Genomic DNA, 115,343 nt, shown 5'->3' with positions numbered 1-115,343 from the left:
TAAGGTTATGTACGATTTTATGCTTTCACACTGTTGAAGCTACAATCAGATTATCCACAAAATCAAGGATGCTGGAGGCCGGTAAGATCCTGTTCCCATTAGGTCTTAGCATTCATTTCTGAAATCCGGCCACCCCGCGCCAAACGCGGCTAAATAACACCTTGATATGGAGCTGGGTGAAATGATATTACTTTTCTCACAGCTCCTTCACTTGACTTAAGTATTATCATTTCATATCCGTAGCTACGTGGAGTCCTTCTCCAACCACAAAACTGCATACCTTCTCTTACTCATAAAAATCATTTCAAGTCCCACCTTTCTTTGTTTTAAATTACCAAAATTAATAATGACGTTGACGCGTGTAATCTTCTACTTTTCTTTTGTTCTCTTCAAAGATTTTTTTTACTTTTTCTTCATGAATTGCTTTCTCACGAGAGATTTCACGCTCCCGTTTTGTAATAGCGATCGAAAGGGTAAAAAAGTTCACTATCATGGATTATCACCTCCTTAAAGTGCCCTAAAAATGAAAAATACCGCAGAGAGACTCCCCCTGCGGTAAAAAAAGGCACAAAAATACCGCAGGGACACACTTCTCCCTGCGGTATGGGCATACTTAATTAATCAAGAGTTTAAGCAATCCATTCCAGTCTGGTCGAATGTGTGATTTTTGTTTTCATTGAAGTTATAACTACTAGTGACATTAATTTATTGATAATGATCATTTTCTTCGACCTCCTTAGAATTTTTTGATTATTGTGTAAGTATACTCATCCTTACATTATCTGTAAACATTTTTTTGTATTTTTTCAAAAAAAAGTAATATCTAATTCAAAAGTAATGTGTAGAAAAGTTGATATAGCAACATTATTTACTTTTATGGCGATTTTCAGATTGATGTGCCCCTCATCCAACTACGAACACAATTGTGTAAAAATCATTCGCGCTTTTTCATTATATAAAGACGCTTCGTTTTTGTTACCACCTATCCAAATTCTCCTGAAAATTATTGGGATTTAGATGAACGCAAAATATAAATTGCATTTATGTAATATATATATTGCGCGTACGCAATTTATATGTTACATTTAAAACAGTTGTAATACCGAATATGAAATAGGAGAGAAGCTAAATGAATAAAGTGAAGTCAATACGTACGGGATTACATATGACACAAGATGAGCTTGCTGCACGGACAGGTGTTACACGTCAAACTATTGGATTAATTGAAAACAATAAGTTTAATCCTTCGTTAACACTATGTATTGCCATTGCAAAAGCGCTCAATTTAACATTAAATGATTTATTTTGGGAGGAATAATTATGAAAAATTCACTACTTTTCTTTTTACCGTCAGACGAGTATAAGAGAAATAAAATTAAAGGTTTTTTCAGTGAAGCTTTGTTATTAGTAATTATAGTTAATTTCTTTTTATTAATTTCCATTCAATTCTATAATAAAGATTTTATTAATAATGAATTCTTTGCCTTTATAAACATAGCAATTCCTGCAGGTTATATTTTAATTCGATACATTTTATCCGGTATTGAATATACCGCAATCTTTACAAGTTCGGACTATTCTAAAGAAAATAAACGCTTAGTAAAAAACTCATTTAAGTTTTTTGTGATGTTCGCATTGCTGACATTAATTTTCAAGGGAATCCCAACCGATCTTAAAGAAACTACTGAAATATTGGGTGTCGCGCTTATTGCTGCAATTATTCTTATGATCATCAATTGGTTATCACTTAAGTTATCTTATAAAAAGAATAGAAATCTTGGTTAAACAATAAAAATTGATTTAGACTATATCTTGTTATCCCTCTTTTCCCCTATAAAACCCTATAAGATATTCCATCTTATAGGGTTGTTGTTTATAATATTAGGTTAGTACACAAAAAAATTAGTATTATATTTTTATAAGCACGCAACTGAGAACCAAGCTAAACTAGCAGCTAGCCCCACTGCGCCACCTTTAATTGCATTTTTACCTGCAACCTTAACTAGTTCCTTAGCAAGTAAGTTCCAGTTTTTCTTTTCAATTAGTTCCCACATTCCACCACTCAAGAATCCAATTCCTGTAAACTCTAAAATTCTGTCTCCAACACAACTTGCCCATGAATTTGCACTAATCATACCTGTCCCATTGGATCCAGCCATAAATGCAGGAGCTGGAATCCCAATTAAATCTTCTTCAGTAAGCTGTTCGCCATTTACTAATTTAATGAAAGCTGATAAAGCAGCAATATTTTCTTGTCCAAAGTATGCTGCGGCTAATTCAGTGTCAAGGACATAGCGATCCCCGTCAAGATATGCATATTCTGTAAATAAAACTTCTAAATCTCCTGCTAGTTGATCAACTTCACTTTGTTGATGTTGAATAATAGTTGGAGATTTATATGTAGCGGCAGATACAGCTCCTCCATAAGTAGAGAAAAGAATACTTGTAGCAATACCACAAGCTAATAGTTTTTTAAATTTCATTTTAAATATCCTCCCCATCATTTAAATGTAAAATTTTTATTGTCCTACTCCAATTAACCATATATCTAATAAAACGCTCACCACTTCGTACATAATTTAACTTCACCTCCTTTATCAGTATGATAATATAAGGGAGATTTAAGTTGTAAAAATAGTCAAAAATGACTTATTTAGGGAGGGGAATATATGTTAGGTGAATTAGTAAAAGAAATCCGTGGAAATAAAGGCTTATCTCAAAATTATGTATTAGATTCATTGATGACCCAAAGTGCTTATTCAAAGTTTGAACTAGGTAGAACAGAAATTCGTGCATCAGTGTTCCTGAATATTTTAAATAAACTTGATATGAGTTTAGAAGAATTTAAATTTCTCCAAAATGACTATCAATTTACAATACGAGACGAAATTATTCATCGCTTTTTTTACATGTCCTATAATGATGAGACAGTATTACTAGAAGTTAATGAGTTAGCCAAAGAGTATTTAGAAAAACACCAAACACAAGATTATTTAATTAAAGAAATTTATTATTTATGCCAAGCATTCCTTACATTGTTGGAAAAGAAGGATTTTACTGAAGCAAGTATATCTGCCAATAAAGTGTGGGAAAGAGTTTCTAAGCGGAATATGCTGTATGTGATGGATCTTTATCTACTGAATTCAATTCTTTTCATTTTCCCATTAGAAACCATATTTGAAATAAGAAAATTAGTGGAGTTATCGATTGAAAAGTATGGGAATCTATTTAGACTTCAGCGTATTAGAATTAATATGTTTATTAATATTGCGTATTTGTTAATGAAAGAGGAACAATTTGAAAAGGCAATAGATGAATTAGAGGAGGCAATAACTATTTGTAGAACTGAAAAGACCTATATTCAATTAGCGATTTGTTATATTCGTAAAGGGGTCTGTTTAAACCGTCTACAACAGCAAGGGAATGTGTGGATAGATAAAGGGAATCAATTGTTACTAGCAATAGAAGAAGATGATTTAGTACAGAAACTGTCTAATGAAATAAGACAATTTATTAGTTGATACTATGAAATGTCTCTCTCCCTATTTATTTTACCGCCAATTGTACATAAGAAAAGGACATAACACAAAACTATGTTATGTCCCTTAACTGCTCTATGTTTATATAACACGACTCACAGCATGCTTCTTTAAATACTCTAATGTCGCCTTTGCAAGTGTGTTTGCTGCAACGAGAAGTGCACGCTCATCGATATCGAACTTTGGATGGTGGTGCGGGTACGCTTCTTCTTTCTCAGGGTCACGGGCACCTGTGAAGTAAAATGTTCCCGGTACTTTTTCTAAGTAGTAGGCAAAGTCCTCTCCGCCCATTTCCGGTTCGCAAATAACCACTTCCTCAACACCCGGCGTTTGTCTTGCCTGTTCGATAAAGAATCTTGTTGTTTCCCGATCATTTATGACAGCCGAATATCCGCGCACATAATCGTATTCGTAATCGGCCTTCATCACCAAGCAAGCTGCCTTCAGAACATCTTCCAGCTCACGTTCAATCAGGTCACGCGTTTCTTCATCAAATACACGTGCAGTTCCTTTGATTTTTACGGAATCGGCAATGACGTTAAAGGGGTTTAACGCTTCAAAGTGACATACCGAAATAACTGCCGGTTTCACAGGACTAATACGTCTGCCTAAAAGCTGTTGGGCATTCACAACAAATTGTGAACCGATGTAAATCGAGTCTTTCGTTTCCTGTGGTTTTGCCCCGTGTCCGCCTTTTCCTTTAATCGTAATGTAGAAGCCATCCGCTGCAGCCATTAACGGACCTTCGCATACAGCAATTTTCCCATGCTCTACCGGTGCCCATAAATGCTGCCCGAAAATGACATCTACTCCGTCCAGGCAGCCGTCTTCAATCATCGCAATCGCTCCACCCGGCGCAATTTCTTCACCGAATTGGTGGATGAACACAACATTCCCCTGAATCTCGTCCTGGATTTTGTTCAGTGCCTTTGCCAATACAAGGAGTGACGCTGTATGCCCATCATGACCGCATGCATGCATTCGGCCATCTACCTTCGATTTGTAAGGGACATCATTTTGCTCCTGAATTGCCAGTGCATCGAAATCAGCACGTAATGCCACCGTTTTACCAGGTTGACCACCGCGTAATGTAGCCACTACCCCGCGTCCCCCTACCCCTTCACGCACTTCATGTCCAAGCGCACGATGGTATTCTGCAATATATTTTGGCGTCTCCACCTCTTCATGTGAAAGCTCCGGGTTTTCATGCAAGTAACGACGGATCGCTACCATTTCATCAAAATGCTGTTCCAGTATGTCAAAAATATTCGTCATGTTTTCCATCCCCATTTTCTAAGTTGTCTGTTTTTCAAATGATATTCGTGTATCCTGACTATTATTTCAAGTAAATGCCGTCGCCAGGTCCTAATGGCAGGCCAAGTAAGAACCAGATTGCGAATAAAATAATCCACATAATTGCGAAGAATACTGAGTAAGGCAGTAACGCTGAGATTAACGTACCGATTCCGATATTTTTGTCATAGCGTCGAGCAAATGCCAGTAAAATCGCAAAGTATGCAAGCATCGGTGTAATCGGGTTCGTAATGGAATCCCCTACACGGTACGCCATTTGTGTAACAGCCGGTGAGTAGTTTAAGTACATGAACATCGGTACGAAAATCGGAGCAAGTAATGCCCATTTAGCCGATGCACTTGCGATCAGTAAGTTGATGAATGCACAAATAATAATGAACCCGATAAACATTGGTGCGCCGGTAAAATTCATATTTTGTAAAAACTCTGCGCCTTTAATTGCTAAGATTGGTCCAATGTTACTCCATCCGAAATAGGCAATCATTTGTGCTGCTACGAATGCCAATACGATGAATGAAGAAAGGTCACCGATTGATTTAAACATTTGTTCCGCTACATCACGGTCCGATTTCACTTTTTTCGTAACGATACCGTATGTTAAGCCCGGTAGTAAGAAGAAGAACAGCATAATTGGTACAATACCCGTCATAAACGGTGAATTTAAAAAGCCGTTATCTTCCGGATTACGCAGTAGCCCTGATTCCGGTACTACCAAAATCGCCATTAAAATGATGTATGCTAATGTAACAACCCCTGCCCAGCGAAGCCCTTTGTTTTCTAAAGCTGTCAGTGGTTCAGCCACTTCTATTTTCCCGCTGTACTTACCAAAGCGAGGTTCTACGAATTTACCTGTTACCCAAGTTGCGACAACAACTAGTACAAATGTCGAAACGATCAGGAAGTAGTAGTTCATTGTTGCAAGTCCGGTATATGTAGGATCAACCAATTGGGCTGAAGTTTGTGTAATGCCCAGTAATAATACGTCTAAAGACGAAATAATAATATTTGCACTGAATCCTCCGGCAATTGCTGCATAGGTAGCGATTAACCCAACTAGCGGATTTCGTCCAACACTCATGAAAATCATGGCGGCAATTGGAGGTAAAATAATGAAGGCTGCATCTGCGGCAACATTCCCGACAAGACCTGTAAATAAAATAACAGGCAGGATGATTTTTTTAGGAGCACTTAAAACGGTCTTTTTCATTAATGCTGATATTAAGCCACTGTTTTCAGCTACCCCAATACCGATCATTGTTACAACCACGATGCCAAGTGGCGCGAATCCAGTAAAGTTACTGACCATGTTTGTAACAATTTGAATGAGTCCTTCACGATTCAATAGATTGATCACTTCGATTGTTTCGTCAGTTCCTGGCTTAACGGCAGAAACCCCAAGTTTTGATAGAATCAGTGATAGCGCAAGAACAAAAAATGCTAAAATAACGAATAACGTAACTGGGTCCGGAAGTTTATTTCCCGCTCGTTCGATTCCGTCAAGAAACCTATCAACCAATTTTTTCTTACCAGCTTTACTTTCCATATGCGTCCCCCTAGAAGTTTAATGTTTAAAAGAATAGCAAAATATAAAGGAGATAGCAATGAGTTATGCAAATTTTTAGATTTTTCTTTATATTTATATAGTAATTTTGTATATTTAAGGGGTATTTTGGGTGCTAAGCTTTTTCCTAGGGGAGTGTATTTCCCCCAAAATAAAATTGCACACAAAAAAAGCCTGGCGATAGCATGGCACGTCAGTTGTGCCATGTTTCCCATGCTTTCCATTTCGTATTTTATGGTGATGCTCATATGTAGAAACGAATTTTCATTTAACAAGCTCACATCTTCATGTTAATTATTAGTGAGAGCACGTTTTTTCTGAACGTACATATTTTTTAATTTAGCATAATAGGCCGCTGCATGTACTGCCCCTGTATCCTTTTTACGTAAAGCAAATTCGAAAGCCTCTACTAAATGTTCTGTAGTAACCAATTCACTTCTGATTTTAATTAAATCGTAATGCTTATAATTGTCGGGTACTTTCGATAAAATATCCTGATCCCCCGTAATTGAAATTAAATGATCGTCGTTAAAAAATAGTTGTAGCATAGTCCATATCCCCTTTTCTGTTTAGTATCGTGATGCCACCCTTTGATAAGCTTTTTAATTAATCGGCTTCTTACCATTACCCTTTTTTTCACAAAATGAATCGCCAATTTTTATCTGAATTATAAAAAATATAAGTTTTAAGCCTCTTTCGACTGAATGTCAATCGGTCATAAAGGTATTATAAAGATACACAGCCAGCAGTACTTTTAGATGATCTTCGTAATGGTTGAAGTCAATTTTTAATAAGTCTTCAACTTTTTTTATACGATGATAGAGCGTATTTGTATGAATATGGAGTTCCTTTGCCGTCGTTGCCATGGAACGGTTGTTTTGTATATACGTGAAAAGCGTATGGAGAAGTTCATCGTTTGTTTCATTGTTATTCCACAATACAGAAAACGTTTCACTTAGAAATGAGTTAATTTCTTCAGCAGGATGATGTAAAAAAAGCGTACTAATGCCAATATCCCGGTAATGCAGAAGGCCTTTTTCCTTTTGTTTTTTCAAATGAAGAAGAGCCTTTTCCGCTTTCATATGATAATCTTTAGCTTGGCCGGGAGAGTATTGTCCTGTGCTTAATCCTCCCCGGGCTACTACTGTAAACCGCTCATTCCACCAATTCATACCGTTTTTTAATATGTTCGTAATCATGCCTTCTCCAGCTGAATCTCGGGTAAAGGATAGAACGGTAATTTTATTATTGTAGCTAAACAAAAGACTGTTCTCTAAACGTAACTTCTCTTTTAAATATGCTAGAAGAAGCAGTGCATCATTTTCAAGTGAAAGCAAATCCGCATTTCCATCTAGCTCAATTAAAGCAATTTGGAGAAAATGATCATGATGAATTCCTAACTCCTGCGCAACAAGCTCAGCCTGCTGGAGATTTCTAATTTCCAAAAAACGATGGTAGGTTTCATAGGTTTTCTTGTACATAATTTCAGTCTGGGATCTAAGCTTCATAATTTCAAGCGAGAGAGTCAGAGCTCCTTGCTCAATAATCAACTGATCGGGTTGTGATAGAGGGGTGTTCCCTTCTACAATCAGACACCCTAAAAAAACAGAGCCTGACCGAATCGGATAAATATAGCAATCAATTTGAACTGAATCGTACGTTGATACATAACTAGCCTCAGTTTTATTCGCAAAGAGCAAGAATATATCGTCCAGAATGGTAGCGATATGTTGAATATGCTGGGGGACGTAATTTCCTTCAAGGTAATCCGCATAGACAAGCTTTCTCTCCATTAACTTATTCATTTCCAGGATAATTGCTTCCAGTCCTTTATTCTGAACAGATAACTTCGTGAGGTGCGTATGAATTTCTGTACGTTTCTCTAACATCGCATTCGTTTCTTTCAGCTTTTTTGATAAATGGGTAACTTCATCCAGGCTATTTTGAACTTCCGTGTGAAGCTGTGCATTATATAGCGCAGTTGCTGCTTGGGAAGCGAAACTTTGCAGAAGTAGCAAATCCGTTTCACTTAGGCCATCTTCTACATCAAAACAGTGAAATGTCATAACCCCCATCGTTTTTGTTCCAAGTGCTACAGGAACAGACAAAATGGATTTAATAGTAGGGCTATTTTGGTGAGCCTTCGTAATGAATTCAAGATTCTCCTCACTTAAATTTGCCATGCTATTATAAATTTCTTCCGTTGAGGTAATTAACCTTATATCGCCATCCCTGAACACCTTTCCCGTAATGGACTCACCTATGTTAACTTTAAAAAATTTAATGTTTTCATTAAAACCTACATATGTCTTTACGATCAGCTTATCCGAGATCGCATCATACATTTGTATATAACCAGCCTCTGCTGTTTCGACAATCTTCAATGCAGAGTGCATAATTTTTTTAAGTACTTCTTCCAATTCAAGTGTCGAATTAATTGCTCGAAAGCTTTCCATTAGATTCACCACATGGTTTTGGGCTTTTTGATTTTCCCTACTTAATTGTTTGAGCAACGCCTCATTTTGTTCCATTCATTCTCCCCCTTGTTGAATTCAACAACTTTCTCTCCATAACTTTGTTTGTCTGCACATGTGCATGACATTTCTGAAATTATATAATATTCAATAAATATTGAATATAGAAAACGCTTACTTTTTCTTGATTAAACAATTATCATACTCGAAAAATTGTTTATTCCAATCGTTTTCTTATATTCATATAGCTACATTCACATTGGATGAGTAAATTTCAGGGGGAGGTTATTTATGAAAAATGAACAAGTTCCTAATAAAAAGAGGCACATAATACTTTCACTGCTATTTTTAGGATGGTGTTTATCCTATCTTGACAGAATGGCAATGAATGTCGGAATTGTGGAAATTGCAAAAGACTTTAATCTTAGTCCGTCTGTAATGGGTGTTGTACTGAGTAGTTTTTTTGCCGGTTATGCATTAATGCAATTACCTGGGGGGTGGCTTGCCGATAAATTCGGTTCCAGAAAGGTCATTGTGATCTCCATTGTTTTATGGTCTTTATTTACCGTTTTTACCGGCATGGCCTGGTCTTTAATGTCGATGATTATTATTCGTTTCATGTTCGGTCTTGGTGAAGGCGGATATCCTGCTGCAAGTTCAAAAGCAATAGCAGATGTCTTTCCAAAGAAAGAACGGACAAGTGCCCAAACGATCATGATGTCATCGAATTCACTTGGAGGTGTGATTGCTCCTTTAATCGCCACCCCGTTACTTGTATGGATCGGCTGGCAAAACCTCTTTTTCGCGATTGGAATTTTAGGTCTCTTTGTTGCAGCCCTACTCTGGTATTATTTAAGTCCGCAAAATATGCAGGTAGAACTAGTTGAGGAAGAAACAGTTCAAAAAGCATCCTTTAAAGATGTGTTAAAAATTCCTACAAGCTGGCAGTTGGCCATTATGTGGTTTGGCGTAAGTACGGTCATTTGGGGGCTTATCTCATGGATGCCGCCATATCTTGTAGATGTGAGAGGCCTTGATTTGATGTCAATGGGGATGCTGACATCCATTCCGGCTCTGGCTGGTGCTATAGGAGTTATCGTCGGCGGACAGTTGATTAAATCTTTATTAATGGGAAAAGAAAAATACCTTGCGATTATAAGCTTTATCATCATGATCGGATCTCTTTATTTATTATTCAATGCGCCGTCAGTCACTCTCGTTATTATTTACCAATCCATCTGTATGCTTTTCCACGGACCAATTGTAGCGATCATCTTCAGCCTTCCGCATAAATTATTCTCGAAAAATGTGATTGGGTCAACTTTTGGAATGATTAATCTTGGCGGAATGATTGGAGCATTCCTCGCACCAATGGTTATGGGCTATTTAATTGAAGTATTTGATGGAATTTATGCCTCTGCATTTCTGTACATCATTGCCTGTGCCGTTTTAGGAATCATCGCTGCAGCCGGTCTAAAACCGAATCGACCTACTTCGGGCGGAAGAAAGCAGGAGCTCAAAACTTAGAAACGATTTAAATACCGAATGGACATGCATTGATCAGCCATGTCCATTTTATAAATAGGGAGATTATCAAATGTTATTAGACAATTTAATGAAAAGATTAGATGAAAAAAAGGATCGCATTATTGAAATCCGCCGCTATCTCCATGAACATCCGGAGCTTTCCTTTCAAGAAGAGCAGACAGCCAAGTATATTCAGGAGTTTTATGTTGATGTTCCGGTCGATTCAGTTGAAACAAACTTTGGGGGCGAACGTGGTGTCGTTGTAACGATTCAAGGGGCAAAACCAGGAAAAACAATTGCCATTCGTGCTGATTTCGATGCGTTGCCAATCCAGGAAGAAACCGGTCTGCCTTTCGCTTCAAAAAATGAAGGGGTCATGCATGCATGTGGGCATGACGGTCATACAGCCTATATGCTCGTTTTGGCGCAAACGTTGGCGGAGTTTAAAAATGAATTAAAAGGTACGATTAAAGTAATTCATCAACCCGCTGAAGAAGCGCCTCCAGGTGGTGCGATCGGAATGATCAATGCAGGTGTACTGGATGGCGTTGATGCTATCATCGGAATCCATGTCATGAGCAACATGAAGACAGGTCATATTTATTACAGAAGCGGCAACACGCAAACAGGCAGATCCTATTTTAAACTTGTCGTTCAAGGTAAAGGCGGACATGGATCATCCCCGCATCTTGCAAATGATGCAATTATTGCCGCAAGTTCATTTGTCATGAATCTGCAAACAATCGTCAGCCGCCGCATTAACCCATTTGATACAGCGTCCGTTACGATTGGAAATCTGGACGGGAAAGGTACTTTTAACGTGATAAAGGATTCCGTGACAATCGAAGGTGATGTTCGTACAATGACCCCTGAAACCCGGGAAATAGTAGAAGCTGAAGTTCGTGCTTTTACAGAAGGGTTGGAAAAATCATTTGGCGTCACATGTCATCTAGACTACCTCAACGACTACCCTGTTCTGAATAATCATCCTGTAGTAACGGAACATGTACGTCAGGCTTTGGAGCTGGCAGCCATTCCTGAAGTGGAAGCCGTTTTAGAAACACCGCCACTGCCGCCTTCAGAGGATTTTGCCTATTATCTTGAAAAAGTACCGGGCTGTTTCTTCTATGTCGGTGCGATGCCAGCGTCAGGTGAAGCATATCCGCATCATCATCCTAAATTTGATATTAATGAAGAAAGCCTCATTATAAGTGCCAAAGCAATGGCTGCTGTAGTCGCTTCTTACTGTGATGGAAGCGACAATTAGTAATACCCCGCTTATGCCTCTATGCAACTGTTTTATTAAATATTAGCCAAAAGTGCCCTCCTGATTTTTCAGGGGGCACTTTTGCTTGTAATGTTCGACTTAGACAGATATTGTATAATTTACAATCTACTCCTCATAAAACATTTTATTCCTTTAATACAATAGCATAAGAATTTTCTTACGTTCGGTATAATCTGTCTATAGGAGACAACTCGGTATTGATTGTTACATTTGCGACGAAGTACTTGGAGAGGATAGACATCTATGAAAATAACACGCGTCATTAAATATAATTTACTCCGGCTATTTCGGCTTAAGTCGGGGCCCCATCAAGTCGCATCAGGGGTAACGATTGGTTTTATCCCTAGCTGGCTCCCAACATTCGGACTCGGCCCCGTTCTTTCTGTCGGTATGGCAAGACTCATGAAGGCGAATACCGTTTCCGCACTTGTCGGCGGTGTTCTAGGCACATTTATTTGGCCTCTGCTTTTCTTTTTAAATTATAAAGTCGGGAGCTTACTACTCGACCGAACTATTAAAGTCGAAGAAGTCGATGAAGTAGAATACATAGATGCGATTGAACATACGTATACTGGATTTGTGAATTCCCATTCGAGCGGATTCACCTTTTTAACAGGGGCCATGTGTAATATAGTGATTTCCTCGATTCTTATATACATCATCGTATATATTATGTTCAAGACGTACCGGGTGAGGATTTTAAATAAAATTCGATGAGTTTGAAATCCTCACCACTCACTTGGCAGAATTTCGGGAATATTATAAAATTACTTTTTAAAATATAGAAGTAAGCAAGGTGATAACATGCCCTACAGAGGAAGAATATTGGCAACAGGAATCGTTCTCTTATTTAATATAATCCGTTATTTCTACTATCATCAGTATTTAGCTTTGCCCTTTTATTGGACATTTTTCGTTTTAACAGCCATTTTCCTCAGTATCGCATGGTGGGCCGGCAAGCAATTCGATAAGGTCAAATACCTGTCAGAAAGAGATCCGTTAACCGGTGCCTATAACCGCCGTACAGTAGAAGAACACTTTCACAAGGCTGCTAAAATAAGCGATATAAAAAAACAATCATTAGGGGTCATCATGCTCGATTTAAATAAATTTAAAGAAGTAAACGACGTATTCGGTCATCAAAAAGGCGATGAACTGCTCATGCAAGTTACCACAGCATTGGATACATTTGTCGGGAAACATGATTTAGTTGCAAGATGGGGCGGCGATGAATTCGTCGTTGTCGTAGACAATCTGAATGAAGATACAGCTGACAACTATGTCAAAGAACTCCAGCAAGCAATCACACTGAAAAATGCCGAAAACTTCCCAAATGTCGAGGCTTCTGTCGGATATGCGATTTACCCTCAGCATGGAAAGAGTTTTCAGAAGCTTGTCCAAGAGGCGGATGCTTATATGTATAGGGATAAGAAGGAACATTGATGTGATTGTTCCGTAATAATAACTTATATGGAGAAACAATCAACGCTTCATATCCTAATTTTTGTATCACTAAATTCATACTTCAAAAGGCATGTTTTGAATCGAACTTTCAAAACATGCCTTTTTATAATTTAACGTGAATTTTATTTTTAGAACTTTAATCTATCTTCATCCTTCTTTTAAAATCTTCAATTTCGAACGTTTCATTATTTTCTTTAATCCTACTGACTTCACTAAGTAATTCATCCTGTTTAGCATGAATTTTCCTTAACTCTGCCATTTGTTCTTCTTGCTCACATTCTCTCGCATATTCTATCGCACAATCCTTTAATGTATCTGCAAGGTTGTTTAATAGATAATTTTCAAATTTGCCCAGTATGTTCAAATCTAAATATTTCGGACCTATATTGAGTGTTTTTAAAGTATTGTTTAGTTCCATTTCCTTCTGATTCAATTCATTTATTTGGTGTTGATTATTTTCCAACTTCTGATTTGTTAACTTTTCACTTTTACGAAATAAGTAAATAAAAGTCGATATTATGACCACCGTACTTATATAAAATATAATGCCATCGTCAAGATCAACTAATACTAATAAAATTATCGATAAGGTACTTACTAATAATAATTTCATGAAGGAGATCGGAACTGGCTTTTTAAGTTCTATTAAGTTATTTTCAATACATGCTTTATCTGACAGTAGTTGTTGCGCTTGCTTAATTTCACCTAAAACCGACTGCTTATTACTCATTAATTTAACCTCCCAAAATTCCAAGTCATTTACTTAGTTTGGTCGGAACAATAAATTCTAAACATGATATTAAATTAACTAATTGTTACTTCTTTTTTACTTTAATTACCTTCACAACCCCGAAGGTAATTAACAGTATGAAAGAAATGATCAGATCATTAATTTAGTATCAAAACAGGCGAATTATCTATCCATAGTCTGTAAAAAAGAAATGTGCCAAAATCCATGATCATAAAGGATTTTGGCACTCATTGAATTCCTGGAAATTCGTTAGCTTTCTCTAGTTAAACTTACATTAGCCAAGGTATTTCCCAGTTCTCCATTAATAACTGATAAGCTGCCATCGTTTTCAAGAACGATGGCTTTCACTTCCTTTAAGTCTCCAATTCCATCGTTTCGTACAGACTGGAGTATATCGCCCTCGCTAATTCTTTCCTTTTTCATCGTTTCTCTAAGAAAGGAACCGTTCAAATAGAGCAAGCTCGGCTCTGACTTAATGAGTTTATTGAATTTTTTCCACCGTACAGATGTGAAGGTCAATAAGAACTGCAATAAAATCAACAGGACAAATGCTAACAGCCCCTCTAGCAAGCTCACATCTTTATTCAATAAAATTGTAGAGAGTACAGAACCAATGGCTACTGTTACCACTAAATCGAAAGCATTTAATTGGGTTAATGACCGTTTCCCGGAAATCAGTAGAAAGAAGACTAGACCAACATAAGCAAGAATGCCAACCGTGATAATTCGAATAAAACTTTCCAATGTTATCGAGAACATGCTTCTAGCTCCTCTCTGTAATAATTAGCAACTTAAGTAGGCATTCATAAAAAGTAGGTTAAAGATTCTTATTAAACATTCTCCTAACTACTTAAGTTGCTGAATCTACTTTTTATATACCCCACTCACCATACTTTTTAGCTAAAAATGCAAATTTGCCATTCCCTAAAAAAATTCGGTTAGCTGGAATTTATAAGGCAATCGTCATCTGATTATAAAAAAATACGATTCATTTTCATTGGATTTCATTGGAATGCAGTATTGGATAATAAATTTATCTACAACCATGCATACTACAGATGAGGTGGATTAATGACGATTGTACGATTAGGATATGTTGCGATGAGTATGGAGCTGAAAAATGCTTCTCCGTCTCAAACGATGACGTTTACACAGTTTCAAAAAATTAAGGATCGGGAAGCCGCCATACGAAAATTAGAGCGGATTGCACTGAAAAATTTAGAAAATACATTTAGGCTATTAAAACATAATGTCTTTAATGAAATTCATTTCTATCGGTTAACCTCTCGATTGATTCCTCTAGCTAACCATGAAGAACTGCCTGATTGGAATTATATAAAACCCTTATTAGAGAAGTTAGCTGAAATTGGTGAGTATGCAACAAAACATAATATACGAATTGACTTTCATCCAGACCATTTTGTCGTTGTGAATTCACCTAAAACAGAAGTAGTCAAAAACTCTATAAAAACGTTAAAGATGCATTATTTATTGTTAAGGGGAATGAAAATAGATCCGACACACCGGTGTGTTCTTCATGTTGGTGGGAACTATAAAGAAACCGAGAATTCCCTGGAGCAATTCGTTGACAATTGGATGGATGTTCCAAGAGCCATTCAAAAGATGATTATCCTTGAAAATGATGATACTTCTTTTACAGTTGATGATACGCTCTATTTGTGTGAAAAATTAGACATACCTCTTGTATTTGATTATCATCACCATCTCGCTCATCATTACAATGAAAAATGGAATGATAAGTGGGACCGAATTGTCGCTACTTGGAAGGATTCCCCGTTGCCAATAAAAATGCATATTTCAAGTCCTAAAAGCGAGAAAGAATTCCGCCATCATTCTGATTATGTGGACGTAGACATGTTTTTCAGATTTTTAAATGAAATCAAAGGAACAGTACCGGAAATACATTGTATGATTGAGGCAAAAAAGAAAGATGAAGCGTTATTTCATTTGATGGAGGAAATAAAACTTCGTGAAGATGTAGAAATCATGGATGGTTCATCTTTTTATTTAAAGTGACAATAACTGGCACTAAATATACAATAAGCCCCCACCTCCGCTAGTGTTGGGGCTATTTGACGATTACCATCCTTTTCGCCGGACACCTGAGAATATGAATGAAAAGGGATCAAACATTCAAAATAACTTTGCTAAACAAATATGAGAAATATAAACACATTTAAGTTAGGATAGCCCTCTCTAAAAGGGGAATCAATATAAAAAAGAAAGGAGATGAATGGATGAAAGAACAAATAATCAAGTGGTTGTTGGTTACGGGGTTTGTATTTTGTTTTTCTATAACAGCTATCATGAGCGTTTATGCAGCAGATGGCGCAAGACAATTGTTGAAAGCTGACTTACAGGAAAATGCGGAACGAGACTTATCTGACCTTAAAGCAGAAACAGAAAATTCCGAGCAGGATCCTGAGCAGCCTGTTGACCTAAGAATTTTACAACAACGGTATCCAGAAATATTTTTCATAAAAGGTCCTACAGATCAAAAACGAATTGCTCTGACTTTTGATGATGGTCCTGATTCTCGATTTTCAAATGATGTATTAGATGTATTAAAACAGTACAATGTCCCAGCAACATTCTTCGTATTAGGTTCAAAAGCCGTTGCTAACCCTGAGATTGTCAAGCGAATGCAAAACGAGGGTCATGTAATCGGAAATCATACCTACGCCCATCCTAACCTTGTCGAGGAAGCTGACCTCGGAACGCTTGAGAGGGAAGTAACGAAAACGGAAGATGCCCTTAACGAGATTCTTGGCTACCGGACAAAATTATTTAGACCACCTTATGGCTTCCTATACAATGAATTAGTCGAAAAGCTTGGCAATATGAACGATTACGTAATTGCCTGGGATGTTGATTCGTTGGATTGGCAGGAAGATCCGCCAGAAGTAATTGCATCGAGAGTAGTAGACAGCATTCATCCAGGTGCGATTATTCTCATGCATGATGGTGCAGAATCGACTGGAGATCGAACGAATACAATCTTATCACTGCAACAAATTATTCCAAAACTGCAAGAGCAAGGCTATGAATTTGTCACAGTTCCAGATTTGTTGAGTATTCCTTTTGAGAAATAAAACTGCATTTACCTGTATTACTATATGGGGTACTACTATCAAGTATATTAAAAAATGATAGCACCTTTCAAACAACAATTGCTTGAAAGGTGCATTTTCTTACTTCATTTTTAAAACAGGCTTAATAACTGAACCATTTTCTGATTCTTCAAATGCCTTATTGATTTGTTCAAAATCATAAAATTTTACCATTCGGTCATATGGGAATTGTCCCTTTTTATAGTAAGAAATCATTTCCGGGATAAATTTTTTTGGAATGGCATCGCCTTGACTTGTTCCTACAATGCTGCCGCCTTTTAGTGCCAAGATTTCCAAAGGTATATTAAGGCTAAAATCAGTAACAACAGTAGCTATTTTTCCAAAAGCATCTAATGATAGGATTGCTTGTTCAACTACCATATCTACTCCAGTCGTATCAAGTACATGCTGAACACCCTTACCTGTAATTTCGTTGATTTTTTCCGCAACATTTACATTGCGACTATTAATAGTAGCTGTTGCACCTAACTCTTTCGCAAGTTCTAAGCGATTATCATGGAGATCAACTGCGATAATATTTTCGCAGCCCGCAATTTTAGCAGCCATTATTCCACTTAATCCAACGGCCCCAACACCAAATACCGCAATAGAACTACCTGCTTCAGGCTTAAGTACTTTTAAAACAGTACTAGCGCCTGTTTGTAACCCACAGCCTAAAGGAGCAGCCAATGCCAAGTCCATATCCTTGTCAATTTTCACGACATTTCTTTCATGGACAAGTGAGTATGTCGCGAATGAAGATTGTCCGAAGAATCTGGACACCAATGTATTCGTATCTTGATCAATATGACTATTTAAATTAAGTTCGGCATAATTTCTGCAATGTGCAGGGTGATTCGCTTTACAATTATCGCATTCTCCGCAACTTGCAAATGAGACAACCACATGGTCTCCTTTTTGCAGTTCCGTTACTTCAGACCCCACCTCTTCAATAATTCCAGCACCTTCATGACCAAGAACGGAGGGTGGGTTGACCATACCCGTGTCTCTCCCGGAAACATCGGTATGGCAAATACCAGATGCTACTACTTTTATGATTACTTCTTTTGCACCTATTTCAGGCAATTCAACATCACTGATTTCAAAAGGTTGTCCCGTTTTAGGAGTTACTGCAGCTTTTATTTTCATAATGATATTCTCTCCTTGTATTAAGTTTCTTTTAATAGCAGTTCTCTTTTTTATTAGCTTAAAAGATACTTAAATATTTTGTTTCATAATGCCACGTTTATGGGGCATGTAGAAGGTTTCCAATCTCGGTTCATGTTTTTTCAAAAACGCGATTTAACCTTCTCTTTAACTCCGTTTCCCCACCGATATAAAAGTAAACTGTCATTAATTAGGGAGAAATCAATAAAAGAAACCTTTACCATATAATATTCTCGAGCAAAAAAAAGACGCTTTCTTAAAAGAAAGCGCCTTCGCATGTTCTAAAGAGGTATCAGGGAGTTATCCCTTTATCCGTTTGTTTTATTTAGTTAAAGTACGATGTTAATGAAGCATAATAGAGCCGCCATCAACCATTAATGTTTGACCTGTTATATATTTAGAGTCTTCCGAAGCTAAAAAGACAGCAGCACGACCGATATCTTGTTCTGGATCACCGAATTTACCCATCGGAATACCGGCAAGTACACCTTCATAATATTCCGGCTGTGCTTTCGCCCAAGCTTGTACACCTTCTGAATTGGCGATTGGTGAAATCAGGTTCGCTGTAACACCATCCGCACCAAATTCATTTGCTACAACACGCGTAATCCCGCGAATCGCTTCTTTTGCTGCGGCATAGGCAGCTTGTGTTTTATGCCCTTTTAACCCGGCACCTGAAGCAAAGTTAATAATATTGCCGCGTGTTTTCTTTAAATGTGGAATAGCCGCCTGCATTAAATACCATGTAGGATAGAAGCCTGTATCCATTGACAATGCCAAATGTTCTGGTGTTGTTTCAAGGAATGGTACCTGTTTAGAAGCATGTGCATTATTCACCAACACATCTAAACGGCCATATTTCTCGACAACCTGTTCCACGACATTTTTTAGTTGATCATGCTTTGTTAAATCAAATTCAATAAAGCTAGATTTTGGTGAGTGTTGCTGTAAATCCGCCAATACTTTTGCGCCTGCTTCCGGATTAAGATCAACTGCCACAACAATGGCGCCCTCTTTTACCATTGCACGCCCCATACCAGCGCCAATACCGCCAGCACCACCTGTAATGATCACTACCTTGTCTTTTAATTTCAATACAATTTCTCCTTCTCAGAAAAATCACAAACCTAACGTGATTGTTCCCAGTATCGTTAATAAATTTTTGTTACTAACAAATTAAATATACAACTGCATCATTTTAGAGGCAAATTATCAATCTAAGTTATTATGCCCTACCTGGACCAATGCTATTACAGAAATTCGCTTTAATCTAAATCATCCAATGTCAATTCCTGATCTGGAGTAAAGCTGACATATTCATAAATTTCTTCTCCGTTTTCCACACTACGATACCCTACCTCAGTCAGATAATAATTAATGGATTCATTATTCAGTAACTCCTGTATGGTCTTGCATTGTTGCAGCATTTGTTCTCTTGTCAAATCGCCTTTTTCAATCTCAAGCATAATGTGCATCGGCTTGGGTGTTTTTAGCTTCGGTGTCCATGCCTCGGCAACATGATCGTATACGCCCACATCAGTAGACACTGAATTAACTTGCGGTACTTCTCCTTGAAGAAGTGTTAAAATATACTGCTCTGCTTCTGCGCTCAGCTTGTTGGATACCTCTTTGTCTATGTTCGTTTCATGAATAGTATCACTAAAAACTTCATAAGGCTCCATACCAGAAACATAAAACGTATACGTCGTTTCAACTGCCAGCGAGTCCTTTTTCACCACTTCAAACTCATACGTAACATCCGTCCAACCGTACCCTACCTGTTTTATCTCAAAGGCCATGTCTGGATAAGTTTGTTGCAAAAATGTTTCCAGGCTCTCCTTTGCTCTTTGTTTATGCACTGTATTTCCGCTCATTTGCATGTAAGCGAATACTAGGACACCAATTAATAAAACAGCAATCACGCTATATAGTATTTTCTTTTTCATATTAATTTTCCTCTCTTATTTTAAGAATGCAAAAGCCGATCGCAATGCCGATAAAAGTAAATATTAAATGGACAATCACGGCTGTGAGTGCGATGAAAAAAGCTTCCGAAGAACTGTTTGCATAAAATACTCCGAACCAGTCCGTCATATACAACAGACAGTTCCAAATGAAATTCGGTACCCCTGCAAGCAGAACGGCAATAAGAATTGAACGGTAAAACATATACGTAACTGCGCCCAATAAGGCATAGGTCAGGATAAATCCACTATTGTTATTCATCACGGTAGTCCCCATTGCGAGTATAAAGGCAATCGCAACAAAGAAAATCTGTATCGTTGTCAGCTTCAGCGTGATTTTCCGAATCATTTTTTTAGAGCCACCACCCTGTTCTACTTCCACAGGCAGCGGAATTTGAGATTGTTCTGCAATCTGGCGGCATTCCTGGCAACTTTTCAAGTGCTCCTCGACAAATTGTTTTGTCCCTAGCTGAAGCAAATCTTCCTCATATAAAGGTAAAAGATCTTGTATAATCGGACATTCCTTATTCATAAAGTCACCTCCATTAATTTTTGAATCTTTAATTTCAGCCGGTGAAATGTCACCCGCGCATAGTTCTCCGATTTACCAATTAAGACACCAATTTCTGCAAAGCTCAGTTCTCCGTATATGCGCAGCAATACAATTTCCCTTGAGGCATCATCTAATTTTGAAATATGATGTAAAAGTATTCTTGTGTCTTCATTGAGTTCTGCCAACTCTTCTATTGATTGCATTTCAGACTCTGGAATCACTGCGAGTTTTTGCATTAAGCTTTGCTGATACTTGTTTTTCCCGTAATATTTTTTTAACAAATTCCCCGCAATTGCGAATATCCATGTCGACAAGGTGGAATGTCCATTAAAGGAACCAATGCTTTTACAGGCCTCATAAAAGGTATCGTGGCAAAGATCTTGAGCAGTCATCCGATTTCCTGTCTTGGATAAAAAAAACGCGTAGAGTTTTGGATGAATTTGTTCATATTGTTCCTCTAGCTTGTTCATAACTGCCCTCACCTTCTTGTTGTTCGTAGTATTAATACCACGACCCTCTATTTCGTTACAGATTATTTTAAAATATTTTTTTATCAGTGTTTCCGTAGATTTCTTAAGCCAGGCGTAGAAATATTATGACTCCTGATTAGTATCGGAGTAAAAGCTACCTCGAACAGCAAAAAAAAGAGAACTCCGGTTCATTACCGAAATCCTCTATTCCAATTACTCTAAAAAAGGTACATGCTTTCAGGTTACGGAGCCTCTAATACTAGCACTAGGTGAAGCTCTTCCTTGTGCTTTTAGCCAGCTCCTCTTATAATAATCGATCTGAAATCGTCTTCACGGCATCCAAGTAAACTTGTGACTCTTTCTCGTTGTTCATAACAACACCTCTTATAGCCCCTACTGTCTGAGATCTAAAATGATTCATAAAACATAGCTCAACATCATTAAGATCAATTTCATTCGCCCCCTATGAAAAGAGCGTAGTCCTTACAACAGATAGCGCTCGCTCCTTGAAATACTAGAGTTCACCCGAGTGTAGTAGGTAAAATATAGCAGTAGAGAATACAATTCCATTACTATTCTATTACTAGTTTTGTAAATAATCGTAAGGAAAAAGAGCGAATTTCGTTAACATAATCTTTATTAAGCTATACATATATCTATATATTCTATTAACATCCCTTTTCTAAAATAAATATGAATCATATTTTAGATAGGAGATGGAGAAATGAGCAAAAAATTATTAGTGGGAACAGGTATGGCCTTATCGTTATTATTAAGCCCATTCAGTCAATCATTTGCAGAAGAACCAACAGTAGGTGAAAGAAAACAAGTGAGTAATGTAGCACACCGTGGTGCAACAGCTTATGCACCTGAAAATACGATTGCCGCTTTTGATCTAGCAGTTGATATGAAAGCCGATTATATTGAAATCGATGTTCAACGAAGTAAAGATGGTGAATTAGTATTGATTCATGATACAACGGTAGATCGTACAACAGATGGAACGGGAAAAGTTGGAGATTTAACATTTAAACAGCTTAGAAGTTTTGATGCAGGTAGTTGGAAAGGGGAACAATTTACAGGAGAACCAATCCCAACATTTGAAGAAGTTCTAGATCTTTACCGTGGGAAAGTTGGAATTTTAATAGAATTAAAGGCCCCAGAGCTTTACCCTGGTATTGAAGAACAAGTAGCAGCAGCATTAATAGAACGAAATCTCGATAAACCACAAAATGAAAAAATCATTATTCAATCTTTTAACTTTGAATCAATAAAAAAAATGGATCAGCTTCTTCCTCAAGTTCCAATCGGTGTATTAACTTCTAACCGAGCAGATACAACATTAGAAGCTTTACAGGAATTTTCAACTTATTCGGATTGGTTTAACCCAAGTTATGGAATTGTGACGGAAGAATTAGTGAATCAAGTTCACTCTCTTGGAATGCAAATTGGTTCATGGACGGTTCGTAGTCAAGAAGCAGCAGACTTCCTATTTGAAATGGGCGTTGACGCAATCATTTCTGATTATCCGGATTATGTAGATCCTAGAAACTAATATTCCTGTAAAATAGTTCAAGAAAAGGAGTAGTTGCTACTCCTTTTTTATTTGGATTTTTTAGAATAAGAAGTCGAGCTTTCCAACGCAATTGAGCGACTCTTTAAAGAAAGTCGCAGTCACATTCGAATTCACGGAACACTAAGCTATTCAGGGCCTTCTCATATTGCAATTTTTGATGACCGCTTCCCACTCATATACGATATGAATTTCCTGCTTATTTAGGAATTGATCCATTACCAGGTAAACAGAAGCGTACAATGAAGCGAGGCCGAATTAAACGCGCATTTGTTGAAATACAAAGGATATTGAGCGCTTTTGTTTATATTTTGCCATAAAAAAATCACCCCTAAAGTTAGTTTTAACTTTGGGGGTGCAGCAACAAGGGTTGGTTTTTTGCATAACTAAAAAAATGCCAGGCACAGTTCCATTAGGAGCATATATTTAAATTTTACTTAGGAGGTTATTAGCCAGCTCCTCTTATGATAATCGATCTGAAATCGTCTTCACGGCATTCATGAATACTTTAACAAATGCTTCGCGGTCCACATCATGCAATACATGCACGTTTGGTTGATTGCCTGTTGAATTGTGTAAATCTACTACTGTTGCACCTGTTGTAATACCTTCCGTCGACATTTCTACATAGTAGTCTGTTCCTTTGAAAAACTCAGGATGCAGTAAATACATGATGGCAGAAACGTCATGGAAGCGGAGCACATCGGCATAATGTGGCTCACTAAAAGGTGTTGGTTTCGCTACGTCCAAGTAGTATGTCACAAGATCATAAGCCTTTTGGGCAAACTCTGTACCAATGTCTAGAATTTTTTCCGCCTCTGTTTGTGTGACGAATGCTTTGTGCGTCACATCCAACCCGCACATGCTCATCGGTACGCCCGATTGCATCACAATTTGAGCGGCATGCGGATCTACAAAGGCGTTAAATTCGGCAACGGCTGTTTTATTGCCACCCTGAACTGCGCCACCCATCCATGAAATCGTTTCAATGTAATCCTTTACTTCTGGGTGAGCGAGTAATAATGCACCGACATTTGTTAAGGGACCTGTCGCAACAATTGTTACCTTCTCCTCACTCGCTAAAATCGTTTCACGCATAGCTGTAACGGCTGGACGGACATTTTTCGGTACTTCCACTTTCGGAAACTCTACTTTTCCAAAACCAAATGCACCATGAATCTCCTCTGCTACTTCAAGCTTACGGAACATCGGCTGTTCAAGCCCTCGTGCAATCGTAACGTCTTCTCTAATGTAATTTAAAAATGCATGTGCATTGTAATTCGCCTTACTCTGCGAAATATTTCCAGATGCAGTCGTTACTAAACGAATATCAAAAATATCCTTATTGGCAAATGCTACGGTTAGCATCATTGCATCATCAATGCCTGGATCTGTGTCAATAATTAACGGTCGTCTTATCATACTGTATTCACCTAATTCTTTCATTTATAGTCTTAGTATTAGATTGCCATAACCACTGTTGTAATTAAAGCAAAAAAGTATTTCCTGATAAAACCAAGATATACTCTGGTTTAATTATCCATATCCTTATGTCAAGAAAACTCGATTAACATTAAGTCCCAGTCTCCTTCTTATTGTTTGGATTTTCTAATAAAATAATCCATATATTTCCTTAAGCACAAACATTCATGCTTAAGGAGTTGTTTGTATTAGGTATAGGTACTAACAGGGATTGGTTCATAGAATAGGAGAAAATGATTAAGTTGAGCATCTTAAATAAAAGCATATAATGAAGACATAAAGGGGGTATCTTTGATGAAATTTAATCGAATCTTTCAACAATTTGCAGCAATAACCGAGGCAATCAAAGCATTTCCACTAGCTACTATGCTCTTAGTCGTTTTATTCATTGTGAATGTAGCAGAAATTAGCGGTACTGTGACAAACTACGAAAAATGGCTGGCAGTGCTTGTTGTTGCCGTATTTGCTGCATCTATAGCAGACTTATTTTCCAAACGCGTCCTGCCGTATAGCATAGCACTTATTTTTACAGGGCTTTTCTTCTTGATTAGCGGCTCCAATGATCTCATATTAGCGATTCAAACAGGCGTTGTTGTCAGTGCGCTCATGATGGGCTTTATATGGCGCGGAGAGGAAAACTTCAGTGCACGGTTTTTCCATATTTTCAAAAGCGTACTCATCACAGCCTTCTTCTCCATCGTCATCTTTGTAGGATTAATGCTCATCTATGCAGCGATTAATTATTTACTGTTTCCGGTTAATCCACATATTATCGAGTATATCGCGGCTATTGTATTTGGATTGTTCATGCCATTATTCTTCCTGTCCCTGACAATGAAGAAAGAGGAACGCACTCCTATTCTTGAGGTGTTGCTTTCATACGTAATTGTACCGCTGACAATGGTGTATGCTGTGATTTTAGTCATGTATATTGCACTGCATTTCACCGACTGGTCGGAAAATTTACTAGAACCATTATTAGTGTATTTCGCGACAACTGTACTCATCGTGTACTTTTTAAGCTACCAAATTCATAATGGGTTAACGAAATGGTTCCGACTTATTTTCCCAAAAGTGTTACTTGTCATTGTGCTTTATCAACTCGTTGTATCCATCATGAAAATTGGAGAGACTGGCATTACACATGGCCGATATTTTGTTATTTTATTTGGATTATTTGCTATCATCAACGCACTGATCCTGACATTCATGCCAAAAAAGCAATGGCTTGTTGCACCGATTTTTATCGGGTTTAGTTTACTTTCTGTCATCCCGCCTGTTGATGCCTTTACGATCAGTAAAAACAATCAGGAAAATCTGCTGCAGGAGCGGTTACAATCGCTCAATATGTACAATGGAGAAGTTCAGCCGAATCCGGAAATTTCTAAAGAGGATAAACAATTCATTACGGAGAAATTTGATTATTTGCAGCGGATGGATTATCGCGTGGCGTGGCTGCCAAATCAACCTTTCGAGAAAATTTTTGGTTTCTCACCACAATATAAAGATTACTCGAATGAAGTCTATTATACGGCTAACTTAAATGGAGACGAACGGATTATTACTGCAATCGATGGTTACGATTATTTTGTTCAAGTATCCATTTCACAAAATTCACTGCATAGACGCTTTGCATTAACAAACGATACGCAGCTCCGTTTACAGAAGGACCAGCTAGTATTAATGAAAGCCGAGCAAGAGCTTTTAGAATGGTCGTTGGAGGAATTAGACACATTGTTAACAAGTGATTACAGAAGGTTATCTGTAGAAGAAGCTACTCTAATCGCAGAAAACGACCGCGCAAAGTTGCAAATCATCGTACAAAATGCTCAATCCCATCGCAATCAACGCTATGCGGAGTTATATGTTTTTGTGCAGGTGAAGGAATAAGGAATGAAAGAAAAAACCCTTGATATATGGGCTGCGGGGGGTATTTATGGTAAACAGTGAAAATAAACGCAATTCCCTTACAACTCTACAAATAAAATTTCTATAAAAAAGTAAAGCATAAGCTTTCCTATTGGAGAGCTTATGCTTTACTTCAATCTTACTCCAAACATAGTGACTTGTATCTTTCCCATAAAATTACCTAGTTGAAAAGTAACAGTAATTATTTAAAGAAACTGGATTCTTATTTAAAAGATTTCTGCGCCTCGCGCCAATAATTCTCCAAATTTGAGACAATGTTATTGTATTTATGGATAACATCTAAACTAATTTAAAATACAACTAATTATTTTTGCGATTTGTATAACGCAGATTCCGTACAAACTATCTGAAACGAGCAATATTTACAATGATCCCCCGATTTAGCTAACACCGTTGTCGCTAACGGATCTTCTCCACGGTCATTAGGTTCGTCTTCTGAACGACTACCAAATAAATTTAACCCCATTCGAATATCCGTATTTTGCGTTCTGCCAACCCAAGTATAAAATACGCTAAGAAAAGTTAGTATAATGAACAAAGGCGGGATACAATGTTAAAAAAGTATAAGTATTTAGATAAGAGAATTATTAAAACAAAAAGATTATTAAAAAATTCATTTATCCAATTACTGCAAGAAGAAAAGCTCGAGGACATTTCGATTACTAGCATTGTAGAAAGATCAGGAATAAGTCGTGTCACTTTTTATAATCATTATAATAATAAAGAAAACTTATTAAATGAAATAATAGATGATGTAAAAATGGACTTTGTAAATGCTTTTAAGGAATCCTATCAAACATATAATAATTTTAGTATAAAAGATGTAAAAACAACTTCATTACGTGTGTTTGACCATGTTTATCACAATGCAGCTTTTTATAAAGCAATTGTACACTCTGATCTTTTAACTTTTTTTTCAAGTCAATTGACACTAGCTGTAAAAGAATTAGGGGAAACGGATTTTAGAGTATTGGATTCTAAAGTAAATCATGACTTATTTACTTCCTATATAGCTTATGCCATTCCAGGATTAATCATTGAATAGGTAAAAGATGGCATGAAATATTCTCCAATTTATATGTCAGAGCAACTAACGAGTATTATGATAATCTCACCAGAGCAAAGAATAAAAAAATTGCCATGAGATAACTATAAAATTCCAAACTACAAGAATGGTTATTTCGTAGTTTGGGATTTCCGTAAAACTTGTTAAACTAGTCTGCTCAGTTAAGCATAATCAATAGCTTCCTAGAGGAATAATAACTGATAATAATTTCCTGAGTACTTTAAGTATTATTTCCTATAATTTAATTTTGTATATAAGCCCTTTTAGTGTTAATTAAACTTAAAAAGTCTACAAACTCTTTTGATAACATTTAGCCCTACATTCTAATCCCCCGTTTTGCTCAGAAAAAAAGCATTAAATTTCTAAGATAACATTGGGGGATTTTCGTTTACTTAAAGTACCAAAACGCGAAAAGCTGGTGAAAAACTAATATAATATTATTTCCTTCTATTTTTTTACATTCCACACAATACCACGACCTACTAGAATTACCAAACTAAAGCCCCCGTTAGTTCAAGAAGGAACACTAATTTTCAATAAGCATTTTGAAAATTGAGATCGATATGTCAAATCACTTATTAAGTATCTAGTGTGTGCGTGTAGTATAATTGCTATAAAATCATTTATAGGTAATAGGGATTGTTAATATAAAATTATTCAAAGGATGTAGATTAAATGTTGGATAAGTATATGTATCTTGATAAAAGAGTTATTAAGACGAAGCAACAGCTTAAGAAAGCATTATTATCTCTCTTGGAACAAAATAATACTTCCCAAATCACCCTAAAAGATATTATAAAAACGGCTAATGTCAGCCGTGGAACTTTTTATAATAACTATGACAGTAAAGAGAAACTTATAAAAGAATTTATTGATGACATTTTTTTAGATTTGTTACATATGCTTCGCGAACCTTATAAATCACGAGATGAGTTGGAATTTGGAAATCTCAAGCCATTTGCTATTAATCATTTAGAGTATATATCTGAGAAATCAAGTATTTATACGACCATTGTGAATTCAGATTTATTGCCGACTTTCCATGTGAAGTTAATCGAAGTATTAAAGAATCACATATTAAAAGATGTTAAAATTACTAGTTCAATAATAAACCAAGAACTATATGGAAGTTTCTTGGCATATTCATTTTCTGGTTTAATAATAGAATGGGTAAAGAGTGATTACAAGTACACTTCGAACTATATGGCTGAACAGTTAGTAGAGATGATGACTGTTTCAAAGGACCAATCCATCCAAAAAATATGACTGCTAAATTTACCTCTTTATAGTAAAAATAACATAAAACTAAGAAAAGAAATATAAATGTTAATCAGACTAACTATTGATTAATAAAATACCTCCAATAATAAAATTGGAGGTACTTATGTCAAGGTTGAAATTTGTCTTATTGAAAGCCCAAATGACTATTATTCAAATAAACCACCGTCAATAATAAATTCAGATCCAGTAGAATAGCTAGATTCGTCTGAAAGAAGGTGAAGTACAAGATTAGTTACTTCTTGAGGCTTAGCAACTCTTTTTAACGGAATTGTTTTTGAAATCTCGTTTATCAATTCGGTATTTTCTCCTCCTATCATCGGCGTTTCAATTACTCCTGGATAAATCGAATTAACACGAATATTATATTCAGCGAATTCAAGTGCTGCAACTTTCGTCATCCCTCGTACTGCAAACTTGGATGCGTTATAACCAATTCCCCCAACAGTTCCAATTATTCCAGCAAGAGAAGAAATATTTACAATTGAAGCCGAATTTAATTTACGCATAGACGGAAGGACTGCCTTCATAACTAAAAATACTGATAATTGGTTAATGTTGATAATCTTCATATATTCTTCTTTCATTACTTCAATTGGTAACAATTTTATTAGACAAATATTCTCTAAAAGTATAATAACTGAATTTTCCATATAGTCTTCTTAAAAGAGCAGCAGTACAATAACTGTAAGCGTTACCAATACTATTATAGGGGATGATTCATAAATAGACACTTTCTTTCTGTTGACTATTAAATAGGCAATAATCAGATTCTGATTATTGTACAATTCGCAAACAAATATAACATTGTAATTGTGATTATTATATCACTGGAAGCTTGAGGAGGATTTATTATGGGTGAATTTGTAAATAATGACGCAACGAACAATGAAATCAGATTTGACGGCAGAGTGGTCGTCATTACCGGCGCTTCACGCGGTCTCGGACGTTCTCACGCCGAGCTCATCGGATCGCGAGGTGCGAAACTCGTGGTCAACGATGTCAGTGGAGCTGTAGAGACTGTCGCCGAGCTTCGCGAGCTTGGGATCGACGCTGTTGCCGACACGAACGACATCTCCACAGCTGAAGGCGCAGCGGCGCTAATTGCAGCGGCGACCGACAACTTTGGCCGCCTCGATGCTGTCATCAACAACGCGGGTATCTTGCGAATCGGCTCTATCGACGAGCAGCCTGACGAGTTCTGGCACGACTCGATTCGGGTCAACCTGACAGGAACTTACTATGTCTCTCGCGCAGCATGGCCAGTATTCGTGGCACAAGGCTACGGTCGACTTGTCAACACAGCATCGGCTGCCGGCATGTTCGGCGTAGCGAACAACGTGTCATACAACGCCTCAAAGGGCGGCGTCTATGGCCTAACACGTGGCCTCGCGGCGGAAGGTGAACCTCTAGGCATCAAGGTCAACGCCCTTGCCCCGGGTGCATTCACTCCGATGGCCGCAGAATTTGTTTTCTCACCGGAAATGAAAGAGCAGTTAATAGAGTCAATGCCGGTTGAGCTTAACTCTCCCGTGGTTGCGATTCTAGCCCACGAAGACTGCCCTGTTACTGGTCGCCTTATTGAGGCGGGTGCTGGACGCGTTGGCGAAATCTTTGTCGGTGACACTATAGGCATCTACGACCGTTCACTAACGCCCGAGAGCCTTCTCGACGCGTGGGACAAGATGGTAGACAAGTCTGAGTACCGCCTTCCGAAGAATGGTGAGGAAGCCATGGCACTGGTGGCCCTCGCAGCAGAGCGCGCCAAGCGCTCTTGATCGACCGCTCGGCGTTCTGTTCAACAAGCTTTATGATCGGAACTATACGCCAGGAATAATCGACGCGGAACTTCACCGCAATTCACAGATGGATTAAGGATGCAGCCACGATAAAAAAAGAAGTTAATCACATCGAGGCTGCTGAAAAAGTCCAGTAAATTTATTGAGGAGCTAGCTGGAACGGATTTCCGTTCCAGCTAGCTCCTTTTCTTTTTTCTTGTTCATCTACATTGTATAATGAAGTCAATTTACTAGAGGTGGTACGACCATGAATTCCGGCTCTTTCAATTTAGCTGCAGGATTTTTTATAATATATCCCTCTTCATGTGACCACCTAAATAGTGATTTAACACAACGAATCTTATGTCCTAAACTAGAAGGCTTTAAGTGATCTCCTGACTGTATTAGGTATTCTTTCAATTTTTCTGTACTAAACCCATTCATATCAATATCACCAAAAAACCGCAATAAAAGATTATATTGAAAACAATATGTTTTTAATGTAAGAGTTGAATATCCCTCAATTTTTTTATCTTGTTGGTATTTTTTCCACGCTTCGGATAATAACATTTATCTCTCACTCTCCCACTAGGTTAAAACTAGTAATCTAAATTCTAGTATGTTCAGAGTGAGTCTTTTTCATACAAAAATCACCCAAAGATATTGTTGATTTCCGAATTCTTTTTAACTAGTTGAAGTTAGAAAAGGGCCTTTCCCTTTTTCCAGGAAAGCGCCCGATTGTTTAGTAACGCTTACTAAGATAAACGAATATTGTGGAAAAATATATGGTCATTGATCATCCTTTAAAATGATTTATTTCCGTCACTATAAAAGGTAAGGCAATTTTAATATATTGTTCTACTGATAACGAACTATTATGTTTCCAATCCACTGAGGCTCCGTATATTCCCCAACTTAACACAGCGGCACCAATTTTTAAGGCTTCCGAATCTAGCTTAGACTGTTGTTTTAAAAGGAGAGAATAAAATACTTTTTCCAATTCTTTTTTTACTTTTGGTTCAATTATTGAACTAAAAGATGCATAACTCCTTCTACATTGTGTGTTTAATTGTGTAGTTAAGTTTGTATGAAACTGAGTTAATGTAACAAAGATTTTTACAATTGACTCTTCATTTAACTGATTATAATGGCTCAAGTTGTCCACAATGTTTTCTAATATATCTTCTGTAATGGCAGCATCCATTAAGTCGTATTTATCTTGAAAATGAGAATAAAAAGTAGCACGATTAACGGTTGCTTCATCTGTAATGTCCTTTATCGTAATATCCTTAAAATCTTTTTTAATAGTTAACTTTAAAAAGGCATCCATTAATAGTCTTCTTGTTCGAGTAATACGAGGATCTACTTTCGTATCTTGCATATTTATACCCCTCTTTCTAGACATAAACAACATTTTTCTTTATTTGTTGTTTAAGCAATAAAACGCCAAAACTGATGATTGAGAATAGATGAATTCTATTTTAGAATCAGTATACAACATCAGTTGTTTAAGCAAAAGGTGTTAGATTCAACATTTTTAATATTTGACAACTGGATGAATAGGTCAAGCTCTTTATAAATACGGAAAATATAATATTACGATTTTTTTCTTATCGATGAAATGCTAATAAAGGCTAGCTTACCTAAAAACAACTAAGAAGGAGTGTTTGAATATGACACAAAAAGTAGTAAAAAGAAAAGAAATTCTTGATGCGTTTAATTTTAGACGTGCTATAAAAACCTTTGATCCAACAAAAAAAATCACAGAGGAAGACTTTAATGTAATCTTAGAAGCAGCCCGTCTTTCACCAAGCTCAGTTGGCATGGAACCTTGGAAATTCCTCGTTGTCCAAAACCAGGAATTCAGAGAAAAGCTAAAAGAAATTTCTCCAGGCGCACAAGGTCATCTGCCAACTGCGAGCCATTTCGTTATCATTCTTGTAAGAACAAGCAAGGATACAAGGTACGACTCAGAATATACAAAAAATCAACTGCTTAATGTTTTAGGATATCCTGCTGAAATGTATGATCAAATTAAAGACACGTATAAAGAATTCCTAGAAGATCAACAAAACATCCTAGTAAATGATCGTACAATGTTGGATTGGGCTGGAAAGTCAACCTATATTCCCTTTGCCAATATGATGACTGTAGCAGCTTTACTAGGAATTGACTCTTGTCCAATAGAAGGGTTTTATCGTGATAAGGTACAAAAGCTTCTGGAAGAAGAAAACTTACTGGAGGATGGTCATTTAGCTGTATCGGCTATGGTTGCATTTGGATACCGAGCAGCAAATGAGCCTAAATTCCCTAGAGGAAGAAAAGACATGAAGGATATTGTGCAGTGGATTAATTAATGACTTCGGATAAGAGAGTTCTTTTTTAAAATAACAGATGCTAAGAACTGTAGAAACTAATCTACAGTTCTTTTCGTTCATTGGCTAAAATGCCCCCATTGTTAAACAAAGATAAAACATTGTACTTAAATTAACCTGCCCCTTTACTTCATAATCTTATTTATTAAAATATCAAGTCTTATTCCATAAAATGGCCCTTTAATTGAATAAAGCACTTATCTTATTCAAGAAAAGCGCCAGTTTGTTAAAGCCGTCTTCTCTAACAAAAAAACCAGCCCCGTTCGGAGCTGGTGTCTTATTATTCGTTAATCCGACGAATAACAAATATAGTATGTTTCTTATTTTGAGCTCCAGCCACCATCTACTTTTAAAGTTTGCCCAGTAATAAAATCAGATTCATTCGATGCTAAAAACAATAAAGTATGCGCTATTTCTCTTGGTTCACCTAATCTTCCCACTGGAGTAAGATCTATTAGCGCTTTTGTCATCTCTGGTGAAGCTGCTGCCATACCTGTATTAATAATACCTGGAGATACCGCGTTTACCTGAATATTTTTGTTTGCATATTCAATCGCTACTTGTCGGCTCATTGACGAAACCCCACCTTTAGCAGCAGTATAACTTGGCGCACCGTCTACACCAATATGTGCAGAGATTGATGCTAGATTGATTATTTTACCCGAACCATTTTTCTCCATTTCAGGTAAAACCGCTTTCATCCCAAGATATACACCTTTTAAGTTTACGTTAATGATCTTTTCAAAATTTTCTTCCGTTAAATCAACAATCTTCGTACCAACTTCAGGGATTCCTGCAATGTTACAAAGAATATTCACTTCACCAAATTCTTGAAGTGTTTTATTCAACAGATTTGTCCAGGATTCCGAACTTGAAATATCTGTCTCTACAGCTATCGCGCTTCCGCCAAGTTGTTTAATTTCATTTGCAATTTCTTCTGCTCCTCTAAGATCAGCACATACAACATTTGCACCTTCTTCGCTAAATCTTAACGCTGTTGCCTTTCCTATTCCTGACCCAGCCCCAGTGATTATTGCTACTTTATTTTTTAAACGCCCCATAATTAACATCCTCCTATTATAACGATATGTAATCGTTTTCATTGTTTATACACTTAAATTATATTGATAATAGGAACGCTTTTCAAAGCATATATAAGCATAATTTAACACTTCATATCAATATGCTAAGAAAAGTTAGTATAATGAACAAAGGGGGGATACAATGTTAAAAAAGTATAAGTATTTAGATAAGAGAATTATTAAAACAAAAAGACTATTAAAAAATTCATTTTTACAATTACTGCAAGAAGAAAAGTTCGAGGACATTTCAATTACTAGCATTGTAGAAAGAGCAAGAATAAGTCGTGTCACTTTTTATAATCATTATGCGAATAAAGAAAACTTATTAAATGAAATAATAGATGATGTAATAACTGACTTTGTAAATGCTTTTCAGGAACCCTATCAAACATATAATAATTTTAGTATAAAAGATGTAAAAACAACTTCATTACGTGTGTTTGACCATGTTTATAACAATGCAACTTTTTATAAAGCAATTGTACACACTTCTCTTTTAACTTTTTTTTCAAGTCAATTGACACTAGCTATAAAAAAATTAGGGGAAACGGATTTTAGAGTATCGGATTCTAAAATAAATCATGACTTATATACTACCTATCTAGCTTATGCCATTCCAGGATTAATCATTGAATGGGTAAAAGATGGCATGAAATATTCTCCAATTTATATGTCAGAGCAACTAATGAGTATTATGCTAATCTCACCAGAGCTAAGAATGAAAAAATTGTCATGAGATAATTATAAAATCCCAAACTACAAGAATGGTTATTTCTTAGCTTGGGATTTCCGTAAAACTGTTAAACTAAACTGCCCCATTAGTTTAAGTACATTTTTTCACAAACTCATCTAAATGTTAACATAAATATTCAGATTTATTAAAGTTTTACTCAACAATATGGCCCGATTGTTGAATAACTGATCTTCCTAATAGAGGAACGATAACTGATAATAAAACTCTAAGTACTTTAAGTATTATTTCCTCCAATTGTAAGCCCTTTTAGTGTTAATTGAACTTAAAAAGTCTATACACTCTTTTGGTAACATTAAGCGCTTAGCGTTGTAAATATGCATAAATCTGAGTCCCCTTTCTTCTTAGAAAAAAAGCACTAAATTTTAATGATAACATTGGGGGATTTTCATTCACTTAAAGTACCAAAACGCGAAAAGTTGGTGAAACTTATAAAATAATATTTTTTCTACTACTTTTACATCCTGCGTAATACCACGTCCTACTAGAATTACCTTCAAATTCTTTTGACACGTCCTACAAATACATTTACTTCTATATCTAAGATAAAAGAACTTCATGTAGCTCAATTTCTTTTGAACTTGATGCTGCTGGTATTTCCTCACCGTCCTCTTTTCTATTGTGTAGAGGTATCCTGTTAAAGCATCGCTTGGATCATTCTTTACTTTATTTGCTTTAAAAACTCAATTACAGTCCCCCATTTTTCTCCAGAATGTGTACGTATTGCATACTCTAATATAATTTCTTTAATAGCCATCCCTTCTTTCTTCTACCAAAAAAACAATTTATAAAAAGCAAACATGATATTAGAGATTACTTAAATCAATTATCTTTAAGTTACGAACGAACTATTATTATTAACAGGTACTTTTTACATATAAATACTTTTTATGGTAGTATATAACTACAGAAAGGTGGTTATATTATGGAGGAATTTGTAAAAAATAGAGGCATAAAAATTTTAACCCACTTCACACAAGCAGATAATTTAGAAAGTATTATTGAGATGGAATAGCTTTTAATAGAAATGATTTAAGTAGATATGATAATTTACAAAATTCTATATCATGTTCAGTTTCATTTCCTAATTATAAATATTTTTATAGATTAAGAATGAGTGATACCACTAAAGAATGGGCAGTTATTGCATTTAAACCATCACTTTTATGGGAAAAAGAGTGTATAATTTGTAATGAAAATGCAGCTAGAAGTTCAGTCAGTAATATACCCGTTCAAAACAGAATAGGATTAGATGTGTTTAAAAAAATCTTTGAAGATATTCCGGGAGTTTATAGTAGGGAAGAAACTGGAATTCCAGAAAGATATCCAACTAATCCTCAAGCGGAAGTACTTATACCTGATAAAATTGAACCTAAATACATTTTAGGTATATTTTTTGAAGACTATAAAACTTATAATAAGTATAAAAATAAACTTCCAAAAGAATTACTTAGAGTACAAACAACCCCCTTCAGACCAAGGATGGATCACAATAGATGGTAAGGAGATGATGTAATGGCAAATAGACCTGCATTTTTTGTTAATTTAGATAATGCAGAACATATCAAAACGATAAATTTTGATTTTGAGTGGTATGCAGGTTTTTCTATTAATCAAAAACGTAAATCTATACAATCATTACATGAATCTATTTTATATAAGTATCCTCAATTAAAAATACTTGAAGTATCTACTAAGTCAGAATGTGATTTGGGAGAAAAATTAAGTGCATTTAATTTAATGATTCATGGAAAAAATAACTTAGCAATAAGTGTAGAATCTGCGTTTCAGGGGAGTAAAGTATTTGAATATGGTGGACCGTTTACAGATATTTATACTAAAAGTTCAAAAGAAGCGAAAAAGGATCCTCGGATAAGAAATAGCGGAGAAATTGTTGGTTTTAAATTTTTTAGTAGAGAATTTGAACTCGAACCTAAAACATTCTTCTATGATTGGTTATATATTAATGCACTATGCCTGTACCCAAACCTTATTAAACAGGTATTAGAATATGATGTATTTACGGATATAGAATTCAATCCAGTAAAATCTATAAATTGTCAAGCTAAGTCTTTAGCCTTGTTTGTAAGCCTTTATAAAAAGGGGTTACTAAATGAAAATAATATTAAATCTAAAGAAGCATTTAAAAAAACTATTTCAATAAGCTCTGATTTAACTAAATATGATACTAATCAACAATTAACTTTGGATGATGAAAATCTAATTTAAGCAATTAGATATTATGGTAATTCTATAGTAAGGACATTATTAAGAGTGCTTAAAACTGTTTCCCTTTATAACAGATTTTTTATTCCTGTACTTCATAAAATACATATTTTATTGCTCTATATTAATTCACTACTTTAAATAGCGCTGCTTTTACAAAGGTAAATAACCGTATATCTCAACGTTATTTTCTTTATGAAAGTTAATTTCCGCACAATAGGAAAAAAAATATAATTCTAGAGCATCTTATGAAAAAGATGCGATTAGAATTATGTTTTTATTTTTTATTGTGCGTTATTAATATTTTTTTAGGGTTTGGGTTCGAGGATACCATCTTATGTTATATACAAAAAAAGGACTAAAATCTTGGTATAATTTCTTATATAAAACATACCAAAATTTTAGTCCTAGAAAATTATTTTTTTGAGATTTCCCATACTGTTGGACGTTCCCCATTTATTTTTATTTGAAAAGAGGTTAGGGAATATTCTAAATTACTTTTAATCAGTAGTTCTTTTATCTTTTTTAACCCTGGCAAATATTTCTGATGCTTAGGATAATATTTTAAGGAATGTATTTCCTCTCTAAATTCAGTTTGTTGAGATCCATACAGCTCAATCTTTTCTTGACCTTCTTTAAAAAGATTTTCTAGAATATTTTTTAATTCCTTATACTTTTGTTTAATAATTTTTGCATTAGGATACATATTTGAAAACATATTAGCAAAATATTCAATGGCTTCTTCAGCATCATGAATCTGTTCATAATACTCGATTTTTTCTTTTAAAAATGCTTTGGTGATAGGGTTAATCTTTTCTAACTTAACTGTTTTCATTCCAGTTTCAAATTCTCCAAATCCCCCAAATAGCTCAATATACTTCTCATTTGACTCAATTATTTTTGCATAATCCTCTTCATGAGTATAAACAAGCTCAATGTCCTCTAATTTCTCTTTTAAATCGTCTATATGCGTTTTGTATGGTCTTTTTACATAAAAAATAATATCAACATGAAAAGGTAGATTTTTTGCAATTCGAACCCTAGATGCAAATTGCTCAATTGTATTAGGTAGCTCAACACATTCATAACAGATAACAAAATTTCGTTCTGCTTCTATACTTACACCTACATCTAAAAATTTTGTAGTAACAAGAGCATCACATACTAACTTTCCATTGCTAACAATTTGATCTTTAACTTGCTCATCAATTGCACCCATATAACGTTTCGCTTCTTTATTGTGTTTAGATACAGCACAAGCAACCTCATACGCATCAAAATCCTTTTTGAAACCGTCTATTTGACTTGTTCTTGAAATTAGCTGTAATAATTGATAATTATTATTCAAATACTTCATTCTTAAATCAAGAAATTCCTCTTTATTATCAACAAGAAATATATTTCTCATATTATTATTATTTCTATCAACTTCCCTAAGTATATTAATTTCTCTATTTATATACTTTCCTAACCTAAGTACACTATTAGGAGTGCCACTTAAAGAAATTAATACGTTATGTTGTTCATTTAAATAATGACAGAAAATATATGCCCCATAATCATAATCACTAGCATCATAAATCAAATGTGCTTCATCTATAATTATATAATCATATTCTTCCATAATAACTTGATAATATTTTTTATAAAACCCCAATATGGATTGATACATAATTAATGTTAAATTTCCGAATCTATAAAGTGAATTTTCTTTATCATAATTCTTCAAATATTTTTCTAATAATTGATCTTTAAGAAATATACGATTACACAAAAATAATACCTTTTTATTATTCTTTTCAGCATATGGAACTAACTTTTCAAAAATAGCTGTAGTTTTACCACTACCACATTCAGCACCTATTAAATAAAAGTATTCATGCGTTAATTTATCAAGATATTCATCTGTGAATTCTTCTGAAATGTATTTTGTCATTTTCCTTCCTCCAAAACCTTATTACTGATTACAGAGTCCTTATATCTTAGGTTTTGAATTTGTAAACTAAAGACTTAAATCTTGGTATCATTTCTTATAAAAACAATACCAAGAATTAAGTACCTTCCTTATTATTCAAGAATTTGAAAATGTATTTATGTTTTCTAATTAAAATAAAAAAACTTTCAATTTTAATTTACATCCTCATTTATGAAGATATAACACCTTTGAATTAAATTGAAAGGGTGTTTTATTCATGAAGAATAAAGTATTAAAAAAGTCTAATCAGTACTATGGTTTGCCCGAGAAAGTACTAAAATTTAAAAAAATCAGTTCTAGATTTAAAAAGTCTCCTAGCCGCATGCATAGAAATATGCCTTGGCGTGTAACTGACGGTGTTAAATATCCCGTAATTATATATACAGTTGGTGTAAATGGAGAATTAATTTTTAAGGAAGTAATTACGTATGAATAATTATGAACTTCTAAATATACTAACTAAACTCTTTGATCAACATATTCAAGTTAAATCTTGGTTCACTTTAAAAGAAGGTGCAGCTTATGCTGGTGTATCATATAACACCTTTATAAAGTTTCGGGAAATGGGATTAAAAATAGCGGAAGTAGAAGGAATTAAACGTGTATCACGTAAAGAAATTGATACATTTTTAGAAAATCATAGCTTTTAGCTCTTTGAAAATGGAATTGCCTTTAAAATCATTACAAGTATAATGGTTCTATAGGTAATTCCTTTTTTTATGCTCTTACAACGCACTCTAAAAGGAGAATTATCATGTCAAAAAATTCAGCAACACCTATTGAAGCCTATACATTAAAGAACGGTGAAAAGCGTTACCGATTCCAAATTTATATCGGTACTGATCCATTAACAGGAAAAGAAAAACGTACAACTCGTTCAAACTTTAAAACACAAAAAGAAGCAAAAGTAGCTTTATCACAAATTAAATATGAAATTGACAAAGGTACATTTCAAAAGAAGTCTTATGATACTTATGGAGAACTCTATCAAGTATGGATTGATAACTATAAAAATAGCGTAGAGGCTAGTACATATCGTAAAACGCTTGGTATTTTTAAGAACCATATACTTCCAGCAATGAAGGGATATCGTATTGAGAAGATTACAATTGACGTTTGCCAAAAGCATGTTAATGAATGGGCGCATAAACTAAAAAATTTCCGCGCTACAAAATCATACGCTTCTTTAGTTTTAGATTTCGCAATAAAGCGCGGAATTATCCAAACTAATCCATTCAATTTAGTGGAGACGCCTACAGCTATTTCAAAGAAAAAAGCTATGCAGCAAGAAGAACGAGAGGAAAATTTCTATACAAAAGATGAATTAAATCACTTCTTAGCTTGTTTAAAGAGTGAAAATGATTTCAAAAAGTATACTCTTTTTCATGTATTAGCTTATACAGGAATGCGTAAAGGTGAGCTATTAGCACTTAAATGGACTGATATCGATTTTGATAACCATGAAATTACGGTAAGTAAGGCTATTTCTTTAGATGATACGAATAAAATTTACTTAAAATCAACGAAAACAGGTAAAACTCGAATCATTAGTATTGATCCAGCAACTGAAAACATCTTAATGCAATGGAAAAAAAAACAAATGAAAGATTGTATAATGCTAGGATATAATGCTAAAAGTAAAACTCAATTAGTCTTTAACAATAAATACAATAGCTATATGCAACCATCACTTACACAAAAATGGTTAAAAAAAATAACTGATACCTATGAGCTTAAAACTATCACCACTAATGGATTCCGTCACACCCATTGTTCATTACTCTTTGAAGCTGGAGTAACAATTAAAGAAGTACAAGACCGTTTAGGTCATACAGACGTTCAAACAACAATGAACATATACGCTCACGTATCAAAAGAACGTAAAACTTCAGCGATTGATAAGTTCGCTCATTATTTAGCTAACTAGGATGAAAATTAACTACGTTTTCTCCTACGACTTCCTACGAAATCTCCTACGAGTCATTTGATATTCATTGAAACTCAATGAAAAAGAAAAAGTGCCAAAACCCTTATATATCAAGGATTTTGACACTCATTGAATTCTTATGAAATGCATTGTATGGAGACGGTGGGAGTCGAACCCACGTCCAGAAGCTCCAATACGCCGGCTTCTACGCGTGTAGTTTGTCTACTTGCAATTCGCGAGTTCTTATGCCGACAAACAGGCGTCCGAATCGCTAACCTGGAAATCTCTTACCGTTGACTCAGGTGGTGCCAACGATCGTATCCCACTTAAGTTGAACCCAGCGTAGTCTACATGGGCGATAGACAGGCTGAGTGCTACGCGCTATTAAGCTGCGAAAGCGAAGTTTTGTTGTTTGCCAGTTATTATATAACTTCCGTTGTTGACGAAGACGAGACCTCCGACGCGCGACCAGAGCTTGAACCACCCCTGTCGAATCCGTAACGTCCCCGAGTTGTAGTAAACCCGAGTTAAGTTCGGAAAAGAGCTATAAAAAGCTGCTCTTTAAAACGTGTACCGTATGAGTAGATACACACTGGCTAGTACAGTCAATTATATGACAAACTGGCTAAGCTTGCAAGTAATTCTGCTTCTCTCGTACACTGCCAATATATTCTTAGCCTTGTTTATACAACTGGTTGCGGTAGTCTACCGGTGTGACCCCGTGGAATCGCTTGAACAGTTGCGTAAATTCAAAGTAACCGTTCAATCCGATCATTTTTGAAATTTCCTTGAAGTCCATTTGTGTATCTTCCAGTAATCCTTCTGCTTTGTGTAATCGAACTTTTGTAATATATTCTTTTACCGGCATCCCGACTTGCTGCTCGAAAATACCATTATAGTCCGGATACTCATCGGCAATTATCTCTTCAACCAATGCCAAACAATGGGCATGTACACTATACTTTTCAACTAAAATAACAACTTTATCGACCAATTCTGCGTTGCGTAATCCATTCACTTGTGGAAGTCCTCCTACGTATGCTAATGCCATTGACTAAAACACCTCAGATTCTGTTATTTCAACCTTGCTTTTACTCCACTTTACATGTGTACCCCCATCTTCTCGATTAAAAACCACCTTTTTTGCCCGAAAAAAAGAGATGTGTTAAAAATAAACAAATTCGTTTAACACATCTCTTTTGATCAATCTATAAATGCCATTTAGAATAACGGAATTCCGCTTACTGCTGGCGGTCCTTGAAAGCACGTTCCATATCACGCTTCGCTTCTTTTTTCTTCATATCATGACGTTTATCGTAATCTTTCTTACCTTTTGCAAGACCGATTAGTAACTTCGCATAGCCGTCTTTAATGTACATTTTCAGCGGAACAATCGTATAGCCATCACGCTTTACGGCACCGATTAATTCACTGATTTGCTTTTTATGTAAGAGCAGCTTGCGTTCACGTAACGGGTCATGGTTGTAGCGGTTCCCTTGGTCGAATGGCGAAATATGCATATTTTTTACCCATGCTTCCCCACCCGTAACACTAATATACGCTTCCTTCAGCTGGACACGGGCACCACGTACGGATTTAATCTCCGTTCCTGTCAGTACCATTCCTGCTTCAATTGTTTCTTCTATGAAGTAATCATGGCTCGCTTTTTTGTTTTGAGCTAAAACTTTCCCTGCGCCTTTTGCCATTCGTTTTACACCTCTATTTTAAAGGTAGAGAGCTATGATGCCGAAAATGCATCATAGCTTCACACCTTACTATTTCTTTTTACTTTTTTTCTTTTTACCTTTTGCGATGCCTTCGTAAAACTTCGGCTTATCACCTGATTTACCTTCTTTTCGGCGACCGCGTGGATCACGGTCAGATGAGCCTGAACGTTTTGCTTTTTCAGGGCGTGCCTTGCTTCCGCCACGTGATTTGCGGTCACGTTTTTCGCCTGTACGCTCATCATCTTTTTTGCGGCCGTCTCTGCGACCTGCATGGATGACTTTCGATGTTTGGCGACGAGACGGACGTGGGCTGCTCACCATATCGACGAATTCAAAGTCGACCGAAGATTCCTCAATCACAACATTCGCCACACGGATTTTCACTTCATCCCCGATGCGGAACTGGCGGCCGGTACGCTCACCGATCATCATCATCTGACGGTCTTCAAAGCGGTAGTAATCGTCCGTCATATTCGAAATATGAATAAGACCTTCCACCGTATTTTCAAGCTCTACGAAAATACCGAAGTTCGTGATCGATGATACAATCCCTTCGAACTCTTCACCGATTTTATCGGACATGAACTGCGCTTTTTTCAGTGCATCTGTATCACGCTCTGCTTCAACGGCACGACGTTCACGACCAGATGTATGGTCCGCAATTTCATCCATTACCGCGCTCCATTGCACAACCGTTTCCTTCGATGTATCACCATTAATAAGATACGTACGAATTAAACGATGAACGATTAAATCCGGATAACGACGGATTGGTGATGTGAAGTGCGTATAAAACTCTGTCGATAAACCGAAATGGCCTAATGACTCGGCATAATATTTCGCCTGCTGCATCGAACGCAGCAGCATTGTTGAAATAACCGGCTCTTCCGGCAAGCCTTCAATCGAACGAATAACTTCCTGTAATGCTTTCGGATGTACCGAGTTTCCAGTACCTTTTATCATAATACCAAAATTTGTAACAAACTCAAAGAAACGTTGCAGTTTTTCCGGCTTCGGATCTTCGTGAATACGGTATAAGAATGGCAGCTCCATCCAGTGGAAATGCTCAGCAATCGTTTCGTTCGCTGCAAGCATGAACTCTTCGATCAGACGCTCTGCAACAGTACGTTCGCGTAACACGATGTCAGTCGGCCAGCCGTCTTCATTAACGAGTACTTTCGATTCCTTGAAATCAAAGTCGATTGCACCGCGAGACATACGTTTGTTGCGTAAAATTTGCGCTAAATCCGCCATATCTCTGAACATCGGCACTAAACTTTCATAGCGCTCCATTAATTCCGGGTTTTCATCCGGATTTTCTAAAATGTTATAAACATCCGAATACGTCATACGCTCCGTCGTTTTAATGACACTTTGGAAAATTTCATGCTTCACCACTTGCCCAGCTTGGTCGATTGTCATTTCGCATGACAATGTTAAACGGTCAACTTGTGGATTTAATGAACAGATTCCGTTCGATAAACGGTGCGGAATCATCGGAATTACGCGGTCCGTTAAGTAAACAGAAGTCGCGCGTTCATACGCTTCCTGATCGAGTACAGAGCCTTGTGTCACATAATAACTAACATCGGCAATGTGTACACCAAGCTTATATGTGCCATTGTCATTTTTCACAACAGTCACGGCATCATCCAAGTCTTTCGCATCGGCACCATCGATTGTCACGATCACTTCATTGCGAAGGTCACGGCGCCCAACTAAGTCCTGTTCGGAAATCTCGTCCGGTACATCGACTGCCGCCTGGACAACCTCTTGCGGGAATTCTGGCGGAATATCATATTTATAAAGAATCGATAAAATGTCCACACCCGGATCATTTTTATGACCTAAAATTTTCGTGATCATCCCTGTTGCAGATTTCGTCGCATCCGGCCAGTGCGTTACTTCTACAACGACTTTATGTCCGTCGACCGCACCCATTGCGTCCTCTTTTGCGATAAAGATATCCATATTTAATTTTTTATCATCTGTAACAACAAAACCAAAACCGCGATTTGCCTGGTATGTACCTACAAATGATGTTTTGCTGCGTTCAACAATTTTTACGATCGTTCCTTCACGGCGGTCACCTGATTGTTCCTTTAATACACGTACGAGCACGGTATCTTCATTTAACGCACCATTTACTTCATGTGCCGGGATGAAAATATCGTCCATTCCTTGTTCTTCCGGTGCGACGAAACCGAATCCTTTCGCGTTACCGATAAATCGGCCGCGCAGTAAGTTCATGCGTTCCGGTAAACCGTAGCGATTTGAACGAGAGCGAACGATTTGTCCTTGCGCTTCCATTTTTACGAGTGTTTTCACTAACTCACGGAACTCATCCGCTTCTTCTAATTCAAGAACATCTTCAATTTCCGATACGGTCATCGGTTTATAGCCATCGTCCTTCATCATATCGAGGACGCGCTGTTGTAATTCATTTTGTTGTGTCATGTATTATTTCCCTCCTTTGAACAGAAAATAAAGTTTCTTACGTTTTTGTGGTTTTGGAATTTACTTTACGTTATGGTAACCGTGGATTTCCAATTCACAAAGCTTCGTAAAAAACAAAAATTTATTCACACCATTAGACTATCCAATCTAACGAATTTAAAAACGTGAGAACTTCTTCATGAAGCTGGTCTTTTTCTTTGTCGAGTGTGATGACATGGCCCGAATGCTCATACCAGCTGATTTTTTTGTCGATCGATTCGACGGTGTCATAAATAATATTGGCTGAATCGGGGTTAATGACTTTGTCGTTGCGCGCTTGGATCACTAAAATCGGCGCATACAGTAAGTCGATTGTCTCTCGTACATCGTAAATCAATTGCTGCAGTTCAGGCAGTGATGCCATTCCTTGCTGCTTGATCGCTTCAATCTCTAATTCAATTTCCTGTTCACTTTTACCTTGTTGTTTTTTATATTGTTTTGCATATTCAAGTACGCCTTCAAACATAATGTCTGTCGTGCGCATTGTCATCGGCGAGCACATTGTGACAACGCCTTTTACCGGATGACTTGTCGCAAGCTTGAGTGAAAATACGCCACCGAGCGATAATCCTGCAACGGCGATTTCTTCATAGCCTGCTTCTTTTAATTGTGTATACCCGTTTTTTACATCTTGCCACCATTCTTCGGGATTTGAGACAATCAGTTCTTCTGGCGGAACACCATGTCCTTTATAATGTGGGGCAAGCGATGTGTAGCCGTGCTTTTCCAAAAAGCGTCCAAGTATCCGCACATCTGCCGAACTTCCTGTAAATCCATGTAATAATAAAACCGCTCTCGGTCCTGCCTGAAAGAAGAACGGTGAAGACAAAGCTGTTTTCATACACGTGGCTCCCGTCTTGTTCCATAATATGAAGAATACGATCCAATCACACCATTGAATCTTCAATTAATTACGCCTCGGCGTAATTGCGTCTAGATTCGTCTTTGTGCTTGCACAAAGAACTCCTTATCGAATCTATGACATCCGCCGGAGGCCTTCACATCTTTCAGCGAGTGATGTACACTCGCTGAAAGATGTGAAGAACTTTCCATTTCTTCTATTATACTGCGTTTAAGCCCACACTAAAAGAAAAAGCCCAACCTAGCATTAAATGCTTGGTTAGGCGTTTAATTTCAATCTAATTTTCAATCGATTAGAATTTCGTAATTGCTAAAGCTAATACGAAGAATGCAACAGAAAGAACGATTGTTGTGCGGTGTAGGACTAGATCCATTCCGCGAGCTTTCTGTTTACCAAATAGTTGCTCAGCTCCACCAGAGATGGCACCTGATAAACCAGCGCTTTTACCTGATTGTAATAATACAACAACGATTAAGGCTATAGCTACGATAATAAGTAATACTGAAAATAACGTATGCATTTGCTCCACCTCCTAAGTATGGACGTCACAATACAAAATAGTATATCAAAATGAGGGGGCCATTACAATATTTCTTGGAAATGAACATCATATTTTATCCAACAATATCCACTCTTATTCAAAATTGTTGAAACGGCATTCGCTTATATTACGCTTCGCCGCCAATGCAAGCGGCACCATCGTTTCAAATAGCAGATCTTCTTCTTCAAAAATCAGTTTGCGCAGTTCAATATTGAAGTACTCCTTCATCCGCGATTCGGTCATTACTTCTTGAACCGCACCGATTACCGCTTTTTTCTCTTTTGCAATCATCAATACTTGATCCGCCAGGTAAAACGCGTGATTCGGATAATGCGTGTTAATAATGCATGAAATATTATGCTCTTTTGATAAACGCTTTAATGTTTCCAAAATGACAACCTGCTTTTGCACATCCAGATGCGATTCCGGTTCATCCAATATTAAAATTTCCGGATTCGATACGAGCGTTCGTGCAATTAACGCCAGCTGTAGTTCCCCGCCGCTCACTTCATTGCATGACTTTTTTGCCAAATGCACAATGCCTACTTCATTTAACGCTTCGTGCGCTTTTTCGTAATCTTCCTTGCGTGGCTTTGACAACGAACCGATATACGGAGCACGTCCCATTACTACTAAGTCCTCAATTGAAAAGCCGAACACCATTTTATGCGCCTGCGGAACGTAGCCGATTTTCTTCCATAACTCCTTTTGCGAAACTTTTGGAAGCGGTACATCATCGATCAATGTTTCACCAACCCGCCAGTCGTGCAATCCGGTAATGCATTTTAACAGCGTCGTTTTCCCAGCACCGTTCGGACCGAGTATTGCCATAATCTTGCCCGGCTCCAACGTAAAGCTAATATTCGATTCATAAATGAACGGCTTTACTTCCTTCTTTTTCGCATAGCAGAAGTTGCCTTCACGTACTTCTATTTTCATGACCAGCTACCTCCTGTACGACGTAAAAGATAAGCGAAGAACGGTGCCCCTACAATCGCCGTTAAGATCGACAACGGAATTTCCGCCGCTGTTACCGAACGGGCCAATGTATCGATAATGAGCAAATATGCCCCGCCCAGTGCAATCGACATCGGCAGTACACGTTCATTATTACTGCCGACAAACATCCTTGCGATATGCGGGATAATTAAACCGACCCAGCCGACAATCCCCGCAACTGCAACGGCTGCCGCTGTACAAAGTGTCGCCCCAGCAATAACAAGCCACTTCATGCGTACAACATTAATCCCTAACGACTTCGCCTCATCATCCGGCAATGTCAGTAAGTTAATGCGCCAGCGCAGTGCAAGTAAAATGAACATCCCGACTAAAATAATCGGTCCGGCTGTCCATAAATCGCGGTAAGATGCTGTTCCTAAACTTCCCATCAGCCAATACGTAATCGCAGGCAGCTTTTCTTCCGGGTCCGCCACAAATTTCGTTAACGAGATCAATGCATTAAACAACGCACTTGTCACAACCCCTGCCAGTACGAGCATAAAGATCGGCATATTGCGTCCGGACCCGCCGATCATATACGTAAATACGATGGCCGCTAAACCAAAGACGAGCGCAAAACCTTGTGTTACATAACCATTGCCAAACAGTAAAATCCCGATAGAAGCACCAAAACCGGCACCGGCTGCGACCCCTAAAATATCCGCGCTCACTAATGGATTGGCGAACATCCCCTGGAATGCGGCACCTGAAATGGAAAGCCCCGCACCGATTAATAATGCGAGGATAATACGCGGCAGTCGAACAGTCATGACTACGTTATATTCCATTTGCGTCCACGTTTCTTCTATCGGAAAAATATGCGAACCGAGGATTTTCACCACCGTTACAAAATCGACTTCAAACCGGCCGATGCCAAGTGAAGCAATCGCAAGAACAAGCGGTAAAACCCACAGTAAAATACTTTTCCACTTTTTCATGACAGTCCCTCGTTCTAATACTTCGCAGCGTCAGAAGATGGGTGTAGAATTTGCTCTACTTCTTCGTCCGTTACGTCATATCCGTAAAAGTCTTTATAGTAACTCTTAATTTCAGCGTTCATATCATAGTCGAATAGTTCAGGCTGGTTGTTGTTTGCCAACCATTTCAGCATTAATGGTGCATCGCCACTTGGCGGGAACCAGCGATAAATCCCCAGCGGAATTTTATACACCTGCTTGTTTTTCACCGCTTCCACTTCACTCCAGTCCTGACCTGGAATTGTGTTATTATATAAATCTTCCGGCTGGATTTCTGTGAAGTTCGTTATGTAGATAATTTCCGGATTCCAATTGTAGATTTGCTCCATGTTCACATCTTTACGTCCTGTTACATCGTTTTCCGCAACGTCATTCGCACCTGTTGCATTCAGCCATTGATTCCCGAAGAAGTTTTTACCGCCAACTGTGATTGCCTGTTCGGATAATTGATAAAGCATAAGCGCATTCGGTTTCTCTTCTGCTTTTAAGCTATCGATCTTTTCATAAATCTCGTTTTGTACTTCTGTACCGATTTCGATAAAATTGTCCGCACGTTCTGTTGTGCTCGCAACTTCACCCGTCAGTTTTAACCAGCTGTTGAATGTTGCAAGTGGCTCTGCTGCCGCTGCATCAATCGCTTTAATCGCTACTGTGTTGATGCCTGCAGCACGTGCCTGCTCGATTGATTTCTCATCTGTTGCAATTTCAAAGAACACATCCGGGTTAATTTTCATTAATTCCTCGACGTTCATTTCTCCGTTTTGTACGAATGATGTATCCGCATTCAAAATTTCAGGAGCCATTTTCGATAAAATTGAGTTTTCCGCTGCATTGTAAGAGTTCGGGTGCATTCCGACGATTTCTTTTGCCGAGTTAGTTGCGACATACCATGTATGGAAATACGGTAAAATCCCGCCTGATACGATTGAGTTCACTTCAGCAGGAATCGTTACTTCTGTCCCTGCCTGATCGGTAACGATTTTCTCTTCTGCTGTCGTTTCAACCTCTCCACCCGTAGCTGATGTTGTTGCCTCATTATCTGAACATGCTGCAAGCGCCATTGAAGCAAGTGCAAGCGTTGTTAAAATTGCCTTACGTCCTACCATTGTTTTCTCTCCTTCAACATCTTTCGTTTTTCACGAAATTTATTATTTTAATAAAATATTGTTTGATTTCCATTCGAGATTGAGTATAATTGATAATGATTTTCATTGTCAATGATAATTCGGTTTGCAAATGAGAATTTGTATCAATTAATTAAATTTAAAGGATTAAAGGAGATTTTTATGTCTGAATATAAAATTGTAAAACTGGATGGCGGACACGCATTCAGCTTAGAGGGACGTGCTATGAACGTTTCTAATGAACCAATGGACCATGTAACATTCATCGACCAGTATGAAATTTCAACTGCTGACCTTTCCGGGTTCAATGTGATGGTCGTAACGGATTTTATCGATCAGGAACATCTTTATGAGCACAAACAAGTGATTGAAAACTTCTTAAATGAAGGGAAAATTATTATTGCGAACACACATATTTTCCGTCCTTGGCTGCCAGGTTCCGGGCTGTTCATGCCAAAAGAAATTAAGTCACACGCGGATTATGTAATGGAGCCTGCAGCTGAAGGTACATTTTATGAAGGTGTTGACATGATGGAGCTTACATACCGTAAAGGCGTATCCGGGTTCTATGCGCGCGGCTCACATCCGGTAGTCAACAAGGAATCGGAAATCGTGCTGCAGTTTACGGACGGCACACCGATCGTTTTCATCGACCGCACTGCTACTAAAGGAACGGTTGTCGCAGCATCTTGCCGTGATTTCCTGACATACGCAACGGGTGAAAACTCGACTCAGCTGATCGCACCACAGTTTTTAGCTTGGCTCGATCAAGAATTACTACGTTTGAAAGAAGGATCTAAAGCATGAGAAAAATAGCCGTATTATATAGTGGTCACGCGCCACATTACGTGACATTCAATACACCGAAATTCAAGCAGTACTTCGAGAAAATCATCTATTTACCGCGCTTTGTCGAGGAAGATTTGGAAGGGATGGACGTACTGATCGTCCCTTCTCAATTGCACAACACATTATTGTTGGAAGCAGCATCCGCAATCCGACGTTTTGCGGATAACGGCGGCGTTGTCGTAGCATTCGGACCTCAGCCGTGGCAATGGATTCCGGGCCAAAACTGGGAAACACGCCCGACGAACTTCTGGTGGTGGCTTGAAAAAGATGCCGACAGCGGATTACGTATGGTCGCACCGGATTATCCGTTATTCCGTGACGGGTTCCTGGATGAAGCTGGCTGCACATGGCATCAGCACGGCGTATTCCACTTACAGGAAGGGGTGCAGTCACTGATTGATATGAAGGACGGCGGTTCATTGCTGTATGTCGACAAAGTCAGCTCAAAAGGCACTTGGATCGTAACGACACTTGATCCGGACTTCCATTTCGGTTCGTACTTCATGCCGGCAACAGAGAAATTTATGGACGGCTTCTTCCCGTGGTTAGCGTTCGGGGAAATTTAATTAAAAAAGCATGGTACCCGCAATTTGAATGCGAGCACCATGCTTTTTATTTATTAATCGTTGCTGTTGTCATCTTTGTTGTCGTCAGTATTGTCGTCAACAGTGCCATCAGTGTTGTCGTCTGTATTGTCATCTAAGTTGTCATCAGTGTTGTCGTTGTCGTCGCCATCAACATCTAATTCAACATTTGTATCGTCAGTGTTGTCCTCCATTAGGCCGTCATCAGTACCGTCATCCACATTGTTGTCGATGTTCGTATCGTCCTCATCATTACATGCCGCAAGCGATAATGATAGTAACAACGTCATCATCAGAGTAGGTGTCTTTTTAAGTTTCATAATGTAAAGCCTCCTTTGTTGTATGCTATTATGTTTCCCCCATATAAAAAAGGAAAACATCTTTTTTTATCTTTCCATAGAAAAAGATGTTTTCAGATTAAAAAACTGCATGATGATTGACCCTCTAGTACAATTTTTTTCTTCATTTATTAATGCAGTTTAGCTGTATGTTCTATCTATATCCTTATGGAAGCAGGCTTTATTAGTAAATTACATTTACGCTCTGCATATTATGTAATTAACGCAGCAATTTTCTAGCCGTTAGTACAAGGAGGTTATGCCAATTAATAATTATAAAAACAACTCCAATCATCCCTCTGAACCAGCAGAAATTCAAATTGCCAGACTTGGTTTTATTGCAGCAACCATTGTTACGCTTGGGGATGGGTTAGCAGCATTGGCTGCAGGTCTTGCTCTACAGGAATTAGAAAAAGCCAACAATCAAAATTCACAGCCACAATATGATCAATCGAAACAGATTGATTCCACACAAAAGCAAATTGATTATTTAATAAAGGAATTAAAACAAATCAAAAAGATTTTGAGTTAAAGAAAGGCGTGATTATTTTTGCAATATGTTATACAACCATCGTTGAACAGCATTGTGATGGATCTCTCGAAAGCGCTTGAAGGTGAATATAATGCCATCCGCTTTTATGAACATTTAGCTCAACTTGCCCCGAATGAAGAAATTAAAAATCGTATTCTGGAGATAAGAAAAGATGAAATGCGTCACTATCATGGGTTTTCTTACATTTTTACATGTCTTACTGGACAACAACCTTCTCCACGAATAACTGAACCATTACCGACTAATTTTAAGCAGGGCGTTATCACTGCATTTCATGATGAACAAGAAGCAGTGGAGTTTTATCATCGAGTAGCTAGAGAATCTACTATTCCGTATATCAGTCACCAGTTTTCTTCAAATGCTGCAGATGAACAAAATCATGCTGTTTGGTTTTTATATTTTATGAATCATTACTAGTATTTTTTTAGGGGGCATCAATACCCTCCTTTTGCAAATTATTACTGCCTGGAATGGACCACAAGTTTATCCTGTTTAACGCGATATATTATATGCAGTCTTGTCCGGAAATGGACATATGTATGTTATTACTTACGAAATCATATTCATTCACCGATTGATAAAGAAAAAATTATAGAGAGGGTTTCCCCCCTCTATATTCAATTATTTAGTATGGTGATAATGTTTCACTTCACCGTTTTTGAATTTCACTTCAAGCTCAAAGGTCTTATAGTTCTCATCTAGGGCAAATGCTTTCATAACTTCATTACGGACATCGTCATCACTCGTAGTTTCATCAAATGTAAGTTGTTCTAATGCTTTGACAAAATTGTCGTAGGCTTGATCCCCTTTATACTCAACACCTTTAACTTCATCTTCATGTTCAGCATAAATGTAGTTTCCATCGTTCTCATATTCAATATTGTACGATTTGTCATTTGCGTATTCTACGTCTAAATCGAACTCAGTAAATGTATAATTTACATCTTCCACTTTAATTTTAGTTCGTTCATCTTCATTATCATTTACCGTGTTATTAGCGGTATTATTGTTTTTCGTTGTTTCATCCACCGTACTGTTATTTCCTGTAACATCGTTCTCTGTCTTTGTATCGTTATTATTACAGCCGTACAATGATCCTAATAATAATGGCATTACAAGAATTCCTTTAAATAGTTTCATTAAACATTCTCCTTTACAAATAGTTTTGACAATAAAAAGTATCTCCATATTTATATAATCTATCCATTTCTACAATCAATTAATAATTTTTCCCCTATATAAATGCGAGGATATGATCCGAATCGCTGCTCGTTGGAAAAACAATACCCAACAAAAAAAACAGCATCGGCAAAATCCCCGATGCTGTTCTATAAACGATTCACTACAAATTTGAGCAGTTAATTCATAGCTATTAAATTAATTTCCGACCGGCTTGCTGTTCTTAACGAAGAACGATCCAACCAATCCTAATACCGACACGACTGTCACAACAATAAACGCTGAATGGACACCGTGTGCTAAAAATTCTACCGGCAAAGCGTTGCTGAATTTTTCGATGTAGTTTTGCTGACCGATTGTGAACATTGTAATGGCAACCGCAGTACCTGAAGCGCCGGCGATTTGCGTTAGGGTGTTCAATGCCGCTGAACCGTCAGCGAATTTCTGCGGTGCTAATGAGTTCATCGCATTTGTCTGTGCTGGCATGATTGTCATCGATACCCCGACAAAGAATACACATAAGTTAACGATAATGATCCATGTTGCTGTTGTTGCCGAAATCGTCGTTAAGAACACGATCATTGACACTAAAATCAGTGTAAACCCGATACGTGTGAAGATTTTCGCTCCGACTTTATCAAAGTTCGTCCCAACAATCGGTGACATGATGATATTTAAGATATTACCTGGCAACATACATAAACCTGCAGTTAAAGCTGCAAAACCTAATACTGTTTTCAGGAACATCGGCACTAGGATCGCCACTGATAGAATCATGAACATGGTTGCGACCATCAATGCGACACCTAAAGAGAACATTGGTGACTTGAATACCGATAAGTCGATCATCGGCTCTTCCATTTTCGTTTGGCGAATGCCGAAAACTACTAATAAAACTAAACCAACGACAAGTGGTACCCAAACGATTGGTTTTGTAATCGATTGCTCCGCTAATGTTGCTAACGCGAATACAACACCACCGAAACCGAACGTAGAAGCGATTAATGATAGTAAATCAATTTTTGGACGTGTTACGTTGGATACATTGTCCACTTTAGAAAGTGCTAAAACGATTACAACGGCATACACAACGACCATGATCCAGAAAATATATCTCCAGCTTAATGAAGAGACAATCAAACCTGCGATTGATGGACCTAATGCCGGACCTGCTGTTAAAATAATCCCGACGATCCCCATGACGGCACCGCGCTTTTGCACCGGGAAAATTAGCATTACAACACTGAACATTAACGGTAGAATAATCCCTGTTGCAAGTGCTTGTACGAAACGACCTGCTAGTAATACTTCAAAGTTCGGTGCTAATGCGCCTAATAACGAACCGATCACCGCGAACAAAACTGCCGCCACTACTAATTGACGTGTTGTAAACCAGCGTACTAAATAAGATGATAATGGAACTAATACAGCTAATACTAATAAATAGCCTGTTGTTAACCATGCGGCTGATGCGGCCGATACACCGAAGTCATCCATAATATTTGTTAACGCCATGTTTAATGCCGTTTCACCAAATAAACCAACGAATGTACTAATCATCAGAACAGCTGCCATACCTTTTGGGCTTTTCACATTAAAAATTGGTGCTGCCATTTTTTGTTTCCTCCTATTGTATAAGACTCTTTTATGAAAGATGATAATTGCTTTGTATCATGCTTTTTGCTGTTATAGAACGATTCTTCAAACAGCACGCTTTAAAATATATCAAATTTTTTCATGAAAATTCAATCGCTCAGGAGAAAAATATTAGACCGGTCGTTATAATTGTGAACATCCATTATCCATTTTTAACCTTAAATGGGCCTATCTTTCGTAGACATTTTTTAACATATTTTTATGAAAACGATTGCACTTTTTTCAATAAATTATAGAGAGAAACAACAAGAACGTTGCTACATCAACATTTGCAAACGATTTCAACTCCATTGCTATGAAAAACAATAAATTTGCAATAGTTTTCCACACACTTATTTCGAAAATCAGGCTAATTGTGAACAACCTTTATTTGCGACAACAACAAAAAAGCCTGTCCAGAAATCACATTCCGGACAAGCCTTTACTTATACTGCGCAAGCAACGCAGGGATGACTTTGCTTATATTTAATAACGGCTCATTCGAACGCTGGGACAATGACAATGTAACCGCCCCTTCAATCATTGCGCTTACCGCTTTACTCAGTGTGACAGCCGCTTCATCACTAAACCCGTTGGCAATCAATTTTGTGTAATAGATCGATTCCCAGTACTTATACGTGTCGCCGCATACTTTCCGCAAACGCTCATTCATGAATGCTGATTCCGCCGCAAGCAGTCCGAATGGCATCATCGTATAGGAATGCTCCTCAAGTCCATTGTCCAAATCAAATAAATCAGCCATCGCTAAAATATGGGCATTCAGTGCTGCCTCCACATCCTCAAACTATTCATATAATGCTGAATAACTGCACCGATCCGCCGTTTTGACAATACAATCGCTTCTTCGGCAAGCTGCTCTTTGCCTTCAGGAAAATAGTGATACAGCGACCCTTTTGGTGATCCCGATTCTTTTATAATCTGATTTAAACCGGTCCCGTGAAAACCTTGAAAGTAAAACAACCGTGTCGCTGTTTCTAAAATTTTATCTTTCGTTTGATTAGACATACCGTTCCCTCACCATCTATAACAACTGGTCTAATTTCAACCAAGTATGTGCCGTTAAATTTGAATAGATTAAACATATCACATATTCTGTCGCTTATATAATAACGAGATGCCAACGTTCACAAACTTTCAACAAATTATCCCCCAGATTTTCTAATAAAATCCTAAATGTTCTAATATAAATGCCCGAAATGCTAAGAAGTGTTTCGGATGTTCTAATAAAGCTCAGGCCCACACAAAAAAAGACACCCGCCCAAAAGCGAGTGCCCTACCTAATCCTAAAACAATTATTTAATATTGTAGAAAGACTTTAACCCTTCAAAACGGCTAGTTGCGCCTAATTGGTCTTCGATGCGTAGTAATTGGTTGTACTTCGCAACGCGGTCCGTACGAGATGGTGCACCTGTTTTGATTTGGCCTGCATTTGTAGCAACAGCGATGTCAGCGATTGTGTTATCTTCTGATTCGCCTGAACGGTGAGAAATTACTGCTGTGTAGCCAGCGCGTTTCGCCATTTCGATTGCTTCAAATGTTTCTGTTAAAGTACCGATTTGGTTTACTTTGATTAAGATTGAGTTGCCAACGCCTTCTTCGATACCGCGAGATAATTTCGTTGTGTTTGTAACGAATAGATCGTCACCTACTAATTGTACGCGGTCACCGATACGCTCTGTTAATAGCTTGTGGCCAGCCCAGTCGTTTTCGTCTAAACCGTCTTCGATTGAGATGATTGGGTATTTAGAAGTCAGCTCTTCGTACCAAGCAACCATTTCTTCAGAAGTTTTTTCTACGCCTTCACCAGCTAAAACGTATTTGCCTGTTTCTTTGTTGTAAAGCTCAGAAGAAGCAACGTCCATTGCTAAACGGATTTCTTCGCCCATTTTGTAGCCGGCTTTTTCAACTGCTTCGATGATCACCGTGATTGCTTCTTCGTTTGAACCTAGGTTTGGAGCGAATCCGCCTTCGTCACCTACAGCTGTGTTGTGGCCTTTTTCTTTTAATACTGTTTTTAAGTTATGGAAGATTTCTGTACCCATACGTAACGCTTCTTTAAATGATTTAGCACCTACTGGCATTACCATGAATTCTTGGATGTCCACGTTGTTGTCCGCGTGTGCACCACCGTTTAAGATGTTCATCATTGGTACTGGTAATTGCTTCGAGTTGAAGCCACCTAAGTATTGGTATAAAGGAATGTCTAAGTAGTCAGCTGCTGCGTGCGCTACTGCCATTGACACACCTAAAATTGCGTTTGCACCTAATTTACCTTTGTTTTCTGTTCCATCAAGTTCGATTAACGCTTGGTCGATAACAACTTGGTCCAATACAGAATATTGACCTTCAAGTTCTTCCGCGATAATTGTGTTGACGTTTTCTACCGCTTTTTCAACACCTTTACCTAAGTAACGGCCTTTGTCTCCATCACGTAATTCCACTGCTTCATATTCACCAGTTGAAGCACCAGATGGCACGATTGCACGGCCGAATGCGCCTGATTCTGTGAATACTTCTACTTCTACTGTTGGGTTACCGCGAGAATCTAATACTTCACGAGCATATACTTGAGTAATGAATGGCATAATAAAAAACTCCTCTATTGATAAATTTAGTAGGTGCTTGCACAAGGACAAGCTATATAATTAACCGCGCGATCAATTACTGTTCGCTTGGCATAACTAACGATTTTCCTGTCATCTCTGCAGGCTGGGCAATATTAAGTAATTCAAGCATTGTCGGTGCCAGATCGGCTAGAATGCCGTCTTCATAAAGCATGACACCAGGCTTTGTGACAATCACCGGTACCGGGTTTGTCGTATGTGCTGTCATCGGCTTGTCATCGAGTGTCACCACTTCATCCGAGTTCCCGTGGTCAGCTGTAATGATCGCATAACCGCCTTTAGCTGTAATCGCATCAACGACTTTCCCTAGACACTCATCCACCGTTTCGATTGCTTTAATTGTCGGTTCAAGCATCCCTGAGTGTCCGACCATATCCGGGTTCGCAAAGTTTAAAATAATCGCATCGAACTTCTCTCCTGCAATAGCTTCCAGTAAAGAATCCGTCACTTCATACGCACTCATCTCAGGCTTCAAGTCGTATGTCGCCACTTTTGGAGATGCGATTAAAATACGCTCTTCTCCAGCAAATGTATCTTCACGACCACCACTCATAAAGAATGTGACATGCGGATATTTTTCCGTTTCCGCAATACGCAGCTGAGTTTTGCCTGCTTTTGAAATCACTTCACCGACCGTATTAACTAAGTTGTCATTTTCATATGCCACATCCGCTATGACATCATCACTGTAATGTGTAAACGTAACGAATTTCAGATTCGTCGGATGGTTTTCAGAGCGTGGCATTGCGTCAAATTTTTCATTCGTCATTAAAGACGACAATTGAATCGCACGGTCCGGACGGAAGTTGAAGAAAATGACTGCATCGTTCGTGCTGATCGTTGCGGCAGGTCGTCCTTCTTCTGTCACGACAAACGGTACAACGAATTCATCATGCAGTTCACGTTCATACGAAGACTCAACACCTGCTGTTGCGGAAGAGGCAGTTTGTCCAATTCCATCAACTAATGCATTGTACGTTAAGCCGACACGTTCCCAGCGGCGGTCACGGTCCATTGCATAATAGCGACCATGAATCGATGCGAACTTCCCGATCCCGATTTCTTTCATCTGTTTCTCTGTTTCAAGAATATATCCAAGTGCTGTCGTTGGACCGACATCGCGTCCATCCAGGAAGCCGTGAACATATACTTGTTCAAGACCATTTGCTTTTGCCAATTTCAATAAGGCAAACAAATGCTCATAGTGACTATGGACACCGCCATCGGAAAGCAGTCCCATTAAATGGAGCTTTGAACCATGTGCTTTTGCATGTTCTACTGCTGCCAAAAATGATTCGTTACGGAAGAAATCTCCATCACGAATTGATTTATGGATACGTGTCAGGGACTGGTACACAATGCGTCCAGCCCCGATATTTAAGTGTCCAACTTCAGAGTTCCCCATTTGACCTTCCGGTAGACCTACTGCTTCACCACTTGCTATTAAAGTCGAATGTGGATATGCATGCCAGTAACGGTCAAAATTTGGTTTATTTGCTTGTGCTACGGCATTACCTTTCACTTCATCGCGAAAGGCAAAGCCGTCTAGAATAATTAATGCAACGGGTTGTTTAGGCATTTGCTGCCGCCTCCAATAATTTCATGAATGATGCTGGTTGTAGGCTTGCTCCTCCTACTAATGCGCCATCGATATGCTCTTGAGATAAAAGCTCTTCAATGTTTTCAGGCTTTACACTGCCGCCGTATTGAATGCGCACTTTTTCAGCTGTATCTTTTCCGTATAATGTTTCAATCGCCAGACGGATTGCACAGCATACTGTATTTGCGTCTTCCGCCGTAGCTGTTTTCCCTGTTCCGATTGCCCAGATTGGCTCATATGCAATGACCATATGCTCTACTTCAATTGGAGCAAAGTCTTTCAACGCCATTGTAATTTGGCGTGCTACTTTTGCTTCAGTTTGATCCGCTTCACGCTCTTCCAATGTTTCCCCGCAGCAAATAATCGGTACAATACCATAATTAAGAGCAGCTCGGACTTTTTTGTTGATCGCTTCGTCAGTTTCATTAAATAGCTCACGGCGCTCCGAATGCCCTAAAATAACATAATCAACGTTGACATTCGAAAGCATTTTCGGGCTGATTTCCCCTGTGTATGCGCCTTCGTCTTCAAAGTGCATGTTTTGCGCGCCAATTGCCAGGCTTGAATCTTCTGCCCCTACGACAAGTGTCGGTAAATATAATGCAGGTGCACAGATGACCGCATCAACTTTATCCGGAGAAGGGACTTCTTGTTGGATTTCTTCGATAAAGTCAACTGCCTCATCAAAGGACTTATACATTTTCCAGTTTCCTGCTATGATCGGTTTTCTCATTCAAAACCCTCCGTTTTTAAAAGATTCTGTTCCCGTTGATTTCTGCTAAGGAGGACGCATTTCTCGTCCATTCCGCCTTCGCTACCATCAACTGTTTCAACAGATATTTTAGCCTATAAACGATCTATTTATTGTTTAACGCAACAATTCCCGGTAATTCTTTACCCTCCATTAACTCTAATGAAGCACCGCCGCCTGTTGAAATGTGGTCCATTTTCGAAGCGACTTCGAATTTTTCTACCGCTGCAGCTGAGTCACCGCCGCCGATAATTGTGTAGCCGTCTGTTGTTGCCATTGCATCCGCAACTGTTTTCGTACCGTTTGCGAATTTTTCCATTTCGAATACACCCATTGGTCCGTTCCAAATGATTAATTTTGATTGTTTAATGACTTCTGCATAGTTTTCAGCAGTTTTCGGCCCGATATCCAGTCCCATCCAGTCAGATGGAATTGCATCGATTGCCACAACTTTTGTTTCCGCATCTTTCGAAAACTCGTTTGCTACGACAGCATCAACCGGCATATGCAGTTGTACACCTTTTGCTTTTGCTTGTTCGATAAAGCCTTTTGCCAGCTCGATTTTATCTTCTTCCAGCAATGACTTCCCAATATCGTGGCCCATCGCTTTGACGAATGTAAATACTAAACCGCCGCCGATAATCAGGTGATCCACTTTATCCAACAAGTTTTCAATAACACCGATTTTATCTTTAACTTTCGCTCCACCAATAATTGCTGTGAACGGACGCTCTGGATTGGATAAAGCTTTACCTAGTACGTCCAGCTCTTTCTCCATTAACAAGCCTGATACAGCCGGTACATGTTTTGCAATACCTTCTGTTGAAGCGTGTGCACGGTGAGCTGCGCCGAACGCATCATTTACATAAAGGTCCGCTAATTTTGCAAACTCTTTTGCCAATGCTTCGTCGTTTTTCTCTTCGCCTTTATGGAAACGAACATTTTCAAGCAGGATTATTTCGCCGTCTTGCATATTGTTAACAGCTGCTTCCACATCTGAACCAATTGATTCATCCAATTTTTTAACTGGCTTGTCCATTAATTCCGAAAGACGCTCGCCGACTGCAGTTAAGCGCATGTCCTCATTTACTTCGCCTTTTGGACGGCCAAGATGTGAAGCTAAAATTACTTTTGCTCCAGCGTCTACTAGTTGTTCAATTGTTGGAATAGCTGCACGAATACGCGTTTCGTCGGTAATGCGGCCCTCATCCATCGGCACATTAAAATCGACACGCACAAATACGCGTTTTCCTTTTACATCTACATCGTTCATTGATTTCTTTAAAAACATACTGAAAATCCTCCTTCATAGTCGTTCGTCAATTAGTGTGAATCGTATACTCGCTAGTTAAAATAGTAACAAAATTCGATCAGGCTGTCTTGATATCGCCTCTGTTTTGTATATTTTCCTTATATCCGAAAAAAGAGCGGTCCGGGTGAGTCCCTGCCGCTCTTTTACCCTTATTTATTATAAGGTTTACGTGTATTAAAGGCTATACTTTTTATGCCCGTTTCCTTTTAATATGTCACACTTTTTCTTCAATTTCGAAAAAGTATGTCACATTTCATCGGTTTATTACGCTTTTTCGATACCTTGTTCTGCGATATATAAAGCTAAATCCATTAAACGAGTAGAGTAGCCGATTTCGTTGTCATACCAAGAAACAACTTTCGCCATACGACCTTCCATTACCATTGTTGATAAACCGTCAATTGTAGATGAAGCCGGGTTACCATTGTAGTCGATTGATACTAATGGTAATTCGTTGTAAGCAAGAACACCTTTTAAGTCGCCTTCAGATGCTTCTTTTAATGCTGCGTTAATTGAATCTGTTGTTACGTCTTTTTCCAATTCAACAACTAAGTCAACACATGAAACGTTAGGTGTTGGAACACGCATTGAGAAACCGTCCAATTTGCCTTTTAATTGTGGCAATACTTTTGATACTGCGATTGCTGCACCAGTAGTTGTCGGAATCATTGATACCGCGCCTGCACGTGCACGACGTGGGTCAGAGTGCGGGAAGTCAAGGATACGTTGGTCATTTGTATATGAGTGAATTGTTGTCATCATACCGCGTTTGATGCCGAACTTTTCATCCAACACTTTTGCAAGTGGTGCTAGACAGTTTGTCGTACAAGAAGCGTTTGAAATAACATTTTGCGCTGGGTCATATTCCGTATGGTTAACACCCATTACATATGTTGGCATATCGCCTTGTGCTGGTGCAGAAAGGATTGCTTTTTTCGCGCCGGCTTCGATATGTTTTGATACTTCTTCCATTGAACGCCATCTACCTGTACATTCTAAAACAACATCTACACCAAGTTCACCCCATGGTAAATTTGCAGGATCTTTTTCTGAAAGCACTTGAATGCGTTTGCCGTTTACGATAAATGCATCATCTTCTGCTTGAACGTCTGCATCATACACTCCATGTACTGAGTCGTATTTTAATAAATGTGCAAGCTGTTTCGCATCAGTTAAATCATTTACTGCAACTACTTCAAATTCCTCGTGCTTCATTGCTTCACGGAATACTAAACGTCCGATTCGTCCAAATCCATTGATTGCTAATTGTAATGCCATGTGTAATTCCTCCAATAACTTTATTATTAAAATAGTATGTGTAAAATCATACTTTTAAAAACATGTTTAATTTTCAAGAATTGTACTTGCGGTTTGCTCATCTGTAATCAAAATCGTTTGCGATGCGGCATTTTTAAAATACGCCTGAATCGCAGCTGCCTTATTTCTGCCTGCCGCAATGGCAAGAACATGCTTCGCTTTGTTTACCTGATCACGCTGAATACCAATTGTCCTCAGATGATGAACCGTGTCGCCATTTGCATTGAAATAATAGCCAAATGCTTCGGCAACCGCGCCTTTTTCTTCAAGTAATTGCTGCTCATGCTGTGAACTTTTACGACGAAGCGCCATTTCCTGTGCTGCACCGATTCCGTGAATCACGATGTCCACCTGTTCATAAAGTGTAATCATCTCCCGAATAATCGGTTCATCCTTCATCGCTTCATACGCCTGCTCACTTAAATGCTCCGGCAAAAACAATGTGCGGTATGTTGCCCCGCATCTTTTTGAAAACTTCGAAACAATTGTATTCGCCTGGAATGTCATCTCATCACCCATACCACCGCGTGCCGCAATAAATTTCGCGTCGCTCAGCACCGGGCAGTCCGATAAATATTCCTTCATCGATGCAACACTGCTGCCGCCTGTAACCGCAATATTGGCTTTTGCAGGTGCGATTTGCTGTAATACTTGTGCCGCAACTTTTCCGAGCTGCTGCTTTACCGTTTCATCCTGTTCGGCATCACCTGGCACAATGATGACACGTGCGATGCCAAAGATGTTTGTAAGCTGCTGTTCCATCGCTACAATACCGGAAAGCTCACGATACAGTTCGTAAAGCTGTTCTATTACTTCATACCCTTTTGGCGTGCAAATCATGCCTTTTTTTTGAATCAAGATCAATTGCTGTTCGCTCAGGACCGTTGTTTCATTCCGGATATCACGCTCTGTCATCTGTAGCTGTTCTCCTAAAGCACGTCTACCAATCGGGCTAAATGTCGCAATTGCTTGTAAAACTCGAAATCTCTTTTGAAAAAGAGCATCAATTTCAGGCATTAGTTTACGCTCAGCTGCAAAAAATGAAATATCCGTCAAAAAACCACCTACCCGATTTATCCTGTTGGACAATATATGTCCCACATGAATATTTTATGTCCCACATGGGGTAAAAAAAAGAATTTCTGTCTTCATTATAGATCGACTCGGAGTGATTTGCAACTTTTATGACGGAATTATTCGCAAAAAATAGCGAACCGGCACCGATGTCTAGTCCACCAGCGCCTCGTACAATGTCGCATAATCCAGCTGCCCGTATTGCACAACGTCGCCGTTATACTCAACAACCGGGATCATCAGCATATATTTTTCATGCGCTTCATCGTCTTCTTCTATATTATAATGCTCAATCGTAAAGTCGATGTCTTCCTGCACAATTTTTAACGTATGGAGCCCTTCAATGCAAAGTCCGCAGTCCGGTTTTGAATAAAATTTGATAATCATTGGCAGTTCCTCCCTTTTTAATTATTATAAGCGAAGTTTGGGCGAGGGTGGGCGGTGATTTTATTAGAAGATTCATTCCACTTATTCGAACATCAGCAATTTATATTAGAAGCTCCGCGTTTTATTAGATCTTTTCCGGGTTATTAGAACATTGCGCCAACTTATTAGAAAACCCGCGTATGCCTCCTCTCCCGCACTACCACGAAAAAAAGCACCCCACCCGCAAAAAGTGAGATGCCTTCCTCTCGACCTAGAACTTCCTGCCCGCGCCTCCGCCGAATGAGCCGCCGCCACCGAAACCGCCAAAGCCGCCCGATGAACCGCCACCACCTCCGAAGCCACCGCCTCCGAAGCCACCGAAACCGCCACTGCGATATACTCGGCGTGCTGTGCGTCGGCGTCCGCCTGGGCCACCGCCACCGCCGAACTTTGTAATGATAAAGTAAATAATAATGATCAATATGATGAAGCCGATTGAAATCCCATCATCATCATTTGACGCAACAGGCTGTACTAAATCCGCACCGCCTGCTTCACCACCCATTTCTTCATAAAAAACGGAGAAGATACTGGCGAACGCATTTGTATAATCATCGTTCTTTAAATATGGCAACATATACGTATCGATCATGCTGCCAATTTTCCCATCCGGATAATCTCCTTCCAGACCACCGCCGACCGTAATCCATACATCATTTTGCCCTGGCCCTTGCTCGGTTGTCGCAAAGATAAGCATACCGTTACCGAGCGCTTCATCCCCGATTCCCCAGCTGCGCACCGTCTCTGTACCGAATTCAAACGCATCCATTCCATCGATTGTATCAACAGTCATCATGACAATGACATTTCCCGTTGAACCTTCGAGCGCTTTTGCCGACTGAATCAGGTTCTGTTCTACGTCATCGGATAGAACATTCGCATAATCGTACACGTAAGAATTGTAGGCCGGTTTTTCCGGTATGGCTGCCATCGCTTGGAGTGGTATGAGCATTAACCATAAAAGAAGCGATACCATTAATCTCACATACAGTCCCCCCTTTCAGAAGCTTCGGTCATTGCCGACAGCTTCATTACTCCAATTATTAATCGCCAAAATCGACAGCCGGTGCTTCTTCAACACCTTCTTTAATTTCGAAGTAGTCTTTTTGATTAAAACTGAACATGCCCGCGATTAAGTTTCCTGGGAAGCGGCGAACGTCATTATTAAACTGCTGAACCGTGTCATTGTAATCTTTACGCGCTACCGTTAAGCGATTTTCCGTCCCTGCCAGTTCATCCATTAATCGTGTAAATTGTACATCCGCTTTTAAATTCGGATAGTTTTCAACTACAACAAGTAAACGGGCTAATGCAGAAGACAGCTCATTATTTGCGTCCGCCGTTTCTTCTACTGTATTGGCATTCCCGTATTGTGTTCGGGCATCTGCAATCTGAGTGAAAATTTCTTCCTCATGTTCGGCATAGCCTTTAACCGTATTTACTAAGTTCGGCACTAAATCAAATCGACGTTGCAGCTGGTTTTCGACTTGCGCCCATGCTGCGTCCACCGTTTCTTCACCTGTTACCAGTTTGTTGTATTTTGGCACGACAAGCATTGCCGCAATGACGATCAACGCAACAATTGCAATAAGGGCGACCAATACGGCACTGCCTCGTTCATTTTTTTTTAACATTTGCCCCATCCTCTCTTTTTTAAAATTAGCGTATAAAATTACGGTTCGTTTCCACAATAAGAGCGTACGAAATTTCTTACTATGGAGGTTTTTATTAATGTATACCCAATCATCTCAATCTCAAGACAATCAAATGCCCCTTTCAACAAATCATGGTGCCCATGAACTTCTGGATGTTCATGAAGTACTAAGCGCTATGATCGGCGGATTAAACCAATATGTTTTACTTCGCGACCAAGTTCAAGATAGCGAGCTTCTTTCTATTATGGATCGCCAGTATGCGTTTATGCTTGATGAGTATAATATTACTGTGGAGGCCTTTAAAACAGGTCATGATCCAAAACATCCTACACGCACCTACAATATGAATATGGGCAACGATACTATTTACGGCTTAAAACCAGGTGAGCCGAAAAAGCCGATCACTTCGGCAAGTGAAATTAATGATGGCATTATTTCAGGTTTCTTGCTCAGCTGCCATAAAGCTGGGGCTACAGGAAAAACAGGTGCTGCTTTAGAAAGCACAAACCCGGTAGTACGTCGCGTGCTACAAGATTCAGTACCAAACTGCATTGAAATGGCCTATGAAATTTCATTGTATCAAAACAAAAAAGGCTATTATCAAGTGCCACAACTATCTCCACAGGACATGAGCGCAATGCTCAATATGTATGGCAAAGCAGATCAAGCGAAAAATATGCCTAACTAGTATGCCCAATAAACTATATGAACGAATCATCGTATAGTTTCAATTTTCAAATAATTTATCCAATATTTACAATAAATATTTCACGCAGAAATACAAACAATAAGAACGGTGCTCGTTTCACCTACTACGATGAAGGAGGGGCTTTTATGAAAAATATTCGTGAAGGTTTAATTCCGACTGTACTTGGATCAGCTGTCACTGCAACAGGGTATGCAATGAAACAAAAAATCGGTACGAACAAGATGCTTGCCAATACCATTTTCGGTTTCGGTCTTGCCCATATTGTATTAGGAGCAATTGACCTTGTAGAACATCGTAAGTAATGGCAGAATATCCTGCTTAGAAAAAGCTGGCTTAAAGAATCTTTACGGTTCTTTATGGCCGGCTTTTTTATCGCACTAATTAATTAAATAACAGTAAAACAATACCCACAAAAATTATCATATTTGCTGGAATCACATAAAAATACATTTTCCTGCCTTTCTCTTGCCTTTCATTTCCGGCTTTGTTGAATAAGTATTCGAAGAAAAAGCTCGACCCACTTAATACAGTTGCTGCAAAAGCATATGGAATAACATTACTAGAAAAAAAGCCAGTAAATACTGGAGAAAGGACTAATAACAATACGAATAGACTTACCGAAATTGCGTAACGATCCAAGTATTTTATAATCATTTAGATCAACCTCCCATTCTTTCTTATAGCTACTATAAAGGATATAATGGACTATACGACATATTATTCCATATGGAATATTTCGTTGGAGGGATAGGTATGAATTTAGGTAAGGATTTAAAAAGCATAAGAAAGAATAAAACATATAGCCAAGTGGAAGTGGCAAGCAATATAATTTCTCAAAGTACCTATTCTAAGTTTGAGGCTGGAATAAGGGATGTAGACGCGAGTATCTACCTTCAATTACTTCACCGCTTGAATATTTCAGCGGAAGAGTTTGATTATATTCGGAATGACTATAATTACAGACGGAAGCAAAAACTGATTCACACGCTATTTTCTTTAGATTACAATCACATCGCGAGTTTACATAAATTAAAACAACAAACCGTCAACTTTTTACAAGAGCAGCGTGACGAGGATATAGAGGAAATCTACCTGATATGTGAGGCATTTATACAACTTCATGATACAAAAAGTATAGATGTAGCCCGAAATATAGTGAAGCCTATTTGGAAATATATGTCAAAATACGAACAGTGGTATTTAAATGATATCCGCATAATCAATACCATTTTATTTTTATTTCCTGCAGATATCGCGATTGAATTTACACAAACAGTATTAACTAGACTGAATATGTATAAAGATTTTCAGGATGCTGAAAGACTAAAAATCGCATTTAAAATTAACCTCTCCCTGATACTTATAAAAAATAAAGATTATGCAAAGGCACTTGCAATAATCGAAGAATCCCTTCGAACTGATAAAAAGAACATGAGTTATACTATTTTGTCTCTTCATTATTCAAGAGAAGCCATTTGTAGAGCGAATTTACAGGAAAAAGCAGGCGCAAATCCCCTAGAAAAAGCTCATCAATTATTGATGCTTTATGACGATCAATACTATTGGGAACTGATTCAGCAAGAGTTTAACCATTATACCCTTTCAAGGTCTAATGCGGATTAATGAACAATCAAAAAAGCACAAACGCTATTAAATCAGTGTTTGTGCTAAATGTTATGGAATTTTATTAAAACATCTTTTTTTACAAGCTGTGCAATTCTCATAAGATGGTAATTTCACCGAAAGATCTAGTGGAACTCTTCATGTAAAACCCTGTATATTTTCTTATGATCGCTCCTTTAAGGTGACTTATAGTATCGCTTCTCGTTAGCCAGCTCACCCCCTGCACCTTGAGCTAAAGGCCAAATTCCTTCAGCCCACTTTAATCCATGCTGTAACCACACTCCTCGCAAAACTTTTTTGGTTCATCGTAGACTTCATTACAGTTGGCGCAATTATATATATAGGACGCCGTAATATCGTCAATCGTTTGCTTTGCTTTCAGATCGGGCAATATTTCCTCCTCTTCGACACCCGCTAATTTACTCAGTTCATTTAATTCTTCAATATCTCTTTCCAGCTGCGCAATCGTATTTTCTTTCGCCTCAATTTGCGCGAGCTGATAATTCACCATGCTGACTGAAAACAGGCTGTTGCGGTTCAAGTTGACGATTTCCCCGATTTGCTGTTTCAGCACTCTGATTTCTTCTTCAATTCCATTGATTTGTTTTCGCAGTTTGGACCGGTCGACCGCAAAAGACGTTTTACTGCTAAGCGTTGTCACCTTCTTGTTGACTTTCTTCCTCCATTTCTGAAATGTGCCTTTCCCATCACCCATAAAAACCCTCCACTTCGATCAGAAATTTTTCTGGATTCAACTGGTGCATCCACTTGTTCTTCTTCACAATATGTATTTCCATGTCGAAATATGCCATTGTTATTAATTTTCCGGTTTAATTTTATGAAATAAAAAAAGCGCATCCCATAAGGAAATGCGCCTGCCACTTTAAATTTTCAACTGCTTAATTGTTCCAATAATTTACTGGAGAAGTATTTTCTTGTATCTGCCATTTTAATATGCAGTAAACGCTCCTCATGAGTTGCTGGATTGATAAACGTAACGAAAGCTCCTTCCAGATTCTCATCGATCGTTTTAATAATATAGTCTTCAGCGAGCAGTTCATTAATTTGCTGAATTTCTTTTTCTACAAACTGAAATTCTGACATGATCGCACCTCATTTACATTTAATCTGTGGAAGCTGTTTGCTCTACACCAATCGGTTCTGGAACAGCGTCAATTTCCCAGCTGCGTCCTGCTGTAATACCTAAATATTCATCATCGCTCGGGTTTACGATTTCAGCTTGCGGATACTTCTTGAACCACCAATATTTCGCCAGCACATAATAGATTGCTGCCCCTACAAAAAAGCCGATAAGTGAAGAGAACGATGGCCAAATATTCGCGATTAGACCGCCAAGCACCCAAGCAATAATTCCCGCTACATTGACACCTTTTAAATAACGATATTGCCCTTCCACCTCATAAAGGTCCTTTACATTTACTCGACGCTTACGGAGCAAGTAATAGTCGGCGAATAAAATCCCAACAATCGAAGAAAGGATACCGCCGACAACGAGCAGAACGCTATTTAAAATATCGAACAAACTCCAAGGCTGAACAAGTGTTCCGACAATACCGGCAATGACTACACCAACCCAGAACGGTACTTTCGGTCCGCCGATATTCGAGAAAATCGTCGCAGCCGGAATAACGTTCGCAGAAGTATTTGTCGACCATTGAGCCAATACGATCATCGATAACAGCATCACTAGGACAACACCGCCCGCTGCTTGCTGAAGTGCGTTGATCGGGTCACCAGAACCAGTCGACATATAACAAACCGCACCAATGACGATCATCAGTGTATTGAAAATCGGCTGAACTATTAGTGAACCTAGTAATTGTGTTTTATTTCGTTTGAACCAGTTACGCTCATTTTTAGGCGCTTTGAAGTGACGAGAAAGTGTCGGCATATCTGCAGCCAATGTAGCCCAGAAGCCCATGATTGCAGTAGCGACTACCATGAATGCCGTAAACTGTTCAAAACCTGTTTGCGGTGCTTCCACCCATGACCATACCGCTTTGCCTTGCTCTTTCGCTTCAGCAGATAATTGCAAATACATCCAAATTGAAATAAAGATAATGACAGGTGCAGCGAAATCCGCGAAACGTTCAATTGATTTAATCCCCAGTGATACGTTGAACAACTGCAACGTCGCAAATACTAGGAAGCAGATAAACCAGTTGTCAAAGCCGACCAGAATGTTCAGAATACCGTTGATCGCCAATGCCCCGAAATACGTGTTGATCCCGAACCAGCACGATGCTGTAAACGCACGGGCAAATGACGGGAAGTGCGTGCCGATTGTTCCGAATGGAGCACGCATATAAACAGGAAACGATAATCCGTGTTCAACACCGATATCCCCGATGACGACCATGAAAATCCCGATTAGAATCGAGCCGACCAATGTCGCCATGATGAGCATCGGCATACTTAGATTAACAATTCCTCCTGCACCGATCGCAAATGCCGCAAGTACGATGGCCATCCCAACCCAGATGACGCCAAAGCCCATCATACTAATACTGCGGTTTTCGTGTGTGACAGGAAGTAAATCTGGTGATTTTAAATAGTTACTATTTGTGTCTTTTCTGTCTGACATCGCTACACCTCTCTTTATTCAGTTTTTTGGTTTTACAGAGGACGTGGGTCAGTCACCCGTTGTCATACAATGCGACGCTGTTAGACCGACATCCATTCCTTTAAAAAAATTTTGCCAACTACCTCGCAATACTTGAACTGCTTGGAGCAAATCCTGCAATTAGTTTCTGTCTTTCATTCCACGTCATCGGCGGTTGTGTCGGAACAAGTTCCTTCATCGTAATTGCACCTTCTGCCGGACAGACAATCGAACATAAATTACAGCCTACGCAGTCTTCCTCGCGCACTTTCAGCATTGGACGGCCATCTTCTGTATACAGATCGATACATTGGTGGGACGTATCTTCACAGGCAATATGGCATTTATTACAGTTAATGCAAACATCATTATTGATCTCTGCAACAACTTTATAATTTAAGTCTAAATCTCCCCAATCCGAATATTTCGGTACTGTTTTGCCGACTAAATCCATAACCGATGTTAAGCCTTTATCGTCTAAATAGTTGCTTAAACCATCGATCATATCTTCAACAATGCTGAAGCCATGATGCATTGCCGCCGTACAAACTTGCACACTAGTAGAACCCATTAAGATGAACTCAGCAGCGTCCTGCCAGTTTGAAATACCGCCAATTCCGGAAATCGGTAAATTGATATACGGACTTCTTGCACACTCGCCCACCATGTTCAGTGCAATTGGTTTCACGGCCGGTCCGCAATAACCTCCGTGTGCCCCTTTATTGCCAACATGCGGAATTGTGTTCCAAGAGTTCAGATCAACGCCCGCCAAACTATTGATCGTGTTGATCATACTAATCGCATCAGCACCGCCGCGCACCGCTGCTTCCGCCGTTACAGTAATATCCGTAATATTCGGTGTCAGTTTGACGATAACCGGTACTTCAGCATATTCTTTTGCCCAATAGGTCTGCTTTTCCACCAGGTCAGGCACTTGACCCGAAGCGGCTCCCATGCCACGTTCCGCCATACCATGTGGGCAGCCGAAGTTTAATTCGAAGCCATCTACCCCAACATCCTGGACTCTTTTCACGATTTCATGCCATTTTTCAGCTTTCGGCTCCACCATTAACGAAGCGATAATCGTATGATTCGGGAATCGCTTTTTCGTTTCATAAATTTCCTTTAAGTTTACTTCCAGCGGTCGGTCTGTGATGAGCTCAATATTGTTGAAACCCGCTACTTTTTGACCGTTAAAACTAACAGCAGCAAAACGTGAGGAAACGTTTAAAATAGGGTCCCCCAACGTTTTCCATACAGCGCCGCCCCACCCCGCTTCAAATGCACGCTGCACTTGATAGCCGGAGTTTGTCGGTGGTGCCGATGCCAGCCAAAAAGGATTAGGTGACTTAATACCAGCAAAATCTATTCGTAAATCTGCCATTTCAATTCCCCCTATGCAATTTCTGAATTTGCGTTTAGTTCATAATGAATCGCGTAAGCCGAATCTTTGCCCTGCTGCGCCGCCGATACAACTGTCGCCTCACCGTACCCGTTACCGTATATCACATCACCGCAAGCGTAAATTTTCGGATTTGATGTTTTCAGGCTGTTGTGATCCACATCAATCACACCGCGTGTATTAGCTAATCCTAAATGCTCAATCAGCTCATACTGCTTCGTTTGGCCGATCGCCCGAATCACCGCATCCGCCTCAATCACAAATTCAGAACCAGGAATCTCCATTAATGTCCCTTTTCCATTTTCGATATCCGTCAGTTTCATTTTGATGCATTCCATCCCGATTACTTTACCGTTGTCATCGCCAATAATGCGTTTCGGTAATGTCAGCCATTTAAATTCAACACCATCCTGCTTCGCAAAATCAAATTCAAAATCATATGCCGTCATTTCGTTTGATGTACGACGGTAAACGATTTGCACCTGCTCAGCACCCAATCTTACAGAACATGTCGCTGCATCAATCGCTGTATTACCCGCACCGATAACTAGCACTTTTTTGCCCAGTACGCGATCAGTGAACGAAGATTTTGATTCCTTTACAAAATCAATCGCATCATACACACCGTCCAAATTTTCGCCCTCAACGCCAAGCATCGGTACTTTGCCCATACCAACCGCTACAATGATGCGGTCATAGTTTTCAAGCAGTTCATCAACTAATACATCTTCGCCGATCTTCGTGCTCGTTTTAATTTCAACACCAAGGTTTTGTACTTGCTGCACTTCCCACTCCACAACATCTTGCGGCAGACGGAATGAAACGATGCCGTAGTAATTCAGGCCACCCGCTTTTTCATCTGCTTCGAAAATCGTCACTCCGTACCCTAGCAATGCCAGTTCACGTGCAGCAGATAATCCTGCCGGCCCGCTTCCGATAATCGCGACTTTCTTGCCGTTTGCAGGTTGTGGCGTAAACAGATTGACATTCGACTCACGCAGCCAGTCCGTTGCATAGCGTTGAAGATGACCAATTTGAATCGGTTTTTCTTCACTGTTCAACACACAAGCCCCCTCACAAAGCTCGATCGTTGGACAAACACGCGCACAGCTTGCGCCAACCGGATTTGATTCCATAATGACACGAGCAGAACCTTTCATATTATTCGAAGCAATTTTCTTGATAAAGCTCGGAATATTAATGCTCGTTGGACATGCCTTTACACAAGGTGGATCATAGCAATACAAACAACGATTCGCTTCAACAGTTGCCGCGTATGTTGTTAAACCATCAAATATCTCTTCAAAGTTCTTCGCTAAACTATTGCTCATTTCATAACAACCCTCTCCAGTTTGATTTGTTATTACTTTTAGCTATTGATATCTTCATCCAGCCGATTTCCCAACCACCCACTGAATGAAGATAAGCCCCGGTGGATGTCACAGATTTTTTAATGGAATTGACGTCAGCCTAAATCGACGCGTCGTGCGACAAAGGCTGACTGACCCACGAATCCGGACGCAATTACGCAAAATCGTAATTGACCTTGTTATGAAGTTACTTTAGTGGAACCCTTTACTTCACGACGGATATACTTGCCACTTCCAAGCTGTCCGACGAATTTTTTATCTTGAATGACATATTCACCACGCACGAGCACACTTGTCGGCTCGCCCGTCACTTCCAGCCCTTCAAATGCGTTATAGTCCACATTCATATGATGTGTTTCCGCAGAGATCGTACGTTTTACTGTCGGATCGAATAATACGATATCCGCATCCGAACCAACCGCGATTGTTCCTTTTTGAGGGAATAGCCCAAAAATCTTCGCAGACTGCGTTGAAATCATATCAACAAACTCGTTTTCCGTAATGCGCCCTTTTGCAACACCTTCTGAATAAAGTACAGAGAAACGGTCTTCAATAAACGGCCCGCCATTCGGAATTTTCGAGAAGTCGTTCTTCCCTAATGTTTTCTTGCCGTTGAAGCTGAATGAACATTGGTCTGAACCAATCGTTTGCAGCTGCTTCGCCTTCAATGCATTCCACAATACTTCCTGATGCTCCACAGGACGTAACGGCGGAGACCATACATATTTCGCACCTTCAAAGTTCGGCTTTTCCAATGCTGTCTGGTCAAGCACTAAATACGGCGGACAAGTTTCACCTAACACGTTGTAGCCTTTATTACGTGCAGAAATGATTTCATCGACCGCTTCTTTACACGTAACATGCACGACATATAATTGCGCTCCAGCCAAGTTTGCCAGCTCAATCGCACGTTTCGTCGCTTCCCCTTCTACTTCAGGCGGACGAGTAAGCGCATGATAAATCGGCTCCGTCTGACCATTCGCTTTCGCTTCTTCCACTAATTCATCGATAACCGATCCGTTTTCGCAATGGACCATAACTGTTGCGCCAAGCTTCTTCCCGACTTTAAACGCCTGGAATAATGTACGATCCGTCGCCTGGAATTCCTTCGCATAAGCAAGGAATACTTTAATCGAGCTGATCCCGCCTCGTTCCAATGCTTCCGGTAATTCCTGCAGGCGCTGTTCATTTAAATCACCGATCATTAAGTGGAAGCCATAATCGATCACGGCTTTATCTTTTGCTTTGCCGTGCCACGTATCGATCGCATCCATTAATGTCGGTGAGCCCGCACTAATACAGAAATCGATAATTGTCGTTGTTCCTCCGTATGCCGCAGCAATTGTGCCTGATTGCCAGTCATCATCTGTTACCGTGTTGTTGAAAGGCATATCGAGATGGGTATGAGGGTCAATACCACCCGGGAATAAAAGCTTTCCTGTTGCATCAATAATTTCCGCTTCCGCATCATCTATTTTTACTGCAATTTGAGTGATGATCCCATCCTCAATCAGCACATCCCCTTTAAACGTATCCGCAGCAGTAACAATTGTTCCCCCAGTAATAATCTTTTTCATATAAACCCTCCTAGTTTTCTAGTAATTTCTATTGAAAAAATGAAAAACCAAAGTGCGTCCTAGTACTACTAACTTTTGAGAATAATTACTAGTTTTTAAGCATATAATTTAATATATAGTATTATATGTAACAATTAGTAACATAATATCTAAATAACGGAAAAAATTTAAATAAATATTTTCCGTTGCTAAAATCCTTTCGATTGCTTCATATACATAACTTTACTGAATATATTGACTAAATTTAATATACAAAAGGTAATTTTTTCCGTAAATATTTTAGACAAAAGGTTAAAAGTTGTAAGGAAATATACTATTTTTATGTAAGTTTTTCTAACATAATGTATTATTTTTGTCGGGTATCTAATAAGAGTGAGGTTCTTTCATAATTTTCCTAATATATTGTGAGGATGTTCTAATATATTTTTGTTTGTTCTAATAAAAGTTGGATTTTCTAATATATCGTTCTATTGTTTTAATATGTATATGCAATGTTCTAATATCCCCTTCCGATCTTCAAATATCCATCGCTTTTCTCCTAATATCCGCCGTCAATGTTCTAATAAAACTATAAATCTGCTTACTCACTGGTCTAAATCAGCATCCACCAACCCCCTTACCACCTTATCTTCTAATAAACACGCGAACAGTTCTAATAAGCGGATCACTTCTTCTAATATTCATAACAAATGTTCTAATAAAATATAGCCCTGCCTCTACCCGAGCCTTAACCCGCTTCCGCAAACCGCATTACCGACGAACTTCTTCTAATATCCGCCATCACTATTCCAATAAAAAAACAGCCTAACCCCATATCTGGAATCAGGCTGTTTCTGCATATATTTTAGTTATTGCTAGGGAAAGCGAATGTCGATGCTGTCGTTTCTGTTGTATCTGGCCAGCGTTCCGATACCGTTTTCGTTTTCGTAAAGAATCTGGCCTGATCCGGACCAAACATATGCCCTTCACCAAAGCGCGAACCTTTAAAGCCGGCAAAGTTATGATAGCCGACAGGGATTGGAATCGGCACATTGACGCCGACCATGCCTACATCAATCTCCGTTGTAAACTTGCGCGCTGCCGCACCGTCGTTCGTGAAGATCGTGACCCCATTTGCCAGATCCTGACCGTTAATGAAATCAATCGCTTCCGCAAGCGAGTTTACACGCACAACATTACGAGCCGGACCGAAAACTTCCTCATCGAAAATTTCCATCTCCTTCGTAATATTGTCCAGTAACGTCGGACCGACGAAGAAGCCTTCCGAGTTTTTCACAATATCCAGTTCGCGGCCGTCCAATACAACTGTCGCACCTTGACGTTCAGCTAAATCAATTGCTTTCAAAATATTCTCTTTCGACTCTTTTGAAATGACAGGACCAAAATCCGTCCCCTCTTCTTTATAGCTGCCCACTTTTAAGTTGCTGATTTTCTCTTTCAAAATCGCCACTAGTCGGTCAGCCGTCTGTTCACCAACCGGCATAATTGTAGAAATCGCCATACAACGTTGGGAAGCCGCACCATATGCTGCACCGATAAACGCGTTCGCCACTTGCTCTAAATCCGCGTCCGGCATAACAACCATATTATTTTTCCCGCCGCCTAAAGCCGTAACGCGCTTACCGTATTTCGAACCCGTTTCGTAAATATATTTCGCAACAGGTGTCGAACCGACAAATGAAATCGCTTGAACAGTCGGATTTTCCAGCAGCTCATTTACTGCATCTTTACTGCCGTTTACTACTGTCCAGATCCCGTCCGGCAATCCTGCTTTTTTCCATAGTTCACTGACAAACAGCGAAGTCATCGGCACCTTTTCGGATGCTTTTAAAATAACCGCGTTCCCTACAGCGACCGCCATCGATGTTTGCGCTAACGGCACCATGATCGGGAAATTGAATGGCGAGATAGCCGCTACAACACCTAAAGGGTACTTCGCAGAGTAGGCATTAATTTGACCACCTACATTTACCGAATATTCCCCTTTCACTAAATGAGGTGCACCGATTGCCAAGTCAACCGATTCCAGGGCACGTGTCACTTCACCGCGCGCATCCTCCAACGTTTTCCCGCTCTCCGTACAAATAATATCCAATAGCTGATCCATATTTTCTGTCAGTAAAAATCGGAAACGCATCAATACTTCCGCACGCTTCGCAACAGACAGATCACGCCATGCCGGAAAAGCCGCTTTTGCTGCTGCAATGGCTTCACGTGTTTCTTCAGCTGTCGCAATCGGAACTTCGGCAATTACTTCGCCTGTCGTCGGGTTATACACTTTTGAATAGTTGTTGCTTTTCCCTTCGACCAATTCCCCATTGATAAAATGTGTTAATTTTTTTACCGAAACCGCTTCTGTCATTATGAAGATCCCCCTTTATTTAATACTGTTCACTGCTTCAATCACTGTATTGGCAATCAGGTCCTTTTCCTCCAATGAAATTGAAAGCGGCGGTGACAGCGTTAATATATTATTGAAGTTCGCTACCGTTACACCATTTTTGCCGATAATGACGCCCTTCTTCTTACAGTAGGCAATCACTGCATTTACGCGCTCAACATCAAGCGGTGTTTTCGTTTCCTTATTTTCAACAAGCTCAATACCGATTAATAACCCTTTGCCGCGAATATCGCCCACGAAAGGATGATCCTCTAAATTTTCTTTTAATGTGCGCTTAAGCGATTCTCCGAGTACAACGGATTGCTCGAATAAATTTTCGCGCTCCATAATTTCAATGTTTTTCAATGCAACTGCACATGCGACCGGTGACCCGCCAAATGTATTAATATGACGGAAAAATTCATAGTCCCCATTCGCGACAAACTGCTCGTAAATTTCGCGGCGGATTGCAGTTGCTGATAATGGCATGTAGGCACTTGTCAGCCCTTTAGCCATCGTCACAATATCCGGCTTAATGCCATAGTTCTGGAATCCGAACGCTGTACCTGTACGTCCGAAACCACAGATTACTTCGTCAACGATTAAGAGCGCACCGTGTTTCTCGCACACTTCCTTTACGCCTTTCAAGTAATCTTCATTCGGTACAATGACACCGCCACCTGTAATAATCGGCTCCATAATAACCGCGGCGATCGTTTCGGACATTTCCCAAGTCATCACCTGGTCGATGTTTTTCACACTAGGCAATGTTTTAGCATCGCCGTTTACCGCCTCTTCCGGATTCCGGTACTGATCAGGTGGTGCCACATGTAAAAAGCCCGGTGCAAGCGGCTCGTATTTATATTTGCGCTGCGCTTGGCCTGTTGCTGCCAACGCACCCATTGAACTTCCATGATAAGCACGGTAGCGGGAAATGATTTTATAGCGGTTCGTATCACCTTTTTGCTGATGATATTGTCTTGCCACTTTAAACGCCACTTCATTTGCTTCCGATCCGCTGTTCGAATAGAAGACGACATATTCGTCACCAAGCAGCTCACTGATTTTCTGGCTCAGTAAAATTGCTGGTGTGTGCCCATTCGTCAGCGGTGTATATGAATTCTTAAGCATTTGCTCGTAAGCTGTGTCGGCAATTTCCTTACGACCATAACCAATATTCGTACACCAAAGCCCTGCCATTGCATCCAAATATTTATTGCCATCGATGTCTGTCAGCCAAGCACCTTCCGCTCGTTCAACGATAAATGTTGCTTCCGGGTTATAAGGCTTCATCGAGTGCCATACATGTTTTTCGTCATTTGCTTTCCAGTTATACTCTACATATTGGCTCATGCATTTCCCTCCTACATTCCTAAACTCTATTTCTATTTTCGCTTATTGGAAGATTAAGGGCATTATACATAGTGTAAAATGGATGTTCGCCTCGATTTCACATTTAGGTCAAAGAGCTTTCTAAATCACGGCACCTAAACCTTCACACCTTCATAATAATTATGCTTCGTCATGAGTAGCATGATTTCCAGGCAGAGACGATTTTCGTATTTCATAAAATCATTGCCGATGATCTGCTCCACCTTTTCCAGGCGGTGATAAAGGGTTTGGCGGACGATGAACAGTTTTTCGGCTGTTTCCTTTTTTAGTCCGTTACACTGAAAATACACATCAAGCGTTTGGATCAGATTCGCATTTTGCTTGATGTCATACTGGCTAAGCTTTTCGATTTTTTCCTTCGCCGCCTGCATAAGACTGCTGTTGTTTTGCAGAACTTTCACCATATGGTACAGCACCAGTTCATCGTAGAAATATGAATGCTCCATATGCTTCATCCTGATTTGAAGGGTTTCCTGCGCTGTTTGATAGCTATCTTTCAATTCATTGTAATGCGAAACATATTTCCCAACTGCAATAAGCATGTCCTGTTTATTTTGCTGGATCATCTCATTCATCACACGGTTCATCCGTTCTTTATACGTAGCCCCTTGCGCCAGATCGTTTACAATGAAAATCAAATATTGGGACTGCTCGACAATAAATGTGTAAAACCCTTCCTTCTGCAATGCCTGACGAAGATTGATTTTGTAATTCGTTAAATCTTTTTTCGCATTTTTCCTTCTGAGCTGATGAATCATAACCATCCAGCCGTTATGCTTCAACTTCTGATCAATCTCCTCGATAAAATAAAGCAGCTCATCATCGCTGTTTTCACCTTCAAGCCACTTTTCAAAGAACTTTCGGTTTTCGCTTTCGAGTTTTTCTTCAATATATAAATCTCTTAAAATAAACTGTGACAGCGTGACAACAGTGCGGTCCAAAATAAGCAAATCCAACTCCGTCATTTCTCTTTTTTCGGAGTATATATAGACAGTACCGTACAACTGGTCAAATAAATTCACTTCAATCTTCGCTTTATGTTTACTACCTAAACGGTCAATATACTTTTTGCAATTTTCAATCTTTTTATCCGGGATTGCGAGACTTGTTCCTTTTTTCACATCAAAATAAATATCCACATTCAAATACTTTTGCATATACTGCAAAATCTTTACTTTGTCACTCACCTTCAGAACATAGTTGTTAATCTTCTGGGAGTAATCTTCGAGCTGCCTTAAAATATCGTATTGCTGATGAATGATCGCTGTATGCAAATCTTGCGTAATGCCGACAAACGGGACAATTTCCTGAAAAACGATGAGCGGAAAATCCAGTTGATCCGCCAGTTTAATGACACTTTCCGGAATCGTTTGAATGTACATACCTAACTCAATACACAGCCCGGCTACATTTAATTCATTAAGTTGACTTACAAAATTCAGAAAGCCTTGTTCATTATCTTTTAAAATGACGCCCGTTGTCAGAATGAGCTCATTTCCTTTTATCAGCTGCTTCACATCGGTAACTTCCAATATATGAATCCATTTGATCGCATGGCTTAAGCCAGTTTGACCTGCGACGACCTTCGCTGATTCAAAGTATTTTCGATTTAGAACTTCTTTTACGGTTAACATAAGCAGCCCCCTATCATTAACAATTCGTCCATACAATTATTGTATCATTTTACATTAAGTATATATTAATTTGTTATATGCTAGTGCTAATGTTTATATATTATTGAATTTAAGGGGGAATTTTATGTTAAAAACAAACCGCGAACGACTTCAAAACACTATTGATTTATTTAGCCAATTTGGGGCAACAGAAAATAATGGTGTCACACGTTTAAGCCTATCTCCCGAAGATATTCTCGCCCGCAACAAGTTCAAAGAAATTTGCGAACAGCTAGGTATGATCGTAACGGTTGATGATATGGGCACAATGTATGCAACACTTCCTTCCAACTCCGATAATTTACCGATTGTCATCGGCTCACACTTGGATTCAGTCATTAAAGGCGGACGCTTCGATGGAGTGCTAGGTGTTTTAACTGCACTGGAAGCTGTCCAAACGATTATTGATGAAAAACTCGAACTGAATCACCCTATCACGATCGTAAACTTCACAAATGAAGAAGGTGCACGTTTCGAACCGTCATTAATGGCTTCAGGTGTACTTTCAGGAAAATTCGAAAAGGAAAAGATGCTCGCTTCGACGGATCGTAAAGGGGTAACATTTGAACAAGCCCTAAAAGAAAGCGGCTATGAAGGCGATGTCGCAAACCGTCTGACAGAGGCTCATGCCTATTTGGAGCTTCATATTGAACAAGGTCCCGTGCTGGAACATTATAAAAAAGAGATCGGTGTCGTGGAAGGCGTTCTTGGCATGGTATGCTATGACATTACATTAACCGGCGAATCGAACCATGCGGGCACTACCCCTATTTCCATGCGTAAAGACAGTATGTTTGCCGCAATGCAAATCATTTCCATCCTACAAAATAAATTAAAACAGCTTCCTGAAGATCTTGTTTATACAATCGGACGCATCAATGCCTACCCGAATATTCATACCGTCATCCCAAGTAACGTAACATTCTCGTTGGAATCCCGACACCAAGACCCGGCAGTCATTCAGCAAGTGGAGCAAATTATTTTTGACCTTCCGAAAGAAATCGAAAATTGCGAGCTGAGCTACAAAAAGCTATGGAGCCGGGATACGGTGTATTTCGCACCGGAAGTTGTTCATGCTGTAGCAGCAAGTACAGATGAACTCGGGCTTTCACGCCATCATATGTTCAGCGGTGCCGGTCACGATGCTCAATTTATCGCCGGTTACATTCCTTCTACGATGATTTTCGTCCCAAGTGCAAAAGGCTACAGTCACCGTGAAGATGAATATACTTCCTACGAGGAATGTTCAAAAGGTGCGGATGTCCTTGTTAATGCAGTATTGAAAGTAGCCGAATCTTCGGTTTCACCCGTAAAGTCTGCTAGTGTAAAGTAAAGGTTTTTATGATGAAATCAATAGAATTGCCCTCCTCTTCTTATTAGGTGAACATACTATATGGTACCCCTACTAAAAGGAGGTGGGATGATGAGACGTCCTGCAACGGGGTTCTGCTTCCCTGGTTATCGTTACTGTGGACCGGGATGTACTGGACCTGGTGCACCAACGAATGCAGTAGATAATTGCTGTCTGAACCATGATGCTTGTTATGCATACGGATACGATAAAAGATATTGTGACGCAATTTTCCAGCAATGTTTAAATCAATACAAAAACCCCTCTACAAAAATGGGGAGGGACGCAAATTTATTTTCCCGAGCGATTCGGTTAAAGAACTTTCTAATATAAACCTAAAAACACAGGCATGAATTCCTTTTCAAAAGGGTTCATGCCTGTGTTTTCTATTAATCGATTTTCTGACCAGTAATTTCTTCTAATTTACCGTTTTCTTTAATTTTTGCTAACCCTTCATTTAAACGGTTTAGTAACTCCGTGTTACCCTTTTTCACCATAAAACCGTAATACTCTTTTTCGAACTGATCTGATTCAATTGCTTTTAATCCTGAATCCGGATTGTTCTTTAAGTATTCGATTACAACGGCATTATCGCCAAACGCTGCTGCTGTTGCACCATTGATTACTTCCTGGAATGCAACTGGCTGGTTTTCATACGCTAAAATTTTTGAACTTGATTTCCCTTGCAGGTTTTGTGCTGCAATATGACCTGTCGTATTAATTTGAACAGAGATTTTTTGATCTTTTAACTCATCCAATGTTTCAATTGTAGAATCCTCTTTCACAACAATCATTAATGACGCTTCATAATATGGATCTGTGAAGTCATACGTTTCTTTACGCTCATCTGTAATGGTAATGCCTGATGCACCTAAATCCAGTTCTCCATTCGTAATTTGCTGGAATACCGGCTCCCAACCTACATTTCGGAATTCGATTTCCGAACCGATTTCTTCACCGATTGCTTTCATAATATCAACATCGATTCCGACAATTTCACCTTTATCGTTCATCGATTCAAATGGGGCAAATGTTGCTTCTGTTCCGACTAACAGCTTTTTACCGCCACCTTCTCCGGATGTTGCGCTTCCTGATGTTTCATCGTCTGATGTACCGCATGCGGCTAAAATGATTGTTAATGCCATTAACAGCATCGTTATTAAAAACTTCTTCGTTTTGAACATTATAAAACCCCCTCTATTTTTGTTAAGATTATACATTTTTTAGTAGACCCATACAATATGTAATTCTGAATCTTCTAATAGTTTAGGTTATAAAGATACCTCCAAGGAGTCCTATCGCCTATACTCCAACCAAAAGTGCCTTCTATTAAATATAAAAAACTACCTTCTACTACTCATCATAATAGAAGATAGTTTCTCCGCTCTTAGAGTACTTTTCCTAAAAAGGCTTTTGTACGTTCGTTTTGCGGGTTGCCGAATACTTCATCCGGGTGGCCTTGTTCTACGATGTAGCCGCCATCCATAAACAGTACACGGTCGCCTACTTCACGTGCGAAGCCCATTTCATGTGTTACGACAACCATTGTCATCCCTTCTTTTGCAAGGTTTTTCATTACTTCCAAAACCTCTTTTACCATTTCCGGGTCAAGGGCTGACGTTGGTTCATCAAACAGTATCACTTTCGGCTTCATTGCCAATGCGCGGGCAATCGCTACACGCTGCTGCTGACCGCCTGATAACTGCTGCGGGTAGTTATAGGCCTTTTCACGCAAACCGACCTTATCCAATAGCTCCAGTGCCAGTGTTTCGGCATCGGCTTTGTTCAGTTGGCGAATTTGCATTGGAGCCATCGTAATATTATCGATGACCGACATATGCGGGAATAAGTTGAACTGCTGGAACACCATTCCTACTTCTGTACGGATTTCGTTAATATTTGTTTTCGGATCATTAATTTTAGTACCTTCAATATAGATTGCACCGTCCGTTACTTCCTCCAGCAAATTCATGCAGCGAAGAAACGTTGATTTCCCAGAACCAGATGGCCCGATGACACAAACTACCTCTTTTTCATGTACTTCATAATCAATCCCCTTTAACACTTCGAGCTTGCCAAAATGCTTGTGTAAGTTTTCTACTTTAATCATTTACGCGCGCTCCTTTTTCTTACGTGGGTTGTAATTAATATCAACTCGTTTTTCGATAAATGCAATGAGCTTCGTTACAGCATACGTTAATACAAGGTATAGGAACGCTGCGAATAAGTACGGCTCCCAGAAACGCTGATACGTTCCGGCTACAACTTTACTTACATATAAAATTTCGGCTCCGGCAATTACCGTTACAAGTGAAGAGTCTTTTAATAATGCAATAAATTCATTCCCTAAAGGCGGGATCATACGACGAAACGCCTGCGGTAAAATAACTTTGCGCATCGCCTGGCCCTGTGTTAACCCTAAAGATCTGGCAGCTTCCATTTGACCTTTGTCGATCGACTGGATACCTGCACGGAAAATTTCTGCATTGTATGCGGCACTGTTTAAAATCAGTCCGACAATACCCGATACCCACCAACCTTGTGAAGTTCCAAAAATCGTTGGAATAACAGCTAAGTGAATTAATAATAATTGTACGAGCATTGGCGTACCACGGAATACGTCGACATATATTTTAGCCGGCCAGTAAATCCACTTTTTTGTTGAAACTTGGCCTAATCCTAAAACTAGACCGAATATGATACCACCAATATAACCACATGCTGTTAAAACAATAGTCGCCCAAAGTCCTTTTGCATATAGTTCACGGTAGTTCCAGATTATATCCCAACGGAAAAAATCAAAAAAATCCATCTGAAACCCTCCAATAAATTAAATGTAGCTTATTCGATTTCCGTACCTGTAATTTCAGCTAACTTGCCATTGTCTTTAATTTTTTGAAGACCTTCATTTAAAATGTCCAATAGCTCTTTATTGCCCTTTTTCACCATAAAGCCGAAGTAGTCTTTCTCAAATGAAGTATCCTCTACCGCTCTTAAGCCTGAATCAGGATTGTTTTCAAGGTAATCTAAAATTACTGCATTATCACCGATTGCGGCATCAGCTGCACCTGTCAGCACTTCTGTTAAAGCAACAGAGAAGTTTTCATAAGCTAAAATCTTCGAGCTTGCAACACCTTGCAGTTCCTGTGCTGCGATATGACCTGTCGTATTAATTTGCACCGCGATTTTTTTGTCTTTAATATCTTCCAACGATGCCACTGTCGAACCTTCTTTTGTCACGATCAGTAAAGTCGCTTCATAGTAAGGATCTGTAAAGTCATATGATTCTTTACGCTCATCTGTAATGGTAATAGCCGCTGCGCCCATATCCACTTCACCAGTTGTTACTTGGCTCATCATTGAGTCCCAGCCTACATTTTTCACTTCTGTTTCAATGCCCATCTCTTCGCCGATCGCTGCTAAAATCTCTGAATCTAAGCCGACAACATTTCCTTTATCATCTAAGTATTCAAATGGTGCATATGTAGCTTCCGTACCTGCAACGATTTTCTTATATTCTTTATCTCCTGTGGATGTAGATTCGTCCGCTCCACACGCTGTTAAAATCATTGAAGCTGCCGCTAAAGGTGCTGCCCATTTAAATAGTTTTCTAGTACTCATTATGAATATCCTCCTGGATGTAGTAGTTTTTTTGTTAATAACATGTTCAATTATATTAATTCCGCAATTAATATACAACATTTAATTTTTAAAAAATTGATTATTATTGCAGTATGATGAATTATTATAACAAAATTAACGGTATATTTGCATATAATTTAATATTTATTCACTCTATTACTATTTCATTATTGTATTCCCCTCTTCAAAAGGACTCTCGTAACATTACATATATTCCCTGTTTTTTTATAATATATGTTAATCTGATGGGTAATTTTTAACTAAAATAAAAAAGACTGCACAAGAGGAACTCCCTCTTATGCAGTCTTGAATTATTATTTTTAGGTAGAGAACGAATGAAGGATAAAAAGAACCGGTACAGTGATTCTTTTTATCCTAATAAAACTTCATTCTCTATTGCAAAAAAACCTCAGATGATTTTTTGCAATTGATATTGAAACGTATATTAAAACAGTAAAATGGTGCCCCCTAAAGGACATGATGGTATGGTCTATCTAACTAGTTTTGTAAAAACACAACATTTACTAATGTACTAATTTTCTACCTATATTTCAAGTAGCAAATGTGCTTTTTTAAAAAGAAATTTTATTTTTTAGGTGAAGAGCGTTTAAATTAGATGAGTTTCGGAAACTTATAGTGTAGCGTCAAAATTAAACTGTAGAAAAATGGAAGAGAAAGATTATTTTTACTTCATGCTGATCAATAATAATCTTTATAAAAGAAAGCGCCCTCGGAGGGAATCGAACCCCCAGCCTCAGAACCGGAATCTGAAGTGTTATCCATTACACCACGAGGACATATAAATAAGTATATAAGCAACTTTTTTCATTATACAGATGGAACCCCTAATTTTCAACTGTAAAAATCAGAGTTTATATTTGACCATAACTGACTAATACGTGTATGATAGGTTTACAGCTGAAATATTTGTCATTTTCAGCAAAAGTTATCGAATATAAGCTTTAACAAAGGGAGGATTTTTCAATGAACTTAATTCCTACAGTTATTGAACAAACAAACCGCGGCGAACGTGCATATGACATTTATTCACGTTTACTTAAAGACCGCATCATTTTATTAGGTAGTGGGATTGACGATAATGTTGCGAACTCAATCGTAGCACAGCTATTATTTTTAGAAGCTGAAGATCCAGATAAAGATATCTACCTATACATTAACTCACCAGGCGGCTCTATCACTTCAGGTATGGCAATCTACGATACGATGAACTTCATCAAACCTGATGTATCAACTATCTGTATCGGTATGGCTGCTTCAATGGGTGCATTCCTGCTTTCTGCTGGTGCAAAAGGCAAACGTGTTGCATTACCAAACGCAGAAGTAATGATTCACCAACCACTTGGTGGAGCACAAGGTCAAGCAACTGAAATCGAAATCGCTGCAAAACGTATTTTACACTTACGTGAAAAATTAAACCGTATCATGGCTGAAAACAGTGGCCAAGATTATGAAACGTTAGCGCGCGACACAGATCGTGATAACTTCATGTCTGCACAGCAAGCATTAGAGTACGGTCTTATCGATAAAATTTACGAGCGTAACCAATTAAAATAATCCATTCATTCAAGCATACAAGATTCGTCTTGTATGCTTTTTTGTATTCCAAAAAAATAAGCACAGCCCCATTCATGTATACTGAACAGCTGTGCTTTTGTCTTGTAAATAAAATTCGTTATCGCATTTTGTTTAACGCTTAAATAATATGATTGTCCACGTCCAGGATAAAGCACCAACTCCTTGCACCATTAGGTCCCTCATGCAAAAGTGGTGGATCGTTTACTTTTGCGTCGGGCCCTCCTAGGCTTGGACTCATACGATGTGAGTCATCGGGGGCATGCCACAAGGATGTGGCGCTTTGCCCACATGGAGTTGAACGGGCGCTTTAACCTTTTGTCTTAATCCGCTTTTTCAATTAGAAGTTGTAGTGCGTCGATTGCTTTTTCTTCGTCATGGCCGTCTGCCCATAATGTGACAACTGTGCCTTTTGCAACAGCTAGGCTCATAATGCCCATGATCGACTTTGCATTCACTTTTTTCGTACCTTTTTCTAAATAGACATCTGCTTTATAACGATTCGCCTCTTGGACGAACAAAGCGGCCTGTCTTGCTTGTAAGCCCGATTTTAACTTTACTTCTACTTGTTTTTCAATCATGTTGAAATACTCCCTTTCACAACCGTTCATCGCTTCTAAGTTTATCTTAACGAAATTGTCCGAAAAGAACAACAATTGGAAACATCTTTTATGAAATCGTTACCAATTTTTTCTTTTAACGCCTCGACGACTTGCTCCGTACCTTTATGTGAATTTAAATACTCTCTCCACGACGGAGCGCATCCGCGATTTCATCGATTTTGCGCAGACGATGATTGACGCCTGATTTACTGACAACGCCAGTTGAAACCATTTCACCGAGCTCTTTTAACGTCACGTCCTGATATTCCACACGAAGACGTGCTATTTCACGCAACTTTTCCGGCAGCTGATCAAGGCCTACCGCATTATCAATATAGCGGATATTTTCCACTTGCCGCAACGCCGCGCCTATTGTTTTGTTTAAGTTGGCTGTTTCACAGTTTACGATCCGATTCACACTGTTACGCATATCTCTAATTATCCGTACATCCTCAAACTTTAGCATTGCCTGTACAGCACCGACTAAATTCATAAAATCCGAAATCTTTTCGGCTTCTTTCAAGTACGTCACAAAGCCCTTTTTACGTTCAATCGTTTTCGCATTTAAATCGTATCGGTTCATGAGCTCTGCCAACGCTTCCCCGTGCTCCTTATATAAAGAATAAATCTCCAAATGGTAGGAAGAGGTTTCCGGATTGTTCACCGAGCCTCCCGCCAAAAAGGCACCACGTAAATAAGCACGCCGTTCACTTTCTTTCGGTATGATTGATTTGGCGATTGTATGATTAAACTCAAATGAATTTGAGACAATTTCTAAATCCGCAAGAATTTCCCGTGCGCCTTCCCGAACACGGCATATATACACATTGTTCTTCTTAAGGCGCATCTTTTTTCGAACAAGCAACTCAACATTATATGGATAAAGCTTCTTTACAATTGTATAAAGCCGACGTGCGATAGCCGCATTTTCTGTTTGTACGTCCAAGCTTATTTGACGATTCGCAAAGCTCAACGAACCGTTCATCCGTATAAGGGCAGAGACTTCAGCCTTTAAACTACTATCCCCAGCTTCTACTTGCGTCAGTTCTTTCTTTGTTTCAGATGCAAATGACATGGATTCGCTCCCCCTTTCCTAGCAACCTATGTAGTGTTTCTTAATACTACTACTCTTGCATCGTTTGTTTTTTCTGTAATGTATATTCACAAAGCCATTCAGCGAGATTAACCGCATCATGACGTACTGTTCCATTTTCAATAAGCGCAATCTCTTTAGGAATAATATTGATGCCCATTTCTTGCAGTCTTTCAATATCAAACTTTACAGGTTCGGCATTTTCTTCAAGGTAGTTTTCGTAAATCGAAGGAGGCAGCTCCTTTTCATTGATCAGTACCGATTGAATAAATGCTTCTCCGACATGCTCATGGATTGCTTCAATATGTTTTGAAGCAGTAAAGTTTCTCGTTTCACCTTGCTGTGTCATTAAATTCGCAATGTAAATTTTTTCACCTTTCGCACGAATAACTGCCTGCCCGATTCCTTTAACTAACAAATTCGGAATGATGCTCGTATAAAGGCTGCCAGGTCCAATCAAAATAAAATCTGCCCGTTCAATCGCATGAACTGCAGCAGGTAAAGGTTTGAGATTACTAGGCTCCAAGTATACCCGTTTAATCGGTGCATGGCCTGATGGAATTTTCGACTCACCTATAATGTCTGATCCATCCGCTAATTCGGCATGTAATGTAACCTTTTTATTCGCTGCTGGAATGACCTTTCCGTGCACATTCAGTACTTTGCTCATTTCAGCAATCGCATGGTTAAAATCACCTGTAATTTCCGTTAAAGCCGTCAACATTAAATTTCCGAGCGAATGACCGTCTAAATCGTTTGATTGGGAAAAGCGATATTGAAACATTTGCTCCACTAACGGCTCTACGTCTGAAAGTGCGGCAATTACATTTCGCACATCTCCTGGCGGCGGGATATCATAGTCATCCCGCAAACGCCCAGAAGAGCCACCGTCATCTGCAACCGTAACGATGGCCGTTATATCAAAAGGATGTTGCTTTAAACCGCGCAAAATTGTAGAAAGGCCTGTCCCCCCGCCAATTACGACGATTCTTGTTCTCTTTTTTTTCATTTCATCAATCCTTCCTATGATTGATATCTCTATGTGTAACGATGACTTGATCATTTTTTGCCAATAGCTTCCCGAAGTATTCAGCAAGTGTAACGGAGCGATGTTGCCCGCCCGTACAGCCGAAAGCGATGACAAGCTGTGATTTGCCTTCATTACGGTAATGGGGAATCATGAAAGTGAACAAGTCAGTCAGTTTGGCAATTAACTGTTGTGTTTCTTCCGTTGCCAGTACGTAAGAGGATACTTCTGTTTGCAGGCCTGTTTTATGCCGCAATTCTTCCACATAGTAAGGATTTTTTAAAAAGCGGACATCGAATACTAAATCGGCATCAATCGGCAGCCCATGCTTAAATCCAAATGACATAATGTTTAGTGAAAACGTAGGACTGCTCATATTGCTGAATTCCTGGGCGATACGTTCACGTAATTCGCGTGGCTTTAACTTGGAAGTATTGACGATTGATTTGGCGCGCCCTTTTACTTCAGAGAGCAATTCGCGCTCCAATTGAATCCCTTCCAGCGGTAATCCCTGAGGTGCAAGCGGATGTGATCGGCGTGACTCTTTATAGCGGCGAACTAATGTGGCATCATCGGATTCTAAAAATAAAATACGGAGTAAAATATCTTCTTCGTCCAGTAGTGCGTCGAGCGATTCGATCAATGAGCCAAAAAATTCTCTCCCACGTAAATCCATGACAACAGCCATACGTGAAATCTTTTTTTCGGAACCCTTCATTAGCGCTAAAAAAGTAGTTAAAAGCTCCGGAGGTAAATTATCTACACAGTAATAACCTAAATCCTCAAAACTTTGAACGGCTACCGTTTTGCCCGCCCCTGACATTCCTGTAATAATAACTAACTCATGTGTATAGCTCGAACTAGCCACTTATTTCATCTCCTCTAGTTTTGTTCCGTCGAGTTTTGAATTTTTTCGCTAATTAGCTCAAAATCCTCTGTATATTCAAATGTACCATATTGCGTACCTTTATTTAATGCTGCAAATAATAAATTCGTACGGTCACCTGCTGCCATCGGAAGATCCTTTAAACGATCAATTTCATACCAGCTCAAAATGCCTTCCCGTGTTTCGACAAATGGTGTACCTTCAACATCTTTTGCAATAAATGTGTACAGCATCCACTCATCGACGACTGTATCTCCATTTTTTATAACCATTGTATATACGCCTTTTAAATGAACGTCTTTTGGTGTTAGATTTGTCTCTTCCTGGAATTCGCGTATAGCGGAGTCATAGATGGACTCTCCTGGCTCCATCTTCCCACCCGGTGCCACAAACCAGCCTCTTCTCGGCTTTTGTAACAATAATACTTGACCATCTTTAATAGCGAGTAAATTTGTAATACGTTGCATACACAACACCTCAACTTTTTCATTTAATGGATAAGTGAAAAAAATATTTCACGGATTCCACATAAGTAAAGACACAATTTCGCTATGTGAAGCCAATTGTGTTTTTCTAAAGCTTATTTCTATTATACCTTGTCCTATGCATTCAGTAAAAGCAAGCGTTTCATTTATAATGTCAACACCTATGCCGGAAAGTCACAAAAAAAGAGGTTGCTTCAGCGTAAACCGCTTGAAACAACCTTAGGATAAAAATATAAGGGGGTTAAAACAAATTCCACTTTTAGTATACCCTTATTTTGTAACGATATGATTACATTTATGTTAAAGAATTATTGATTTATTTTTTCTTTTATTTCTTCCACGTAATGTTGAGCTGATTGAGCTGCAATACTGCCGTCGCCTGTAGCTGTTACAATTTGACGCAGCATTTTTTCACGTACATCGCCCGCTGCATAAATACCTGGAATTGCCGTTTCCATATTCTCGTTTGTTACGATATAGCCTGCGTCATTTAAAATATTCAGTGAAGCAAATGGCGCTGTTAATGGAAGCATGCCGACATATACGAATACACCATCCGCATCCTCTTCCGTTTCTGTGCCGTCAACTGTTGAAACTAACGTCACTTTCCCTACTTTACCGTCAACATCATGAATTTCTTTTACTGTTGTGTTCCAGATGAAGTCGATTTTTTCATTGGCAAATGCACGGTCTTGTATAATCTTTTGTGCGCGAAGTTTATCGCGACGGTGTACAATTGTTACTTTATCCGCAAAGCGTGTTAAGTAAATGCCTTCTTCAACTGCAGAGTCTCCCCCGCCGATTACGATCAGTTTCTTTTGTTTGAAGAAAGCGCCATCACATACAGCACAGTAACTTACACCGCGACCGCCAAGCTCTGTTTCGCCAGGAATGCCTAGTTTTTTGTACTCTGCACCTGTTGTAATAATAATCGTGCGTGTTTTATATTGTTTTTTACCTGAAACGATAATTTTATATTCTTCACCATCGATGATTTCATTTACATCACCGTAAGCATATTCAGCACCGAATTTTTTCGCATGCTCAAACATTTTTGTCGATAGCTCAGGCCCTAAGATTGTATCGAAACCAGGGTAGTTTTCCACTGCTTCCGTATTAGCCATTTGTCCGCCGGGAATCCCACGTTCAATCATTAATGTTGATAAGTTAGCGCGTGATGCATATACCGCAGCAGTCATACCTGCTGGACCTGCTCCGATAATGACTACATCATAAATTTTTTCTTCAGACATGTTGATCCTCCTCTTGCGTATACCTTTTATATATTTTTATCGTATAAGATTGCTTGGGTAAATACAAATATACTGCCTATTCAAAGTCCGATGGTACAAATTCATATAATTCATCATTGTATTTCGATAATGTTGCAGTCGAAATATTATATTTACCCGCAACTGCTTTTTTCGTCACTTTGTTTTCCAGTGCCGTATGGAACGAATATTCAACAGCAGCAGCAAGCGCCGCGCGATTTTTAAACGAATAGCCTTGTTGGAATGCAATTTCCCCAAGTGCAAACCATGTACTTAACACTTGCGCGACTTCCAATGAAATCGAATCATTCGTTTCTGTAATCAGTTCAGCAACTTCCATAAAACGCAGGAATTGCTGCTCTTCCTTGCTGCCGTTACTGAAATCATAGTCCAGTGCGTACGCCATGCAAAGCTTTTCAATAGCCGTAAAATCCGAGACATTTATAAGAGAAGGGTGTGCAACAATCTCTTGTTTATGTGCAGACCGCTTCAATAAAAACATGCCAAATAATCGGCTTGACAGATGCTCATCTGTTAGTTGACGAATGATGAAATCACGATGATTCTCCGCGGAATTCCGTAAAATAGAGCCTTCACCCTTTGCCCACGGTTCCATTCCTTCTTTTGATGGATCCAACTGAATGAGCATTTTCCATGATTCTTTTGCAATTGATTCATGTCCTGAGAAGTAGGCTGACTGGGCAAGCCAGAAATAAAAGCCAGGCTCTCCGTCATAGCCTTTTTTACTCATAGAACGCAGCCATTTATAGGCCTCTTCATATTGCCCGATTAACGCAAACGTTGCACCGAGCTTATAACGGTTTTCCCAATCGAACGGTTGGATTTTCTTCAATAAACCGACCAGTTCGTTCAGCTCTTCACTGCTCTTTTCGTAATACGCAAATACGGCCAAGTTGCAAAGTGCATGAAGATTGCCTTTGTTTTCACGCAGCACTCGATATAAAAGTGCGCGTGCCTGTTCCGCATCTCCGACATAAAAATAAGCTAACGCCAGATTATTATAGGCATTCCATAGGTCTGGATACTCTTCAATGAGCTGCTCCAGCATTTCGATTGCCGTCTTAAAATCTCCCTGCTCCATATGGCGGCGGGCCTTTTCTTGTGCCACATGCTTCGCTCCATCAAATTCGTCCATGTCATCCATTTCTTCGCCAACATAGTCGACAAACTCCAATATTTCAGAGGCGTCTTCCGTATATGCGCCATTAGGTTCCATTTCTAAATATTGTGCTGCGTATTTTTGGGCATCAGCAATGTGACCGATACAGCCCGACACTTCCGCCAGCATGAAAATGATTTCAGATTCATTCGGCTCTAAACTATAGGCTGTGTGAATTAACTCATATGCATGCTCAAAATTTTGCAGTTCCATTTCAAGTATCCCATACTGTAGTAACACATGCGCATCATCCGGACTTAAATCCGCCGCGCGCTTAATAAATTTATATGCTTTATCCATTTCGTCTCGTTCTATTGCCTTTAAAGCTTTCTTGTAATAATAATCACCATTCGGAACAAACGACACGACATTAGTAGCTTTTGGTTTTAAACGTTTATTTTCCAATAATATTCCTCCGAGTCATTCCGTTCAATACATTCTATATCATCAAATACGCAGGTCATTTGTTTGTAAACAAAGAAATAAGGAACGCACAGGTGTGGTCCCTTAATCAATTCTTACTATTATAGCATATTCGGCAAATATGTACTAAAAACACGTCTGACAAAGCGGTGTTAATTTTCAGGTTGTTACTGCTTCTTTCCTTCATGACGTTTTTGCAATACATCCAGTACTTCATAAACATCGACTTTTTGCTCTTGAAGCAATACTAATAAGTGATAAAGAAGATCTGCCGATTCCCATTTCACTTCTTCTGCATCGCGGTTTTTTGCACCGATAACAACTTCTGTAGCCTCTTCGCCGACTTTTTTACAGATTTTATCGATTCCTTTATCGAATAAATACGTTGTGTACGCCCCTTCAGGCATATCGATTTCACGTTGTTTAATCACTTCTACAAGCTGCGGAAGAATTGCGACAGAGCCTGGACGTTCATTTTCTAACAAGCTTTCAGTAAAGCATGAAGTCGTTCCGTTATGACAAGCCGGACCAGCTGGAATGACTTCAATCACAAGTGCATCCTTGTCACAGTCTGTTTTGATCGAAACTACTTTTTGCGTGTTGCCGCTCGTTGCGCCTTTATGCCAAAGCTCCTGACGAGATCGTGAATAAAACCAAGTTTCATTCGTTTCAATCGTTTTTTGGAGTGATTCTTCGTTCATATAAGCTACTGTTAATACTTCTTTTGACTGTGCATCTTGTACTACGGCTGTAATTAAGCCTTGTTCATTAAATTTTACGTTCATCGTACACAAACCCCTTTTTCTTTTAAGTAGCTTTTCACTTCAGCTACGCTCGTTTCTTTATAGTGAAAAATACTCGCTGCGAGTGCCGCATCTGTATCAACATCCTGCAATACTTCACGGAAGTGTTCGGCATTTCCTGCCCCGCCGCTTGCGATGACAGGGACTGTTACCGCGTCACGTACCGCTTTCGTTAATGCCAGGTCAAAGCCTGATTTTTCGCCGTCCTGATTCATCGATGTAAGAAGAATTTCTCCGGCACCTAATCGTACCGCTTCTTTCGCCCAATCGACTGCTGTCCACGCTGTTTTATTGCGGCCGCCATGAGTATATACCATCCATGTTCCGTCTTCTTCACTGTATCTCGCATCGATTGCACAAACGATACATTGAACCCCGAAGTAATCCGCACCTTCTTTAATAAGCTGCGGGCGTTCCAGTGCAGATGTGTTGACCGATACTTTATCGGCACCCGCACGTAAAATACGCTTCATATCATCAATCGTTCGGATTCCGCCGCCTACTGTAAACGGAATCGCCAATGTTGCTGCCGTTTGACGGACAACATCGACCATCGTTTCCCGACCTTCATGCGAAGCGGAAATATCAAGAAATACAAGCTCATCAGCGCCTTGCTCATCATAAAATTTAGCTAACTCTACAGGATCGCCTGCATCACGCAATTCTACAAACTGTACCCCTTTTACAACACGTCCTTCTTTCACATCAAGACATGGAATAATTCGTTTTGTTAACATACGCCCTCTTTCACTCCCTGTGTCCAAGCCGTCAATAAATACACGCCAAACGGCCCTGACTTTTCTGGATGGAACTGCATACCTGTAAAATTATCTTTTGCCACAATGCCCGGTACTTGAACGTGTTCATAATCAGCTGAGGCGATCAGCTCCATCTCATCGATGCCGCTCGCGTAGTATGAGTGAACAAAGTAGACATGACGTTCTTGCGGCAAGTCTTCATTATTTAACCATGCTGGTGTTTGGTTTAATTTCAGCTCATTCCAGCCCATATGTGGAATACGTGTAACATCAGTAAAGCGCTGAATACGGCCTTTGAAGATGCCAAGACCTTTCGTTTGGGCCACTTCATCGCTTTCCTCAAACATCAGCTGCATCCCAAGGCAAATGCCAAGCAACGGCTTTTTCGTCGTTTTAATGAAGTCGATGAGCCCCGTTTCTTCCAGACGTTTCATCGCATCTGGAAAAGCGCCTACACCCGGCAGCACATAAGCATCTGCCGCTTCCAACTGCTCCATATCACTTGAAACAATTACTTGTACATCCAATCGCTTCAATGCCTGTTCGACACTAAACAGATTGCCCATTCCATAATCAATTACACCTATCTTCACGTTAACAGCCCCTTTGTTGATGGCACACCTTTTACACGTGGATCGATTTCAACCGCTGCATCCAATGCACGTGCCGTAGCTTTAAAAATCGCTTCAATAATATGGTGTGTATTATGGCCGTAAGGAACGATGACATGCAGGTTAATGCGCGCTTCCAGTGCAAACTTCCATAAAAACTCATGGACAAGCTCTGTATCAAAGTTCCCTACTTTCGCATTGAGTTCCGGTGTAACGCGGTATTCCAAATGCGGACGGTTTGAGCAATCAACGACAACTTGCGCTAATGCGTCATCCATCGGTACAAATGCAGTACCGTAGCGTTTGATTCCTTTTTTATCGCCTAAGGCTTCTCGGAATGCTTGTCCTAACACAATTCCGATATCTTCTGTCGTATGGTGATCATCAATCCATGTATCCCCGTCCGCCAATATTTTGCCGTCAAATAATCCATGCTTGATAAATAGATCGAGCATATGGTCCATAAAGCCAACACCTGTTTTAATGTCGGCTTGACCTGTACCGTCCAAGTTGAGCTCTATTTTAATTTTTGTTTCATTTGTATCGCGATCGATTTTTGCAAAACGTGTCATTTATTCTTCTCCTTTATCCCAGCCGCGCGATTCTACCGCTCTTGCATGTCCTTCCAACCCTTCAAGTCGTGCAAGACGCGCAATCTTCGGCGCATTTTGTTGCCAAGTTTTTTCGCTATAATAAACAACGCTCGTGCGCTTAATAAAATCATCGACATTCAAGCCACTTGCAAAGCGCGCTGTTGAGTTCGTCGGTAATACGTGATTCGTGCCTGCAAAGTAATCCCCTACCGGCTCCGAGCTATAGCGGCCGATAAAAATTGCACCAGCATGTGTAATCATTTCCGAAACCTTTTCAGCATTATCCGTAATGACTTCCAAATGTTCAGGCGCCAATGAATTGACAGCACGTACCGCATCTTTAATGGATTCTGCTACGTAAATGTGACCGAAGTTTTCAATCGATTTTCGTGCAATTGATTGTCGCGGCAGTTTTGATAATTGAATCTCGACTTGATCTGCCACTGCATCCGCCAAGTCATCGCTTGTTGTAATCAGGACAGCACATGCTAATGTATCATGCTCTGCCTGTGATAGCAGGTCAGCAGCAATTTCATCGGCATACGCACTTTCATCCGCTAAAATACAAATTTCAGACGGGCCTGCAATCATATCAATCGCCACTTCACCGAATACTTCACGCTTCGCCAATGCAACGAATATATTTCCCGGACCTGTAATTTTATCTACCGGAGCAATCGTTTCCGTACCGTATGCTAATGCAGCAATCGCTTGTGCGCCGCCTACTTTATAAATTTCCGTCACACCTAAAATATGTGCTGCAACGAGTACAGCTTCCGGCAATTTCCCGTCATTTCCTGCAGGTGATGTAATGACAATGCGTTTTACTCCCGCCACTTGCGCCGGAATAACATTCATTAACACAGAAGAAGGATAGGCTGCAGATCCGCCTGGCACATACAATCCAACTGCATCAAGCGGTGTAATTCGTTGCCCTAAATACGATCCGTCTTCTAACGGCAACTGGAATCCCGTACGTTTTTGTTCTTTATGATAGCGATAAATATTATCTGCTGCTTCCTGTAAATCGCCGTATAATTGCGGATCAAAATTTTTAACCGCTTCAACGATTTCACTTTCGGCTACGCGTAAGTTTTCCGGTGCAAAGCCATCCCACTTTTCACTGTAATATTTAATCGCCGCATCACCTTTTGTACGCACATCCTGAATGACTTCACGTACCGTTAGCAGCTGCTGTTCATTGCCTTGCTCGAGTTGGCGTTTTAAAGAAATATCGTTATCCAAAATTGTTATTTTCATCTCGTTGGCCCCTCTTATTTCACACATTTTTTCAAGCGTGTAACTAAATCTTGAATGCGGTCACTCTTCATGCGATAGCTTACAGGATTCGCGATTAAACGGGATGAAACTTCGGCAATATGTTCATATTCCACTAAGCCGTTTTCCTTCAGTGTACGACCCGTTGAAACGATATCGACAATGCGATCGGCCAAACCAATCATCGGTGCCAGTTCAATCGATCCGTTCAGTTCAATAATCTCAACCTGTTCGCCGATTCCTTTATAATACTTCATCGCGATATTCGGATACTTCGTCGCAATACGCGGCGCAATTTCGTTAATTGTTGTATTTGGTAAACCTGCTGAAGCGATATAGCATTCGCTGATTTTCAAATCAAGCAGCTCATGGACAGTTCGGCGCTGCTCAAGTAAAACATCTTTACCCGCAATTCCGATATCCGCAACCCCATGCTCGACATAAACCGGTACGTCCATCGGTTTCGCTAAAATAAAGCGAATGTTTTCCTCAGGTATTTCAATCATAAGTTTACGCGACATTTCCACTTCTTCAGGAAGGTTAAAGCCAGCCTCCAGCAGCATTTCATAAGCTTCTTCAAAAATACGGCCTTTTGGCATCGCAATTGTTAGCTGTGTCATTTGTTTACGCCTCCCTGCTATTGTATTCATTAACGATTTTAAAGTGAGCTTTTAATGCCTCGATATTTTCGATGCCTTCGTATGATTGGAAAGTTACTTGCTTTCCTTGTTCACGCAGCAGCTGTACTGCCTCCAGTGCTTCTGCAAAACGCTCAGCTGCGAACAATACAAGCACTTCCTCTTTGTCGACGTTGATTTTCGGCATTGCTTCAAATACACGGTCAACACGTAAACCAAAACCGGTTGCACCGACTTGCGAACCAAAATGCTGCATTAAGCCGTCATAACGTCCGCCATTTCCTAACGGGAATCCGCTGCCTGAAGCAAACACTTCAAATAACATCCCTGTGTAATAACTCATATGACTTGATAATGTGAAATCGAATGCGATGTACTCTTCATAACCTGCAGCATCCAAAATTCTCCCCAAGTTTCGCATATATTCCAGCGCATCATTTTTGCGCACATATTTTTCGATTGCTTCAATTGAAGGAAGGCTGATCGCATCTTCAATATAGGCTAACAGGGCATCGGATTTTGTTTTCGGCAGATCAAATGCCAGTACCGCTTCTTCAAACCCGACAAAATTTCGTTGTACAAGTAGCTCATTTAAATCATCTGCCTGTGCATCACTTTCTGTATAATCCTTTAAAATGCAGCTTAAAACACCTGCATGTCCGATTGTTACTTTGAAATCTGTAATTTGATAGGCCTTTACTAAATCGATGGCCGTCATGATCACTTCTGCATCGGCATATACGGAATTGTCACCAATCAGTTCAATTCCCATTTGATCAAATTCAGCTGGGCGCCCTCCTTCACGCTGTTGCGCACGGAACACATTTGCAAAATAGGCAAGGCGTTGTGGAATTTTCTCTTTCAGTAATTTCGATGTCGCAACACGGGCAATCGGTGTTGTCATATCAGGTCGTAGTACAAGGGTATTTCCTTGGCTATCAACCAATTTAAAAAGTCGTGCGTCGGAAATTGCAGATGCTTTCCCGATCGTATCGTAATATTCAACAGATGGTGTTTTTATAAATTCATAACCGCGCTCACGTAGCAATGTTCGTCCAGTTGAGCGGATTAATTCAAGTTTTTCATAAATTTCCGGTAATGTGTCACGCATTCCAAGTGGCTTTTCAAACATTTTAATCGATGACATTTTCACACATCCTAATTTTTATACTTGGTTAAATTCTGTATACTGCACTTTAGTATACTAGAGTGTTAAATCACTAGTGTATGAAAGTATTTTACTGCTACTTATGGTCGTAGTCAATGGATTCATACAAATATTTAGTTAATTTAATTTTCTGATATATTTTTATATTATACATCATCTTTTACCAAATTCAGTTATGTGGAGGAAAAGACATAAAAAATACCCATCTCCGCGTTAGTTGGAAATGGATATTCTACATTTAATTTTGCCAAACCGGCTTGTCATTCTTTTTCCGTTCTGCCATTTGTTCTGCAGTGAAAATAATGCGCATCGGGTTGCCGCCTGCCATTGCGCCTGCCGGTACGTCCTTATGCACCAATGTCGCCGCAGAAACGATTGCCCCATCTCCAATTTTCACACCCGGTAAAATCGTCGAGTTTGCGCCAACCATAACATTGCTGCCAATTTCGACATCACCGAGACGATATTCTTCGATTAAATATTCATGCGCTAAAATTGTCGTATTAAAGCCGATGATCGAATTATCGCCGACTGTAATACGCTCCGGAAACATGGAATCAGGCATGACCATCAATGCCAATGATGCCTCTTTGCCGATTTTCATTTTTAAAAACGAGCGGTACAGCCAGTTTTTCCATGCCATAACCGGGGTAACCCGTCCAATTTGGATGACAATAAAGCATTTCATCACTTTCCAAAAGGAAACGGTATTATAAACTTTCCATAATGAATTCGCACCCTGAACTTTGTAGCGTTCTGTTCTGCGCATGCCTACTCCCCTTTCACAATATCCAATAAATCACGCATATGATGAAGCATATAAGTCGGCTCATAGGACATTAAATAGTCGACTCCTTTAGCAGACCAAGCAACACCCGCTGTTCGGACACCTGCATTTTTCCCGCCTTCAATATCATGCGAGTTGTCGCCAATCATGATCGCTTCCTCTTTCCCGACACCTAGCTTTTCGAGTGCTAATAGAACTGGTTCCGGATGTGGCTTCACATGCTCCACATCATCAAAACCGACAATGACATCGAAAAACTGTTCCGCACAAAGTACTTTTAAACCGCGGGCAAGACTTTCTCTTGCTTTCGTTGAAACAATCGCCATTTTGATGCCTAAATTGTGGAGCTCTTCCAACGTTTCGACTACTGCATCATAGCTTGTTACTAAACGGTCATGGTTGATTGCGTTCCACTCTTTATATTTCCCGATCATTACATCGGTTTCACCCGGGGTTAATTCGTCAAACGTCTGTTTTAATGACGGACCGATGAATCTTAGGCAGTCTTCTGTCGAATATTGCCCGGGAAATTTTTCGTCAAAAATATACATGAATGTCTGGATGATTAAATCATTTGTATTTAATAATGTGCCGTCAAAATCAAACAGCAATGCTTTTGTTTTCATACTGAAGAATGCCCCTTTTAAAAAACCGCTCGCACTAATGCAAACGGTGTTAACTAGTATTTCCCTAAATGGCGGTGATTTTATTTCAAGAATTATTTCCCTACTTAATAGGGGGTTTATTTCGGTTTATTTCCATTTCAGGTCGGACGCTTTCCGCGGGCACGGCCTGAGCCTGTAGTCTCAGGCGTCGGTGCTCCTGCCGCTTCGCTTTCGTCGCAAAATAAATTTTGCTGTTCCCGCAGGAAACGCAGTTTGTAGCGAAAGGCGTTAGCCGTCAGCTACACTCGCCTCCCCTCCATTCCAATCAACCAGCTTTTTTATTTATTTCGCTTACTTACTTAACTTCTAACAAAAATTACTTCTTTTTGCTCTTCTTATTTTTATTATTATTTTTCGTCGCAGCAGGTTTTTCCTCATCTAAATAGTGGATAACCGGTTTTACTTTCATGCGGCGATAAACAATGGCAATAATGCCGACTGTTATACCGATGATTGAAACGACTTGAGCTGAGCGCAAATCGCCTACTAAGTATAAGCTATCTGTACGTAAGCCTTCGATGTAGAAACGTCCGATTGAATACCAGATTAAATAGAAGAAAAACATTTCGCCGCGTCGCCAGTTTAACTTGCGGGCAAACAGCAAAATGACTAAACCGACTACATTCCATAATGACTCATATAAGAAAGTCGGGTGTACATAGTTTCCGTCTTCACGTATATACATTTGTTCGATCAGCCAGTTCGGTAAGAACAGACCTTCCAAAAATTCTCGTGTTACAGGGCCGCCATAAGCTTCCTGGTTTATGAAGTTGCCCCATCGTCCAATAATTTGACCAACGAGAATACTCGGTGCTGCAATATCGGCCAGTTTTAAGAAGCTCACTTTGCGTTTTTTCGTAAATATGTATGCTGTAATAAACGCACCGATTAATGCACCATGAATCGCAATACCGCCATTCCAAATTTGAATGATACTGCCCGGATGCTGACTATAGTAGTCCCACTTCATCACAACGTAATACACGCGGGCTGACAAGATTGAAATCGGAATTGCCCAAATGAGCAGGTCGGCAAAAAATTCAGGATCTAATCCACGGCGGACCGATTCTTTTTGTGCCAGGAAGTAGGCAACGAGAATCCCGACCCCGATAATGATTCCGTACCAGTTCACCGGTATTGGTCCTAAGTGGAATGCTACCGGATTTATTGCTAATAAATTTGTAACCATAAACTTCTCCCTTCAACTACCTATTAATAATCGTCTATTTCATCATTCGAAACAAGCATATCGTCCAGACGACGTGAAAATTCTTCCGCTGCATTGACGCCCATTTTCTTCAGACGGTAGTTCATCGCAGCTACTTCAATAATTACGGATACATTTCGTCCTGGCTGTACTGGAATTGTCAGCTTCGTTACCTCTGAATCAATAATTTTCATCTTCTCCTCATCCAGCCCTAGACGATCATAAAACTTATCCGGATCCCATGTTTCAAGCTCTATTATTAATGTAATACGCTTGTAGGGACGCACTGCACTTGCACCGAACAGTGTCATAATATCGATGATTCCAATACCGCGAATCTCCAGCAGATGTTCCAATAATGGTGGCGGGAATCCAACTAGCATGTTTTCGCCTTCCTGACGAATTTCCACACTGTCATCTGCAACCAACCGATGCCCTTTTTTTACAAGCTCAAGTGCCGTCTCACTTTTACCGACACCACTTTTCCCAACAATAAGAACCCCAATGCCATATACATCAACGAGCACCCCATGAATGGCAGTTGTCGGAGCAAGCTTACTCTCCAAAAAGTTCGTCAGTCGGCTCGAAAATCTAGTAGTCGTCAGCTTCGTAACGAGCACCGGGACATGATTTTCATTCGATGCATCGATCAGTTCCTGAGGCACGTCCAAACCGCGCGAAATAATAATCGCCGGTGTTTCATCCGAACAAAGCTGCTTCATCCGGCTTCTTTTTTCCTTTTCAGGCAACATTTCAAAAAATGAGAGCTCTGTTTTACCTAACAGCTGAACACGGTCAGCTGGATAATGTGTAAAATAGCCGGCCATTTCCAAACCTGGGCGGGATATATCACTCGTCGTTATGTATCGTCCAACTCCGGCTTCCCCACTGACTAGCTCCAAATTAAACTTTTCCATAACATCTTTCGCAATTACTTGAATCATAAATTTGGTACGCTCCTATCTTCTAGCATCTCCACTGTATTTTATCATGTCTATAACATTTCCAATATATAACGCGCTTAGTTTTTTAAATTATCAATCACATTAATTGGTCATTCGCTGAAAAGGTAAAAAAAGATGAAGCAAATAAAGCTCCATCTTTTTTATGTATAAATTACTTTAATGTGGATAAATATTCTGCAGCTGCTTCCGCCTTTTCGCCTTTAACAATTCCACCAGGCATACGGTCTTTACCATTTAAAATAATATCCAAAATCTCTTCTTCCGAATATTTAGCCCCTAATTGATTCAACGCTGGCGCATTGCCGCCTTGTAATTGACCGCCATGGCATGTTGCGCATGATTGCTGAACAACACTTTTCCCGTCGATTTCAGCTGTTTCGCCGTTTGAAGCCGAATCATCTCCACCGCATGCAGCAAGAAAAATTGCTGAACCGAAAACTAATGTAAGTAAACTCTTTTTCATTCTGAACCCCTCCAAAAATGAACTTTTATTCCACTACTGATTATAACAAACTTATACTTTTTTGAAACCTTCGCCTAGCACTTCATAGGCGTCCGAAACGATGACAAATGCTTGAGGATCAACGGTTTTCAATACTTGTTTCAACCTTGTGAACTCTGTTTGATAAACAACGACCATTAATACCGGGCGCTCCTCACCTGTATACCCGCCAAATGCCGGAAGCCTAGTAATCCCGCGATTGATCTCTTTATAAATCGCATCGCGCACATCCGTTTCTTTTTGTGTAATAATGTAAACCATTTTTGATTGGCTAAAACCAAGCTGTACAATATCAATCGTTTTTGTCGTGACATATAGACCAATTAACGCATACAGTCCTTTTTCCAGGTCAAATACAATTGCCGCACTAACCGCGATCAGGCCATCGATGAACAGTACACTTGTCCCTAATGTTAAACCTGTATATTTTGTAATAATTTGAGCAAGTAAATCCGTACCGCCAGTTGAAGCATTCCCTTTAAAAACAAGTCCTATCCCTAAACCGACTACAATCCCGCCAAAGATAGCCCCTAATAACGGGTTCAGTGTCCAAGGATCCCAGCTCTCAGTTAATATAACGAAGAAAGGAAGAGCAATCGTACCAATAAAGGATTTAATCCCGAATTTTTTTCCTAGTACAAGCACGCCTGCGATAAATAAAGGAATATTGAATGCATACTGAACAATCCCGGCATTCCACCCGAACATACCATGCAGGATTGTACTGATCCCGCTTACTCCGCCGGATGCGACCTGGTTTGGAAATAAAAACACATTAAAGCCGAACGCAATGACTGCTGCGCCGACAATGACAAATACATATTCCATTACACTGCTTTTCACTGAACTCTGTGAGCTATATGTCATACAAATCCTCGCTTCTTTTGTAAATTCCATTGAATTATAACAAATCCTACATTAAATGAGAACTTCATCTAACTAAAGGAAAAGCGCCCCATAAAAGGACGCATTCTCTTCTGCTTTTTATTGGATTATTAATGCCTCGTCAACCCATACTGTCACTTCTTCATACATCGGTAAAAGCCCGTCGACAGGTATGTTTAATTGCCGGGATAAAGGAATAATGCCTTCCCAGTCCAATTTACTTAAAGCGGTAGCAAACTGTAAATACGGCGTCATCTCCGTATGTTCACCTGAGATTGTTTCCAAAATCGTTTCCGATAGCGGCAACTGCGTAACGATTGCACTCATCGGCCGTTTCAGTAAAGAATCAATCAATGAAAACAGACCGACTAAAAAATACTCCGAGAAATTCTTTTTGTAATTCAGGCGGGCAATTTTTTCACACGCTTTTGCTCTGAACAAGGATGCATACATTAACTCCTGAAATACGTCTTTATTTCGATTCACGTCGGATTCACGCATCGCCAGTAAATATATCCATCTTCGCAACTCCGTTAACCCTAGTAATAAGATGGCCTGCTTAATCGAGCGAACTTTCGTTTTCGAACGTCTTGACGAACCATTGATTAATTTGAGCAACCGGTAGGATAATGAAATTTCCCGTTCGATATTGTTCGCCAATACATCAATATTTGCTTCATCATCCCGCAACAACGAGATGATCTGGAAATACTGAAACAGGTTTGCCGGTATATCGGTAGCCGTCAGTATTTGCGGTTTTTCAAAGAAATAGCCCTGAAATAAAAAATAACCGGATTCTTTGGCCATTTCATACTGCTCACGCGTCTCTACTTTTTCTGCCAATAGTTTAATATGAGGAAATTTCATTTTAATAGTATTTTCAATTGCCACTCTCTCATTTTCACCTGTATGTAAAAAATCGATTTTAATATAATCAATGTACCGAAAGAGCTCATCATAAATCAGCACTTCTTTATTCATAACAAAATCATCAAGTGCAATTTTATTTCCCGCGTTCTTTAATTGTTTGAGCCGTTCGATTAACGCGATTGTTATCGGAATATCTTCCAATATTTCAATGACAATTTGTTCCTCCTCAATAATATCCAAGGATTCCTGCATAATCAGGTTTTCCGTAAAATTAATGAATAACGGCTTTCCATTCGCTATTTCTTTAATGCCAATCGAAAGAAATGAATTGATGATCAGCTCAACGGTTGCTTTATCTGCATCAATATTCGGAAACTGGTTGGTGTAATTATTTCGATACAACAACTCATATGCTACGATTTCTTCATGTTTGTTAAATATAGGTTGTCGCCCAACAAATACTTCCATTTTGTAAATTCCCCAATACTCGTTTATTTTCTCTCTATTTATTATGAAAATTGCTGTTATTTTGCAATTTTCCAATGTACTATAAAACTAGATTAACAAAATTCAAGGAGGCAGTAAATGTGAACACTGTAAAATACGAGCAAAAAGACTTTATTGCATATGTAACACTTGATCGCCCCGATATGTTAAACGCTTTTAACTATGAAATGTTGGAACAATTACGCAATGTTATTGAATCCATTCAAATCCACCCGGATATTCGTCTTGTCATCATTACAGGATCTGGTGATAAAGCCTTTTCGGTTGGTGCGGACTTAAAAGAACGTAAAACATTGCCGGATACACTTGTGAAACGCAACTTAAACCGGTTCGGGGAAGTATTTTCCCTCATTGAGCAATTACCGCAACCGACGATTTGTGTATTAAACGGATATGCCTTTGGTGGCGGACTTGAGCTTGCACTTGCTTGCGATTTCCGTATTGCTGCCGAAACCGTTTCACTAGGCTTAACGGAAACAGGCTTAGGCATTATTCCGGGAGCTGGCGGAACACAGCGATTGCCGCGCTTAATCGGTGAAGCGAAAGCATTGGAGCTCATTTTGACTGCAAAACGGATGACTGCACATGAAGCACTTGACTATGGTGTCGTTACGAAAGTGGCACCGGTCGAAAGTTTACATGAAGTGACAGCCGACTTTGCCGCACTTATTTTACGCAATGCGCCAATTGCGATACAGCAAGCTAAATTTGCTGTAAAACAAGGGATGAAAACAGATATTCAAACGGGTCTTCAAATCGAACGAAAAGCATACGAACTGACAATCCCTACTGAAGACCGCATTGAAGCACTGAATGCCTTTGCCGAGAAAAGAACCCCACAGTTTAAAGGAAGATAATTAACTAAAGAAATAGACTACCGCCCAACAATAAACTGCCGAAAGGGCAAGAACGTAGATTAATCAACAATCTTGCCCTTCTAATATGTGTTCAAATATTTGATTAGTATTCTTCTGCATTTTGATACCGCTCATACTCATCCAGATCGTAGCCGTATTTTGTTGCATAAATTAAACCCTTTTCCAGCAGGCTTTCACTGTATGATGTGTCAACGTTAAAATACTTTGCCAAATCTACAAATTCAGCCGGATTATTAATGAATGGCTCATACATTTCAAATACATCCTTCGCTTTATCTAATTGATCTGTTGCTATATAAGCATCAATGAGTGCCAATGAAACAAAAGGTGTATACACATTAAGTTTACCGTGCTCCTCATTTAATGCTTCAGCATACTGAATAAATCCTTCATGATTGCCTTGTAAATTTGTCGCTTCACGTATGTAACTTCGGTTAATTTCAAAGTTGTGATGAAATGTATCATACGGCTCGTCAATTAGGCGCGTCCACGCCTCCTGGAATGAAGTCTTTGCCGTTTGTTCCATCAAGTCTTTTAAAATATGTTTTCCGTATTTCTCTATTAAATACATAGTGCCGTAAAAGCCTTGAATATAAATCGTATTACTATTTACCCCTTGCTCTGTCTCTAGTTGCGGGAATGGCAGTACAGTAAACATCGGTCCGTATTTCACCAGCACATGATCCATTAATTCATATTCAAACGTTAACGCTACCCCTTCATCCAGCCATTTCGGTATTTCTGTCGCCTCAATACCTAATGCATTTATATATTCCCAAAATAAGTGATGACTATATTCATGCGCAATTGTCGGTACTAAATCGCCTGTAAATTGTCCATCAACTGCAATGGCTTTTACAGTTGGATTGTATATACCTAAATTATTTTCCCCTAAATATAAATTATAAATTCGGTTTTCAGGCAGCGATACAAATAGGTCGACCTTCTCCGGATTGATGACATCAAACAGTAATGATGCACGATCCGTCACTTTATTGAGACTATCTTCTACTTCATTTACATCAACCGCTACATTTTTATTAAGAAGCACATCGACATCTTCCAATTTTAGTTCCGTATAATCTTCTCTATATGAAAAGATTAATTTAGAAGGTAAATGTGGGTTCAAAACTAAAAAAATACACCCTAAAATGATGATAAATAAAATAAATCCTGTAATTTTGGTGGCTTTTGATAAGCGCAAAATATTCCCCCTCTCTTACTATTTGTAAAATAGCCAACTATCTAAAAAATAGATAGTTGGCTACTCATCTTAACTTCTATTATAAATACTTCTCAAACCAGCCTGTAATTTGCTCAAGTCGTTCTAATCGCAAGTTCGGGATACCTGTACGTGATAAGTTATGGTCACATTCAGGGAAACGGACGAAACCGACTTCTTTGCCCATTTTCTTAAGTGTAATATAAAGTTGCTCTGCCTGCTCAATCGGGCAGCGGAAATCACGTTCACTGTGCAAAATAAGGAGTGGTGTTTCCACATTAGCCGCATATTTTAATGGTGAATGGTACCACAGTTTTTCCACATCATTCATATCTGCGAGCATTTGCCATTCCGAGAAATAATAACCGATATCCGATACGCCGTAGAAGCTGATCCAGTTTGAAATTGAACGTTGGGTAACAGCTGCTTTAAAGCGATTCGTATGACCAACAACCCAGTTCGTCATAAAGCCGCCATAGCTTCCACCAGTAATCCCTAAACGTGACTCATCGATCCATGCATAGTTTTCCAGTGCATAATCAACACCAGCCATAATATCTTCATAGTCCCCATCACCATAATTACCGCGTACACCATCAACAAATTCCTGGCTGTAGCCATGACTGCCTCGTGGGTTCACATAAAGCACACCATACCCTTTCGCCGCCAATAGCTGCATCTCATGGAAAAACGTATTCGCATATAAAGTATGCGGTCCGCCGTGTACTTCAACAATTAATGGATATTTTTCTCCTTCTGTATACTGTGCAGGCTTCATAATCCAGCCATGTACAGTCAAACCATCTTTTGATGTATACGAAATCGCTTCCGGTTCTGACAGCGTAGTCTCATTTAAAAACTTTTCGTTAAATGTTGTTAACTGCTTGCGCTCACCTGTTGTAATATCAATGTCAAACAGCTCCCCAGGGAATGTCCCATTGGATACCGTCAATAATGCACGGTTGCCGTTTTTAAAGATTGCATAGCCGTATACATGCTCATTTTCCGGTGACGCAGGGTAAAGTGCGCCCTCCAATGTTGCATAATATAAGCGGATATCCCCTTCAGAAGATACTTGGAAATACAAATCATTGTTTTCCGTCCATACTACAGATGGAGCTGATACATCTTGCTGAATATCCGCAACCGCATAGTCGCCAACCGGCAAGTCCAGCATTTCCGTCAGCTTTTGTGTTGTTTTCGTTTCTGTATCATAAATATAAACATGGCCATGTGTAGCATTTCTGAATGAATGATCCGAACCGCCAAATGCAATGTAGCGGTCATCAAATGAAAACTCAGCACCGCCAAAGTAGCCATCTTCATCTATTAGAACTGTTTCTGCTTTCGTATCTACATCAACAAGGTATAGCGGTGTACGGAATACATTATCCGTATTTTCTTCACGGTTCACACCGATTACCAATGTTTTCCCGTCATGTGAAATGCCTTGTAAGCTATGTGAAAAATCGCCTTCTGTAAATGTACTTACTTCTTTCGTCGCTAAATCAACAGCAGCAATTTGTGTATAGCGGTTCTGTTTTAATAAACCTACACTGTCTGCTTTGTATTTCATTTTATCCACGACAAAGGCTTTCGGGAATTTCGTGTCTTCCTTTTCTTCCTCTTTCGTAATATCCAGCCCTTTTTTAATAGTGCTCGTAATCCAAACCTTTTCACCACATGGACTCCATAAAAATGAATTGACGCCGTTTGGTAGTGTCGTCATTTCCTGTGCTTCCCCGCCACGGCGGTTTAATATGTATAGTTGCTGTTTTTCATTGCGTTTCACTAAAAATGCGACTTGTTTGCCATCTGGTGACCACTCGGGACTCGTCACACGTTCATTGCCGTAAGTCCATTGCGTTGTTTCCCCAGATTCCAAGTCGATATGGAACAAATGGGCATTGTAATTATTTTCTTCTTTATTGATCTCTGTACGAATAAATACCGCCTCTTGCTCATTTGGCGCAAGTACCGGATTTGTAATGGATTGAATTTCGAATAAGCTTTCTTTTGTAATATACTTCGTCATTAAAACACCTCTTCATTTATTTCGATTCCCGTAATAATAATGTACCATCTTTTATTTGAAATTTCAAAATATAAATATATAAGATATAAGTTTAAATCCTCTTCTCAAAGAGCTTCTTATTTAGTTCCGGTTTTCTTTGGCGGGAGCCGCATAGCAGCAGTAAAGGCACGCCGTAAACGTCGAACCTTTACTGCTGCTATTATTGCGACTTGGGACTCCCGCCAAATCAATATTGTCCGGCTCTAAACCGTAACGCCCTTTAGTCGGCGCTTACAGTGGTAGGCGCCGGTTCTACGCACAAAGTTAATCTTTCTTTATAAAAAAATGATAGCCCTTGTTACAAAAAATATTTCTCCTTTCTAAAAAAGGAGATACTTTATGAGAAAGTAGGCGCCTTGCGAATGCACAGCGCCTCCCTATATAAGCAACGATTGAAACAACGGTACTTTATGATTGGCGGGCGTCTTAAAAAGCATGGAGAAAAGTCGCAAAGACATGTGCAACATGGCTTGGTGACTTTTGTGCTTAGCCCGCCAATAACCACCGGAACATTATAAGAAGCTTTATGAGGACAATCCCTCAACCGGCACCCTTTTATTTTCCAATTTTCAAAAAACACCCGCCACAAAGTATGGCAGGTGTTGGAATGTTATGTTCTTGCGATTTCTTTTAAAGAACGGCGCAGAATTTTGCCTGTTGTGTTTTTTGGCAGCTCGTCCAAAATTTCAATAACAGTCGGTACTTTGTATTTCACAATACGGTCTGCACAAAATTCGCGAATCGCTTCTATAGTTAAAGTCGGATCCTTTAACACAACGTAAGCATGTACCGCCTCACCAAAATCCGGATCCGGGAAGCCAACGACTGCCGCTTCCACAATGCCTTCATGTGAGAACAATACTTCTTCTACTTCACGAGGATAAACATTGTAACCGCCTACAATTATCATATCCTTTTTACGGTCAACGATATAGAAGTAACCTTCCTCGTCTTTTCTTGCTAAGTCACCTGTATATAACCAGCCATCGCGAATCGTAACTGCTGTTTCTTCCGGCATGTTGTAATAGCCTTTCATGACATTCGGTCCGCGCACGATCAGCTCGCCTACTTCCCCAACGCCCACTTCATCACCATTTTCGTCGACCACTTTATTTTCCACATTGCTGATCGACTGTCCGATTGAGCCTGGTTTACGCTCACGGTCTGTCGGGTTGAAACAAGTAACAGGTGAAGCTTCAGATAAGCCATATCCTTCAGAAATTCGTACATTGAACTTTTGCTCAAAGTTATGCAGCAATGATACAGGTAATGAAGCACCACCTGAAATTGCTAAACGAATTGTCGAGAATGCGGCAACATCCGCTTTGTCATATTGATAAAGGAAATTGTACATCGTCGGAACGCCGGCAAATACTGTTGCTTTATAAGTTGAAATCATCTCGAAAATTTCTCCCGGACTAAAGCGTGGCGCTAATAAGATCGTTGCTCCGCGTGTTAACGGTGAATTGACAACTACCGTTAATGCAAAGACGTGGAAAACCGGCAATGTCGCTACAATACGGTCTTCTGATGTCATTTTTAAGTAATCGCCAATATCTCTGGCATTTGAGAATAAATTGTTATGTGTCAGCATGGCACCTTTCGGATGACCTGTCGTACCGGAAGTATATAGAATAATGGCCGTATCATCCGGCGCTACTTCTACTGGATCCGTTGTACGTGCTGTTGTTGCTAATACTTGTGAAAACAGCTTCGTCTTTTCTTTTGCACCATCTGAAAGCGCGGCATATTTTTCGCCGATGTCTTCTGTTGTTTCGCAAATGATATATTGTTCTACTTGTGGGAATCTATGCACCCCTGCTTCCACAAGCGGTAATAATAAATCAAGTGCGATGACAACCTTTACATCACCATTTTGGATAATGTATGAAATTTCATCTGCTGTATAGATTGGATTAATCGGAATTGCCACAGCACCAATACGCATTGATGCGTATAAACTGATGATGAAATGCGGTGTATTGCCTAATAAAAACGCGATATGGTCGCCTTTTTTTACACCTAAATCTTCCAAAGCAGCTGCAAACCGTGCAACCGATTGCTCCAATTCACCGTAAGATGTGCCTTTACCTAAAAAGTAGTACGCTGTTTTTTCTGGTTGTTCGAAAGCTTGTTGTCTTACCTTTTCAACTAAATTCAATACACCCATCCCCCTATGCGTAAAATGAAAAAATATTCACTCTATTAGCATTATAGAATAAGTATATTAATAAAACAATATGAAAATCTCGTTTATTCACAAATATTGTACTAAAATCATTTTTTCTCTATTTCGAACTCACACGCGCACATGTGAAATATAACGCCAGCGGATTAGGAAAAAGTAGACAATTTGGATTAGGGCAAACATTGTAAACGAAAATACAACTTCTTTTACGATTGATAAATTCATGACATCGTTCAGTACAGCTTGCACAACGTAGAACGCAAATGCACTATGTACAAAGGCTAATCCCCATGGCAGGAAAAATTGAATCATTAAATTTCTCGTAATAAGGCGCTTCAGTTCTTTACCGCTTAACCCTACTTTAATGAGCATATCGAACTGCTTCTTCTCTCGGTCCAAGTTTGCATATATTTTAAAATAAACAAAACTTCCCGACGCAAGTAGAAACACAGCTACTACTAATATACCGATGAGTGTTAATAAAGAATACGTAGCTAATATATAAGAATAATTTAATCCTGCATTCTCAAAGTAAAACGGCAACGTATATTCACTGTTAATCAGATAATCGCGGGCGACCATCTGCTGAATATCAATTCCGACATTTTCCGTTTCGGTCCAGTTAGGAATATCAAACGTAAATAAGTGATAGCCAGGCTCGACATATGGTGCCATTTCAAACTCATTTGTCAGTTTTTCAAAGTCTTCATCACTAATAATGATGGAGTTACTGCTAATTATAGCCGTCGGGAAAAACATTTTCGGGTACACACTGTTAATCGTCAGGTCCACATTATTTTCCTTCAGCACCGTCTTTACTTCCGTCTTCTCCAGCTTTTCAATCGAATCTTCCGAATATGGGATGAACATTGCTTCCCCGCTTTTTAAATCCACTAGAGGATATTTATATGAAAACAGCAGATGGTTAATATCCGTTTCCCGGAAAACTTCCACCGGATTCGATGTATACGATGATGTTTGACGCATAACAGTAAAGCGCGTCATATGATAACTGATGTCATTATACTCAAGCTCATCGATTATGGATAAAATATGTTCAATTTCATAAGGGTTATCCATTTCCCCTTTATACATAAGACCGATTGGGTTGATTTTGTCATACTGTGATGTATAGGAAGACATCGCCGATAAAACACCGACCGTTAAAAAGGCAAGTGTCGAGACGAGTGTCACAATGAAAAACATGCGTGAATTAAAACGTAAAATCTGCACCTGTTCAGCGATCGCCAGCATACGTGCCCGTTTCCAGTAAAACTGCTTATGCCCCTTCAACCGGTCAATAATATAAAGTGTCGTATCTGAAAAGAAATAGTACGTCCCCAATGTCACAAAAACAGGGATCAGTAACGTATACGAAAAAATAGATGACTTCGTTGTAATAAGTGCAAGACCGTATCCACATAAAATGAGGATGATTCCTAAAATGGCATTTCGCTTTGAATAGGTCGCTGCAGCATCCACAAACTTTGGTCCTCTTATGAAGTTCCGTATTTTAATGTCCGGCGTAAACAGAATGCTCAACGTCGAGATGACAACAAATGCGCTTAAATAAACAAATAAAGTCAGTACAAACGGCTCCCATGACAAATAGAGCGGCAACGCATTTAAATTTAAAATTTCACGGACAATCATAAAGAAAAACTTCGAAAACGCGAACCCGAAAACAATACCGGAAATACAGGAAAAAATCCCGATTGTCATTGTTTCGATGATCACCAGTTTTCCTAACTGATTCCGGTCCATGCCAAGATGAAGCAAAATCGCAAACTCTTTAGACCGCGCTTCTAAAAAGGCACGCATCGAGTAAAAAATAAAAAACCATGAAAACAGCACAAGAACGATTTCAGCAAAAACCATTCCGGCTATCGATACTTCCCCTAAAAAACCACGTTCGATTTCCGGATGAAACATGAGCATCGAATAAATAAAGAACACAAAAACACTGAAAAAACTGGCCATAAAGAAGGCGGCATAGTTACGAAAATTCCGGAAAACGTTACGGTAAGCGAATTGAAGAAAAGTCACCTACATGTCCCCCTAATAAACTTAATACATTTAAAATACGCTGGAAAAATGTTTGGCGACGATCGTCTGTATATATTTCATTGAAAAACTCGCCGTCTTTAATAAAAATTACACGATCGCAATAACTCGCCGCAATCGGATCATGTGTCACCATTAAAATCGTCGTATCGTTTTCTTTATTCATTCTTGCTAAGAGCTCAAGCACTTCTCGCGATGCATTCGAATCCAGATTTCCTGTAGGCTCATCGGCTAAAACGAGCATCGGATGATGGATCAATGCACGTGCGATTGCTGTTCTTTGGGCTTGTCCTCCTGATATTTCATTCGGACGCTTCATTAAAATTGACGTTAAATCAAGCAGCTCACTTAAATATTGCAGCCGTTCCTCCATGACAGATATCGGCTGTTCATCAATTGTCAGCGGTAAAATGATATTTTCCTCCACCGTCAATGTCGGCAGCAGATTAAAATCCTGAAAGACGAAACCTAGCTGGCGGCGTCTGAAATAGGCAAGTTCCTCACTATTAAGCTTTTGCGGTTTCATCCCATTAAAAACAATCTCGCCGGATGTCAGCGTATCGATCATGGATACCATATTTAACAACGTCGTTTTCCCACTGCCGGATGGGCCCATAATTGCGACAAACTCACCCTTTTCTACTTCAAAACTAAGCTGGTTGAGTGCTCGCTTCGTCACTTTTCCTTCATATACTTTCGTAGCATCTTGTATTTGTAAAATAGACATAGTAACTCCTTTTAACCAAGTCTGTTTCTTTCAATCAATAATAATCCCTCATGACTGAAAAATTACTTCAATTTGTGTACCTTTACCAACTTCCGATGTAATCAAAAGCTGGTGTCCGAGCTTATCACAAATCTCCTTTGCGATATAGAGTCCCATGCCGGTAGATTCTCCAGTTTTCCGGCCGTTTTCACCGGTAAAGAATGCCTTCATTACACGGGGTAAATCAGATTTAGGAATGCCGACCCCTTCATCACGGATGAGCAAGTGGACATGCTGTTCTTTTTGCACTGCCGTAATATACAACTTTTTATTCGGCTCAAATGTATATTTCACCGCGTTTGTAATGAACTGTCCAATAAGGA

The 115,343-nt window shown here is 39.3% G+C and carries 114 protein-coding genes, 1 tRNA gene and 1 other RNA gene (1 of these 116 cut by a window edge); 32 read left to right on the top strand and 84 right to left on the bottom strand.

Translation table 11 applies throughout. The features are described 5' to 3' along the window. Positions 1–340: 340 nt before the first annotated feature. Positions 341–493, bottom strand: coding sequence for a YrzI family small protein (locus ACQKN3_RS17205; RefSeq protein WP_251690238.1), 153 nt, complete (start codon positions 491–493; stop codon positions 341–343). Positions 494–1,129: 636 nt separating this feature from the next. On the opposite strand from ACQKN3_RS17205, the gene ACQKN3_RS17200 reads away from it, so the two are divergent. Continuing rightward, complete coding sequence (locus tag ACQKN3_RS17200) at positions 1,130–1,318, top strand: helix-turn-helix transcriptional regulator (protein ID WP_251690239.1); 189 nt, start codon at positions 1,130–1,132, stop codon at positions 1,316–1,318. A gap of 2 nt (positions 1,319–1,320) precedes the next feature. Beyond that, a complete protein-coding gene (locus ACQKN3_RS17195) occupies positions 1,321–1,785 on the top strand; it encodes a hypothetical protein (protein ID WP_427713567.1) in 465 nt (154 codons plus the stop codon). A 131-nt stretch (positions 1,786–1,916) separates the two neighbouring features. Here the strand turns inward: ACQKN3_RS17195 and ACQKN3_RS17190 are convergent, their stop codons facing one another. Beyond that, positions 1,917–2,483, bottom strand: a complete 567-nt coding sequence (locus ACQKN3_RS17190; RefSeq protein ID WP_251690241.1) for a hypothetical protein — start codon at positions 2,481–2,483, stop codon at positions 1,917–1,919. A 186-nt stretch (positions 2,484–2,669) separates the two neighbouring features. On the opposite strand from ACQKN3_RS17190, the gene ACQKN3_RS17185 reads away from it, so the two are divergent. Then, positions 2,670–3,521 carry a helix-turn-helix domain-containing protein gene (locus ACQKN3_RS17185; RefSeq protein WP_427713565.1) on the top strand — a complete coding sequence of 284 codons (852 nt, stop codon included), beginning with the start codon at positions 2,670–2,672 and terminating at the stop codon, positions 3,519–3,521. A gap of 99 nt (positions 3,522–3,620) precedes the next feature. Here ACQKN3_RS17185 and ACQKN3_RS17180 read toward each other — a convergent pair whose 3' ends face one another. The 4 genes from ACQKN3_RS17180 to ACQKN3_RS17165 form a co-directional block, all read right to left on the bottom strand. After that, positions 3,621–4,814: a M20 metallopeptidase family protein gene (locus ACQKN3_RS17180; protein ID WP_251690243.1), complete on the bottom strand. Its 1,194-nt coding sequence runs from the start codon at positions 4,812–4,814 to the stop codon at positions 3,621–3,623. 61 nt (positions 4,815–4,875) lie between these two features. Then, positions 4,876–6,396 (bottom strand): AbgT family transporter, encoded by a 1,521-nt coding sequence (locus tag ACQKN3_RS17175; protein WP_427713563.1) that lies wholly within the window; start codon positions 6,394–6,396, stop codon positions 4,876–4,878. Between the two features lie 308 nt (positions 6,397–6,704). Continuing rightward, positions 6,705–6,962 (bottom strand): UDP-glucose 6-dehydrogenase, encoded by a 258-nt coding sequence (locus ACQKN3_RS17170; protein WP_251690245.1) that lies wholly within the window; start codon positions 6,960–6,962, stop codon positions 6,705–6,707. 159 nt (positions 6,963–7,121) lie between these two features. Beyond that, positions 7,122–8,945, bottom strand: a complete 1,824-nt coding sequence (locus tag ACQKN3_RS17165) for a helix-turn-helix domain-containing protein (RefSeq protein WP_427713560.1) — start codon at positions 8,943–8,945, stop codon at positions 7,122–7,124. 234 nt (positions 8,946–9,179) lie between these two features. Here ACQKN3_RS17165 and ACQKN3_RS17160 point away from each other — a divergent pair, with 234 nt between their 5' ends. The 4 genes from ACQKN3_RS17160 to ACQKN3_RS17145 all read left to right on the top strand — a co-directional run bounded on the left by ACQKN3_RS17160 (position 9,180) and on the right by ACQKN3_RS17145 (position 13,146). Then, the gene (locus ACQKN3_RS17160; RefSeq protein WP_427713558.1) at positions 9,180–10,415 is read left to right on the top strand and encodes an MFS transporter; all 1,236 of its coding nucleotides are present in this window, start codon (positions 9,180–9,182) and stop codon (positions 10,413–10,415) included. A gap of 70 nt (positions 10,416–10,485) precedes the next feature. Continuing rightward, on the top strand, positions 10,486–11,682 hold the full coding sequence (locus ACQKN3_RS17155; RefSeq protein ID WP_427713556.1) for a M20 family metallopeptidase: 1,197 nt from the start codon (positions 10,486–10,488) through the stop codon (positions 11,680–11,682). A 264-nt stretch (positions 11,683–11,946) separates the two neighbouring features. After that, complete coding sequence (locus tag ACQKN3_RS17150) at positions 11,947–12,420, top strand: DUF2062 domain-containing protein (protein WP_427713555.1); 474 nt, start codon at positions 11,947–11,949, stop codon at positions 12,418–12,420. A 108-nt stretch (positions 12,421–12,528) separates the two neighbouring features. Beyond that, positions 12,529–13,146, top strand: a complete 618-nt coding sequence (locus ACQKN3_RS17145) for a GGDEF domain-containing protein (protein WP_427713552.1) — start codon at positions 12,529–12,531, stop codon at positions 13,144–13,146. A 157-nt stretch (positions 13,147–13,303) separates the two neighbouring features. On the opposite strand, the gene ACQKN3_RS17140 is transcribed toward ACQKN3_RS17145, so the two are convergent. Together ACQKN3_RS17140 and ACQKN3_RS17135 are read right to left on the bottom strand one after the other, a co-directional pair. Further along, positions 13,304–13,897: a hypothetical protein gene (locus tag ACQKN3_RS17140; RefSeq protein WP_427713550.1), complete on the bottom strand. Its 594-nt coding sequence runs from the start codon at positions 13,895–13,897 to the stop codon at positions 13,304–13,306. A 270-nt stretch (positions 13,898–14,167) separates the two neighbouring features. Further along, entirely contained in the window at positions 14,168–14,677 is a 510-nt protein-coding gene (locus tag ACQKN3_RS17135) for a DUF421 domain-containing protein (protein WP_427713549.1), read from the bottom strand. Between the two features lie 312 nt (positions 14,678–14,989). Between ACQKN3_RS17135 and uvsE the strand changes: the two genes are divergently transcribed. Beyond that, positions 14,990–15,955: a UV DNA damage repair endonuclease UvsE gene (gene uvsE / locus ACQKN3_RS17130; RefSeq protein WP_427713546.1), complete on the top strand. Its 966-nt coding sequence runs from the start codon at positions 14,990–14,992 to the stop codon at positions 15,953–15,955. A gap of 221 nt (positions 15,956–16,176) precedes the next feature. Continuing rightward, positions 16,177–17,031: a polysaccharide deacetylase family protein gene (locus ACQKN3_RS17125; protein ID WP_427713544.1), complete on the top strand. Its 855-nt coding sequence runs from the start codon at positions 16,177–16,179 to the stop codon at positions 17,029–17,031. 99 nt (positions 17,032–17,130) lie between these two features. Here the strand turns inward: ACQKN3_RS17125 and ACQKN3_RS17120 are convergent, their stop codons facing one another. The 5 genes from ACQKN3_RS17120 to ACQKN3_RS17100 all read right to left on the bottom strand — a co-directional run bounded on the left by ACQKN3_RS17120 (position 17,131) and on the right by ACQKN3_RS17100 (position 21,203). Further along, a complete protein-coding gene (locus tag ACQKN3_RS17120) occupies positions 17,131–18,198 on the bottom strand; it encodes an NAD(P)-dependent alcohol dehydrogenase (RefSeq protein WP_427713541.1) in 1,068 nt (355 codons plus the stop codon). Positions 18,199–18,558: 360 nt separating this feature from the next. Then, positions 18,559–19,311, bottom strand: coding sequence for an SDR family NAD(P)-dependent oxidoreductase (locus ACQKN3_RS17115; RefSeq protein ID WP_427713539.1), 753 nt, complete (start codon positions 19,309–19,311; stop codon positions 18,559–18,561). 170 nt (positions 19,312–19,481) lie between these two features. After that, entirely contained in the window at positions 19,482–20,075 is a 594-nt protein-coding gene (locus tag ACQKN3_RS17110) for a hypothetical protein (RefSeq protein ID WP_427713536.1), read from the bottom strand. 88 nt (positions 20,076–20,163) lie between these two features. Further along, positions 20,164–20,712, bottom strand: coding sequence for a zf-HC2 domain-containing protein (locus ACQKN3_RS17105; protein ID WP_427713534.1), 549 nt, complete (start codon positions 20,710–20,712; stop codon positions 20,164–20,166). Continuing rightward, the gene (locus ACQKN3_RS17100) at positions 20,709–21,203 is read right to left on the bottom strand and encodes an RNA polymerase sigma factor (RefSeq protein WP_427713531.1); all 495 of its coding nucleotides are present in this window, start codon (positions 21,201–21,203) and stop codon (positions 20,709–20,711) included. Before ACQKN3_RS17100 ends, ACQKN3_RS17105 begins: the two co-directional genes overlap by 4 nt. A 724-nt stretch (positions 21,204–21,927) precedes the next feature. Between ACQKN3_RS17100 and ACQKN3_RS17095 the strand changes: the two genes are divergently transcribed. Beyond that, positions 21,928–22,758 (top strand): glycerophosphodiester phosphodiesterase, encoded by an 831-nt coding sequence (locus tag ACQKN3_RS17095; RefSeq protein ID WP_427713530.1) that lies wholly within the window; start codon positions 21,928–21,930, stop codon positions 22,756–22,758. Between the two features lie 480 nt (positions 22,759–23,238). On the opposite strand, the gene ACQKN3_RS17090 is transcribed toward ACQKN3_RS17095, so the two are convergent. After that, positions 23,239–24,198 carry a nucleoside hydrolase gene (locus tag ACQKN3_RS17090; protein ID WP_427713528.1) on the bottom strand — a complete coding sequence of 320 codons (960 nt, stop codon included), beginning with the start codon at positions 24,196–24,198 and terminating at the stop codon, positions 23,239–23,241. A 354-nt stretch (positions 24,199–24,552) separates the two neighbouring features. On the opposite strand from ACQKN3_RS17090, the gene ACQKN3_RS17085 reads away from it, so the two are divergent. The 3 genes from ACQKN3_RS17085 (at position 24,553) to ACQKN3_RS17075 (ending at position 28,519) form a co-directional block, all read left to right on the top strand. Next, positions 24,553–26,148 carry a hypothetical protein gene (locus ACQKN3_RS17085; RefSeq protein ID WP_427713525.1) on the top strand — a complete coding sequence of 532 codons (1,596 nt, stop codon included), beginning with the start codon at positions 24,553–24,555 and terminating at the stop codon, positions 26,146–26,148. Between the two features lie 589 nt (positions 26,149–26,737). Next, on the top strand, positions 26,738–27,232 hold the full coding sequence (locus ACQKN3_RS17080; RefSeq protein WP_427713522.1) for a TetR/AcrR family transcriptional regulator: 495 nt from the start codon (positions 26,738–26,740) through the stop codon (positions 27,230–27,232). A gap of 696 nt (positions 27,233–27,928) precedes the next feature. Beyond that, positions 27,929–28,519: a TetR/AcrR family transcriptional regulator gene (locus ACQKN3_RS17075; protein ID WP_427713520.1), complete on the top strand. Its 591-nt coding sequence runs from the start codon at positions 27,929–27,931 to the stop codon at positions 28,517–28,519. Positions 28,520–28,680: 161 nt separating this feature from the next. Here the strand turns inward: ACQKN3_RS17075 and ACQKN3_RS17070 are convergent, their stop codons facing one another. Then, complete coding sequence (locus tag ACQKN3_RS17070) at positions 28,681–29,184, bottom strand: SDR family NAD(P)-dependent oxidoreductase (RefSeq protein ID WP_427713518.1); 504 nt, start codon at positions 29,182–29,184, stop codon at positions 28,681–28,683. A gap of 201 nt (positions 29,185–29,385) precedes the next feature. Here ACQKN3_RS17070 and ACQKN3_RS17065 point away from each other — a divergent pair, with 201 nt between their 5' ends. Beyond that, on the top strand, positions 29,386–30,309 hold the full coding sequence (locus ACQKN3_RS17065) for an SDR family NAD(P)-dependent oxidoreductase (protein ID WP_427713516.1): 924 nt from the start codon (positions 29,386–29,388) through the stop codon (positions 30,307–30,309). 243 nt (positions 30,310–30,552) lie between these two features. Here ACQKN3_RS17065 and ACQKN3_RS17060 read toward each other — a convergent pair whose 3' ends face one another. Further along, positions 30,553–30,879, bottom strand: a complete 327-nt coding sequence (locus tag ACQKN3_RS17060) for a hypothetical protein (RefSeq protein WP_427713513.1) — start codon at positions 30,877–30,879, stop codon at positions 30,553–30,555. A gap of 226 nt (positions 30,880–31,105) precedes the next feature. Continuing rightward, complete coding sequence (locus ACQKN3_RS17055) at positions 31,106–31,690, bottom strand: TetR/AcrR family transcriptional regulator (protein WP_427713511.1); 585 nt, start codon at positions 31,688–31,690, stop codon at positions 31,106–31,108. A 292-nt stretch (positions 31,691–31,982) separates the two neighbouring features. On the opposite strand from ACQKN3_RS17055, the gene ACQKN3_RS17050 reads away from it, so the two are divergent. After that, positions 31,983–32,666 (top strand): NAD(P)H-dependent oxidoreductase, encoded by a 684-nt coding sequence (locus ACQKN3_RS17050; protein ID WP_427713509.1) that lies wholly within the window; start codon positions 31,983–31,985, stop codon positions 32,664–32,666. 338 nt (positions 32,667–33,004) lie between these two features. Here ACQKN3_RS17050 and ACQKN3_RS17045 read toward each other — a convergent pair whose 3' ends face one another. Beyond that, positions 33,005–33,745 carry an SDR family NAD(P)-dependent oxidoreductase gene (locus tag ACQKN3_RS17045; RefSeq protein ID WP_427713507.1) on the bottom strand — a complete coding sequence of 247 codons (741 nt, stop codon included), beginning with the start codon at positions 33,743–33,745 and terminating at the stop codon, positions 33,005–33,007. A gap of 163 nt (positions 33,746–33,908) precedes the next feature. Between ACQKN3_RS17045 and ACQKN3_RS17040 the strand changes: the two genes are divergently transcribed. From ACQKN3_RS17040 to ACQKN3_RS17030, 3 genes are all read left to right on the top strand, one after another. Beyond that, on the top strand, positions 33,909–34,502 hold the full coding sequence (locus tag ACQKN3_RS17040; protein WP_427713505.1) for a TetR/AcrR family transcriptional regulator: 594 nt from the start codon (positions 33,909–33,911) through the stop codon (positions 34,500–34,502). Positions 34,503–35,528: 1,026 nt separating this feature from the next. Then, positions 35,529–36,020: a DarT ssDNA thymidine ADP-ribosyltransferase family protein gene (locus tag ACQKN3_RS17035; RefSeq protein ID WP_427713580.1), complete on the top strand. Its 492-nt coding sequence runs from the start codon at positions 35,529–35,531 to the stop codon at positions 36,018–36,020. Between the two features lie 12 nt (positions 36,021–36,032). Continuing rightward, positions 36,033–36,746: a DarT1-associated NADAR antitoxin family protein gene (locus ACQKN3_RS17030; protein ID WP_427713502.1), complete on the top strand. Its 714-nt coding sequence runs from the start codon at positions 36,033–36,035 to the stop codon at positions 36,744–36,746. A gap of 412 nt (positions 36,747–37,158) precedes the next feature. Here the strand turns inward: ACQKN3_RS17030 and ACQKN3_RS17025 are convergent, their stop codons facing one another. Then, complete coding sequence (locus tag ACQKN3_RS17025) at positions 37,159–38,679, bottom strand: DEAD/DEAH box helicase family protein (RefSeq protein ID WP_427713499.1); 1,521 nt, start codon at positions 38,677–38,679, stop codon at positions 37,159–37,161. 256 nt (positions 38,680–38,935) lie between these two features. Between ACQKN3_RS17025 and ACQKN3_RS17020 the strand changes: the two genes are divergently transcribed. From ACQKN3_RS17020 to ACQKN3_RS17010, 3 genes are all read left to right on the top strand, one after another. Further along, on the top strand, positions 38,936–39,154 hold the full coding sequence (locus ACQKN3_RS17020; RefSeq protein WP_427713497.1) for a hypothetical protein: 219 nt from the start codon (positions 38,936–38,938) through the stop codon (positions 39,152–39,154). Continuing rightward, positions 39,147–39,368, top strand: coding sequence for a DNA-binding protein (locus ACQKN3_RS17015; RefSeq protein WP_427713494.1), 222 nt, complete (start codon positions 39,147–39,149; stop codon positions 39,366–39,368). Before ACQKN3_RS17020 ends, ACQKN3_RS17015 begins: the two co-directional genes overlap by 8 nt. Before the next feature lie 104 nt (positions 39,369–39,472). After that, positions 39,473–40,645 carry a tyrosine-type recombinase/integrase gene (locus tag ACQKN3_RS17010; protein ID WP_427713492.1) on the top strand — a complete coding sequence of 391 codons (1,173 nt, stop codon included), beginning with the start codon at positions 39,473–39,475 and terminating at the stop codon, positions 40,643–40,645. A gap of 151 nt (positions 40,646–40,796) precedes the next feature. On the opposite strand, the gene ssrA is transcribed toward ACQKN3_RS17010, so the two are convergent. The 9 genes from ssrA to ACQKN3_RS16965 form a co-directional block, all read right to left on the bottom strand. Further along, positions 40,797–41,153: a transfer-messenger RNA gene (gene ssrA, locus ACQKN3_RS17005) on the bottom strand. Positions 41,154–41,318: 165 nt separating this feature from the next. Further along, on the bottom strand, positions 41,319–41,696 hold the full coding sequence (locus ACQKN3_RS17000; protein ID WP_427713489.1) for a helix-turn-helix domain-containing protein: 378 nt from the start codon (positions 41,694–41,696) through the stop codon (positions 41,319–41,321). A 190-nt stretch (positions 41,697–41,886) separates the two neighbouring features. Further along, entirely contained in the window at positions 41,887–42,351 is a 465-nt protein-coding gene (smpB, locus tag ACQKN3_RS16995) for an SsrA-binding protein SmpB (protein ID WP_251690278.1), read from the bottom strand. 69 nt (positions 42,352–42,420) lie between these two features. Further along, positions 42,421–44,829, bottom strand: a complete 2,409-nt coding sequence (gene rnr / locus ACQKN3_RS16990) for a ribonuclease R (RefSeq protein ID WP_427713485.1) — start codon at positions 44,827–44,829, stop codon at positions 42,421–42,423. 133 nt (positions 44,830–44,962) lie between these two features. Further along, the gene (locus ACQKN3_RS16985) at positions 44,963–45,709 is read right to left on the bottom strand and encodes an alpha/beta hydrolase (RefSeq protein WP_427713482.1); all 747 of its coding nucleotides are present in this window, start codon (positions 45,707–45,709) and stop codon (positions 44,963–44,965) included. A 313-nt stretch (positions 45,710–46,022) separates the two neighbouring features. Continuing rightward, positions 46,023–46,250 carry a preprotein translocase subunit SecG gene (gene secG / locus ACQKN3_RS16980; RefSeq protein WP_251690282.1) on the bottom strand — a complete coding sequence of 76 codons (228 nt, stop codon included), beginning with the start codon at positions 46,248–46,250 and terminating at the stop codon, positions 46,023–46,025. 114 nt (positions 46,251–46,364) lie between these two features. Further along, entirely contained in the window at positions 46,365–47,210 is an 846-nt protein-coding gene (locus ACQKN3_RS16975; RefSeq protein ID WP_427713480.1) for an ABC transporter ATP-binding protein, read from the bottom strand. Next, a complete protein-coding gene (locus ACQKN3_RS16970; protein WP_427713477.1) occupies positions 47,207–48,208 on the bottom strand; it encodes a FecCD family ABC transporter permease in 1,002 nt (333 codons plus the stop codon). Before ACQKN3_RS16970 ends, ACQKN3_RS16975 begins: the two co-directional genes overlap by 4 nt. 14 nt (positions 48,209–48,222) lie before the next feature. Next, the gene (locus ACQKN3_RS16965; RefSeq protein ID WP_427713474.1) at positions 48,223–49,353 is read right to left on the bottom strand and encodes an ABC transporter substrate-binding protein; all 1,131 of its coding nucleotides are present in this window, start codon (positions 49,351–49,353) and stop codon (positions 48,223–48,225) included. 180 nt (positions 49,354–49,533) lie between these two features. Between ACQKN3_RS16965 and ACQKN3_RS16960 the strand changes: the two genes are divergently transcribed. Then, positions 49,534–50,178, top strand: a complete 645-nt coding sequence (locus ACQKN3_RS16960) for a phosphate starvation-inducible protein PhoH (protein WP_427713471.1) — start codon at positions 49,534–49,536, stop codon at positions 50,176–50,178. After that, positions 50,175–50,786, top strand: coding sequence for a hypothetical protein (locus ACQKN3_RS16955; RefSeq protein ID WP_427713468.1), 612 nt, complete (start codon positions 50,175–50,177; stop codon positions 50,784–50,786). The genes ACQKN3_RS16960 and ACQKN3_RS16955 overlap by 4 nt, the downstream gene beginning before the upstream one ends. 53 nt (positions 50,787–50,839) lie before the next feature. Here ACQKN3_RS16955 and ACQKN3_RS16950 read toward each other — a convergent pair whose 3' ends face one another. Next, positions 50,840–51,124 (bottom strand): hypothetical protein, encoded by a 285-nt coding sequence (locus ACQKN3_RS16950; protein ID WP_427713465.1) that lies wholly within the window; start codon positions 51,122–51,124, stop codon positions 50,840–50,842. A 277-nt stretch (positions 51,125–51,401) separates the two neighbouring features. Here ACQKN3_RS16950 and ACQKN3_RS16945 point away from each other — a divergent pair, with 277 nt between their 5' ends. Together ACQKN3_RS16945 and ACQKN3_RS16940 are read left to right on the top strand one after the other, a co-directional pair. Then, positions 51,402–51,674 carry a translation initiation factor 2 gene (locus tag ACQKN3_RS16945; protein ID WP_427713463.1) on the top strand — a complete coding sequence of 91 codons (273 nt, stop codon included), beginning with the start codon at positions 51,402–51,404 and terminating at the stop codon, positions 51,672–51,674. 57 nt (positions 51,675–51,731) lie between these two features. Continuing rightward, positions 51,732–52,112, top strand: coding sequence for a ferritin-like domain-containing protein (locus ACQKN3_RS16940; protein ID WP_427713460.1), 381 nt, complete (start codon positions 51,732–51,734; stop codon positions 52,110–52,112). Between the two features lie 204 nt (positions 52,113–52,316). On the opposite strand, the gene ACQKN3_RS16935 is transcribed toward ACQKN3_RS16940, so the two are convergent. The 13 genes from ACQKN3_RS16935 to ACQKN3_RS16875 form a co-directional block, all read right to left on the bottom strand. Beyond that, a complete protein-coding gene (locus ACQKN3_RS16935) occupies positions 52,317–52,835 on the bottom strand; it encodes a YusW family protein (protein WP_427713457.1) in 519 nt (172 codons plus the stop codon). Between the two features lie 237 nt (positions 52,836–53,072). Then, positions 53,073–54,488 carry a DHA2 family efflux MFS transporter permease subunit gene (locus ACQKN3_RS16930; protein ID WP_427713454.1) on the bottom strand — a complete coding sequence of 472 codons (1,416 nt, stop codon included), beginning with the start codon at positions 54,486–54,488 and terminating at the stop codon, positions 53,073–53,075. Between the two features lie 463 nt (positions 54,489–54,951). Next, the gene (locus ACQKN3_RS16925) at positions 54,952–55,305 is read right to left on the bottom strand and encodes a hypothetical protein (RefSeq protein WP_427713451.1); all 354 of its coding nucleotides are present in this window, start codon (positions 55,303–55,305) and stop codon (positions 54,952–54,954) included. After that, positions 55,290–55,535, bottom strand: coding sequence for a TetR/AcrR family transcriptional regulator (locus ACQKN3_RS16920; protein ID WP_427713449.1), 246 nt, complete (start codon positions 55,533–55,535; stop codon positions 55,290–55,292). The genes ACQKN3_RS16925 and ACQKN3_RS16920 overlap by 16 nt, the downstream gene beginning before the upstream one ends. Before the next feature lie 287 nt (positions 55,536–55,822). Further along, positions 55,823–57,115: a phosphopyruvate hydratase gene (gene eno / locus ACQKN3_RS16915; RefSeq protein WP_008406351.1), complete on the bottom strand. Its 1,293-nt coding sequence runs from the start codon at positions 57,113–57,115 to the stop codon at positions 55,823–55,825. A 76-nt stretch (positions 57,116–57,191) separates the two neighbouring features. Next, entirely contained in the window at positions 57,192–58,733 is a 1,542-nt protein-coding gene (gpmI, locus tag ACQKN3_RS16910; protein ID WP_251690295.1) for a 2,3-bisphosphoglycerate-independent phosphoglycerate mutase, read from the bottom strand. Further along, complete coding sequence (gene tpiA / locus ACQKN3_RS16905) at positions 58,726–59,487, bottom strand: triose-phosphate isomerase (RefSeq protein WP_251690296.1); 762 nt, start codon at positions 59,485–59,487, stop codon at positions 58,726–58,728. The genes gpmI and tpiA overlap by 8 nt, the downstream gene beginning before the upstream one ends. Before the next feature lie 124 nt (positions 59,488–59,611). Further along, positions 59,612–60,796, bottom strand: a complete 1,185-nt coding sequence (locus tag ACQKN3_RS16900; protein WP_427713444.1) for a phosphoglycerate kinase — start codon at positions 60,794–60,796, stop codon at positions 59,612–59,614. 285 nt (positions 60,797–61,081) lie between these two features. Then, on the bottom strand, positions 61,082–62,095 hold the full coding sequence (gene gap / locus ACQKN3_RS16895; protein WP_251690299.1) for a type I glyceraldehyde-3-phosphate dehydrogenase: 1,014 nt from the start codon (positions 62,093–62,095) through the stop codon (positions 61,082–61,084). Positions 62,096–62,161: 66 nt separating this feature from the next. Further along, on the bottom strand, positions 62,162–63,190 hold the full coding sequence (locus tag ACQKN3_RS16890) for a sugar-binding transcriptional regulator (protein ID WP_251690300.1): 1,029 nt from the start codon (positions 63,188–63,190) through the stop codon (positions 62,162–62,164). Between the two features lie 171 nt (positions 63,191–63,361). Beyond that, the gene (locus ACQKN3_RS16885) at positions 63,362–63,595 is read right to left on the bottom strand and encodes a glutaredoxin family protein (RefSeq protein ID WP_014822793.1); all 234 of its coding nucleotides are present in this window, start codon (positions 63,593–63,595) and stop codon (positions 63,362–63,364) included. Between the two features lie 250 nt (positions 63,596–63,845). Beyond that, positions 63,846–64,610 (bottom strand): TPM domain-containing protein, encoded by a 765-nt coding sequence (locus tag ACQKN3_RS16880; protein ID WP_251690453.1) that lies wholly within the window; start codon positions 64,608–64,610, stop codon positions 63,846–63,848. 67 nt (positions 64,611–64,677) lie between these two features. After that, on the bottom strand, positions 64,678–65,268 hold the full coding sequence (locus ACQKN3_RS16875; RefSeq protein ID WP_427713440.1) for a LemA family protein: 591 nt from the start codon (positions 65,266–65,268) through the stop codon (positions 64,678–64,680). 97 nt (positions 65,269–65,365) lie between these two features. Between ACQKN3_RS16875 and ACQKN3_RS16870 the strand changes: the two genes are divergently transcribed. Together ACQKN3_RS16870 and ACQKN3_RS16865 are read left to right on the top strand one after the other, a co-directional pair. Further along, complete coding sequence (locus ACQKN3_RS16870; protein ID WP_008406368.1) at positions 65,366–65,977, top strand: spore coat protein; 612 nt, start codon at positions 65,366–65,368, stop codon at positions 65,975–65,977. Between the two features lie 146 nt (positions 65,978–66,123). Continuing rightward, on the top strand, positions 66,124–66,300 hold the full coding sequence (locus tag ACQKN3_RS16865; protein ID WP_008406370.1) for a hypothetical protein: 177 nt from the start codon (positions 66,124–66,126) through the stop codon (positions 66,298–66,300). Positions 66,301–66,379: 79 nt separating this feature from the next. Here the strand turns inward: ACQKN3_RS16865 and ACQKN3_RS16860 are convergent, their stop codons facing one another. Beyond that, complete coding sequence (locus ACQKN3_RS16860; protein ID WP_427713437.1) at positions 66,380–66,652, bottom strand: hypothetical protein; 273 nt, start codon at positions 66,650–66,652, stop codon at positions 66,380–66,382. Between the two features lie 99 nt (positions 66,653–66,751). On the opposite strand from ACQKN3_RS16860, the gene ACQKN3_RS16855 reads away from it, so the two are divergent. Next, positions 66,752–67,621: a helix-turn-helix domain-containing protein gene (locus ACQKN3_RS16855; RefSeq protein ID WP_427713435.1), complete on the top strand. Its 870-nt coding sequence runs from the start codon at positions 66,752–66,754 to the stop codon at positions 67,619–67,621. 259 nt (positions 67,622–67,880) lie between these two features. Here the strand turns inward: ACQKN3_RS16855 and ACQKN3_RS16850 are convergent, their stop codons facing one another. The 9 genes from ACQKN3_RS16850 to ACQKN3_RS16810 all read right to left on the bottom strand — a co-directional run bounded on the left by ACQKN3_RS16850 (position 67,881) and on the right by ACQKN3_RS16810 (position 79,999). Next, positions 67,881–68,336, bottom strand: coding sequence for a nucleotide-binding protein (locus ACQKN3_RS16850; protein WP_251690305.1), 456 nt, complete (start codon positions 68,334–68,336; stop codon positions 67,881–67,883). Between the two features lie 176 nt (positions 68,337–68,512). Then, positions 68,513–68,725, bottom strand: a complete 213-nt coding sequence (locus ACQKN3_RS16845) for a hypothetical protein (protein WP_251690306.1) — start codon at positions 68,723–68,725, stop codon at positions 68,513–68,515. Between the two features lie 19 nt (positions 68,726–68,744). Continuing rightward, positions 68,745–70,226, bottom strand: a complete 1,482-nt coding sequence (locus ACQKN3_RS16840; protein ID WP_251690308.1) for an NCS1 family transporter — start codon at positions 70,224–70,226, stop codon at positions 68,745–68,747. Positions 70,227–70,344: 118 nt separating this feature from the next. After that, positions 70,345–71,628, bottom strand: coding sequence for an NAD-dependent dihydropyrimidine dehydrogenase subunit PreA (gene preA / locus ACQKN3_RS16835; RefSeq protein ID WP_251690309.1), 1,284 nt, complete (start codon positions 71,626–71,628; stop codon positions 70,345–70,347). An 11-nt stretch (positions 71,629–71,639) separates the two neighbouring features. Next, positions 71,640–72,977 carry an NAD(P)-dependent oxidoreductase gene (locus tag ACQKN3_RS16830; RefSeq protein ID WP_427713430.1) on the bottom strand — a complete coding sequence of 446 codons (1,338 nt, stop codon included), beginning with the start codon at positions 72,975–72,977 and terminating at the stop codon, positions 71,640–71,642. 218 nt (positions 72,978–73,195) lie between these two features. Then, positions 73,196–74,593: a dihydropyrimidinase gene (hydA, locus tag ACQKN3_RS16825; RefSeq protein WP_251690312.1), complete on the bottom strand. Its 1,398-nt coding sequence runs from the start codon at positions 74,591–74,593 to the stop codon at positions 73,196–73,198. Positions 74,594–75,437: 844 nt separating this feature from the next. Beyond that, on the bottom strand, positions 75,438–76,955 hold the full coding sequence (locus tag ACQKN3_RS16820) for a CoA-acylating methylmalonate-semialdehyde dehydrogenase (RefSeq protein WP_427713426.1): 1,518 nt from the start codon (positions 76,953–76,955) through the stop codon (positions 75,438–75,440). A gap of 15 nt (positions 76,956–76,970) precedes the next feature. Beyond that, a complete protein-coding gene (locus ACQKN3_RS16815; RefSeq protein ID WP_251690314.1) occupies positions 76,971–78,326 on the bottom strand; it encodes an aspartate aminotransferase family protein in 1,356 nt (451 codons plus the stop codon). A gap of 134 nt (positions 78,327–78,460) precedes the next feature. Continuing rightward, positions 78,461–79,999 (bottom strand): PucR family transcriptional regulator, encoded by a 1,539-nt coding sequence (locus tag ACQKN3_RS16810; RefSeq protein WP_427713423.1) that lies wholly within the window; start codon positions 79,997–79,999, stop codon positions 78,461–78,463. A gap of 124 nt (positions 80,000–80,123) precedes the next feature. On the opposite strand from ACQKN3_RS16810, the gene ACQKN3_RS16805 reads away from it, so the two are divergent. Next, entirely contained in the window at positions 80,124–81,371 is a 1,248-nt protein-coding gene (locus ACQKN3_RS16805; protein ID WP_427713420.1) for a Zn-dependent hydrolase, read from the top strand. Positions 81,372–81,461: 90 nt separating this feature from the next. Beyond that, a complete protein-coding gene (locus tag ACQKN3_RS16800) occupies positions 81,462–81,722 on the top strand; it encodes a Parvovirus coat protein VP1-like protein (RefSeq protein ID WP_353056579.1) in 261 nt (86 codons plus the stop codon). Positions 81,723–81,778: 56 nt separating this feature from the next. Here ACQKN3_RS16800 and ACQKN3_RS16795 read toward each other — a convergent pair whose 3' ends face one another. The 5 genes from ACQKN3_RS16795 to ACQKN3_RS16775 all read right to left on the bottom strand — a co-directional run bounded on the left by ACQKN3_RS16795 (position 81,779) and on the right by ACQKN3_RS16775 (position 85,828). Beyond that, positions 81,779–82,573, bottom strand: coding sequence for a basic amino acid ABC transporter substrate-binding protein (locus tag ACQKN3_RS16795; RefSeq protein ID WP_427713417.1), 795 nt, complete (start codon positions 82,571–82,573; stop codon positions 81,779–81,781). Positions 82,574–82,776: 203 nt separating this feature from the next. Beyond that, entirely contained in the window at positions 82,777–83,499 is a 723-nt protein-coding gene (locus ACQKN3_RS16790; protein ID WP_427713414.1) for an amino acid ABC transporter ATP-binding protein, read from the bottom strand. Further along, positions 83,500–84,201 (bottom strand): amino acid ABC transporter permease, encoded by a 702-nt coding sequence (locus tag ACQKN3_RS16785; RefSeq protein ID WP_008406394.1) that lies wholly within the window; start codon positions 84,199–84,201, stop codon positions 83,500–83,502. Positions 84,202–84,230: 29 nt separating this feature from the next. Beyond that, positions 84,231–85,010, bottom strand: coding sequence for a basic amino acid ABC transporter substrate-binding protein (locus ACQKN3_RS16780; RefSeq protein ID WP_065216733.1), 780 nt, complete (start codon positions 85,008–85,010; stop codon positions 84,231–84,233). A 746-nt stretch (positions 85,011–85,756) separates the two neighbouring features. Beyond that, positions 85,757–85,828 (bottom strand) — tRNA-Arg (locus tag ACQKN3_RS16775). 187 nt (positions 85,829–86,015) lie between these two features. Between ACQKN3_RS16775 and clpP the strand changes: the two genes are divergently transcribed. Then, entirely contained in the window at positions 86,016–86,606 is a 591-nt protein-coding gene (clpP, locus tag ACQKN3_RS16770; protein WP_251690323.1) for an ATP-dependent Clp endopeptidase proteolytic subunit ClpP, read from the top strand. Positions 86,607–86,947: 341 nt separating this feature from the next. Here the strand turns inward: clpP and ACQKN3_RS16765 are convergent, their stop codons facing one another. The 21 genes from ACQKN3_RS16765 to ACQKN3_RS16665 all read right to left on the bottom strand — a co-directional run bounded on the left by ACQKN3_RS16765 (position 86,948) and on the right by ACQKN3_RS16665 (position 105,789). Further along, positions 86,948–87,205: an HPr family phosphocarrier protein gene (locus ACQKN3_RS16765; protein ID WP_251690324.1), complete on the bottom strand. Its 258-nt coding sequence runs from the start codon at positions 87,203–87,205 to the stop codon at positions 86,948–86,950. Between the two features lie 154 nt (positions 87,206–87,359). Further along, positions 87,360–88,301: a DNA-binding protein WhiA gene (whiA, locus tag ACQKN3_RS16760; protein ID WP_251690326.1), complete on the bottom strand. Its 942-nt coding sequence runs from the start codon at positions 88,299–88,301 to the stop codon at positions 87,360–87,362. Positions 88,302–88,350: 49 nt separating this feature from the next. Then, the gene (locus tag ACQKN3_RS16755; protein WP_251690328.1) at positions 88,351–89,328 is read right to left on the bottom strand and encodes a gluconeogenesis factor YvcK family protein; all 978 of its coding nucleotides are present in this window, start codon (positions 89,326–89,328) and stop codon (positions 88,351–88,353) included. 4 nt (positions 89,329–89,332) lie between these two features. Further along, positions 89,333–90,214 carry an RNase adapter RapZ gene (gene rapZ, locus ACQKN3_RS16750; protein WP_340716338.1) on the bottom strand — a complete coding sequence of 294 codons (882 nt, stop codon included), beginning with the start codon at positions 90,212–90,214 and terminating at the stop codon, positions 89,333–89,335. Positions 90,215–90,228: 14 nt separating this feature from the next. After that, positions 90,229–90,699: an 8-oxo-dGTP diphosphatase gene (locus ACQKN3_RS16745; protein ID WP_251690329.1), complete on the bottom strand. Its 471-nt coding sequence runs from the start codon at positions 90,697–90,699 to the stop codon at positions 90,229–90,231. Between the two features lie 326 nt (positions 90,700–91,025). Beyond that, a complete protein-coding gene (gene trxB / locus ACQKN3_RS16740; RefSeq protein WP_427713407.1) occupies positions 91,026–91,970 on the bottom strand; it encodes a thioredoxin-disulfide reductase in 945 nt (314 codons plus the stop codon). 76 nt (positions 91,971–92,046) lie between these two features. Continuing rightward, positions 92,047–93,573, bottom strand: a complete 1,527-nt coding sequence (locus tag ACQKN3_RS16735) for a tetratricopeptide repeat protein (RefSeq protein ID WP_251690333.1) — start codon at positions 93,571–93,573, stop codon at positions 92,047–92,049. A gap of 185 nt (positions 93,574–93,758) precedes the next feature. Further along, complete coding sequence (gene hisIE / locus ACQKN3_RS16730; protein WP_251690334.1) at positions 93,759–94,376, bottom strand: bifunctional phosphoribosyl-AMP cyclohydrolase/phosphoribosyl-ATP diphosphatase HisIE; 618 nt, start codon at positions 94,374–94,376, stop codon at positions 93,759–93,761. After that, on the bottom strand, positions 94,373–95,131 hold the full coding sequence (gene hisF / locus ACQKN3_RS16725) for an imidazole glycerol phosphate synthase subunit HisF (protein ID WP_427713404.1): 759 nt from the start codon (positions 95,129–95,131) through the stop codon (positions 94,373–94,375). Before hisF ends, hisIE begins: the two co-directional genes overlap by 4 nt. After that, entirely contained in the window at positions 95,125–95,745 is a 621-nt protein-coding gene (gene hisH, locus ACQKN3_RS16720; RefSeq protein ID WP_353056580.1) for an imidazole glycerol phosphate synthase subunit HisH, read from the bottom strand. The genes hisF and hisH overlap by 7 nt, the downstream gene beginning before the upstream one ends. After that, complete coding sequence (hisB, locus tag ACQKN3_RS16715) at positions 95,742–96,335, bottom strand: imidazoleglycerol-phosphate dehydratase HisB (protein ID WP_251690337.1); 594 nt, start codon at positions 96,333–96,335, stop codon at positions 95,742–95,744. Before hisB ends, hisH begins: the two co-directional genes overlap by 4 nt. Continuing rightward, positions 96,336–97,616 carry a histidinol dehydrogenase gene (gene hisD / locus ACQKN3_RS16710; protein ID WP_251690339.1) on the bottom strand — a complete coding sequence of 427 codons (1,281 nt, stop codon included), beginning with the start codon at positions 97,614–97,616 and terminating at the stop codon, positions 96,336–96,338. It abuts the gene before it with no gap. Between the two features lie 14 nt (positions 97,617–97,630). Beyond that, positions 97,631–98,254 (bottom strand): ATP phosphoribosyltransferase, encoded by a 624-nt coding sequence (gene hisG, locus ACQKN3_RS16705; RefSeq protein ID WP_079524445.1) that lies wholly within the window; start codon positions 98,252–98,254, stop codon positions 97,631–97,633. Between the two features lie 4 nt (positions 98,255–98,258). Then, a complete protein-coding gene (locus ACQKN3_RS16700; protein ID WP_427713399.1) occupies positions 98,259–99,419 on the bottom strand; it encodes an ATP phosphoribosyltransferase regulatory subunit in 1,161 nt (386 codons plus the stop codon). A 259-nt stretch (positions 99,420–99,678) separates the two neighbouring features. After that, positions 99,679–100,209 carry an acyltransferase gene (locus ACQKN3_RS16695; protein ID WP_251690342.1) on the bottom strand — a complete coding sequence of 177 codons (531 nt, stop codon included), beginning with the start codon at positions 100,207–100,209 and terminating at the stop codon, positions 99,679–99,681. 2 nt (positions 100,210–100,211) lie between these two features. Further along, positions 100,212–100,853 carry a pyrophosphatase PpaX gene (gene ppaX / locus ACQKN3_RS16690; protein ID WP_251690343.1) on the bottom strand — a complete coding sequence of 214 codons (642 nt, stop codon included), beginning with the start codon at positions 100,851–100,853 and terminating at the stop codon, positions 100,212–100,214. A 355-nt stretch (positions 100,854–101,208) separates the two neighbouring features. Next, on the bottom strand, positions 101,209–102,081 hold the full coding sequence (lgt, locus tag ACQKN3_RS16685) for a prolipoprotein diacylglyceryl transferase (RefSeq protein WP_427713395.1): 873 nt from the start codon (positions 102,079–102,081) through the stop codon (positions 101,209–101,211). A gap of 23 nt (positions 102,082–102,104) precedes the next feature. Beyond that, positions 102,105–103,043 carry an HPr(Ser) kinase/phosphatase gene (gene hprK, locus ACQKN3_RS16680; protein WP_251690346.1) on the bottom strand — a complete coding sequence of 313 codons (939 nt, stop codon included), beginning with the start codon at positions 103,041–103,043 and terminating at the stop codon, positions 102,105–102,107. Between the two features lie 172 nt (positions 103,044–103,215). After that, positions 103,216–103,527, bottom strand: a complete 312-nt coding sequence (cccB, locus tag ACQKN3_RS16675; RefSeq protein WP_014822762.1) for a cytochrome c551 — start codon at positions 103,525–103,527, stop codon at positions 103,216–103,218. 51 nt (positions 103,528–103,578) lie between these two features. Continuing rightward, positions 103,579–104,433 carry a YitT family protein gene (locus ACQKN3_RS16670; RefSeq protein WP_251690347.1) on the bottom strand — a complete coding sequence of 285 codons (855 nt, stop codon included), beginning with the start codon at positions 104,431–104,433 and terminating at the stop codon, positions 103,579–103,581. A 117-nt stretch (positions 104,434–104,550) separates the two neighbouring features. Continuing rightward, on the bottom strand, positions 104,551–105,789 hold the full coding sequence (locus tag ACQKN3_RS16665) for an EAL and HDOD domain-containing protein (RefSeq protein ID WP_427713390.1): 1,239 nt from the start codon (positions 105,787–105,789) through the stop codon (positions 104,551–104,553). Positions 105,790–105,908: 119 nt separating this feature from the next. Here ACQKN3_RS16665 and ACQKN3_RS16660 point away from each other — a divergent pair, with 119 nt between their 5' ends. Beyond that, a complete protein-coding gene (locus ACQKN3_RS16660; protein WP_251690350.1) occupies positions 105,909–106,685 on the top strand; it encodes an enoyl-CoA hydratase-related protein in 777 nt (258 codons plus the stop codon). Positions 106,686–106,788: 103 nt separating this feature from the next. Here ACQKN3_RS16660 and ACQKN3_RS16655 read toward each other — a convergent pair whose 3' ends face one another. From ACQKN3_RS16655 to ACQKN3_RS16630, 6 genes are all read right to left on the bottom strand, one after another. Beyond that, positions 106,789–107,910, bottom strand: coding sequence for a hypothetical protein (locus tag ACQKN3_RS16655; protein WP_427713386.1), 1,122 nt, complete (start codon positions 107,908–107,910; stop codon positions 106,789–106,791). A gap of 79 nt (positions 107,911–107,989) precedes the next feature. After that, positions 107,990–109,963, bottom strand: coding sequence for a S9 family peptidase (locus ACQKN3_RS16650; RefSeq protein ID WP_427713384.1), 1,974 nt, complete (start codon positions 109,961–109,963; stop codon positions 107,990–107,992). 649 nt (positions 109,964–110,612) lie between these two features. After that, a complete protein-coding gene (locus ACQKN3_RS16645) occupies positions 110,613–112,163 on the bottom strand; it encodes a fatty acid--CoA ligase family protein (protein ID WP_427713381.1) in 1,551 nt (516 codons plus the stop codon). 138 nt (positions 112,164–112,301) lie between these two features. Continuing rightward, the gene (locus tag ACQKN3_RS16640; RefSeq protein WP_251690356.1) at positions 112,302–114,236 is read right to left on the bottom strand and encodes an FtsX-like permease family protein; all 1,935 of its coding nucleotides are present in this window, start codon (positions 114,234–114,236) and stop codon (positions 112,302–112,304) included. Further along, entirely contained in the window at positions 114,208–114,981 is a 774-nt protein-coding gene (locus ACQKN3_RS16635) for an ABC transporter ATP-binding protein (RefSeq protein WP_251690358.1), read from the bottom strand. Before ACQKN3_RS16635 ends, ACQKN3_RS16640 begins: the two co-directional genes overlap by 29 nt. 48 nt (positions 114,982–115,029) lie before the next feature. After that, positions 115,030–115,343 carry the 3' end of a sensor histidine kinase gene (locus ACQKN3_RS16630; protein ID WP_251690359.1) on the bottom strand. The gene runs 670 nt beyond the window's last position, so the window shows 314 of its 984 coding nt (coding positions 671–984); the start codon falls outside the window, past its right edge; it ends in the stop codon at positions 115,030–115,032.

The sequence above is a fragment of the Solibacillus sp. NPDC093137 genome, assembly GCF_050280445.1.
Lineage (GTDB): Bacteria > Bacillota > Bacilli > Bacillales_A > Planococcaceae > Solibacillus > Solibacillus isronensis_B.
This window is presented reverse-complemented; position numbering and strand designations above follow the sequence as displayed.

Bases quoted from the DNA above. Each gene is read 5' to 3' on its own strand.
- ACQKN3_RS17205 (WP_251690238.1), bottom strand. From the start codon at position 493: ATGATAGTGAACTTTTTTACCCTTTCGATCGCTATTACAAAACGGGAG.
- ACQKN3_RS17200 (WP_251690239.1), top strand. From the start codon at position 1,130: ATGAATAAAGTGAAGTCAATACGTACGGGATTACATATGACACAAGAT.
- ACQKN3_RS17195 (WP_427713567.1), top strand. From the start codon at position 1,321: ATGAAAAATTCACTACTTTTCTTTTTACCGTCAGACGAGTATAAGAGA.
- ACQKN3_RS17190 (WP_251690241.1), bottom strand. From the start codon at position 2,483: ATGAAATTTAAAAAACTATTAGCTTGTGGTATTGCTACAAGTATTCTT.
- ACQKN3_RS17185 (WP_427713565.1), top strand. From the start codon at position 2,670: ATGTTAGGTGAATTAGTAAAAGAAATCCGTGGAAATAAAGGCTTATCT.
- ACQKN3_RS17180 (WP_251690243.1), bottom strand. From the start codon at position 4,814: ATGACGAATATTTTTGACATACTGGAACAGCATTTTGATGAAATGGTA.
- ACQKN3_RS17175 (WP_427713563.1), bottom strand. From the start codon at position 6,396: ATGGAAAGTAAAGCTGGTAAGAAAAAATTGGTTGATAGGTTTCTTGAC.
- ACQKN3_RS17170 (WP_251690245.1), bottom strand. From the start codon at position 6,962: ATGCTACAACTATTTTTTAACGACGATCATTTAATTTCAATTACGGGG.
- ACQKN3_RS17165 (WP_427713560.1), bottom strand. From the start codon at position 8,945: ATGGAACAAAATGAGGCGTTGCTCAAACAATTAAGTAGGGAAAATCAA.
- ACQKN3_RS17160 (WP_427713558.1), top strand. From the start codon at position 9,180: ATGAAAAATGAACAAGTTCCTAATAAAAAGAGGCACATAATACTTTCA.
- ACQKN3_RS17155 (WP_427713556.1), top strand. From the start codon at position 10,486: ATGTTATTAGACAATTTAATGAAAAGATTAGATGAAAAAAAGGATCGC.
- ACQKN3_RS17150 (WP_427713555.1), top strand. From the start codon at position 11,947: ATGAAAATAACACGCGTCATTAAATATAATTTACTCCGGCTATTTCGG.
- ACQKN3_RS17140 (WP_427713550.1), bottom strand. From the start codon at position 13,897: ATGAGTAATAAGCAGTCGGTTTTAGGTGAAATTAAGCAAGCGCAACAA.
- ACQKN3_RS17135 (WP_427713549.1), bottom strand. From the start codon at position 14,677: ATGTTCTCGATAACATTGGAAAGTTTTATTCGAATTATCACGGTTGGC.
- uvsE (WP_427713546.1), top strand. From the start codon at position 14,990: ATGACGATTGTACGATTAGGATATGTTGCGATGAGTATGGAGCTGAAA.
- ACQKN3_RS17125 (WP_427713544.1), top strand. From the start codon at position 16,177: ATGAAAGAACAAATAATCAAGTGGTTGTTGGTTACGGGGTTTGTATTT.
- ACQKN3_RS17120 (WP_427713541.1), bottom strand. From the start codon at position 18,198: ATGAAAATAAAAGCTGCAGTAACTCCTAAAACGGGACAACCTTTTGAA.
- ACQKN3_RS17105 (WP_427713534.1), bottom strand. From the start codon at position 20,712: ATGAATAAGGAATGTCCGATTATACAAGATCTTTTACCTTTATATGAG.
- ACQKN3_RS17100 (WP_427713531.1), bottom strand. From the start codon at position 21,203: ATGAACAAGCTAGAGGAACAATATGAACAAATTCATCCAAAACTCTAC.
- ACQKN3_RS17095 (WP_427713530.1), top strand. From the start codon at position 21,928: ATGAGCAAAAAATTATTAGTGGGAACAGGTATGGCCTTATCGTTATTA.
- ACQKN3_RS17090 (WP_427713528.1), bottom strand. From the start codon at position 24,198: ATGATAAGACGACCGTTAATTATTGACACAGATCCAGGCATTGATGAT.
- ACQKN3_RS17085 (WP_427713525.1), top strand. From the start codon at position 24,553: ATGAAATTTAATCGAATCTTTCAACAATTTGCAGCAATAACCGAGGCA.
- ACQKN3_RS17080 (WP_427713522.1), top strand. From the start codon at position 26,738: ATGTTAAAAAAGTATAAGTATTTAGATAAGAGAATTATTAAAACAAAA.
- ACQKN3_RS17075 (WP_427713520.1), top strand. From the start codon at position 27,929: ATGTTGGATAAGTATATGTATCTTGATAAAAGAGTTATTAAGACGAAG.
- ACQKN3_RS17070 (WP_427713518.1), bottom strand. From the start codon at position 29,184: ATGGAAAATTCAGTTATTATACTTTTAGAGAATATTTGTCTAATAAAA.
- ACQKN3_RS17065 (WP_427713516.1), top strand. From the start codon at position 29,386: ATGGGTGAATTTGTAAATAATGACGCAACGAACAATGAAATCAGATTT.
- ACQKN3_RS17060 (WP_427713513.1), bottom strand. From the start codon at position 30,879: ATGTTATTATCCGAAGCGTGGAAAAAATACCAACAAGATAAAAAAATT.
- ACQKN3_RS17055 (WP_427713511.1), bottom strand. From the start codon at position 31,690: ATGCAAGATACGAAAGTAGATCCTCGTATTACTCGAACAAGAAGACTA.
- ACQKN3_RS17050 (WP_427713509.1), top strand. From the start codon at position 31,983: ATGACACAAAAAGTAGTAAAAAGAAAAGAAATTCTTGATGCGTTTAAT.
- ACQKN3_RS17045 (WP_427713507.1), bottom strand. From the start codon at position 33,745: ATGGGGCGTTTAAAAAATAAAGTAGCAATAATCACTGGGGCTGGGTCA.
- ACQKN3_RS17040 (WP_427713505.1), top strand. From the start codon at position 33,909: ATGTTAAAAAAGTATAAGTATTTAGATAAGAGAATTATTAAAACAAAA.
- ACQKN3_RS17030 (WP_427713502.1), top strand. From the start codon at position 36,033: ATGGCAAATAGACCTGCATTTTTTGTTAATTTAGATAATGCAGAACAT.
- ACQKN3_RS17025 (WP_427713499.1), bottom strand. From the start codon at position 38,679: ATGACAAAATACATTTCAGAAGAATTCACAGATGAATATCTTGATAAA.
- ACQKN3_RS17020 (WP_427713497.1), top strand. From the start codon at position 38,936: ATGAAGAATAAAGTATTAAAAAAGTCTAATCAGTACTATGGTTTGCCC.
- ACQKN3_RS17015 (WP_427713494.1), top strand. From the start codon at position 39,147: ATGAATAATTATGAACTTCTAAATATACTAACTAAACTCTTTGATCAA.
- ACQKN3_RS17010 (WP_427713492.1), top strand. From the start codon at position 39,473: ATGTCAAAAAATTCAGCAACACCTATTGAAGCCTATACATTAAAGAAC.
- ACQKN3_RS17000 (WP_427713489.1), bottom strand. From the start codon at position 41,696: ATGGCATTAGCATACGTAGGAGGACTTCCACAAGTGAATGGATTACGC.
- smpB (WP_251690278.1), bottom strand. From the start codon at position 42,351: ATGGCAAAAGGCGCAGGGAAAGTTTTAGCTCAAAACAAAAAAGCGAGC.
- rnr (WP_427713485.1), bottom strand. From the start codon at position 44,829: ATGACACAACAAAATGAATTACAACAGCGCGTCCTCGATATGATGAAG.
- ACQKN3_RS16985 (WP_427713482.1), bottom strand. From the start codon at position 45,709: ATGAAAACAGCTTTGTCTTCACCGTTCTTCTTTCAGGCAGGACCGAGA.
- secG (WP_251690282.1), bottom strand. From the start codon at position 46,250: ATGCATACGTTATTTTCAGTATTACTTATTATCGTAGCTATAGCCTTA.
- ACQKN3_RS16975 (WP_427713480.1), bottom strand. From the start codon at position 47,210: ATGAAAATAGAAGTACGTGAAGGCAACTTCTGCTATGCGAAAAAGAAG.
- ACQKN3_RS16970 (WP_427713477.1), bottom strand. From the start codon at position 48,208: ATGAAAAAGTGGAAAAGTATTTTACTGTGGGTTTTACCGCTTGTTCTT.
- ACQKN3_RS16965 (WP_427713474.1), bottom strand. From the start codon at position 49,353: ATGGTAGGACGTAAGGCAATTTTAACAACGCTTGCACTTGCTTCAATG.
- ACQKN3_RS16960 (WP_427713471.1), top strand. From the start codon at position 49,534: ATGTCTGAATATAAAATTGTAAAACTGGATGGCGGACACGCATTCAGC.
- ACQKN3_RS16955 (WP_427713468.1), top strand. From the start codon at position 50,175: ATGAGAAAAATAGCCGTATTATATAGTGGTCACGCGCCACATTACGTG.
- ACQKN3_RS16950 (WP_427713465.1), bottom strand. From the start codon at position 51,124: ATGAAACTTAAAAAGACACCTACTCTGATGATGACGTTGTTACTATCA.
- ACQKN3_RS16945 (WP_427713463.1), top strand. From the start codon at position 51,402: ATGCCAATTAATAATTATAAAAACAACTCCAATCATCCCTCTGAACCA.
- ACQKN3_RS16940 (WP_427713460.1), top strand. From the start codon at position 51,732: ATGGATCTCTCGAAAGCGCTTGAAGGTGAATATAATGCCATCCGCTTT.
- ACQKN3_RS16935 (WP_427713457.1), bottom strand. From the start codon at position 52,835: ATGAAACTATTTAAAGGAATTCTTGTAATGCCATTATTATTAGGATCA.
- ACQKN3_RS16930 (WP_427713454.1), bottom strand. From the start codon at position 54,488: ATGGCAGCACCAATTTTTAATGTGAAAAGCCCAAAAGGTATGGCAGCT.
- ACQKN3_RS16920 (WP_427713449.1), bottom strand. From the start codon at position 55,535: ATGTCTAATCAAACGAAAGATAAAATTTTAGAAACAGCGACACGGTTG.
- eno (WP_008406351.1), bottom strand. From the start codon at position 57,115: ATGCCATTCATTACTCAAGTATATGCTCGTGAAGTATTAGATTCTCGC.
- gpmI (WP_251690295.1), bottom strand. From the start codon at position 58,733: ATGCCTAAACAACCCGTTGCATTAATTATTCTAGACGGCTTTGCCTTT.
- tpiA (WP_251690296.1), bottom strand. From the start codon at position 59,487: ATGAGAAAACCGATCATAGCAGGAAACTGGAAAATGTATAAGTCCTTT.
- ACQKN3_RS16900 (WP_427713444.1), bottom strand. From the start codon at position 60,796: ATGTTTTTAAAGAAATCAATGAACGATGTAGATGTAAAAGGAAAACGC.
- gap (WP_251690299.1), bottom strand. From the start codon at position 62,095: ATGGCATTACAATTAGCAATCAATGGATTTGGACGAATCGGACGTTTA.
- ACQKN3_RS16885 (WP_014822793.1), bottom strand. From the start codon at position 63,595: ATGATTATCAAATTTTATTCAAAACCGGACTGCGGACTTTGCATTGAA.
- ACQKN3_RS16880 (WP_251690453.1), bottom strand. From the start codon at position 64,610: ATGGTATCGCTTCTTTTATGGTTAATGCTCATACCACTCCAAGCGATG.
- ACQKN3_RS16875 (WP_427713440.1), bottom strand. From the start codon at position 65,268: ATGTTAAAAAAAAATGAACGAGGCAGTGCCGTATTGGTCGCCCTTATT.
- ACQKN3_RS16870 (WP_008406368.1), top strand. From the start codon at position 65,366: ATGTATACCCAATCATCTCAATCTCAAGACAATCAAATGCCCCTTTCA.
- ACQKN3_RS16865 (WP_008406370.1), top strand. From the start codon at position 66,124: ATGAAAAATATTCGTGAAGGTTTAATTCCGACTGTACTTGGATCAGCT.
- ACQKN3_RS16860 (WP_427713437.1), bottom strand. From the start codon at position 66,652: ATGATTATAAAATACTTGGATCGTTACGCAATTTCGGTAAGTCTATTC.
- ACQKN3_RS16855 (WP_427713435.1), top strand. From the start codon at position 66,752: ATGAATTTAGGTAAGGATTTAAAAAGCATAAGAAAGAATAAAACATAT.
- ACQKN3_RS16850 (WP_251690305.1), bottom strand. From the start codon at position 68,336: ATGGGTGATGGGAAAGGCACATTTCAGAAATGGAGGAAGAAAGTCAAC.
- ACQKN3_RS16845 (WP_251690306.1), bottom strand. From the start codon at position 68,725: ATGTCAGAATTTCAGTTTGTAGAAAAAGAAATTCAGCAAATTAATGAA.
- ACQKN3_RS16840 (WP_251690308.1), bottom strand. From the start codon at position 70,226: ATGTCAGACAGAAAAGACACAAATAGTAACTATTTAAAATCACCAGAT.
- preA (WP_251690309.1), bottom strand. From the start codon at position 71,628: ATGGCAGATTTACGAATAGATTTTGCTGGTATTAAGTCACCTAATCCT.
- ACQKN3_RS16830 (WP_427713430.1), bottom strand. From the start codon at position 72,977: ATGAGCAATAGTTTAGCGAAGAACTTTGAAGAGATATTTGATGGTTTA.
- hydA (WP_251690312.1), bottom strand. From the start codon at position 74,593: ATGAAAAAGATTATTACTGGGGGAACAATTGTTACTGCTGCGGATACG.
- ACQKN3_RS16820 (WP_427713426.1), bottom strand. From the start codon at position 76,955: ATGACAGAAGCGGTTTCGGTAAAAAAATTAACACATTTTATCAATGGG.
- ACQKN3_RS16815 (WP_251690314.1), bottom strand. From the start codon at position 78,326: ATGAGCCAATATGTAGAGTATAACTGGAAAGCAAATGACGAAAAACAT.
- ACQKN3_RS16810 (WP_427713423.1), bottom strand. From the start codon at position 79,999: ATGTTAACCGTAAAAGAAGTTCTAAATCGAAAATACTTTGAATCAGCG.
- ACQKN3_RS16805 (WP_427713420.1), top strand. From the start codon at position 80,124: ATGTTAAAAACAAACCGCGAACGACTTCAAAACACTATTGATTTATTT.
- ACQKN3_RS16800 (WP_353056579.1), top strand. From the start codon at position 81,462: ATGAGACGTCCTGCAACGGGGTTCTGCTTCCCTGGTTATCGTTACTGT.
- ACQKN3_RS16795 (WP_427713417.1), bottom strand. From the start codon at position 82,573: ATGTTCAAAACGAAGAAGTTTTTAATAACGATGCTGTTAATGGCATTA.
- ACQKN3_RS16790 (WP_427713414.1), bottom strand. From the start codon at position 83,499: ATGATTAAAGTAGAAAACTTACACAAGCATTTTGGCAAGCTCGAAGTG.
- ACQKN3_RS16785 (WP_008406394.1), bottom strand. From the start codon at position 84,201: ATGGATTTTTTTGATTTTTTCCGTTGGGATATAATCTGGAACTACCGT.
- ACQKN3_RS16780 (WP_065216733.1), bottom strand. From the start codon at position 85,010: ATGAGTACTAGAAAACTATTTAAATGGGCAGCACCTTTAGCGGCAGCT.
- clpP (WP_251690323.1), top strand. From the start codon at position 86,016: ATGAACTTAATTCCTACAGTTATTGAACAAACAAACCGCGGCGAACGT.
- ACQKN3_RS16765 (WP_251690324.1), bottom strand. From the start codon at position 87,205: ATGATTGAAAAACAAGTAGAAGTAAAGTTAAAATCGGGCTTACAAGCA.
- whiA (WP_251690326.1), bottom strand. From the start codon at position 88,301: ATGTCATTTGCATCTGAAACAAAGAAAGAACTGACGCAAGTAGAAGCT.
- ACQKN3_RS16755 (WP_251690328.1), bottom strand. From the start codon at position 89,328: ATGAAAAAAAAGAGAACAAGAATCGTCGTAATTGGCGGGGGGACAGGC.
- ACQKN3_RS16745 (WP_251690329.1), bottom strand. From the start codon at position 90,699: ATGCAACGTATTACAAATTTACTCGCTATTAAAGATGGTCAAGTATTA.
- trxB (WP_427713407.1), bottom strand. From the start codon at position 91,970: ATGTCTGAAGAAAAAATTTATGATGTAGTCATTATCGGAGCAGGTCCA.
- hisIE (WP_251690334.1), bottom strand. From the start codon at position 94,376: ATGAACGTAAAATTTAATGAACAAGGCTTAATTACAGCCGTAGTACAA.
- hisF (WP_427713404.1), bottom strand. From the start codon at position 95,131: ATGTTAACAAAACGAATTATTCCATGTCTTGATGTGAAAGAAGGACGT.
- hisB (WP_251690337.1), bottom strand. From the start codon at position 96,335: ATGACACGTTTTGCAAAAATCGATCGCGATACAAATGAAACAAAAATT.
- hisD (WP_251690339.1), bottom strand. From the start codon at position 97,616: ATGAAAATAACAATTTTGGATAACGATATTTCTTTAAAACGCCAACTC.
- hisG (WP_079524445.1), bottom strand. From the start codon at position 98,254: ATGACACAGCTAACAATTGCGATGCCAAAAGGCCGTATTTTTGAAGAA.
- ACQKN3_RS16700 (WP_427713399.1), bottom strand. From the start codon at position 99,419: ATGTCATCGATTAAAATGTTTGAAAAGCCACTTGGAATGCGTGACACA.
- ACQKN3_RS16695 (WP_251690342.1), bottom strand. From the start codon at position 100,209: ATGCGCAGAACAGAACGCTACAAAGTTCAGGGTGCGAATTCATTATGG.
- ppaX (WP_251690343.1), bottom strand. From the start codon at position 100,853: ATGAAAACAAAAGCATTGCTGTTTGATTTTGACGGCACATTATTAAAT.
- lgt (WP_427713395.1), bottom strand. From the start codon at position 102,081: ATGGTTACAAATTTATTAGCAATAAATCCGGTAGCATTCCACTTAGGA.
- hprK (WP_251690346.1), bottom strand. From the start codon at position 103,043: ATGATTCAAGTAATTGCGAAAGATGTTATGGAAAAGTTTAATTTGGAG.
- cccB (WP_014822762.1), bottom strand. From the start codon at position 103,527: ATGAAAAAGAGTTTACTTACATTAGTTTTCGGTTCAGCAATTTTTCTT.
- ACQKN3_RS16670 (WP_251690347.1), bottom strand. From the start codon at position 104,433: ATGACATATAGCTCACAGAGTTCAGTGAAAAGCAGTGTAATGGAATAT.
- ACQKN3_RS16665 (WP_427713390.1), bottom strand. From the start codon at position 105,789: ATGGAAGTATTTGTTGGGCGACAACCTATATTTAACAAACATGAAGAA.
- ACQKN3_RS16650 (WP_427713384.1), bottom strand. From the start codon at position 109,963: ATGACGAAGTATATTACAAAAGAAAGCTTATTCGAAATTCAATCCATT.
- ACQKN3_RS16635 (WP_251690358.1), bottom strand. From the start codon at position 114,981: ATGTCTATTTTACAAATACAAGATGCTACGAAAGTATATGAAGGAAAA.